Here is a 113,958-nt window from a genome sequence, read left to right on the forward strand (position 1 = left end):
CGGGTCTTGCCGCCGAGGGGCTGACCGACGTGTGCGCGGCACTGCGAGAGGGCGCCGTGGCGACACTGATCCTCGGCGATCTCGGCGACGAAACCGTCGTTGCCGGAGACGAACCCGCCTTGATCGCCACCGACGCCGATGCCCTGTCGGAGTTCGGCGCGGCTCCGACCCGGATACTGCGCGCCGACGAAGCGGTTCCCTACGCCGCGCTCATCGGCGGGGCGGAATTGGTGCACGACGAATCGATCGACCTGCGCGATGGCGTGGCCGCGGTGCTGCGCTTCGCCGTCGCGCCACTGGATACCCGAACGGAAGGACGACGGTGATGACGATCGAACAGCGGGCCCACCCGGTAGTCGTCGGTGTCGACGGCACCGCGGAGGCGATCGACGCGGCGCGCTGGGCCGCCGGACTCGCAATGTGGCACGGCCAGCCCCTTCACCTGGTCTACGCCTTGAGCGGGGTGGACGAGGCGCTTCTGATCCTGACCTCCGCACAGCAGGAAGATGCCGGCGAGTACCCGCGTCACATCGGCCAGGCGGTCCTCGACAGGGCCGCCGACGCGGTCCATGCCGAGTATCCGACGTTGCACGTCAAACAGACCCTCAGTCATCGCAGCCCGACGGATGCGCTCCTCGAACACGGCTCCCACGCGCGACTGATCGTGCTTGCATGCGCCGACGTCTCAGCCGGGGGAGCGCTGCTGGTCGGATCCACCACCCTCTCCGTGGCGACCCGCGCGACGTGCCCGGTGGTCGCTTGGCGCGGAAATGCGTTGGCACCCAACGATCTGCCCGTGATCGTCGGAGTCGACGAGGGGCGGGTCTCGGACACCGCGCTCCTGACGGCCTTCGAGCTGGCCGACTGCCTCGGGGTCGGCCTCACCGCGGTCAACGCCGTGTCCCCGCGCCGCGAGGTCGGGGACGTCGACCTGCCGATCCTGCTGGACTGGTCAGCGCTCGAGGACGAGGCCCGGCAGCGGCTCCGCACGGTGGTGGACCCGATCGCCGCACGCTGGCCAGGCGTCCGGGTCTCCCATGTCGTCGAGGTCGGCAAGGCCAGTCGGGTGCTCTTGGGCCGCGCCTTCGGGGCGCAACTCGTGGTCGTGGGTTCGCGCGGTCGCGGTGGGGTTGCCAGTGCGCTCCTCGGGTCGACGGGACTGAGCCTGCTGCACCACAGTCCGACGCCCGTCGTCATCTGCCCTTCCGCTCGCGCCGAGGAGCCGACCAGCAGCCAGGCGCAACGGTCCGGCGCCGCTGCCGCCGCCCACTAGACGGCCGTCCGAAGCGACAGCCGGGACGGCTCATGACCGACGAACCCACGAACCTGCCCGTCGTCGTCGGCATCGACGGTTCCAAGCATGCCCGCCGCGCGGCGGTGTGGGCCCACGCCGAGGCGCGGGACTGGGCGGTTCCGCTCAAGCTGGTGTACGTGATCGATTCGGACGCCGAAGACTTCGAGGTCATGGTGGACGAGGCTCGCCAGGCGCTGGACGAGGCGCGGGCGGCGGTGATGGAGACGGGTGCGCCGGTCGAGGTGAAGTCGGAGATCCTGTACGGCGATCCGGCGGCCATGTTGATCGACGAGTCCCGCTCGTCACGGTTGGTGTGCCTGGGAGCCAAGGGCCGGCACGACTCGGCCGCGGGGCACCGTGGGGCGACCGCCGCGACGATCGCCGAATTCGGCTTCTGTCCGGTGACGATCGTGCGGTGTCACCCGCGCCACGGCCATCGGGCGGACTCGTGGATCGTGGCGGTCCTTGGCGAGTCATCGGTCTCGCACGGGGTGCTGCAGACGGCGCTCGACGAGGCGGTGCGCCGCAACGCACCCGTGCTCGCCCTGCCCTCGTGGCCCGCCGCGGTGCCGCAGAGCCGCGGCACCGACGACGATCGCCGGTTGCGCGAGAAACTCGATCGCTACCTGCGCGACACCGAGGACGACCAAGCCGACGTACGGGTCTGCGCCCTACCGCTGCCACCGGATCTGACCGAACTGCTGGTGCAGACCGCCGATCTCGATCAGCTGGTGGTCGTCGGCAAGGACCGGCCCGATCTGATCACCGAACTCGTTGGGCCGCAGGCGCGCTCGGCTCTGCACGACACGAACTGCTCGGTGCTGGTGTTCCGGGAAGCCCCGGTACCGGCTCAACCGGTCAGTGACGTCACCGCCAACGCGGCAACGCAGGCCAGCACGACCGCGGTCGTCACGCCGTAGGCCACCGTACCGGCCCTGCCCACCGCGAAGGAGCCCATGAGGTCGCGATCCCTGGCGATGCCGATCATCGCCAGCAGGATCGGAATGAGCAGAACCGCGTTCAGGACCTGAGTGGCCACCAGGATCGTCACCAACGGCGCCCCCGGCAGCAGGACCGCGCCCGCGCCGACGAGTGTCACGCCGCCGAAGGTCAGGTAGAAGGGTCTGGCCTCGTCGAACGAATCATCAACGGCTGCTTCCACACCGACGTATTCACACACCGAGTATGCGGTCGACAGCGGCAATACGGAGGCTGCCAGCAGGGCCGCACCGAGCAATCCGACGGCGAAGAGGGTCGACGCCGCATCGCCGGCCAGCGGTTGCAATGCGACGGCCGCGTCGGCCGCATCGCGGATCGGCCGGCCCGCGCGGTGCAGCGTCGCCGCGCAGGCCACCACGACGAAGAATCCGATGACGCCGGTGAGTATCGCCCCGCTGGCGACGTCGACCCGCTCGAGGGCGAGGTCGTCGGTGCGCAGCTTCTTGTCGACGGCGTAGGACTGGATGAAGGACAGACCCCAGGGCGCCAGGGTGGTGCCCACGGTGGCCGTGACGATCGCGATGGCCGCGCCACCGCCCGGCATGGTCGGCACCAGCAGCCCGTACAGGGCGGCACCCCAGTCCGGGCGCGCCAGCACGCCCGAGGCCACGTATGCCAGGAACACCGTCGCCAGGGCCAGCAGAAAGTGCTCGACACGATGAAAGCTGCCGCGCAGCACCAGGATCGACACCAGCGTGGCGGCCGCGGGGACGCTCGCGTAGCGGCTGATGCCGAAGATCTCGGAGCCGGCGGCGATTCCGGCGAACTCGGCGCAGGTGGTGCCCACGTTCGCAACCACCAGGGCGGCAAGCGCGCCACCACCGAGTCGCACGCCGTAGCGCTGCCGGACCAGCCCGATCAATCCCTGGCCGGTGACCACTCCCATGCGTTCGGCCAACCCGTGGAACAGCACCAGCGCCACGGTGGACAGCAACAGCACCCATAGCAGCTGATAGCCGTGGTCGGCTCCGAGCACCGAGTACGTGGTGATGCCGGCCGGGTCGTCGTCGGACAACCCGGCGAGCAATCCCGGGCCCACGACGGCGAACATGGTCCCGAGCGTCAGACGACGCCGGGTTGCGGACCTCACCACGGTGGACCCGTGGTGCCACCGCGGCGCCGCGGCCACGACTGGAAGCGGAACCGATGGCGGTGTCCGAGGTGCGCCGGGGTCCGACCGAGGCGCGCCCGCCAGCGCCTGGCGTGCTCATCCGGCATTGCCGCGACGATGCCCGCCGCGTCGTCCTCGGGTAGTGCGCGCAACACCTGTTCACCGATCGCCGGATCGGTGAGGTGGACCACCCGGGCCGCCAGCCCAGGTTGCGTCGTCGCGAGCACCTCGGCGGCGGACTCGACGTCGAGCCGGTCGATGAGGGTGGCAAGACCGGCCTCGTCGAGGTGATGCACGATGGAGCGGGGTGAGTCGAGCTGCACGGCGTGGCCCCGTTCCGACGTCAAGTGCAAGTCGTTCCAGGGCACCAGGTCCTCGCGGACGTGCCCTGCGAGGCTTCGCGTTCCGAGTCTGCGGAGGACTCCGCCAAATCCGAGTTCGACGCAGAGCACTTCGAGCGCTCCGTCCGACGTGCGGGCCAGGACCACGTCGGCCACCCGGGCCAGGCGCTGGCCGGCGACGTCGACGACCTGGGTGTCGAGCACGTCGCGGGCCAGCAGGATCTCGTCGGAGGCGAGCGCGACGGCCGCCGACTCCGCCGCCGCGGTGGCGTCCTCGTTCAGGCAGACCCGATTACGGTCGGACTCGACTACCGCAGCCCAGGGGACCAACGCGTTGGGGGCCGACCTGCGCCGGATGAGGAGGCGCCGGACCCGCGGCGGACCGCTCGCGGCGTCGAGTCCGATGGACAGATCCGCGACACGGCCGAGGCGTCGACCGTCGAAGCCGAGGACCTGCTGACCCGTTGCCTGGCTCAGCCACCGCCGATTGGCACGCGTGACGCCGAATGCGGTGCTCACGGTTGGGTGGGACGCATCTCCGCGGCATCAGCCGCGCTCATCGTCTCCTCCGGCACGGACTGCGTTGAGGTGGGCGAACTTGCGGATGCCGAAACGCTTCACGAGCTGGCGGCGGTTGGGCGGCAGCTCGGCCAGGGCGGTCGCCGCGTCGACGACGGTGGGGGAGCTGATCTGGTAGGTCTCACCCTGGAACTGGAGGCTGCCATCGGGTTCGGTCATCAGGTTGCGCAGCCAGTCGGTGCGGTCACCGTAGGGCAGCGGGACGACGAACCCGTCGGTGACCCGGGTGGCCGCGACGGGCGTGACGTATTGCTTGCCGCTACGACGGCCGGTGTGCCGCAGCGCCGACGCGTAGAAGTGCTTGCGGCCGGCCAGGCGCAAGACGGCGGGGTTCAGCAGGTGCTTGTTCAACACGCGCACGGTGTCGCGTGCGGTGGTCGATTCGATGGACATGACTCGATATTGCAACCGCTTTCGCGGTGCCGATAGGGTCCAACGTCCCCCCGGACGGGTCAGGAGACCGTGATCTCCGCCCCGGCGTGCAGCGTCGTCGTGCGGCCGCGGCATTCCACCACCACCGGAGCGGCGCCCGACGGCTCGGCGATCACCCGCGCGCTGCGCCCCGTGATCCGCAGGTGTAGTCGGTGCCCGCGATACTGCAATGAGAACCGCAGTGTGCCAGCATCTTCCGGCCACATGGGGCCCAAGATCAAGCGGTCGTGCCGCGTCTCCAGCCCGGCATAGCAGCGTTGCAGCAGGTCGATGCTGCCGGCCATCGCGGCGAGGTGGATGCCCTCGGCGGTCGTTCCGTTGCGCGGGTCGACCTGATCGGAGGCCAACACGCGGTGGAAGTACTCGGTGCCCTCGGATCGGTTCCCGCGGGCCAACACCCAGGAGAACACGACCGCGCTCAGGGTCGAGCCGTGCGTCGTGCGGGCGAGGTAGTAGTCGATGGTCCTGGGAACCTGTCCGGGGTCGAACCGGTACCCCAGGCGCGCCAGCAGTTCCCGAACCTCGTCGGCCGAGAACAGGTGAAAGAGCATCACCACGTCGGCCTGCTTGGCCACCTGGTGGGCGTTGACGTCCGCACCTTCGGCTTCGAGGATCCGGTCCATCCGCCCGATGTCTCCGTAGCGCTCCCGGTAGCGGGCCAGGTCGAGCTCGGCCAGGTCTGCATAACCTTCGAACTGGCTGATCACACCATCGTGGAAGGGGACGAACATCAGCCTCGTGACGCGATCCCACAGGACGAGTTCGACACCGTCGAGGTGAAGTGTCTCGGTCAGGTCGAGCCGATCCGGCAGGGGGAGGGCGTCGAGTGCGTCGCGAGCACGCAGGATGCACCAGACGGCCATCACGTTGGTGTACGCGTTGTTGTCGACACCGCGGTGGGGCTGCCCGGGATAGCCGGTGTGGAACTCGTCGGGCCCGATGACGCCGTCGATCACGTAGCGTCCACGGGTGTCGTCGAACCGGGTCGTGCTGACCCAGAACCGGGCGATCTGGACCAGCATCTCGGCACCGACGCGGGTTAGGAACTCCAGATCAGCGGTGACCTGGTAGTACTGCCACACCGTGTAGGCGACAGCCGCCCCGACGTGGTGCGCCAACGCGCTCGGATCGGGATTCCACCGCCCCGACCGCGGGTTGAGGTGCAGGCTCTGGCTCTCCTCGCGTCCCGAGCTGCCGGACTGCCACGGGAACATCGCCCCAGAGAAGCCGGCCATCCGTGCGGCATGACAGGCCTCTGCCAGGCGGCGGTGGCGGTACCGCAGGAAGGACCGCGTGACGTCGGGCAGATGCAGGTTGAGCACTGGCATCACGAAGAGGTCGTCCCAGAAGACGTGACCACGATAGGCCTCGCCGTGCACTCCACGGGCGGGTATGCCGACGTCGGCGTCCGCCGTATGGGGGGAGGCGCTCTGCAGCAGGTGGTAGACGTGCAGGCGGAGCAGCCGAAGGTCCGCCGAGTCGTCGACGTGGAGGTGGAAGCGTTCCCAGAGGTGCGACCAGGAGGTGATGTGTTCGGCGACGTGGGTCCCGTAGCCGCCGACGCGCTCGAGGTGTTCGCGGGCAGCTTCGGCCGGTTCGGAGATGGCGTCGTCGCGGCCCGTGTAGATCACCGCCATCTTCTCGACGTGCACCGAATGACCCGCGGCCACGTCGGTGGACACGAGGTGGCCGACCTCGGCGCCCTTGGCGAACGACCGATACCGGGCCGGTGCCGGTTCGTCGCCCAGGACGACGGTGCGGGCCGCCACGGCGATGCGGACGTGCGATTGCGTCGTTCGCACGACGCACAGCACGCCGTTGCCGCCGACGTCGGCGAACACGGGTGGTTCGAGGTGGCGTCCGGACAGGTCCTGGTATCGCCGCACCCCACCGTTGACGACCCCGCCGTCGATCGCGGAGCGGAAACGCATTGTCCCAGACCAATTCTCGGCGCGCAACGTAGTGCGCATTCCACACAGGTGGGGGTCGCGCATGGAGACGAATCGGTGCTGGGAGAGCGCGGTGATGCGGCCCCGGCCATCGCGTACCCGGAACTCGCGCGTCAGCTCGGCACGACGCACGTCGACGCACTGGCGGTAGGACAGCAGGTCGTGCGTCCCCGCATCCAGGTCGAACCATGGGTCGTCGCCGATGGCGAACGTGAACGGTAGCCAGTTCGGCAGGTTGACCATGCTCTCGTTACTGACCGACGCGCCTGCGACGTCGTCGGACAGTCTGTCGTACACGCCGAGGCGGTAGGTCCCCGGGTAGTGCACGGCACCGGCGCGGGCCTCCGGGGTACTTCCACGTACTCCGACGAGGCCGTTTCCGATGCCGCACAGGACTTCCCGGACTCCCTCGGTTGCGGTGTCGTAGCCATCGAAGGTCATTCGCCAGAGATCGCTGGAGTCCCGTCGCTGCGCGCGCAGATGCGTGCCGAGTTGGGTCAGCAGTGCCGCGGCCTCCTTCGGGTCGCTCACCGCGAAGCGGGCCGCCGTCAGCCGGTCACCGTCCTCACCATGGCACACCAGAATGCCGATGCCGTCGTGCTCGACCGCGTCGAACGCATCCTCGTCGGTCAGGTCGTCACCGACGTAGACCGGGAGCGGATCGGTGACGCCGAGCTGACTCGAGATCCAGCGCAGGGCGGTACCCTTGTCCCAGTCCAGGTCGGCCTGCAATTCGATCACCTTGCGGCCGTGCGTGACTCGCAGGCCCTCGTGCAATCCCACCTCGTGGACGACGGCCGTGACGTGGTTGATGGCGGTCGGGTCGACCCGGCGGTCGTGCACCGCGATGGCGTGCCGCTTGCGCTCGAGCTCGATGCCGTCGACGCCAGCCAGCAGGTCGCGCAGCGACTCGGCGGCACGCTCGAGGGCGGGATCCGCGGCCAGCGCCTCCTCGTGGTCGTGGCGTACACCGTCCGGCGCGAGGAGGTCCAGCCCGTGGTTGCCCGCGTACCACAGGTCGGGCAGCCCGATGCGATCGCGGACGTCGAGGACGTCGCGGCCACTGAGCACCCCGACGGGACAGAGCAGGCTCAGCTCGGCCAGCGCGGCCCGGGTGTCGGGCCGGATGGTCGCCGCTGCCGGGTCGGTCACGATGTCGCTCAGCGTGCCGTCGAAGTCGACGAATACCGCGGGCCGCCGCGACGAGAGAAGGGCGCCAAGCATCTCCACCGATGCCAGGGCGCCGGGCAGTGAGGACATCCGGCGATTCGCCGTGCGAACCGTCACGGCCGTGAGGTCGGTGACTGCGGCGTCGGCGCCGTCGGCCAACAGCTCGTCGAGGTGCTCCTCGGGGCCGACGCCGATGACCAGTCCGAAGCCTCCCGTGCGGCCGGCGACGATGCCCGGACTGGCATCCTCGACCACCACGCAGCGGTCGGGTCTCGCACCGATGCGCGTGGCCGTCTCGAGCAGCAGGGCGGGATCGGGCTTTCCCGGCAGTCCGAGCTCGGCGGCGACCCGGCCGTCGACGCGGACGTCGAAGAGGTTGGTCACGCCGCCGATGCGCAGGACCGCCTCGCAGTTCATGCTCGCGGAGTAGACCGCCGTGCGCAGGCCGGCGCCCCTGAGCCGCCGGACCAACGCGACGGTCGAGTCGAAGACGTCGACCCCGGCGGTCATCAGTTGTTCGTAGAGCTGCTGTTTACGCTCGGCCAACTCGGAGACCACGGTGGCACCGGACGTCTCGCCGACCGATGATTCGACGGTCGGAATACCCCTGGCGGCAAGGAATTCGCGGATCCCGTCGAGGCGGCTTCGGCCGTCGACGTGGCGCCGGTAGTCGGAGTCGGTGAACGGCGAGTGGTCCTCGCCGCTTCGTGGACCACGCTCGCGCAGGAAGTCGTCGAACACCCGGGTCCAGGCTCGCGCGTGCAGACTGGCGGTATCGGTGACCACCCCGTCGAGATCGAAGAGTGTTGCGTCGTAACGCCGTCCATCGATGACCGGCGCACGGACCGCCCCGGCGCGCGGCACCCGTCAGCTCTGGCGGGCGACGATCACCGGGGTGTGAACGGCGTGCATGACCGCCGAGCTGACCGAACCGAGCAGCATCCCGGCGAAACCGCCGCGACCGTGGCTGCCCACGACGACCAGCTGTGCCGATTCCGCGGCAGCCACCAGATTGCGGGCCGGCTGATCGAAGACCACCCGGCGACGTACCGATACGTCGGGGTAGCGGTCGCTCCAGCCGGCCAGCCGTTCGGCGAGGGTCTCCTCGGCCACGGCTTGGAAGTCCGGCCAGGCCGACTCGGGAAGAGCCGGGGTGTCGGTGTCCAGCCAGGCGTGGATCGCCAGCAGTTCGGCGCCGCGCCAGCTCGCCTCGTCGAACGCGATCGCGGTGGCGAGTTCCGACGCTGGCGACCCGTCCACGCCGACCACCACGGGACCATCGGCGTGCCGCTCGCCGTCGGCGGGGTCGTGGATGACGGCCACCGGGCAGTGCGCGTGGTGGACCAGCGCGGTGCTGACGGACCCGAACAGGCCACGCTGCCACGCGCCCTGCCCCCGGGATCCCACGACGATCATCTGCGCGTGCTTGGTCGCATCGATCAGGGTGGGCACCGGGACGGCGTGCACCATCTCGGTGTGCACCCGGACCTGCGTTCCGGCCGGGACGGCTCCGTTCGCGACCTCTTGGGCGGCATCGAGGACGCGCTTGCCCTCCTCCTCCTGCAGCTGGCCGTAGTCGAGCGGCAGCGGTGCCATCGCATAGCCCATTCCCCACACGGGAATCCCGGGCGTCACGACGTGCGTCAGGGTCAGCTCGACGTGGCGCCGCGCGGCTTCGGCTGCGGCCCAGCGGATCGCGGCGTCGGACGCGGCGGATCCGTCGACGGCGACGACGATGCGATCTGAGGTGTGGTCGGTCATGTGCGTGTCCCTCCAACGACGAGCTGCGGATGGCGCCAACGCTAGGAAGTCGCCGCACACCGGGCAGGAGGCCTTCGACCCCGGCGGGGGTGCCGAAGGTCATCCCGGGCCTGGGACGCGGTGCGGCGCCTATGCTGGGCAGGGATGGTGTCGCGAATCTTCTCCTTGTTGGTCCCGGTCCGGGTGACCGCGGCCTACGCAACCGCGCTGTTCGTCATCGCATCGATCTTGGTGGCCCTCGGTCCGCGGACGACGGAGCGCGTCATCGGCCAGCTGAGCACCAACCTGGACAACCTCGGCAGCGGTCATCTCGCCACGCTGGTGGGCAGCGCCTTCGTGACCGAGGAGGGGCAGACCTACCTCTTGCTGCCGGGACTGATCTGTCTGCTGGCCCTGGCCGAATTGCTGTGGTGCGGTCGCCGGGTGGTGCAGGCGTTCGTGCTCGGTCATCTCGGTGCCACGCTGATCGTGGCCGCGGGTCTCGTGGCAGCGATCGAGGCGGGCTGGGTGTCCCGATCGATCGAGGGGGCCAGCGACGTCGGGCTGAGTTACGGTGCCGTCGCGGTCCTCGGCGCGCTGTCGGCCGCGATCCCCGCCCGCTGGCGGGCCGCCTGGATCGGCGGGTGGCTCATGGTGGCACTGTCCGTCGTCGCGTTGGGTGCGGGGTTCGTAGCCATCGGGCATGCCGTCGCCCTAATCCTGGGCATGGCGCTGTCCACGCGGTTCCACCTCGACGTGCACTGGACCGGGTTGCGACGCAGCCTGCTGCCGGCCGCGGTCGGCTTCGGCCTGCTGCTACTCGTCGGGGTCGCGTTGCCGACGGCCCCGATCGTGATCCCCGCCGGGGTGCTCGGCGCGGCCGTGGCGCACGTGGTGGTGGCGTCGTGGCGGGCGGCCGCCGACCGCAGAACGGCCGTACCCGCCGCGCGCTGAACGCGATCAGCCGGCTTGCGTCCGGTCCAGGTGGCGGGCGTGCTCGACGGAGGCATCGGCGGATGCATCGTTGTGCAGCACCGCCCAGACCTCCCAGCCCGACGGCTGCCGGCAACAGCCCCAGGACGTGGCCAGCCGGCGGACGGTGGCCGAGCTGCGCGCCGGCGCCTCGCGGACGACGTCTCCCGGCCGGTGGATGCCGGTGCGGCCGTCCCGCACGCGCACCGTGATGTGGGAATCCGCCACGTCCACGGTGACCTCGAGTTCACCGTGGGTCTGCCGAATGCTCTCGACGACGAATTCGCCGACGACGAACGCGGCGTCGTCGACCACGTCGTCGGGCAGTCCTGCGTCGTCACCGAGTTCGTAGACGAAGCGCCGGGCGATCCGGGGTGCGAACGCCGTCGGCCGCAGCCGGTATCGGCGGTGGGTTCCAATGGTCGTCGATGGTGCCACGAGCGATCCCTCCCAAGCGGTCGAAGCAGTGGACGGGCGTAAATCCCCCCAGCCCGTCATCGTCGTCAGGGCTCGACGACGATGTGGTTGTAGACCTCGGTGACGTGGGGTGACGACCACGCGGCGAGATCGGCCTGGCGCCGCTCGGCCCAGGACCGCACGGTCCCGGACAGGGTGACCTTGGTGCCGTCGGCGGAGACCTCGACGGTCCTGGCGTCGACCTGGGCGTTGCGCAGGATCGCGGCCTTGATGCGCTCGGCGGTGTCGACGGCCGACACGCGAGGGGTCAGCGTGATCCGGCTGTCGACCGAGTACACCCCCCGCAGGTAGCGAACGGCCCGTTTGGCCGCGCGCCGCTGGAAGTCCCACGCGACCTCACCCAGGAGTGTGACGGCGTGCCCATCGATGACGGCCTTGACGGTGTCGGGGACATTGGTCGCCGACCGCAGCGCCTGTTCGACCTCCTTGCCGATGTCGGTCTCGCTGACGTAGAACGCCGAATTCGGGTGCACGTTCACGTCGTTGATGACGGCGGTCACGTCGCGCACCCGCAGCGCTGCTCGTTTGACCGCGGTCCGTTCGGCATAGGTGTCCACCTCCCCGGAGAGGGACACGACTCCGTCGTCGACGGCGACGCCGATGGTCGCGGCGTTGACTTCGGGGGTCCATTCGAGCTCGGCCTCGACGGCGTCCTGGATCTCGCGGTCGGCGCGGATTGCCGTGGTGGTCGCTGGGGTGACGCTCATCGTCGAATCCTTTGGCTCGTCGGTAGTGACGACTTTCGAGTGTCGTTGCGGGCGAACGTGGTGGGAAGTGTCTTTGGTCCTCCGCGCGAACGATTTCGGCCCCGCAGTGGTTGGCGTCGAAATCCGCGCCGCAGAAGCCGATTGGCCCACGGGGGTGGGACGTTCGGCTCTGTGGGCGGTACCGAGCCGTCAGCGAGAATTCAGGCGATCACGTCGACGACTGGCATGGGAGACGAGATGCACGAGTTCACGGTCAGGTTGCCGCGCAGCACGGTGTTGCGCAGCCTTGGACGCAATCCTCTGGTCCGGGCGAGCGACCGGATCGAGGCGGTCGCCGCGCTGCTGTTCGTGGCGTTCGCGGTGGCTGTGATCCCCGTCAGCGTCACGGCCGGGACGGTCTTCGATCGGCACCAGGTGGCGATGTACGGCCAGCAGGCCGCGATGGTCCACCAAATTACGGCCAGGGTCACCGCCAGCTCCACGGCAACCGCCGGTTTCGGCGTGCCGGACACCTACGTCACCGGGGTCTCCTGGGACGTGGATGGACAGGCTCGCACGGGTTCGGTCAAGTGGTCGCAGCCGCTGACGGCGGGAGAACGGATCCCGGTGTGGGTCGACGGCGCCGGCATGTTGACTCGCCAGCCGACGCCGATCGCACAGGCGTGGTGGGATGCCGCGATATTGGCGCTGTTGCTGTGGGTGACGCTCACCACCATGGCGTTCGGCCTGCTGCGCGTGCTGACGTGGCGGCTGGACCGACGCCGCGGCCGCCAGTGGGAGCGCGAGTTCCGCTCACTGGTCGACGGGCGCGGTGGACGGGCCGAGCAACAACCGTGATGCAGTGAGACCAAGGACGCCAACCAACCGGCGGCATCGTCGACGACGTCGGGGGCAACCGATGAAGGAGCAGGGCCATGCAATCCGGTGACGGTGAGATTCCCTCGGCAACAAGTGAAGTCACGGCGACCGAGGACGACCCGGAGACCTCGCCGATACCCACGATGACGCGGCGCCGGCGGTGGTGGGGTGTCGTGCTCGGCATCGCCGTGATCCTGATGCTGACCGCCGCCGCCGTCATACCCCTGGCCATCGGAAACCAGCAGCAGTCGAGGCGACGAACGGCGGATTCGAATCCGACAGTGCTGCAACGCTGGTGGGTCGACAGCCATGGGGACGTCGAAGCGCTGTCGAACGTAATCGACGACGTCCAGCATGCCCTGGCCGTGCGCAACCCGGACGCGGTGGGTGCCGACTGCCAGCGGATGCACGACGCCGCGGAGGTGACGCTGAAGTCCCGCCTCCCGGCACCCGATCCCATTCTGACCGCGCAGCTCGCCGGTGCGGCCGAGGATGCGCACGATGCGGCCCACATGTGTCTGGCTGCCGAGGACGGGTCGCAGACCAACTACGCGGGCGAGTTTCGCAGCGACCTGGAGCAATCCCAACGACAGCTTCGAGCCGCTCAGGCCCTCGTCAACCGGCTGATCACCGCATCGTGAACCACTCGGAGGCTGCCGCGGTGGTGGTGGGCGTCGACGGGTCGCCTGGGGCAGCGCGCGCCGTGGCGTGGGCGGCGGCGGAGGCCGACGCTCGACGGGCACCGCTGCGGTTGGTGTTCGCCCTCGATCCGCGTGCCGAGTCCGGGTTGCACCTCGATGACCGCAGTGGCCGGGACTTCGCCGAATCGGTGCTGGCGCAGGCCTGCCAACGGGCACGCGTCGGCCACCCCCGCCTCGAGGTCACCAGCGACGTCGTTCACGCCTCGCCAGCCGAAGCGCTCGTTCGGACCACCCATCGTGGTCGTGCGGCGATGATCTGTCTTGGTTCCGGCGCAGCCCGGCCGCCGCACCCCGGCCATCGGGCCAGCACCGCAACCGAGGTTCTGCTCACCGCCGAGTGTCCGGTGGCCGTCGTGCGGGGGTTCCCGCCCAGCCGCGGCTGGGTGGTGGCGCAGTTGGAGGCCGAGCCGTCGTCCTACGACGTGCTGCACCTTGCGGTCACGGAGGCCGAGCTTCGTCGTCTGCCGGTGCGACTGCTGACGCATTGGGGCGGGCTGGATCCCGATGCCGCCGCGCAACTGGATCGGCGAGTGCGCCGCGATCTGGACCGCCGGCGCGCGCGGAGTACTCGCCTGGACGCCGTGGTGGTGGCCGCGCCAAGCCTGGAAGAGTTCTTGAGAGAGCACGCACATCGCGTCGCGCTGTTCGTCGCCCCGCAACGGTATTGCCACGACGTCGGCACCGTCCTGCATCCCAGCGCTCGAATTGCGCTGGAATTGCTGGACTGTCCCATCGTCGTTGGCGTCTCCGAGGCCGATGACGCCGGCAGCGTTCGACCGAAGATGCCCGAGGATGTCACCCGTTGACGCGGTGCGACGGATCGACACCTGGCTACCCGGTGTCGCCGGCTTCCGCGGATACTCCAGGACGTCGCTGCGCTGCGATCTGCAGGCCGGTCTCAGCGTGGCGGCCTACCTCGTCCCGCAGGCCTTGGCCTACGCCGCGTTGGCTGGTCTGAGTCCCATCACCGGCCTCTGGGCAGCGTTGCCACCCCTGGTGGTGTACGCGGTACTCGGGTCGTCGCGGCTTCTGTCGATGGGGCCCGAGTCCACGACGGCATTGATGACGGCGGCCATCGTCGGACCGCTCGCGCTCGGCGACGCCGCCCGGTATGCGTCGTTCGCCGCCACCATGGCCGTCCTGGTCGGCGTCGTCGGTTTGGCCGCCGGTCTCATCGGGCTCGGCTTCGTGTCCAGCCTGTTCTCCCGCCCCGTGCTCGTCGGCTACCTGGCCGGCATCGCAGTGGTGATGGTCGTCGGGCAGCTGGGCCGGATGTCGGGCCTCACGGCTTCGGGGGACGACCTGTTGGCGGTCGTTCGCAGCCTGGTGGCCGATGCGCATCAAATCAATTGGGCGACGGTGATTCTCGCGTCGTCGATGCTGGTGCTGTTGGTGGCGCTGCAACGGTTGACCTCCCCGCTGGTGCCGGCGCCACTGATCGGGGTGCTCATCGCCGCCACCGTGGTCGCCCTCTTCGCGCTCGGCAGGTTCGGCATCGAGATCGTCGGTTCGGTACCGGTCGGCCTGCCCCGGCCGGAGGTACCCACGCCGTCGCTGCGCGAGGTGGCAGAGCTCGTCGTGCCGGCGCTGGGAGTGGCCATGGTGGCCTTCTCCGACGACGTCTTGACGGCACGGGCGTTCTCGGTCGAGCCGTCGGACCGCGTCGACGCCAACGCGGAGTTGCGCGCGCTCGGAGTCGCCAATATCGCGGTCGGGCTGGTGCACGGGTTCCCCGTCAGCTCCAGCGGTAGCCGGACCGCGCTGGCCGCCGCCACCGGGGCGCGCACCCAGGCGTACTCACTGGTCGCCTTCGGGGTGGTGGCACTCGTCCTGCTTCTTGGCCCAGGGTTCATCTCGCGCGTTCCCACGGCCGCCATCGCCGCGCTGATCGTCTACGCCGCAATCAAACTCGTCGACGTCGGCGAGTTTCGGCGACTGGCACGGTTCCGCCGCAGCGAGTTGGTACTGGCGTTGGCGACGGCGGTCGCGGTCGCGTGCTTCGGCGTGCTGTACGGCGTACTCGCTGCCGTGGGTCTGTCGATTCTCGACCTGCTGCGTCGGCTCGCCCGGGCACACGACAGCATCCAGGGCTTCGTTCCCGGGTTGGCCGGAATGCACGACGTCGACGACTACCCGCGGGCCACCGTCGTGCCTGGACTCCTCGTCTATCGCTACGACGCGCCGCTGTTCTTCGCCAACGCCGAGGACTTTCGCCGTCGCGCCATCGAGGCACTGGACCAGGCGCGCCCACCGGCGCGCTGGTTCGTCCTGAACGCCGAGGCGAACGTCGAGGTCGACATGACCGCTCTGGACGCCCTCGACGGGTTGCGCGCCGAATGCGCGCGCCGCGGCGTCGTCTTTGCGATGGCGCGGGTCAAACAGGACCTGCGCGACGCGCTCGAGGCGGCCGGTCTCCTCGACGCGATCGGAGGGGACCGGGTGTTCATGACACTGCCGACCGCCGTGGACGCCTTTCGGCGGCAGGGTCCGGGTGCCGAAGTGCCCGTCGAGGGCCCAAGGTCACGCTCGCGACGACCTTGGTCGCTACCCGGCAGCCGTCGTCCTTCGTAACGTCGGTGTCGTCATCCGAACACTATGTCGAAGGGATGAGAGATGACTCAGGTAACCAAGGACAAGCCAGGCACGACGCATTCGGTCGAACTACTGGACGACGTGCGCGATTCTGCCAAGCAGGGTCAGCACGCGGCCGCGGAAGCGCTGCATGCGTTCCGCAAGACACTCGACGAGGCGGTGCCCGAAGCGGTTCAGCCGCTGCGGGCCAGGATCGTCGATGCCGCGATCGAACTCGCGGACAAGCTGGTCGCGGCGCAGTACCAGTTCAACCGGAACTTGGTTCGCAGCGTGGACCGTGCCCTGAACGATTCGGGCGAGACGCCCAAGTAGGGGACGCGTGGCAGGCGCAGTGCCACATGGCGAGCCGGCGCGGAACGAGTGAGCATTCGTTCCGCGCCGGCGTCCGCATGCCGGAGGTGTCCCACCGGAGATGTCCTTGGTCCCCGCGCCCCCGGACGAACGACTCTGGCGGCCGATGTGATGGGCGACACACACTAATCCGAGTGCCGACAGGGAGGTCAACGAGATGTCAGTCGACGGCGAATTCCTCACCAACGCCGCTCCGGGACTGGGCGCACTGTTCTTCGACCGTGTCGCCACCGCACCGGACCGGGAGGCGTTTCGATATCCCGTTGGCGCGCAATGGGTTTCGGTTACGTGGGCCGAGACAGGAACTCGCGTGGAGGCGTTGGCGGCCGGCCTGATCGCGCTGGGAATCGAACCCGAGCAGCGGGTGGGCATCGCCTCGGGCACCCGGTTCGAATGGATCCTGGCCGACCTCGCGACCGTGTGCGCAGGGGCGGCCACCACCACCGTCTACGCCAACACCAACTCCGAGGACACCGCCTACATCCTCGGCGACGCGCAGTGCCAGGTCGTCTTCGCCGAGAATGCCGCACAGCTGGACAAGCTGACGCAGCATCGTGCGACGCTGCCCGACGTGACGCACGTGGTGCTCTTCGACGGCACCGCCGACGGTGACTGGGTCATGACGCTGGACGACCTGGCCGAGATGGGCGCCAAGTACCTGCTGGATCATCCGCGCTGCGTTCGGGACGCGGTCGAGGCGACCACCCCCGAGCAACTGGCCAGCATCATCTATACGTCGGGAACCACGGGTCGCCCCAAGGGCGTTCGGCTCAGCCATCGGTCGTGGGTCTACGAGGGTGCCGCGGTGGCCGCGCTGGACATCCTCCATCCCGACGACGTGCAGTTGCTCTGGCTGCCGCTGGCACATTCGTTCGGCAAGGTGCTGCTCGCCGCGCAACTCGCGTGCGGGTTCGTCAGCGCCGTGGACGGGCGCCTGGACCTGATCGTCGACAACTGCGCCGCGGTGCGCCCGACGTTCATGGCGGGCGTCCCGCGGATCTTCGAGAAGGCCCACGCCCGCATCAGCACGGCGGCAGTGTCGGATGGGCGACTCAAGCGTGCGATGTTCTCGCGCGCCTTCGCGGTCACCCGACGGATCCGGCACCGGAGGGACGCCGGTGCGCGTGTTCCCGTTCTGCTTCGGCTGCAGCTACTCCTGTTCGACCGTCTTGTGTTCACCAAGGTGCGCAGGGTGTTCGGCGGCCGGATCCGGTTCTTCGTCTGTGGTTCAGCTCCGCTGAACCAAGAGATTGGCGAGTGGTTCGCCGACTGCGGCTTGATGATCCTGGAGGGCTACGGCCTCACCGAGACGGCCGGGGGAGCGTCGATCAACACCCCCGAGCAGTGCCGGTTCGGCACCGTTGGGCTCCCGCTACGGGGCACGCGGATACGAATCGGCGCCGACGGCGAGGTCCAACTCACCGGACCCAGCGTCATGGACGAATACCACGCCATGCCAGGGGCCACGTCGGAGGCCTTCACCGACGACGGGTGGTTGCGGACCGGTGACGTCGGACGATTCGACGGCGATGGCTTCCTGACGATCACCGGACGCATCAAGGACATGTTCAAGACCTCGGGCGGCAAGTACGTGGTCCCGGCGGCGATCGAGGCCAAGTTCATGGCGTCCTGTCCGTATGCGAATCACATCCTGGTGTACGGCGAAGCCCACAACTATTGCGTCGCGCTGATATCGCTCGATCTGGAGACAATCGGAGAATGGGCGGTGACCCAGGGAATAGATTGTCCGAGTGCGGATTTGGTGACTTCCCCGCGCGTGCGCGACCTGATCGCGGCGCACGTCGATCGCCTCAATGCGGAGCTGAATAGGTGGGAGACGATCAAGCGGTTCGCCATCCTGGATCATGACCTCTCGATCGAGGCAGGGGAGCTCACGCCCTCGCTGAAGGTCAAGAGATCGGTGGTGTTCGAGCGCTACCGCGGAGTCCTCGCGTCCCTGTATCCGTGATCTCACTCGAGCGGTGCGGTCCAGTGCACCAGGGTCCCTCCACCCGGGACGGAACCGACGTGGCAACTGCCGCCGGCCATTTCGGCTCGAAGCTGCAGGTGCGAAAGGCCGCTACGGCGGGGATTGGTCGGATCGATCCCGCAGCCATCGTCGGCGACGTCGATGATCAGTTCGTCGGCCACCTGCACCTCGACGGACAGGTGCGCGGCGCCGGAATGGCGCACGGCGTTGCTGATGGCCTCGATCACGACGGGTACCGCCTGTTCGGCCAGCTCGGGGCTGACCGCGCTCAGCGGCCCCGACAGCCGCACCGTGGTCTGGATGTCGCGGTCATCGGTGAGATCGGCGACGGCGTCCTGGATCGCCTGCCGGAATCCTGGCGCATCGCGGTCGGACCGCAGGGCGAAGATCCGGCTGCGGATCTCCTCGATGGTGGCTTGCAGATCATCGACGGTGCGATGCAACCTCTTGCTGATCTCGGGGGACCGCGTGCGGGCAATGGTCCCCTGCAGATCCATTCCCGCCGCGAAGAGGCGTTGGATGACGTGGTCGTGCAGGTCGTGCGCAATGCGCTCGCGGTCGGCGATCATCGTGGTTTGCCTGGCGCGTTTGCGACTCTCGGACAACTCGAGGGCGACGGCCGCGTGCTCGGCGAAGTCACTCGTGAGCTGGAGGTGATTCGCGTCGAAGGGCACGTCGTCCGCGCTGCGGGCCACGGCGAGGACACCGAGCACGGACTGCTGGGTGCGCAGCGGCATGACGATCGCCTGGCGCTGGCCGACGTCGGTGAAGGAATGGATCGGATGGCGGAAGGATTCGATGATCTTCGGCGTGCCGGAACGGAAGACTTCACCGGTCGTCGACCCGTCCACCGGCACCCGCTGGCCGACCAGGCCCTCGGTCAGCACGCCGACCGCGGTCGACACCACCAGCGTGCCGACCTCTGCGGCGGGCAGTTCGGGGTCTTCCGGCGTCAGCACGATGGCCTGCTCGGCGTCGGTCAGGGCCATGGCGCGTTCGGCCACCAAACTTAGGGGGTCCATCGTGGGATCGGCATCGGACACCAGGGCCGTGGTAATCGCGCGGCTGGCCTCCATCCAGCGCGCCGTGGTCTGCACGCGTTCGAACAGTCGAGCGTTGTCGATGGCGACGGCGGCGGCCGACGCGAGCGCCCTCGCCGCGGCCTCGTCTGCGGCGGTGAAGGTGGGTCGGCCCTTGGGCTCGGTGAGGTAGAGACTGCCAAAGACGTTGCCGCGCACGGTGATCGGTACTCCGAGGAAAGCCTTCATCGGGGGGTGGTGCTTCGGGAATCCCGAGGCGGCCGGATGCCCGTGGAGATCGTCGAGCCGCAGCGGTTCCGGCTTGGCGAGCAGCACGCCGAGGACGCCCTTGCCGACCGGCAGGCGACCGATCCGGCTGACCACCTCCTCGTCCATACCCGAGTGCAGGAACGACACCAGGGTGCCGTCGGGCCCAAGCACACCCAGTGCACCGTAGCTGGCGTCGGTCAACTCCCTTGCGGCGGTGACGATGCGATGCAGGGTGGCGTCGAGGTCGAGATCGGAGCCGAGGCCGACGCCGACGCGCAAGAGGTGCGCCATCTGGTCGCGGGCGCGCAGCAGCTCGTCGAGCCGCTCGTGCATGCTGCCCACTGGCGCATGGCGTCCCGAGGAGCCAACTGCCGAGTCGCCATCATCGATGTCCACCCACACCCCGCCTCCATGGTCTCGGGAGGTGCGTTCGAGTCTAGTACCGAACCGTCGACGTCGATAGCGACCAGCGAATTTCGTCCCGGGGACCAACGCCGCTCGCGCGACCCCCCTCAGCCGGGGTCGTTAGCTGGATCGTCCTCTGGCAGCAGCGCGAAGAAGCTCTCCTCCTCGGTGGCGAAGTGCAGGGCCAGCAACTCGTGCAGACCGTAGAGACAGGCCAGGAGATCCTCGGACTGGACGTCGACGATCCGACCCGCGGCCTCGGCGTCCTCGAGGTGAGCGTGCAGGCGGCGGCCCAGACGGTCGATCTCGGCATGCATCCGACTCATCGTCACGGTCGACTCCGCACCACCAAGCGGTTCCCACAGGGCCGGGTACAGCGAACGGTCCTCCGCGCGTTCGTGGGGCAGCAAGGTCTGCTGGACGAACTCGTCGGTTCGGCGCAGGGAGGTCAGTGCCGCGACGCGCTCACCCACGGCCAGCAGGTGGGCGGTGTCCCTCAGCAGCGAGAGGTCCTCACGCATCACGTCGTGTTCGGCGGCGAATCTGCGAATCAGGCTGCCGGTCACCGGGTTCAGTGCTCGCGTCGCACCGGCGCCCGGGCGCAGGGCTCGCAGCGCGTTGAGTATCACGACCAGGTCGATGCCCTCCTGCAGCAGCGCTCCCCAGGCGGCAGGCAGCTGACCCGCCGCCGCGAATCCCATTGCCACGAAGGACAAGACCATCCCGGTGAGAGCGCTTTGCAACGCGATCCGGCGCGAACGGCGCGCGACGAGCATCGCGTCGGCCAGTCGGTCGAGCCGGTCGGTCGTCAAGACGATGTCGGCGGCTTCCGAGCTCGCGGTCGACCCGCGGACCCCCATGGCCACGCCGACCGTCGCGGCAGCCAGCGCGGGCGCGTCGTTCACGCCATCGCCGACCATCAAGGTGGCGGCCGTGCTTCGTTCGGCGCGCACGCGGGCCACCTTGTCCGCCGGGGTCTGCCTGGCCCGCACCTCGTCGACGCCGAGGACGGTGGCGAGCTGTTCGGCCGGAGCGGACCGGTCGCCGGTGAGCATCACCACGCGGGTGATGCCGGCCGCGCGCAACCGGCGAATGGTGCGCGGCGCGTCGGGACGCAGGGGATCGGTGAGCAGAATCGCCCCGGCAAGTCCACCGTCGACCCGCACCCAGGCCACCGCGGCGCCGTCGAAGGTCGCGCGAGCAAGCGTCGCCGCCGCCCACGGTGGCGGGTCGGCCGGCAGGCCATGGCTTCCCACGGTGACGCGTAGACCGTCGACGACGGCCGAGATCCCTTTGCCAGGCTCCTCGACGACGTCGATGGGCAGCCCAAGGATGAGCCCGGCCTTCCTTGCTTCGGCAACGATTGCCACGGCCAGGACATGGGGTGAGTACTGGTCGGCGGACGCGGCGAGGCGTAGCACGTCCCTCGACGACCAACCGGCGGCCGCCACGACCTCGGTGCCGCGAGGGCGGCCGCTGGTGACCGTGCCGGTCTTGTCGAGGATCAGCGTGGTGGCCCGCCCGAGTGCCTCGAGCGCCGCACCACCTCGGATGACGACGCCGAGCCGCGACGCCCTGGACAGGCCCGACACGATGGCCACCGGGGCGGCCAGCAGCAGCGGGCACGGCGTCGCGACGACCAGCACCGCGACCGCGCGGGTGGCCGATCCGCTCCACAGCCAGGCTGCCCCGGCGATCAGCAGCACGAGGGGAACGAACCACTGGGCCAGTCGATCGGCCAGCCGCACCACGGGTGCGGTGCTCGCGGCCGCCTCGCGGGCAAGTCGGACGATGCCGGCGTAGGTGCTGTTCTCGGCGGTGGCGGTGGCCTGGATCTCGACGGGTCTACCGGCATTGACCGCGCCGCTACGGATCTGCCGACCGCTGGGCAGCTCGACGTGCAGCGACTCACCGGTCAGCGTCGACTCGTCGAGAACGGCACGACTCGAGAGGATCGTGGCGTCGACCGGCACCATCTCACCCGAACCGACCACCAGCACGTCACCGACCGCGACGTCGCCCAGTGGCACCGTCTGGACGCCGTCGGCGCACCGTTTGCGGGCCTCCCGTGGCACCCGGTCCAGCAGGGACCTGAGATCCTTGGTGGCCCGCTGCTCGGCGGCATTCTCCAGCGCCTGTCCCGTGCACAGCATGACGGCTATGAGTGCGCCCGCCAGATACTCGCCCACCGCGAGCGTGCCGAGCAAGGACAGCACGGCGATGACGTCGACGCCGAACGTACCGCGCCGCAGCGCGGCGACCACCCACCAGCAGGCGGGTACGAGCGCGATCAGAGTGCCTGCCGCCCATACCAAGTCGGCGATGTCGTGAGATCCGGAGAGCCATGCAGCGCCGCCGGCCGCGAGCGCGCACGTGCAACTGACCAGCAGGGCCGCCAACAGCAGCCTCGAGGTAGGGACCGTTCCGCGAGCGGCTGGTGTCGGGGCCTGGCGCGTCGACTCGTCCCGCTGGCGCATCGGTCTATCCCGAGGTTGCCAGGGAGGCGGCCGGCTGCGGCAGTCGACCGGCGTCCCGAACCCGGCGACGGATCCCCCGCAGGATGCCCCGGGTGATGAATGTCGTGAGCGGGCTGGCCAGCTCGGCTGCCACCACCTCACCGGGATGTCGCAGGGCGACCCGGGTCCGGACGAGCAGGCGGCAGCGGTCGTCCCAGTACGGGACGAGGTGGAAGGACAACACGGTCTCCCACGGAAGGTCCGGGGGAGCGACCCGCAGTACGACGCATTCCTGGTCGACTACCTCGACCACCGGCAGCGCGAAACCCTGACGCAATCCCATCCATCCCCGCGGTGCCAGGCGAACCACGTCGCCGGCCTCGAGACGCTGCCACTCCGGGTGGATGCGATCGGCGTTGCGGTACTGCAATCCGAGCGACTTCTCAAGGGCCGCAAAACCATAGAGCCCACCGCGGTCCTGGCCCATCTGCACCAACCACGGCCATACCGCTGCCGTCGACCGGTCGACCCAGATGGCCTCGGTGGTCTGAAGGACCGGCCGGTGCAGGAGCTCGTCGCCCGGCAGCGGCATGCGGCACTCCTCCTTGGTCGAACCCCAGTTGCGGAAGTACCGGCGGGCTCCGTACAGCAGCACCCCCGCCGCCGTGGCCGCCGCCACCGATCTCATCGTGGTCACCACCACAGCGTCGCAACTCCCCGCCGGCGATCACTAGGGCCAATCGTCCTCGCGTCCGGGTGCCTCGCCCGCCGACGAATTGCTCGAGCGACAAGGGACTTCGGCCCCTATGGGAGGTCTCGGGTAGGTGGTCGGATGCAATTGCCGGTACCGACCGGCGTCACGATGATCAGGAGGAGACGATGACCACACTTCCCGTGCAACGGCGGCGCGCGCTGTTCCCGGAGATCGCAGACCTGTTGGCAGGTTTCCCGTCGTGGGGCAGCCTGCGACCGTTCGACGGCAACGTGATGCGACTGGAGGACGAGCTCAAGGATGGCAGTTACGAGCTGCGTGCCGAACTTCCCGGAATCGATCCGGCGAAGGACGTCGACATCACGGTTCGGGACGGTCAGCTGACCATCAAGGCGGAGCGCACCGAGAAGAAGGAGTCCAACGGTCGTTCGGAGTTCGCCTACGGGTCCTTCGTCCGGTCGGTGTCACTTCCGCCGGGATCGAACGAGGATGACATCAAGGCGTCCTACGACAAGGGCATCCTCACCGTGTCGGTTCCGGTGGCCGACACCAAGCCGGTCGAGAAGCACGTCGCGATCGAATCGGGCCGCTGATCGCCCGCTGGGGCGGTCCACGCCGTCGCGGCGGGGCCGCCCCGACGGGCACGTCGATGGGAGACATCCGTGACGCGAGTACGACCCTTGGCCGAGATCGTCGGTGACGCCAGGATCGTGCTCGCCGCCGGTGTGACGGACGGCACCGACGAGTTCCCCGCCATCCGCGCCGAGATCACTAAGTGGCTCGTCGAACAGAAGGGATTCTGTGCCGTCGCCGTCGAGGCCGACTGGTCCGACGCCTATCGCGTCAACCGATACGTCCGCGGGATGGGAACCGATCGCTCCGCGGAGGGGGCGCTGCGTGGGTTGGCCCATCTTCCCGCGTGGACGTGGCGCAGTGCCGCCGTCCGGGACTTCGTCGAATGGCTGCACGACCACGACGCCGGCCGCGCAGCCCGTGGGGGGTGCCGGACCGGGTTCTACGGCCTCGACCCCTACGACACGGACGGATCCATCCGGGAGGTGACCGGCCATCTCGATCGCGTGGACCTCGAGGTGGCAGCCGGCCCATCGCGTGAACGAGACGTCGTCGCCCGGCTGGTGGCCGCTTGGCGGCGGTCCCTTCCGCGTCGGAGGGGCGGCGGGCTGCTGATCGAAGACCGGTGGTTCCTCGCCGAGCAGGACGCGATCACGCTGCGAGACGTCGAGCGGTACTACCGGGCGATGTTCGACGATCGGGTCACCTGGTGCAATCTGCGGGCCCGGCACATGGCGAACACCCTGCAGGCCCTACAGCGCCACATGGACCACGACCATCGGCTACCACCAGCACGAATCGTCGTGTGGGCCGCCGAGGTCGACGCTGGCGATGCCCCCGCCGCCGAAATGTCCGGACACGGTCGCGTGACGTTGGGACGTCTGGTCGGAGAACGTTGCGGCGAGCACTGTCGTGTCATCGGCCCGGGCGACTACGGCGGCACCGTAGGGCATCTCGACCACACCCGCGCGGTCGACGCATTGGACACGGCGAGTACGGGGGGACGATCGAAGTGAGCGCATGCGCAGGTGTCGAGGACGCTGGTGCCAGGATCGTCACGCTGACGATGAACCCGGCGCTCGACGTCTGCGCCAGTACCGCCGTCGTGCGGCCGACGGACAAGGTCCGGTGTTCGAATGCCCGTTACGACGCCGGGGGTGGCGGCGTCAACGTCGCGAGAGTGGCACGCGCGCTGGGTATTTCGACGTCGGCGGTGTTTCCCTCGGGCGGGCCGACCGGTGCCCTGGTCACCCGGCTGGCGATCGAGGCCGACGTCTGCGTACACGCCGTCGACATCGCCGAACCCACCCGGGAGAGCTTCACGGTGGACGAGACCACCACGTCGAGGCAATACCGATTCGTGCTGCCCGGACCCTGCCTCACGGTCGCCGAGCAGGCGCGCTGCCTCGGCGAATTGCGCCGCACCGCGGCGGGGGCGACCTTCGTCGTGGCCAGCGGCAGCCTCCCGCCCGGTGTACCGGCCGACTTCTACCAGCGGGTGGCCGACGTCTGCCGGGAGCTCGCCGTTCCGTTGATCCTCGATACCTCCGGATGTGGACTGGCCGGCGTAAGCCACGGGGTGTTCCTGATGAAACCGAGTGTGCGGGAACTGCGCGAGCATGCCGGGCGGGCGCTGGACACCGAGGCCGACCGGGTGGCCGCAGCACGCGAGTTCGTCGACCGCGGGGCGGCCGAGGCGGTGGTGGTCTCACTCGGAGCCGAGGGGGCGCTACTGGTGACGGCAACGGAATCGCAACGCTTCGAGGCGATTCCCGTGCACTCTCGCAGCGGTGTCGGTGCGGGTGACGCCATGGTGGCCGGGATCACCGTCGGATTGGTCCGGGGCCGGCCGCTTGCCGATGCGGTACGGCTGGGTATCGCGGCCAGTGCCGCCATGTTGACGACGTCGGGAACGACCTGCCCGGCGCGGCGCGAGGTGGACCGCGTACTGGGAATGGTCCGCGAACCGGTGGACGTCACGCCACTGAGCGCTTGAACGGCTCAGCGCACGTGTGCCGCCACCGATGGCCGCCACGTCAGCACCTCGGACAGGGTGCGACGCGGGGTGGGAGGCGGCACCTCGTCCATCGCGGGCACCACGCCCACTCGGACGAGGACCTGGGGTAACCGGCGTCCCGTCAGTTCGCCGACGATCTCCCTGCTGGCCTCGATCTCGGTGAGATGGGTCAGCGGGCACGTCGCCAGGCCGGCCATGGTGGCCTCCAGCAGCGTGACCGACAAAGCCTCACCGCAGGTGAGGATGTCGCGGCGGGATTCACCCAACGCGGAAAGCACCAGTACCGTCGAGCGGTCCTCCGGCACGTCGGGGCGCCGCTCGCGGTGGTGAGTGACCGGGAAGGTGCGGCCGATGTCGACGCGATCACTCTCCGCGGCAGACACCAACGAGCTGTGCGGAATGCCATCGTGGTCCGCGAACGGGCCAGTCCACCAATCGAGTTCGGCGTGGTACGGCGAGTCGTACAGCCGCATCGACTCGGTCAGCTGGGAAGCCTCGGCGAGCTGGGGACGTGCTTGCTCGGGCAGCACGTCGAGGATCGCCAGGTTCTCGTCGACGGCGCGGCGCAGCAGCGGTTCGAACTCGTCCCAGTTCGCGGGCGCCGCGAAGGGCAGGCGATCGGTACGCCGCACCAGGATCGCCTTCGCCCGTCGCCGGTGCCCGTCGGTGACGTACGACATCGGGGTGAAGTCGATCGACGCCAGGTGAAGGTGGTCGTTGGGATTCGGGTAGTAGTCGACGTTGGCCGTCCAGCCCTGTGCCGCCATCGCGACCCTCAGGTGATCGAGGACCGCGCCACAGCTGAGAAGCGCCTGCCGGGCCGATGAATCCGAGTCGACGAGTCGGTCGCGATCAAGGTAGAGGTGCAGGACCCCGGCACCTTGCCCGACGAATCGCCAGGGCTGGCTGTTGTGAATCGAGGGGGCGCGGCACGCCAGATGCACGGCATCGGCGATCACCCCGCTGGACACGACCGGGTACGGCATGATGATCCCTTCTGCGTCGGGCAGGCAACTCGTCGGGGCCGCGGGCGGGGCGCCCCGTTGGGCAACTGTGGGAACCATCGCCCGTGCGGCGCCGTCGACGCCAGAGTCTTTGGGCCCTCTAGGCCGAGGACCTGTGGCGCGACAACGGGGTCCCAGGGCCGCAGCCGTGCCGGTCCAGCCGCGCGACGATCGACCCATGAGTTCACCACCGGTCGCGGCCTCGACTCCGCTCGGGGAGTCCGTCGCGTCGGCACCGGAGATTCGCGAGACGCACACCGGCATGGTGATCCTGGTCGGTGATCGCGCGTACAAGGTCAAGAAGCCGGTGGTGACCGACTTCCTCGACTTCAGCACCGTGGATCGGCGCGAGCACGCCTGTGAGCGCGAACTGCGGTTGAACCGGCGCCTGGCCGCGCACAGCTATCTCGGGCTGGCCCACCTCACCGATCCGCTGGGCGGGGCGGCCGAACCCGTGGTGGTGATGCGACGGCTTCCGGACTCGGCTCGGTTGACGTCGTTGGTGCGCCGCGGTGAGTTGGTCGAAGGGCAACTGACGGCGATCGCGCTGCAGCTGGCCACCTTTCATCGCGACGCCGTCCGCGGCAACGACGTAGACGCGTGCGCCGGGCAATCGGCGATTCGAGACCGCTGGCGCGAGAACCTGGCCGAGCTGAGCCGGCACGTCGACGCGGTGGTCCCCGCGGTGGTGCTCGACGAGGTCGACCGGCTGGCGATGCGCTTCATCGACGGACGCGGGGCGCTGTTCGCCGAACGCATCGCCGCGCGTCGCGTCGTCGACGGTCATGGTGATCTGACCGCCGAGGACGTGTTCTGCCTACCCGAGGGCCCGGCGCTGCTGGATTGTCTGGAGTTCGACGATCGCCTCCGTTTCGTCGACGGTCTCGACGACGCCGCGTTCCTCGCGATGGACCTGGAATTCCTGCGCCGACCCGATCTCGGCGAGTACTTCCTCGAGGAGTACCGCCGCCACGCCCACGACGCCGCACCGAGCGCACTGGCCCACTTCTACGTCGCCTACCGAGCCGTCGTGCGGGCGAAGGTCGACTGCATCAGGAACGGACAGCACCGGGACGGTGCCGCGGTCGACGCCCGCCGGCACCTCGATCTCGCGCTCCAACACCTCCGAGCGGGCACGGTGCGGCTGATCCTCGTCGGTGGCGGCCCCGGCACGGGCAAGACGACATTGGCCCGGGGGCTGAGCGAACGGCTTGGCGCACGGGTGATCTCCAGTGACGACGTGCGTCGCGAGATGCAGGCCGAGGGACGGCTGGACGGCGCAGCAGGGGTGTTCGGCGAGGGGCTGTACAGCCCCGACCGGGTGGATGCCGTCTACGCGGTGATGCTGGACCGGGCCGCAGACCTGCTGGCCGCAGGGCGGCCGGTGATCCTCGACGGCACCTGGCGCGATCCCCGGCACCGTGCGTCGGCCCACGAGCTGGCTCGGGAAAGCCATTGCCCGTCCGTGCATCTGGCCTGCACGTTGCCAATCGACGAGGCGATGGCGCGGATCGCCAGCCGACCGGCCTCTGCGTCCGACGCTACGCCTGGCATCGCCGCGGCCATGGGGTCCGCCGCGGCCATGGGGTCCGACGAGGCCGCGTGGGCCGAGGCCCATCCGATCGACACCAGCCGCCCCCTGAGCCACTCACTGGCCGAAGCACAGCAGATCTGCTGTCTGGCGTTCTGAGCGACGGCGTCACCACAACCGAATAGCCTTCCGCACAACAATGTTGGAGTCTCACCATGACAGCGCCCAGCTACGTCCGCGACATCTCCACCCTCGGGCTCGCCGATGCAGACCAAGCCGGCGGCAAGGGGGCCAATCTCGGTGAGATGGTCACCGCCGGGCTGCCGGTGCCACCGGCCTTCGTCGTGCTGCGCGACGGCTACCGCGACTCGATGCGAGCCGGCGGGGTCGACGACGAGCTATCCGCCCTGCACGCGGAGGCACTGGCGACGGCCGACGACTCAGCCCGCCTCGACGAGCTGTGTCATCGGATGCAGGGTCTGGTGGGCAAGGCCGGCCTCGCCGACGGCGTGCGCGAACAGCTGCTGGACGCATACCGCCGGCTCGGCACCGCCACCCGTGTCGATCCCGTGGTCGCGGTGCGCTCCTCGGCAACGGGCGAGGACGGCCGCGACGCGTCGTTCGCCGGAATGAACAGGACCATCACCAACATGCGTGGAGCCGACGACGTCGTCGACGCCGTCCTTCGGTGCTGGCAGTCACTGTTCACTCCGAGGGTGATCACCTACCGGCGCAGCCGGGGGTTCGCGAGCACACCCGAGATGGCCGTCGTGGTGCAGCAGATGCTGGCCCCCGACCGGGCCGGGGTCGCCTTCACCGCCGATCCGAGCACGGGGCGGCGAGATCGGATCGTCATCGAGGCTGCCTTCGGGCAGGGCGAGGTGGTGGTCAGTGGGTCCGTCCAGCCCGACACCTACGTCGTCGACAAGGCGACCGTCACGCTGCTCGATACGTCGATCGGATGCAAGACCTTCAAGATCGTGCGGGGCAGCGATGGACACGACCTGGTCATGAACCTGGCTCCCGAGGACGCCGACGCCCGGGTGCTCGACGACGCGGCCGTCGAGAACATCGCCCGGCTCGCGATCGCAGCCGAGGCCCACTACGGGTATCCACAGGACACCGAGTGGGCGATCGAGGCAGGTGTCACGTGGCTGGTGCAGGCCCGGCCCATCACCACACTCGCCGAGCCCGAGCCCGAGCCCGAACCCGCGTCCGCGAATTCCGCCGTCCCGCAGTCGGGACCGGCAAACGCCGGCCCCGCCGGTCCCGGCGCTGCGGGGGCCGTCCTCCTGCGCGGACTCCCGGCAGCACCGGGGATGGTGTCCGGGGTGGTACGCCGGCTGACCCTTCCCGAACAGGGGGACCGATTGCGCGACGGCGAGATCCTGGTGGCGCCGATGACCAATCCCGACTGGCTGCCCACCATCCGCCGCGCCGCCGGGCTGATCACCGAGACGGGCGGCATGACGTGTCACGCCGCCATCGTGGCGCGTGAACTCGGGGTGCCGTGCGTCGTCGGCGCCCGCAACGCGATTCAAACCCTCACCGACGGAATGTCGGTGACCATCGACGGTGCCAGTGGCGAGATCCGCTCGGGGAGAACGAATGCCACTCCTACCGTGGTGGTGACCGAGCGCAAATCGGCCGAAGCGGGTCATGCCCCGGTCACTGCGACCAAGATCTACGTCAACTTGGCCCTGCCGGGCACCGCCGATGCCGTCGCTGCGCAGGAGGTCGATGGGGTCGGACTGCTGCGCGCCGAGTTCATGCTGACCGAGGCGCTGGGTGGCGAACATCCGCGAGAACTCCTCGCGGACGGCCGCTCCGACGATCTGGTCGACAGGATGGTCGGCGCCATCGGTCCGATCGCGAGGGCATTCGCACCGCGGCCCGTCGTCTACCGCGCCACCGACTTCCGCACCAACGAGTTCCGCGCGCTGCGTGGGGGAGAGGCCCACGAACCGGTCGAACGCAACCCGATGATCGGCTACCGCGGATGCTACCGCTACGTCAGGGAACCCGACCTCTTCGCGCTGGAGCTGCGCGCGTTGGCCGAGGTGCGGGAGCAATACCCGAACGTGCACTTGATGATTCCCTTCGTCCGCACCCGATGGGAGCTGGAGGAGTGCCTGGATCTGGTCGACGCGAGTCCGCTCGGCCGCCAGCGAGGTCTGCACCGCTGGATCATGGCCGAGGTCCCGTCCGTCGTGCACTGGCTGCCGTCCTACATCGGGATGGGCATCGACGGGGTGTCCATCGGGAGCAACGACCTCACCCAGTTGATGCTTGGCGTGGACCGGGATTCCGAGATCTGTGCCGACCTGTTCGACGAATCGGACCCGGCCGTGCTCGACGCGATCGGCCAGATCATCACCACCGCCAACCGGCACGGCATCACGTCATCGCTCTGCGGGCAGGCGCCATCGACGAATCCCGCGTTCGCCGAACATCTGGTACGGATGGGCATCACGTCCATTTCGGTCAACCCCGACGCGGTGGCCTCGGCCCGACACGTGGTCGCGGCAGCGGAACAGCGCCTCGTCCTCGAGTGTGCCCGCCGGCATCCGAGTGCTCGCAGCGCCAGGCATCTCGGCGAGGTCCGCACCGGGGGTCATCGTGGTCGATGACGGGGCGCCGATCGTCGTCGGCGTGGACGGTTCCGCCGAGTCGTTGCGGGCGGCCCGCTGGGCGGGGGGACTCGCCGAACGGTTCGACGTTCCCCTGCACATCCTGACGGCGACGCCGTACCTAGGTCACAGTCCGTCCGATGTCGCGCTGGCCGCCAGGGTGGCTGCGATCAGCGAACACCGCGAGTGGGCCGACCGGTACCTCGACGCGGCGCGATCGGCGGTCCTCGGCGATCACCCGCACGTGCCGGTGACGGTGGCATCCCTCGACGAGCCCGTCGACGCGGCGCTCGACACGGCGAGCAAGTCGGCGCGTCTGCTGGTGCTCGGCTGCGACGACGTCACGGCGCTGGGGGCATTGCTGGTTGGATCGACCACCCTGGCGACCCTGGCGCATGCGGCGTGCCCCGTCGTCGCCTGGCGCGGTGACACCGTGAAACCGTCCCGCAAGGTGATCGTGGTTGGGGTCGACGGGTCGGGACGCGACGGCGGTGCGCTCGGCGTGGCCTTCACCCTGGCGGACCGGCTCGAGGTGCCCCTGCGCGTGGTCCACTCCTGGGCGCTGAAGGGCTTCACCCAGATCCACCGCCCGATCGCGGTGGAATGGGACGAGAACACGAAGGGGCAGTGGCGTCGGCTCAACGAGCTCCTCGACCCGTGGCGCGAGCGCTACCCGCGCGTCGAGATCACCCGAATCGGCGAGGCCGCCAAGGCGAGTCGTGCCCTCGTCCTGCAGAGCGTCGGTGCTCAGCTGGTGGTGCTCGGGTACCGCCGGCGCCCCCCACTGGGACACCCGCCCTTGGGTTCGACCAGCATGAACCTGCTGCACCACAGCGCGATACCCGTCACGCTCTGCGCGTTCGACGAGGACGCCGAGGAGACCACCGCGCTGGCTCAGGACACCAGCAGCAGCAGCAATGACTGATTGCCCAGCCGTCGGGACTTCTTGCAGGCCCGGGTGACGGTCAGGAGTCGGTCGACCCCGTCCTCGATGCCGCGGGCGAGTTCGTCGGCACCCACCGAGGATTCGTAGTCGCTGATGACCCCGAACGTGAGTTCGTCGGCGTAGCTGGTGATCGCGATGCCCAGCCGCAGGTGCACGGCGATGGGCGGGATCGGCAGCAACGACAGCACGCGGCGGCCGAGCACCGAGACCTCCCGTCGGGGGCCTGGCACGTTGGTGGCGACCGTGACGACGCCGCGCTGCGGAAGCCTGGTGAGTAGCCGGACGGTCCAGGCGGTCAGCGCGAAGGGAAGTCGATTGGACAGCGTCACCGCCAGATCGGTGGCCTGGGATTGTCCGCCGGCCTTCGAGCGCGTCAGCCGGCTGTGTACGGCATGCAGCCGCTGCAGGGGGTCGGCGACCTCGACGGGCAACAGCGGCAGCATCGCCGACACCCGGTTGTCTGGGAGGTGAAGCTCGTCGGGCCGCCGGACGGAAACCGGTACCAGGGTACGCAGTGAGGTAGGGCGGATCGTCGCACCGCGGCGCTGCATCGCCTTCCGAAAGCCGTCCGTGATCGCCGCGAGCGCAACGTCGTTGACCGTGACGTCGAAACGATGGCAGATCGACTTGACGTCGGAGAGTGACACGCGGGCTGCGGAGTAGTGCCGCAGATCCGTCAGCGGCCCGGTCATGGTCTGGGGCGCGGGCGAGACGATGCCGGCGGCGATCTCGGCCGCGCCGGCGCCAAGGCGCAACGCCGTCTGGGCGGTCCCGATGGACGCGTTCCACGCGCCCGTCACCCAGGACAGCGGATTGAGACTGGGCAGTCCCAGTCGGTGCTCGCCGGGCTGGTGCTCGGGTGTCGTGCCGTCCTCGTCGCTCTTGCCGTCCTCGCTGCCCGCACCGTCGCACAGCGCCGCGAGCATGGTGCTCGCGGCGATGCCGTCGGCCACGCTGTGATGCACCTTCACGACAAGGGCCCAACGGCCGCCCTCGAGCCCGTCGACCACCCAGCACTCCCACAATGGACGCCCGCGATCCAGCCGGCGCTCCATCAGGTCGGCCACCACCCGGAAGAGGGCGGCATCGTCGCCTGGCGAGGCCACCGCCGTGAGACGCACGTGCCGGCGGATGTCGAACGCATCGTCGCCGACCCACTGTGGTGCGCTCAGATCCCACGGATGGGTGTGCAGCACCTGCTTGCACCGCGGCACCCTGCGGACCCGTTCGTCGATCGTCGCCAGCAGCGACTCCATCTCGGGCAGCGGACCCTCGAGCACGGCGACACCGCCGATCGCGAGGCTTGCGTGTCTATCGGAGTCCTCGGCTTCGAGGAAACCGGCGTCGAGGGTGGAGAGGCGTTCGAACTCCATCCACGGAGCCTAGGAGCGGTCGCGGAGCCTTCACGAGGGCCGTAGTGCCGACACCAGCAGGACGAAAGTCCCTGCCGCACCGGGCGAGTCCTGCCTAGCCTCGGTGTCATGTCCAAGCAGCGGCCCTGGCTGGCGGCAGTCCTGGCAATGGTGGAGGCCGCGGCCGTCTACCGCGGCTACGTCCGGCCGTGGATGTACGGCTGGGGTGCGACGGCCGCCGAAGCCGCGGCCGACCTGCCCGGTGACGAGCTCGTCGAACCCGATGCGCGACGCACGACGCGAGCGATCGGCATCGCCGCCCCCGTCGAGCGGGTATGGCCCTGGCTGGCCCAGATCGGCGAGGACCGCGGCGGCTTCTACAGCTACAGCCTGCTGGAACGCGCCGTCGGCGCGAACATCCACAACGCAGCGACGGTCCACGCCGAATGGCAGGACCTGCGCGTCGGCGACACCGTATGGCTGGCCCGCCGATTCGGCGAGCGGGCCCGCCAGGTGGTGGCGGCCGTCGAACCCCGTTCGCACCTGGTGCTGGTCTCCGGCGCCGACTTCGAGCGCATCGCACTCGGTGAGCGCGCCACCGGCAGCTGGTCGTTTCATCTCCTCACCCGGGGAGCGGGCAGCCGTTTGATCATTCGTGGCAGCGGCGGCGCGGTCGGTCACGCGGTCTTCGACGTGCCGCACTTCATCATGGAGCGCGCGATGATGCTGGGCATCCGCCGCAGAGCCGAGCGTCCGCAGGCCGCTGCCATGGTCGTATGGAAGGGGCCGGCCGACGCGGCCTCGCCACTGCCTCACCACGGTGCTCACCACGGCGCGACCGCCAGGGAACCCCTCTCGACACTCGGCCCTCGAACTCGTGACTTCTGGCTCTCGCCGGGGTGGTGAGGCTCACCGATGCTGTGGCGACGGCGACGGCGACGGCGAAGGACTTGAATCGATGGGCGCAAAGTTCCCCGAGATCGACACGGTGCGGACCGCACTGGCACTATCCACTCGCGCGCCGTCGGTGCACAACGTACAACCGTGGCGGTGGCTGGTGGGAGACGCGAGCCTGCACCTCTACTCGGATCCGGAACGGCGCCTCGTCCACACCGATCCGGATGGCCGCGACATGATGGTCAGTTGCGGTGCGGCGCTGAATCATTGCGTCGTCGCGCTGGGGGCACTCGGGTGGCAGAGTCGGGTACACCGGCTACCGAATCCCCGCGACCCAACACATCTCGCCGCGATCGAGGTGTACGCCTACGTCGCCAGCGAGCTGGACATCGCCCTGGCCGCTGCGATCCCGCGGCGGCGCACCGACCGCCGCCTCTACAGCCGGTGGCTGGTGTCACACGGTGACGTGTCCCTGATGGGTGCACGGGCGGCCCGCATGGGTGTGACGATGCGCCGGGTGGAGGCCACGACCGAGCTGCGCGCGGCGCTCACCCAGGCGGTGTGGCGGCACGCGACGAATCCCGACTACCTCGAGGAACTGACCGTCTGGAGCGGCCGCTACTCGTCGACGGCCGGAGTGCCGGCACACAACGTCCCCGAGTCGGATCCGCGCTCGCCCATCCCAGGACGGCTCTTCGCCGGTGCCGCGCTGGCTCAGCCGTCGGAGGCCGTGGCCGCCGAGGACGGTGGTGCGCTGCTTGCGCTGGGTACCACCGACGACGACGAGCTGGCCCGGCTGCGCGCCGGTGAGGCCACCAGCCTGGTGCTGCTGACCGCCACCGCGCTCGGGCTGGCCAGCTGCCCGGTCACCGAGCCGTTGGAGCTGCCCGAGACTCGCGCCGCCATCCGCGCGGACACCTTCGCCGACGAGCAGTTCCCGCAGATCCTGCTGCGGGTCGGTTGGGCTCCGATCAATGCCGATCCGCTGCCGGCGACCCCCCGGCGACCGCTCGACGAGGTCGTCGGCCGGCTGGACGGGCAGTCGGCCGAATGATGCTGTTCGGCAACGTGTTTCCGGTCGGCAACGTCATTCGGTCCAAGACCGAGGAGGGGAGATGTCGGGTCGACGCCGCTACTGGGCTCCTCGAGTTCGACCGTGGTGGGCAACGTGCAGTTGCCCATCCTGTTGGTTGGACGACCGTAGCGCGTCGGCGTCGACCAGGTCGAGGTCGTAACTCGCGACCACGCCGTCGCGGTGACACGCATACGGCAAGCCGGTGTCGGCGATCACCTGCATCATGGATCGATTCTCGGCGAGCACGTCGGCAGTGAGGTGCTGAATCGCGTTGTCGCGGGCAATCATTCCAACCATCGTCAATAGCACCGTACCCACGCCGCGGTCGTGCTGGTCGTGGGCGACCACCACGGAGATCTCGGCACGGCCTGGTTCACCGGTGCTGACGTAGCCACCGACGCCGAGCAGTGCGTCGTCCTCGAACGCGCCGATCGCACACTGCCGCGGGTCGTCGGAGTTCGTCACCGAACGGGCCCAGTCGTCCAAATAGCCAGGGTGGGTGGTGAAGAAGCGCAGATAGCGCTCGCGCTCGGTCAAGGAAAGGGACAGCAGGACCACGGCATCGTAGTCGTCGGCGCGGAGTTGGCGGACGGTGACCGTCGCCCCGTCGATCAAGCGGACCGACCGTTGGGTCACGTCAGCCGTCCGGGTCATCGCACCACCAGCACCGAGCAGCGTTGTGGAGCAGAGCGATTGAGTCGGTGCGGGCCGACGATCGTCGGGACCGTCTCCGCGTCTCTGGCGCCAAGAACGGTCAACTGGACGGACAGTTCGTCGTGCTGAGCCAGGAAGGAGGCGGCATCGTGGGGGACCGAGACCGGATAGACGTGGACGTAGGGATGCTCGCTGCGCCAGGTGGCGACTCGTCGTTCCAGCTCGTCGTAGTGAACGGAGTGCTGACGGCCGTGTGAGACACCAAGGGCGAGAATGGGTGCGCGCCGCAGCTGGGCCTCGGTCAGCGCGTGCTCGACCACGGTGTCACTTTGTGGCGAGTCATCGACGACGACGACGATCCAGTCCGGCTCATTGGGTGCCGGCGCGTGCGGCGTGCGGATGATCGCCACCGGGCACTGGGCGCGTTCGGCCACGATCGCGGCCGTCGAACCGACCATGCGGTGGCAGACCGGGGTGATGCCCGTGGAACCGACGCACAGCATGGCGGCCGTCTTCGATTCGGTGATCAGTGTCTCATCGACCGCGCCCCAAAGAATCTGGGTCTCGGTGTGCACGGGCTTGCCGGTCGCGCGAACGACGGCCGAGGCGGCCCGCAGCGCCTCCCTTCCGAGCTCGGTCTCCGGCCAGTCTCCGGCGATCTCGGCGGGATTCTCGTCGAGGTCCCGGTCGACGTCGTCCTCCACGTCGACGACGTGAACCAGGCGCAGGCAGACGTCGCGACTGATGGCCTCCTCGGCAGCCCAGACGGCGGCCTGCATCGCCGCGCTGGACCCGTCGATCCCCACTACGACGGGACCCGTCGACTCCGATGGCTGCATGGCCGAAGCTCCCGTCCGCTGATTCCCGGCAACGCGGTGCGCGTCATGGCCACGCTATGGCGGGCGACCCTGGCCTGGATGGGGCCATAAGTCACTGGTTGGCCGGCGAAGGGACGCCGACGACTTCGATGCGGAGGTGATGACCTCGGTCCGTCCGAACAGGTGTCATTCGACCCTCGGAAACTCGGGGCCGGGAGCAGACGCTGATGACATGGACACGTGGACGTTCGACTGGGGGCGCGACTGGTTGGCGCGCTTGCTTGGCCGAAATCCCTTGGTGCGCCCAAGCGATCGTCTCGAGAGCATCGTGGCCGTGTTGGCGCTGTTCGCCGTGGTCGTCACCATCCCCCTGGCGGCCGCCGTCGGAACGTCGGTCAAGGAGGCTCGCGCAGCGGTCTATGCGCAGCAGGCGGTGACACGGCACCAGGTCACCGCGACGGCCTTGCAGGATTCCAGGTTGCACGGACAGGTCACCGCGCCCACGTTCGACCTGACGGCGAGGTGGCTGTCCGCCGACGGTGTCCACGTCGGGACGGTGCAGGTGCCCGACGTCGTCCGGGCCGGGACCCAGTTCGCCACATGGGTGGACGAGCGGGGTGACGCCACCGCGGCACCGCCACCACCCGGACGCGCCGCAACCGAGGCGGTGGCGTGGGCAGCGCTGTCGTGGCTCGTCGCGGCCGTTGCCATCGCCGCGGCGGTGCTTGCTCTGCATCGAGGCCTCGACCGTGCCAGGTACGCCGACTGGGACCGCGATCTGCGCGCGCTGGCAGGCAACGACGACGGACGCGCGAGTCGCGAGGCCTGAACCGTGACACAGGATCTCGACATCCGTGAGCCGGCGCCGGCCGTCCTCGACGCGGCCCGGCCCCTGGTGGCCGACGAGCTGCAGCGCGTCGTGACGATGCTCACCACCCGATTTCCCGAACTGAACCGGGTGGATGCGGAGTGGCTCGTCACCGAGGTCTACCAAGGGCTTTCGAGCGAGGCGCGGGTGCGCACGCACCTGATTCCGCTGACACTCAATCGCTGCCGACGGCTACTCACCGAGCGCCGCCGAACTCACCGAGACGGAGGAGCATGACATGTCGTCGTTGGACGGAAGAGGCGTCATCGTGGCCGTCGACGGTTCGCCGTCGAGCCTGGTCGCGACGGACTGGGCGGCTCGCGACGCCGCCTTGCGCCACGTCCCACTGAGATTGGTTCACGTCTTGGCCGAGCCGGCGGTCGGCATGTGGCCCGAACCCGCGTCGTTCGGCGACTTCTCGGCATGGCGGGAGGAGAATGGCCACCAGATCCTCTCGGAGGCCAGGCGTGTCGCAGACCAAGCGATCGCGGAGCACGGCCCAGTCCGCATCGAGGAGGTCTCGATCGCGGGCACGACCGTTCCCAGCCTGGTGGACCTCTCCAAGGACGCGACGTTGATGGTCGTCGGTTGCCGCGGGCAGGGTGCCCTCAAGCGACGGCTGCTGGGTTCGGTCAGCTCCGGTCTGGTGCACCACGCCCACTGTCCCGTCGCCGTGATTCACGACCAAGATCCCCTGATGGACCATCCGGCCAGCGCTCCGGTCCTGGTGGGCATCGACGGCTCGCCGGCTTCGGAGCTGGCGACCGCGGTCGCCTTCGACGAAGCGTCCCGGCGCGGTGTCGGATTGATCGCCATGCATTCGTGGGCCAGTGACGACGTCTATCTGTGGGCCAACGTCGACTGGGACGTCCAGCTCGAGATCGGCAAGGAGGCGCTGGCCGAACGGCTGGCCGGCTGGCAGGAACACCACCCGGAGGTGCCGGTCGATCATCGCCTGGTGTACGGCGCTCCGGCCGAGAAACTCCTCGAGGCCTCGGAGGAGGCGCAGCTGACCGTGGTGGGCAGCCACGGCCGCGGCGGATTCGCCGGTATGTTGCTTGGCTCGGTGAGTTCGGCCGTGGCACAGGGGGCCCGGATGCCGGTCATCGTCGCTCGGCAGGGCTGAACGCCGGTACTCCGGGATCGGGGTGACAGCGGGCCCCGACTACGGCAGCGGCGCCGACCAGCGCAGCACGGTGCCGCCGCCCGGTCCGTTCACCAACTCGAACGTCCCGCCGCTGTCCTCGGCGCGCCGGCGCAGGTTGTTCAGGCCGCTGAAGGTGACGTCGGCGGGAATTCCGCTGCCGTCATCGGTGACCTCGATGGTCAGATCGTCGTCGACCCGGACCAGGACGGTGACGTCGGTCGCGTGACCGTGGCGCACCGCGTTGCTGATGGCCTCGCGGACCACCGCCTCGGCGTGGTCGGCGAGCGCGGGTTCGATGACCGAGAGCGGACCGCTGAATTGGGAATTGGTGCGCACTCTCGGGCCGGCGAACTGCGCGATGGCCTCGTCGAGACGCTGGCGGAGCCGGGTCGGTCCGGCGCCGCTGCCGTGCAGGTCGAAGATGGCGGTCCGGATTTCCTGAATGACGGCCTGCAGGTCGTCGACCGTTCCGGCGAGCCGCTGCTGAACCTCCGATGATCGGATCCGGGCTATGGTGCCCTGCATGCCGAGCCCGATCGCGAACAGGCGCTGGATGACGTGGTCGTGCAGGTCACGGGCGATGCGGTCGCGGTCGGCCAGCACGTCCAGCTCGCGCATCCGTTGCTGAGTGGAAGCCAGCTCCCAGGCCGAAGCGGCTTGATCGGCGAAGGTGGCCATGGTGTCGAGCTGGTCGTCGGTGAACGGCGCCGATCCAGCTCGTCGTGCCGAGATCACCACGCCGGCAACGGTATTGGTGCAGCGCAAGGGCAGCACCATGACCGCGCCGACGCCGCGCAGAACACCGTCGCCCAGGTCGGCTTGTTCACCTCGAAACGGCATGCGCTCGCGGAACGCGGCGCGGATGGTGTCGTCGGTCAGCGGGATCGGACCGTTCGGACCGATCAGCTGGGTGGCCCCGGCGGTTTCGATGATCTCGAGCTCGTCGGCGTCGGCCGCCGCGTCCGCATCCGCCGGCACGGCGACCAGGGTCACGTCTGCGCTGGTGAGGGTGAGTGCTTCATCGGCGATGAGACGAAAGACCTGGGCCGGGTCGACCCCAGACAGAAGTTTGGTCGCGATGTCGCGCGTCGCCTCCATCCAGGATTGCCGGATGCGGGCCTGCTCGAACAGCCGGGAGTTCTCGATGGCCACGCCGGCCGCGGATGCCAGTGCCTGCGCCAGGATCTCGTCATCGTCGGTGAACGGCTGGCCGCCCGCCTTCTCGGTGAGGTAGAGATTGCCGAACACCTCGTCGCGGATGCGAACGGGGACGCCGAGGAAGCTCGTCATGGGCGGGTGGTTCGGCGGGAAGCCAACTGAGCCGGGATGGTCGCGAATGTCGTTGAGTCGGATGGGAATCGGTTGATCGATGAGCACGCCGAGCACCCCGCGTCCCTGCGGTAGATCGCCGATCTGGCGTCGGGTGTCCTCGTCGATGCCCTCATAGATGAACTCGATCAGGTCGTGGTCGTGTCCGCGGATGCCGAGTGCGCCATAGCGGGCGTCCACCAGCTCGATCGCGGTGTGCACGATCGTCTGCAGCGTGCCATCGAGGTCCAGTCCCGAGGTCACGGCCAGCATCGCGTCGACCAGACCGTCGACGCGGTCGCGTTCCTCGATGATCTGCTCGACGCGCACCTGCACCTCGTTGAGCAGCTCGCGCAGTCGCAACTCGGACAGATTGCGCAGGGGTTGGGATCCGAGCGCGTCCGCCTGGTGGGTCATCGCGCCATTGTCACACCTGCTCGTCACAGACCGCCGTGGGTATCGCAGACCAGTACCGAGCACTCGGTGTCGTGCAGTGCTGCGTAACTCGGCGGTCCGATCATCTCGGCCACGCCATGGGCCCGCCGCGGCCCGACGATGACGAGCTGGATCGACGCCGCGTGGCGGGACAGGTAATTGAGCAGGTTGCCATGCACCGCAACGGGTTGGACCTCGAGCTCGGGGTGACGCCGCCGGGTGCGGGCAAGGCGTCGGTTCAGCTCGGCGCGCACCTGGCGGTTCTGCTCGGCCACGGCGTGGCCGTCGTGCACGTCGGTGAAGTGTGGGTGCCAGACGGAGATGACGACCAGTGGAGCCCCGCGCAGCAGTGCCTCGTCGATTCCGCGTTGCAGCACCGTGTCGGTGTCGGAGGACATGTCGACCTCGACCACGATCGACATCGCGTTGGTCCTGGAGGGGTCGTAGCCGCGGACGACGGCCACCGGACAGTGTGCCCGGGACACGACGGCACCCGCGGTGGAGCCGAGGCTGCCGACGCTGGCACGCTGGGTCCCGACGGCGCCGATGCAGAGCATCGCGGCATCGCGGCTCGCGTCGAGCAGCGCGGCGGACGGTCGGTCCTGCTTGATCTCGACCTCGATCCGCACCGGGCGCCCGCTGGCCTCCACGGTCGTGACGGCTTGCCGTATCGCGGCCTCGGCAGCGGCAAGCTCGGACACCGCGCGCTGATCGTCTGTGGGCTCGTCGATGGCGTACACCAATCGCAGCGGGACGTCGCGGGCCACGGCTTCGTCGACGGCCCACGAGGCGGCGGTGAGCGCCGAGCGCGAACCATCGATCCCGACGACGACTGAGGGGGACGGGGGAAGGGTGTCTCGCATCGGCTTGCTCCCGGTTCGGTTGGTCGCCTCCGACGCTAGGTCTGGGCCGCAACGCCCGTCAGAGCAGAAAGTCCCTTGGTCACCGTCGGAGGTCCCCGGCGTCGGCGCGCCGTTGCGCGGCACCCACCCGCGCGTGATCAGCGAGCCGCGTCGCTAGGTCCGAGAGGGCCCGCGATACCGCCAGGGTCCTGGCCGCGCGGTCGGGCAGCAGTTCGGTGGGCCGGGTGTGCCCGACGCCGACCAGCGTGCCGTCCTGCCAGTCCATCCGCGCGATGGCGCGGGTGCGGTCGCCGACCTCGTCCACGGTGAGCTCGACGAGGGGTTCTGCTGCGGACCGGGTCATCTCACCTGCTCCGCACGACGATGACGGGCGCCGAAGATGCCTGTGCCACAGCAGAGCTCGTCGACCCCAGCAGCATGCCGGCGAAGCCTCCGCGGCCATGGCTGCCCACGACGACGAGTTGCGCCCGCTGCGACTCCTCGGCCAGCCAGTACGACGGCCGGTCGCACACCAGCCGGCGCCGAACGGTGACGTCGGGATAGCGTTCCTGCCATCCCGCCAGGCGTTCGGCCAGCACCTCGTCGGCCTCGGTCTGGTAGGTGTGCCAGTCGCTGTCGAGCATCAGGTAGATGCCGGCATCGCTCCAGGCGTGCAGCGCGACGAGGTCGACGCCGCGACGGGAGGCCTCGTCGAATGCCAGCGCCGTGGCGGCCTCCGATGCCGGCGAGCCGTCGATGCCAACGACGACGGGAGCGTCGGGAGTGGGCGCGTGGTTCTGGTCGGCGCGGATTACCGCGACCGGGCAGTGCGCGTGGTGCAGCAGCCCGCTGCTGACCGAGCCGAGCGCGAGCTGACCGAGCGTGCCACGGCCGCGGCTGCCGACCACCACCAGCTGGGCGTCCTTGGAGGCGTCGGCGAGGGTGGGCACGATGTTGCCGTGGTCGACGACGAGGTGCAGCTCGCCGGCGGCCTGGCCGGCCACCGCGGACGTGAAGTCCCGCTCGGCATGGGCCAGCACGTGGCGGGCGCTGCGCTCGTACCAGTCCGTCATCCGGAACATCGGTTCGACGGGCACGCTGACCACCACGGGGGAGACGACGTGGATCAGGGTCACCGGGGCGTGCCGCAGCACGCTCTCCCCGGCCGCCCAGGCTACCGCGGCATCGGATTCCGGTGATCCGTCGACTGCCACCAGAATGCTCGACGATGTTGGCGTACTGGGCATTTCAGACTCTCGGATCGGTGTTCTCGGGTCCTGACACCATCGAGGTTAGGGAGCGCGACCGACCGATGGCAGGGCCTTAGGTCCCCAGCGGGGTGCCACGAGTCCTCCGCTAGGTACAGCAGTTGGGATCCAGGACCGCGCACAGGGCGCCGACGGCGGCGGCGGCCGGCCGGTGGTAGACGTTCATACCGCGGCGGTCGGATTCCACGAAGCCGGCCCGGCGGAGCTGGGCGAGGTGATGGCTGACGGTGGATTCGCTCAGTCCGAGTGCCAACGCGAGGTCTCCGCCGTTCTCGGCGCCCGCGGCCGAGCTGAACAGCAGGGACATGATCTTCACCCGGGCGGGGTCGGCCAGCGCCTTCAGTCGCAGCGCGACCTGCAGCGCGTCCTCGTCGCTCATGGGTCCGGCGGCGACGGGCGCACAGCATACTGGCGCGGTCATGTCGATGGTCGGCAGCGACTTGGGCACGGTGCCAGTATCGCCAACAACATTGACATATGTCAAAGAGGTGGGCATTCTGACGGGGTCACCGTTTCGACGTATGTCACATCAGCACGAGGAGTCACCACGTCACGCATACAGCTCGCCATCAACGTCGACGACCTGGCCGCATCGATCTCGTTCTACGCCAAGCTGTTCGGCACCGCTCCGGCCAAGGTCCGGCAGGGTTACGCGAACTTCGCCATCGCCGACCCACCGCTGAAGTTGGTCCTGCTGGAGAATCCCGGCAAGGGTGCGACGATCAACCACCTCGGCGTCGAGGTCGAGTCCAGTGCGGTCGTCCACGCCGAGATCGCCCGCCTCGCCGGCGAGGGACTGTTCACCGATGAAGAGATCGGCACCACGTGCTGCTTCGCCACCCAGGACAAGGTCTGGGTCACCGGACCCGGTGGGGAGAGGTGGGAGGTATACACCGTGCTGGCCGACTCCGAGACCTTCGGCATCCCGCGGGACGCCGAGGATGCGCGCAGTGCCGATGCCTGCTGCTGAGCCCGCCGTGACCGTCACCGGGGGCCAGCCAGGTGCCGTCATCGGCAAGCTGTCCCTGCTCGACCGCTTCCTTCCGGTGTGGATCGGGGTCGCGATGGCCCTCGGTCTCCTGCTCGGCCGGTCGCTGCCCGGAATTCAGACCGTGCTGAATCACGGTCAGGTCGACGGGATTTCGCTGCCCATCGCGGTAGGCCTTCTGGTGATGATGTACCCGGTGCTGGCGAAGGTCCGCTATGACCGGCTCGGCACCGTCGTCGGTGACCGTCGCCTCCTGATCAGTTCGCTGGTGCTCAACTGGGTGCTTGGCCCCGCGCTGATGTTCGCACTGGCCTGGCTGCTGCTGGCCGACCTGCCGGAGTACCGCACGGGTCTGATCATCGTCGGTCTGGCCAGATGCATTGCCATGGTCATCATCTGGAACGACCTCGCCTGCGGGGACGGTGAGGCTGCCGCGGTACTGGTGGCGCTCAACTCCCTGTTCCAGGTCGTCATGTTCGCCGTCCTCGGCTGGTTCTACCTCTCGGTCTTGCCGGGTTGGCTTGGTTTGCCCCAGAGCTCCATCAGTACCTCGCCGTGGCAGATCGCCAAATCCGTGCTCATCTTCCTGGGCGTCCCACTGCTCGCGGGCTTTCTGTCCCGGCGCCTGGGGGAGCGGGCCAGGGGGCGCGACTGGTACGAGTCGACCGTGCTGCCCCGCATCGCGCCATGGGCGCTTGGCGGGCTGCTGTTCACCATCGTCGTGCTGTTCGCGCTGCAGGGTGCTCAGATCACCGGCCACCCCGGGGACGTCGTGCGAATCGCCGTGCCGCTGCTGATCTACTTCGCCGTCATGTGGGGTGGCGGCTACCTGCTCGGAGCCGTCCTCGGCCTGGGTTATCGGCGCACCACCACGCTGGCGTTCACTGCGGCGGGCAACAACTTCGAACTCGCCATTGCGGTGGCCATCGCCACCTACGGCGCCACCTCCGGACAAGCGCTCGCCGGCGTCGTCGGCCCGCTCGTCGAGGTGCCGGTCCTCATCGCGCTGGTGTACGTATCTCTGGGCCTGCGTGGACGTTTCGGGGCGCTGCCGCGATGAGCGAACCGCCCGCGGTGCTGTTCGTCTGCGTCAGGAACCGGGGCAAGTCGCAGCTGGCCGCCGCGCTGGCCCGGGCGCTCGCTGGCGACGCCGTCGAGGTCCACTCGGCGGGCACCCAGCCAGGAGGCGAGGTCAACGAGCTCTGCGTCCAGGTGCTGGCCGAGGTCGGCATCGACATCGGCACCGAGGCTCCCAAACCCATCGACCCCGCGCTGCTGCGCCGGGTGGACCACGTCGTCACCCTGGGCCGCGAGGCCCGGGTGGACCCGGTGCCGGGCGCCAACGTCGTGAATTGGGACACCGACGAACCGTCCGAACGGGGCATCGAGGGCATCGACCGCATGCGGCTGGTCCGTGACGACATCGACCGCCGTGTTCGCGGGTTACTCGCCGAGCTGGGCGTCCCGCCCCGTCGCTGACGGCCCAATCGATCAACCCGCCCAGACGTCCTCGACGTAATGGTCGGACTCCACCAGGCCGATCAGCCAGTCGCGGGCCTGGCTCTCGTCGGCACCGGTCCGCGCCCGGTAGACGTCCAGGAAGGCCTGCCGTACCGCCGGGGCCATCTTGCCGCCGTCGCCACAGACGTAGACGTGGGCGTCCCGAGCAGGGTCACCGAGCAGCTCCCACACCTCGTCGGCGTCCGCAGCGATCCGGTCCTGCACGTATCGCACGCCGTTCTGCGGGGCGCGGGAGAACGCCGGCCGCATCCGGACGATTCCCTGCCGTTCGGCGTCTTCGAACTGCTCCCGGAAGATGTAGTCCACGTTGGGGTCTCGTACGCCGAAGAAACACAGGGCGGGCGAGAAGGGTCGGCCGTCCCGCTTGGCCGCCAGGCGATCGCCAAGGAAGCCGCAGAACGGTGCGACGCCGGTGCCTGCGCTGACCAGGATCACGTTCCGCTCGGGGTCGGCTCCCGCCCGGAACGCCTGCCGGGCAGGATCGACCCTGGCGCGGATCCGAGCCCCCGGTGCAATCGCGGCGAGGTGGTTCGACGCCACCCCCTTGAACATGCCGCTGCCCGAACGGGCTGGCGTCCCGAGCACGCTCACCACGAGGGCGACCTCAGCGGGCGACAGCCGAGACGACGACGCGATCGAATAGTGCCGTGGCGTCATCGGTTCGAGCAGTTCCAGCAGTCCGGCGCCGGTGAGTTCGCATGCCGGGAACTCCCGGATGCACTCCAGTGGGCTGAGCACGCATGGATCAGGGGACGCGGCGAGCTCCTCGAGCCGTTGCCGCTCCGGCGGGCAGGGATTGGCCGAGGCGAGTTTGCGCAACTGGCTGGGTGTCGCGGCCTTGCGCAGTTCGACGAAGTGGGTGAGCAGTTCGCGCACGCTGACCTCGCGGTCGAGGGCGATGAGCCGGCGCGACGTGCGGCGGGGGTTGATCGACAGGCGCAGGTTCGGATCGATGCCGAGGGCGTTCAACACCGCGTCGACGACGTCGGGCGGGTTGTCCGCGAGCACCGTGAGGTGGTCACCGGTGTGATACTCGACGCCATGTGGCAACTCCACCCGGACATAGCGTTTGGCCTGGCCGAGTGCGTTGTCGTCACTGACCAGCTCGTCGTTGAGCACGACCGTCATCGGCACCACGTCGAACCGAGCGTCGATCGCCGCGGTCACCGGACCGACGATGGGATGCAGGTCGTAGAGCGGCTCGTCGTCGGTGGTCACCGCCGCGGCGTCCGGATCACCATGGCGCTGGGAGATGGCCGACCACAGCGCAGTCGAGAACTGCTCGACCGTCCCGTTCAGATCGCCGGAGGTGTCCGCCGAGGCCCGCGGGACCAGTGGCCGGCCGCCGAGTTCGGTCAGCCGTTCCTCGATGCGCTCGGGTACGGCCTGGTAGGTGTCGGCCCAGTTGTGGTCCCCTACGCCGAGCACCGCGAAGTCGAGGGGGCGGGGCAACCCGGCGTCCGGGCCGAGCAGCCAGGTGTAGAACTCGCGGGCGTCGTCGGTTGGTTGACCGTTGTACGACGACGCGACGATGAGTGTGGCGTCCGACTCGGGCAGCCGGCCGACGGCGCCGTCGAGGGGCCCGACCGTTGCGGTACAGCCGATGTCGGTGGCCTCCTGGGCGAGCTGGCTGGCCAACGCCCGGCAGGTGCCGAGATTCGAGCCGTGCAGGATCGATAGGGTGGTCCCGGCCTTGACCCGCGACGCCGGGGTGCGTGCACCGTGGGAGGCCGGCGTCGGCGTCGTCGCCTCGCGGTGCCGCTCGGCAGGTGTGCGCCGGATCAGGTCGAGCTGGAAACCAACCGGCCGCCGGCTCCGCGGGCCCTCCCAGCGCCGCACGTAGTGCCGTGAATCGATCAGGCGGTAGCGATGGACCAGCCGGGCGATCGCCAGTGTGGCCTCGTGCAGCGCGAACTGCCGACCGATGCACGAGCGCGCGCCGGTACCGAAGGGCTTGAACAACGCCGCGGGGCGGGCGGCCGCGGCGGTGGGTTCGAATCGATCCGGGTCGAAGAGCTCGGCGTTGTCGCCCCACTCCGGTTGCCGGTGCAACGCCCCGGTCAGCACGGTGAGCGCCTCGCCCTTCCCAACCGGATAGCGATCCCCGATCACCGTGTCCGCCAATGCCATTCGATCGAAGCTCAGTACCGGCGGAGACAGGCGCAGGGTCTCGTTGAGCACCTGCCTCAGATAGGTCAGTTTGCCGACGTCGTCGTAGGTGGGCAGGTGCTCGTCGTCGGGGCCGAAGACCTCGTCCACCTCGGCTCGAACCCGTGCCAGCACCGCAGGATGGTGCAGCAGATCGTAGAGGGCATTCGGCATCAGCTCCGAGGTGGTGAGCTGCCCCGCGATCAGGAACGTCATGATCTGGTTGCGCACGTTGTCCGCGTCGAGCACCGGTGCGCCGTCGGCATCGCGGCCGAGCATGACGTACAGCAGGTCGTCGACGTCGGGGGCGGCCTCGGCGCGATGCGCGTCGATCAGGTGGTCGAAGTAGGCGTGCAGGTTCGCCAGCTCGGCATTGAACTGCGGTGTGACTCCGTGGGTCACCAACTCGGTGAACGCATCGGTGAAACTCCTTGGCACCGGGGCCAAGCCGTCGTGTTCGAACGACTCGAAGCGCGCGCCGAAACCGGCCAGCCCGACGGTGTCCATCGCGAGCTTCTGCAGGTCGTCGGAGACGTTCACCGGCTGCCGTCCGGCACGCGCATCCCAGCGGGCCACCAGCTGGTCGTTGACCTCCAGCATCGCGGCGTGATACGAACGCAGACCGGCGTAGCTGAAACCTGGCAGCAGAACATCGTGTGCGCGTTGCCAATTCGGCTCGCCGAAGTACGCGGTGAACAATCCGTCCCCGGCCAGCGGGCGAACCCGGGCCAGGGACTCGGTCAGGTTCTTGGCGAACCGCGTCTCGTCACAAAGCTCCTCGACCAGGGCCAGCGAGCAGACGTACAGCTTGCGGACGCCGCTGAAGTCGGCGTAGAACAGCGGCCCGTGCAACTCGCCGAGCACGTCCACCGGTAGCGCATGGGGCCGCCCCGCCAGATCCGTCCACGTGGGCAGGGGGCCTTCGGCTGTGGGGACGTCGGAGAGCTGGGGCGGTGACGACGGCGCGTACTCGATCATTCGCGGATGATAGATCCACCGCGGGCCCGCCGAGGTGAGGTTAGACGGGTTGCGGCACCCGGGCTCCCGCCGCCGATGCCCGCATCTCGTGACGCAGCGTGGTGAACTCCGAGATCGTCTTGCTCGCCACCGTCGCCACCGGGCGGGCGTCGCGACCGGTCGCTTCCTTCTTCGACACCATCACCACGCTGTCGATGTAGGGCTGGATGGTGGTCGCGTTCTGCACCGTCGCGACGATGACGAGCTGGAAGCCGAACTTGCGGAAGGCCTGCAGGGCCTGCTGGGCGAACTGCGGATCGGATTTGGAGAACGCCTCGTCGAGCATCAGCTGCGCGAACACCGGCCGGTTGGCTTCGTCTGATTCCACAGTGCAGGGCGCAGCCAGGTTGAAGCTCAGCGCACCAGCCAGACAGAACGCCATCAGCTTCTCCTGCTCGCCGCCGGAGTTGTCGCCGGCGTTGCTGTGAGTGCGGATGAGCTCTTCGGTATGGGTGTCCCACTCGGCGCAGTCGAACGTGAACCGGTTGCGCACGTCGAGTGCGTCCCGCGTCCACGCCTTGTCCTCGGGTGCGGTGGACGCCAACCGGTTTCGCAACCGCAGGATGTCGGCGTACTGGTCGAGGATCGCTTGCTTGTCACCGAGCCCCACCTCGGCGATGCGTCGCGAGATGGCCTTGACGATCTCGGTCAATTCGGCGACGGCGGTCAGGCTGCGGGGCGTGGCACGCAGGGTCAAGCGGGTGCCGCGGTTGAACTCCACCGACCCCAGACCGGTGTTGACGCGGGCGATCTGCTCGCTGATCCGCCGTGTTTCCTGCTCGGCGACCCGGTGCAGCGTCAGAATCGCGTCGGGCGCCTGCTCGGTGACCAGCCGCATCATCCGGTCGTAGGCTTCGGGCAGCTCGCGCTCGTCGATGTGCCGGCACAGGGCCACGTAGTCGTGCACGCGCTCGTCGAAGACGTCGCTGTCGTTGGGGATCGCCTCGGGAAACGCCGTGTCGAACGTGTTGAGGATGCGGGCCAGCTCGTCGTAGGAGCGTCTGCGACTCTCGCGCAGCTGCTCGCGCTCGCGGCGGATCGCCGTGAACACCGCCTCCCGGTGTGGTTCTGGGTTGAGCAACTCCAGCGTCACCGGGACGTCGGCGGCGTAGCGGTTCAGCAGTTCGGTCAACGGCTCCGAGACGAACGCGGGCGTCAACCGCTCCGAGAGCTCCAGCAGTCGGGTTCGCCGGCCGTCGAGATCGTCCCGGCGGGTCTGGATGGCCCCGCGCCGGGTCATCAGCGTCTGGATCTCCTCCCAGCACTGATCGGCCCGCGCGTTGAGCGCCTCGATGTCGGGATGCTCGGCCAGCAGCAGCTCGTACTGGTCGCGCAGGCGATCGGCATGACCGTCGGCGGTCTCGGTGTCGATCTGGTTCCACTGCGGGAACTGTTCGCAGATCGCCCTGTAGGCCGCCGCCCGGTCCCGCCACCGCTGGCGTTCGGCGGCGATGTCGTCGGCCGCCCGCCGGGCCCGCTGATAGGCCTCCTCGGCCTGGGCGAGATCGACCGTCAGCGCATCGATCTTCGCCGCGACGTCACCCTGGTAGATGAAGTCGGACTGCTTGAGCGGGCGCCTGTCGTCCTTGATGGCCAGCCGGTCGGAGTCCTTGTAGAGGCCCGCGTCGGTGACGGCGCGCCGGAAGCGTGGGAAGAGGTCGGGCCCGTCGACGCAGACGTGGTCCCCGGCGGCGGCGACCACGTCGGCTGCCTCGGCGGCGCAGACGTGCGCCGGGTCGACCAGGAACAGCTTGCCCGCCAACGTGTTCGGCTCGGCCTCGACGGGTGCCGCACCCATGAAGGAGGCACGGACGTGGTGCAGCTGCAGGCGCCCGCCCATGTTGGTCTCGTTGACGAAGCGCAGCACCGCTGCGTAGTGACTGTCGGGAACGAGCAGGCGCAGACCGACCCCGCGCAGCACCTTCTCCACCGCGACGCGCCAGCGGTTCTGCTCGGGCCGCAGGTCCATCAGCTCGGCGACGTATGGCAACTGGGCCGCGTCGATGCCCACCGCGGCGCAGATGTGCTCGCGCATGGTGATCGCGAACTCGGGCAGGGCCGAACCGACGTGCTCGACGCGCTTGAGTTCCTTGGCGGCGTCATCGCGAGCGATCCGGGCGACCTTCTGCGCGTACTCGGCGTCGGTGGAGGCTTCCCGGCCGCGGTCGAGCTTGGCCAGCAGCTCGGTGATCGAGGTGGTGAGTTCCTCGCGCAGGTTCCAGAACTCGTCGGCGGTGTCGGGGACGTCGAGTCCCTGGGCGGTGATGAGCGACTCATAGGCGGCGCGCCGGCGCGACACCTCCTCGGCCTGCGCCTCGGCGCCGGCCACCTGCGACTGCAGCGGTCCGATGCTCGCGCTCGAACCACTGATCTGTGCATTGAGCGAATCACCCTCGGCCTTGGCGAGATTCAGCTGTCGGGTGACGTCCTCGTACTCGTTGCCGAGCTGATCGATGGTGGCGTCCAGCGCCTGGATCTGCCCGGGGCACTGTGCCAGCCGCACGTGGTCGGTGTGGGCCCGCACCATCGGCTGGTCGACGAGGTCGATGATGCCCAGGTCCGAGGACTCCGAACCGTAGCGTTGCTGAATCTTCTCGATGTCTCCGAGGATCTTGCGCTTGCGCTGCGCGACGGCAAGCAGCTCGCGCGCCTCGACCAGCGGATCGATCTGCTTGAGTGCCTCGGGGAGCCGGGCCAGGCTGCTGGGCTCGTCGAGCATGAACTCCCGGACGAACTGCTCCAGGCCGCCAACGCTCTTGAGCGACTTGGCCTTTCCGAGCAGCTGCTGGGCCGCGTCGGAGGCCCGGATGCCGATGGTGGCGTACAGCTGGGCAAGGTACTGCGATTCGACCTTGGTGGAGAACCTCCACTCGTCGTCCTTGAACACCCCGGAGTCGAAGCGCCCGGCCGCCCAGCGGTTGCACACGTCCTCGATGTCGCGGTCGCCGTCGGCGAGCACGAACCGGCTCGAGGAGTCCGACCGCGACTCCCCGGTCAGCCACTTGAGCACCAGACCGGTGACCGCCCGCCCGGTGGTGCTGGTGTAGGTGACCGCTACGGCAGACCAGGCGGTGCCGTCGCCGCGCAGGTACATCACCCGGCTGGCACCGGCGTCGCTGCGCTGCCCCCAGGCTCCGCGGACGTACTTGTCGACCGTGCGCCGGCCCGCGTTGGAACCGGCCGCGGAATTGTCACCGGAGGCGTTGAAGTTACGCCGGTTGAACGGCAGGAAGCCCAGCGAGATCGCGTCCAGCAGTGAGGATTTGCCGCTGCCGGAGGCGCCGGCGATCAGTGCCCCGCCCGCGCTGAACGGGATGCTGTGATACCCGTCGAACACACCCCAGTTGATGACCTGCAGGCGGGACAGATGGAACTGTTCAGGCATCGACCGTCGCTTCCCGTTCATCCTGCTCGGCGGGTATCCCACCGCCCAGCAACGTCTCGAACTGCTGCTGCAGCTCGGCGATCACCGATGCCGTCATGACGGCGTTGATCACCGGGCTGACGGTGTAGCTGTCCTCGTCGTCGCGGCTGCGGCGCAGGATCTCCAGCGCGGTCAACCGCGCGATCGCACCGTCGATGCGCGCGGTGAACGTCACGGTGTCCCGGTCGACGTCGTTGAGCACGCCGGAGAACAACCCGTGCACCTCGTCGCGGCTGATCAACACCGCCTGATCGCCGGAGGCGCGCATCATCTGGGCCAGGTGAAGGGCCAGGATCGAGTCGTAGGTGCCCAGCGGTTCGCGGCGGAGCAGTTTGGCGCCCCGCGCCGATTCGTACCGGGCCTGCTCGACGAAGGCGATGCCGGCGTTCTCGAAGCCGCTCTCGACGATGCGCAGCATCAGGTCCAGTTCGGAGAGCCGCACGGTGAGCTGATCGCGGTACTCCAGCACCCAGGTGTAGAGATCGCGATCCGACTCCGCGCTGAGATAGCGCCGAGTCAGTAGCTGCTGCAGGGCCCAGCAGGCGCGGTCGGGCAGTTCGCTTACGTCACCGTCGAACCGGGGTCGCCGCTGGTGCGGCATGCGCGCGGTCTGATCGACCTGGGGCAACGCGGAGAGCGCGGCGTAGTCGTCGGCGGACGGGGCGGTCACGACGCGGCTCCCAACAGGGTCGAGATCGGTTCGGTGAACATCAGGCGCGGGACCTCCATCTCGCGGTCGCGCCCGTCCAGCGACTGGAAGCGGACCGTGACCGATTCGGCGCCCTGACCGTCGAGGTGGGGCTGGCCGGTCTGCTTGAGCGCCCAGGACCACAGGACGATGACGTGACCAAGGTAGGCCGAGTCGAGCAGTTCCACCGCATCCGGCAGTGACAGCGGCCCGTCGACGATCGCGGCGTTGATCATCTCCGACATGGCGGGCGCGTCGACCTGCGTGGTGAGCGCGGCGAAGCTGGACAGGTCGACCTCGCCGTGGGCCACCTCGGCGGGTCGGGGGTTGGACAGGTCGCCGATGCGGAAGCTCAGCGCACCGATCGAGGTGAAGGCATGGCGGGCGAGCGGCAGCTCCAGGTCGAGCCGCGAATCGGTCAGCGACGCCTTCAGCAGGGCGCGGGCGGCACCGATGGCATCACCGAGCTGACGGGCCACGCCGCGACTCTGCTCGAGGGTGCCGAAGGCGGTGAATCGCTTGACCCGCTGAGCGCATCGCTGCTGGATGCGTTCCACCTCGTCGATCTGGTGCCCGACGAGCTCGAAGAACCCCGCCATCACCCTGCGCAGCGCGGGATCGAGCGCGGGCAATGCCTCGGCGACCGCCGCCACGTCGGCCTCGAACTCCGCGCGCTGGTCGGGATCGTTGATCATTCGCAGGAAGGCGCGGTGGCTATCCCTGCCCTGGGAATCCCAGGCGGCCTGGTAGTCGGCATACATCTGACGCTGCCGGTCGCGGTACTCGACGTTGGTGTCGATTGGCTCGTCCAGTGCGGCGGTGGCCTGCTCGATCATCGTTCCGTACTGGCCGATGTCGGTGATGAGACGTTCCATCTGCAGGGCGATGGCGCGGGCCTCGTCGTACACGTCGGTCAGGTCGGCGTCGGACCGCACCCGACCCTCGCGACCCGTCGCGGCCTCGGCGTCGAGCGCATCCAGCTCGGCGTGCAGGGCCGCGATCTCGGCCTCGATGCCGGCGCGGACGCGGACGGGGTCGTTGCCCACCCGGATCGCGACCTGCTTGAGCCGCGACGCGATGCCGTTGATGGAGCCACCCGTGGCAATGGTGTCCTGCCGGCGCATGCCGCGCAGGAAGTCCAGTGCGCGGCGCGCTTCCTGGGTCGGGTAACAGAGGTTGCGCTCGACGCCGGAGCGCTGGTCGGCGACCCGGTGCAGCCAGCCCTGGCTGGCCCACGACTTGATCAGGCCCAGGCCGGACTGTTCGCCACCGGGGCGTCCGAGATCCTCGAGGTCGCGCTCGAGCTGGACGACGAGCTCGGTCTCGGGGACCACGCCGCCACTGAGGTGGCGCTCCATCAGGGTGGCGTAGACGCCGAGGTTGAGGGTGGCCAGCAGCCGCAGCGTCGGCGAGCCCTGGATGTCGCGGTTGCGCTCGAGGAGCTCGGCGGCGGTCAGCGCCGTGTCGTCGTCCACCCGTGTCCCTCCTCGGCTCGGTCGTGGGGTCGACGGTCCAAGATAGGGCACGGCGGGGACGTCGAGGGCGCTGCCCGGGTGGCGGCGCCCGCGTGTCGGGTGCTGGCCGCCCCAGGGGTCTCAGCCGTCGCACCCGTCCCACGCCCGGGGCCGAATCGAGGCTAGTGACGTGGGGCGCGGCGCCGTTCCCGTGTGATCGGTCGGTGCGGGGCCTTGGTTGCCCGAAGGCGGTTCCGGGTGGGCTGGCCGGCGGTGTCAGGGTGCCCGAACTTTCCTGACCATGTCGCCCAAAATTATTGTGGGCATTGGCTTTTCGGGCACCACGAGTTGCGCGTCGCTGGCGACGAAGGGTAGCCTCGGCGAAGGCGAAGGGGAGTAGCCCCCAATCGGATGATCGACATACTGGTCGCACGGGTTCTGGACGTGTCACCCGGTCATCCGAACCGGTCGAACCGACCGGTGGGCGAGACCTTCGGCCGTATCGACCATCGAGGTCGCCGGCCGGAGGCGTTCCACGTCCCCGACGGCGGCCCCACACGACCGAGGAGTCCCGGGTGCTTGCCGCCTTCCTGCTGAGCTTCGCCGTCATCTTCATCGCCGAGATGGGTGACAAGACCCAACTGGTCGCGATGATGTTCGCGCTGCGCTACCGCTGGTGGGTGGTGCTCGGTGCGATCACCGCTGCCACCACCGCCGTGCACGTGCTGTCCGTCGCCATCGGGCACTACCTCGGTGCGGCGTTGCCCACGCACTTGCTCGGCATCATCGCCGGGGTGATGTTCGTCTTCTTCGGGCTGTGGACCCTGCGCGGGGACAAGCTCAGCGACGAGGAGGCGTCGCGAACCGAAAAGGCAACGGCGCCAGCATTCTTCGTGGTCTTCTCCGCCTTCCTGCTGGCCGAGCTCGGCGACAAGACGATGCTTGCGACCATCACCCTGGCCGCGGATCACGACTGGGTGGGCGTGTGGATCGGCTCCACCCTCGGCATGGTCGTCGCCGACGGTCTCGCCATCGTGGTCGGCGCCGTGGCCGGAAAGCACCTGCCCGAACGCATCATCCAGATCGCCGCGGCTGCGCTGTTCCTGCTCTTCGGTGCCTACATGCTGCTGGAGAACTTCTTCCCGACGGCCCCCGTCGCCGTGATCGCCGCGGTGGCGATCGCCATCGTCGCGGTCGTCGCGGCCGGGCTGCGCGCCCTGCCGGAACGTTTGCGGCCCGCCGTGCTGCGGCCGGAGCCGGTCGCGCCCGTCGCACCGGCCGAACTGGACGGCACCGTGACCGACGGGTCGACGCAGCCAAGGATCTGATCCCCAGCGGCGCTCAGAACTCGATGCGCGAGCCCATGATGACGGTGCGGTCCCGCGGCAGGTGGAAGAAGTCGGTGGCATCGGCGGTCAGATACGACGTGGCGACGAACAGGCTCTTGCGCCACTGCGCCATGGTCGGTTCCCTGCTCGGATCCAACTCCAGCTTCGACAGGAAGTAGGACGCGTCGTCGAGGTCGATCGGCCCCTCGGTGTCCGCGGGATCGAGCAGCCGCAATGCCGCGGGAACGTCGGACGGCTCCATGTAGCCGAACTTCACGGTGACGTGGATGATGCCGTCCCTGGCGTAGCCCAGCGCGTCGACCTCGAGCCGCCCGTCCTCGGGGACGCGGGGTACGGGCATGGTGTCGACGGCCACGATCAGCACGTGCTCGTGACGCGCGTGGTTGTGGTCGACGTTGGCGCGCATCGCCAGCGGGGCCGTCTGGTCTCCGCGGTTCAGGAACACCGCGGTGCCGGGGATGCGCAGCAGCGGTGGATCACAGGCGGACAGCTCGTCGATGAACTCCCGCAGCGGCCCCTCGGCCTCGTCGCGTGCCTTGGTGACCAGGTAGCGACCCCGCTCCCAGGTCATCATGACCGTCCAGGCGATCACGGCGATCAGCAGCGGCAGCCAGGCACCGTGCACCAGCTTGGTCATGTTGGCTGCCAGGAATAGCAGATCGACCAGCAGGAGCGCCCCGCCGCCGATGACCACCATCCAGAGCGGGGTGCCCCACCGCGTCCTGGCCAGATAGAAGAACAGCAGGGTGACGATGGTGATGGTGCCGATCACCGCCATGCCGTACGCGTAGGCGAGCTTGGCCGAGCTCTCGAAGGCGAACACCAGGATGAGCACCGACACCATGAGCAGCCAGTTGATGGTCGGGACGTAAACCTGGCCGTAGGCCGACGCCGAGGTGTGCACCACGCGGAGTCGGGGCAGCAGACCGAGTTTGGACGCCTGCGCCGCCACCGAGAACGCGCCGGTGATCACGGCCTGCGAGGCGATGATCGTGGCCGCGGTGGCCAGCAGCACCATGGGCAGCCGGGCCCAGCCGGGGATCAGCAGGAAGAACGGGGCGCTCACCGACCGTTCGTCACCGAGGATCAGCGCACCCTGCCCGAAGTAGTTCAGGATGCAGGCGGGCAGCACGACGAAGAGCCACGCCAGGGTGATCGGACGCCGGCCGAAGTGGCCCATGTCGGCGTAGAGCGCCTCGGCGCCGGTCACCGCGAGCACGACCGCCGCCAGTGCGAAGAAGGCGATGTGGAAGTGCCCGAAGACGAAGGACAGCGCGTACGTCGGCGACAGTGCCTTGAGGATCTCGGGATGGCCGATGATGCCCCGAATGCCGAAGGCGCCGATCGAGACGAACCACAGGATCATCACCGGACCGAAGAACCGGCCCACCTTGGCGGTGCCGTGTCGCTGAACCATGAACAGCGCCACGATGATCACCGCGGTGATCGGGACGATCCAGTCCTGCAGGTCGGGCGTGACGACCTTGATGCCCTCGATCGCGGACAACACCGAGATCGCCGGAGTGATCATGCTGTCGCCGAAGAACAGCGACGCGCCGAACAGCCCGAGGGCCGCCAAGACGATGGCGGTGCGGCGACCACGGGCGGCGGCCCCGTGCTTGAGCATCGTGATGAGCGCCATGATGCCGCCCTCACCCTCGTTGTCGGCGCGCATCACCAGGGTGATGTAGGTCAGCGTGACGATGATCATCACCGACCAGAAGATCAGTGACACCAGGCCGTAGACGTTGTCGACGCTGATCGGCACCGGGTGCGGATCGGACGGGTCGAACAGCGTCTGCAGGGTGTAGATCGGGCTGGTCCCGATGTCCCCGAAGACCACGCCGAGCGCGCCGACCACCAGCAGCGCCCGAAAGGGTGGGCCGTGGTGCGCACCGCCGACGGTGGACACGGATTGGGTGTCGGTCTGCACGGCGGTGTCCTTGCGTCGATCCGGCAAAGCCCGATCGTAGACCGCCGGTCGGAGAACGGGCGGCGAGACACCGACGCGTCAGGGCCTTGGTTCACGCCGAGTCAATCTCTGGTCGGCACGCCGTTCGTCGGAGACCGTGAGACTGCGGGTCGACCGACCCGAAGAGGGGAGTTCCCAGGTGAGTTCGTCACGCGATCGCAGTTCGGCGCCGCGGCCACTGCTAGAGGACTGGAACTGGCAGGAGCGGGGGAGTTGCCGACGTCTGGCCCCCGAGGTGTTCTTCCCCGAAGACGCCGGCCGAGCAGGCCTGCGGGCGCGAGAGGATCAAGCCAAGCGGATCTGCCGCCGGTGCCCCGTGCTAGCCCGCTGCCGTGAGCACGCGCTGACCGTGGGTGAGCCGCACGGCGTCTGGGGCGCCATGTCGGCGCGCGAACGATCGCGGGTGTTCGCCGCCGGGGCCTGACCTCAGCGCACGCCGGCCCGCTCCGGCACCGCGAGTCCGAGGTGATCGCGCAGCGTGGTGCCCTCGTACTTGGTGCGGAACACCCCGCGCTCCTGCAGGAGCGGAACGACCTTGTCGACGAAGACGTCCAGGCCGGTCGGCGTCACGTGCGGCACCAGGATGAATCCGTCGCTGGCATCGGCCTGGACCAGTTCATTGATCCGTGCGGCGATGGTGGCAGCCGACCCCACGAAGTTCTGGCGGCCGGTCACCTCGATGATGAGCTCGCGGGTGGACCATCCGTTGGCCGCAGCGCGGTCTCGCCACTCGTTGGCCGTGGCGATCGGGTCGCGATACATCCGCACGCTCGCACGGCCACGGGCGACGGTGTTCTCGCCGAGGACCGGGTCGACCGACGGCAGGGGACCGTCTGGATCGTGGTCGGACAGATCGCGGTTCCACAGCTGCTCGAGGAACTTGATCGCCGTCTGTGGGGAGACCTGCGCCAGCCGTACCTCGTGCGCCAGTTCGGCGGCCTCGGCATCGGTGTCACCGAGCACGAACGTCGCGGCGGGCAGGATCAGCAGCTGATCGTGGCGCCGACCGTAGGTGGCCAGCCGACCCTTCACGTCGGCGTAGAAGGCCTGCCCGTCTTCCAGGGTGCCGTGCCTGGAGAAGATGGCATCGGCTGCGGCAGCGGCGAATTCGCGGCCACGGTCGGAATCGCCGGCCTGGAAGATGACCGGCCTGCCCTGGGGGCTGCGCGGCACGTTGAAGCGGCCCTCGATGTCGAAGTGGTCGCTGGTGTAGCTGAACGAGCCCGCCTCCGGGTCGGAGAGGAAGACGCCGCCGTCCGTGTCGGCGACCACCTCGTCACCGCGCCACGAGTCGAACAGGGTGTGCGTCGCCTCGAGGAAGCTCTCGGCGCGCTCGTAGCGCTGATCCTCGGCGAGGAAGCCGCCGCGGCGAAAGTTCTCGCCGGTGAACGCATCCCAGGAGGTGACGACGTTCCACGCCGCGCGGCCGTCGGAGAGATGGTCCAGTGAGGCGAATTGGCGCGCGACCTCGTAGGGCTCGTTGAACGTCGAGTTGATCGTGCCGGTGAGGCCGAGCCGCTCGGTGACGGCGGCTAGGGCGGCCAGCACGGTGAAGGTGTCCGGGCGCCCGACGACGTCGAGATCGTAGATTTGGCCGTTCTGTTCGCGCAGGCGCAAACCCTCCGCGAGGAACATGAAGTCGAACTTGCCGCGTTCGGCCGTCTGGGCGAAGTGCACGAACGAGCTGAAGTCGATGTGGCTGCCCGACGCCGGATCACTCCATACGGTGGTGTTGTTGACCCCGGGGAAGTGGGCGGCGAGGTGAACTTGCTTCTCGTGCTTGGTCATACGCGTTCCTCGATGGTGGAGTGGGTCGAGTAGCGGTTGGCGGGTCGGGACAGGCCGAGCGTGTCACGAAGCGTGCCACCGGGGTAGGAGGTGCGGAACAGACCGCGCGACTGCAGTTCGGGCACCAGGTTCGCGGTGATCTGGCGCAAGTCGTGGGGCAGGGTGGCCGGACGCAGCCGGAAACCGGCGGCCCCGGCCGCGTGCCACTGCTGCAGCAGGTCGGCCAGCTGGTTGGCGGTGCCGACGAAGATCTCGGCGTCGCTGCGATATTCGGCTCCGGCGACCTCGTCGAGCCGACCGCGCCGTGCCGACGCCTGCTGCTGGGTGTCGTCGAGGAACACCACCAGGTCGGCGAGGACCCGCACGGGCGGACGATCACCGCGGTGGGCGGCGATCTCGTCGACGAGGGCCGTCGTCTCGGACGCGTCGTGGGGCGTGACGAAGCCGACGTCGGCGCTCGACGCGATCAGTCGGTAGGCCTGCTCGACGTGCCCGAGCGCGGCCACGATCGGCTGGCCCTGCGGCGGCCTCGGGGTGATGGACGGTCCCTTGACCGAGAACCGTGAGCCGTGAAAGTCGATGTAGTGCAGCTTGTCCCGGTCGATGAACCGCCCCGTGGCCACGTCGCGGATCTCGGCGTCGTCCTCCCAGCTGTCCCAGAGCCGGCGAACTACCTCGACGTATTCGGCTGCCTCGGTGAAGAGGTCGTCGACGTCGGCGGGGGCGGTGCGACGGCCGAAGTGGCGTGCCGCCTCGGGGCGCGCCGTCACCTGGACGCGGATGCCCGCGCGGCCGGAGCTGACGTAGTCGAGCGTCGCGATCGCCTTCGAGGCGTGGAAGGGCTCGGTGTGGGTGACGACGACGGTCGGGATCAGACCGACGTGCCTGGTGCGGGGAGCGACCCGGGCCGCGATCAGAGTGGCGTCCAGCCGGCCCCGCACCCGGTCGGTGCGTGCGTCGGCACGAAGGGGGTGGTCGAACTGCAGGGTCAGCCCGTCCTCGATGGTGACGAAGTCGACCAATCCACGCTCGGCCTCGAGGGCCAGATCGGTCCAGTAGCCGGCGGTGAACAGGTCGGCCGGACGAGCATCGGGCTCGCGCCACGAGGCAGGGTGCCAACCCGTCCCGTCCAGCGCGACGGCGAGATGTAGGGCATCGGAACTACCGGGCACGGTCGTCCTCGCTTTCGTTCGCGGTCGACATGTCAACGCCAGCACGGGTGCAGATGATCCCGCCGTGCTGGCGGACCGTGGACTCGTCGTCCGCACCCAGCCGGCTCCGGCAGACCATTCGTGCTGCTCGTGGCATCAGTGTCGGGCTGGGGACCGGGCAGGGAAGAGATCGGCGCACGGTGATGCCAATACGCGATACCGCGGGGGCCGAGCGGTTTCAGAGGCTGCCGAGGTCGTCGGGGACGTCGACGGCGTGCTCGCGGAGCACCTCCAGCGGCACCACGTCGAGCGTGCGCTCGTGGCTGGCGGCGAGGACGACCGGTGCGGCCCGCCCGTCCTGGTGGGCGCGAAGCCAATTCGCCGCCGTGACGCACCACCGGTCACCGGGGGTCAGGCCGGGAAAGCGGTAGTGCGGCATGGGCGTGACGAGGTCGTTGCCGATGCTGCGCTGGTGCTCGAGGAACTCGGTGGTGACCACCGCACAGATGGTGTGCAGGCCGACGTCCTGGGGGCCCGTCGAGCAGCAACCGTCCCGATGGAAGCCGGTCAGCGGATCGGTGCCGCAATCCTCCAGCGGGCCGCCCAGCACGTTGCGATCAGCCATCGACCCAGTATCCACTGCGCCGCGGCGTGGCGCGGTCTAGCGACGGGGGCCGCGCATCAGCGATGCCAGCGCGGCCAGCGCGGCCAGCGCCGCGGAGGCGAGGAACACCACGGCGAGGCCGTGCTGGAAGGCCCCGGAGATGAGGTGGGGGAAGAACTCTCGGCCGGTGATGGTCTGCTGGTTGGCGGCGGGTAGCGCGGCCAACGCGCCCGTGGGAGCCAGCAGGTGCTCCAGCGGGTTGACGCCGAGCACGGCCGAGAACAGCGTCGCGACCGGGGGTAGGGCGCCCACCTGGTGGGCGACGTCCGGCGGGATGCCCTGCTGGATCAAGCCGGTCGACATGGCCTCGGGCAACCGGGACGACAGCCCGGCCACCATGAGGGAGAAGAACACGCCGATCGACAGCGCGGTGCCCGAGTTCTGGAACGTGGCCCGCATGCCCGAGGCGACCCCGCGTTGCTCGGGTGGGACGCTGCTCATGATCGCCGAGGTGTTGGGAGCGGAGAACATGCCGCTGCCGATGCCGTTGGCCGCGATCAGGACGGCGAACGCCCAGTACGGAAAGTCCAGCGGCAGGGCCATCAACCCGAGGAAGGTCGAGCCGAACAGCACCATGCCCGCCGTGGCGATCCCGCGGGTGCCGAACCGGTCGGACAGGGTGCCCGACAGCGGGCCGGAGACCAGGAAGCCCGCGGTGAGCGGCAATAGGAAGATGCCTGCCCACAGCGGGGTGTCGGCGTAGTCGTAGCCGTGCAGCGGCAGCCAGATGCCCTGCAGCCAGATGATGAGCATGAACTGCATGCCGCCCTGGGCCAGCGACGCCGCCAGCGTGGCGGCATTGCCGGCCGCGAACGCCCGGATGCGGAACAGCTCGAGCCGCACCATCGGATCGGCCACCCGCGACTCGACGACGACGAACGCGATCAGCAGCAGGACTCCCGCTGCCAGGACGATCAGCACGACCGGGTTCTGCCACCCCGTCGGATGGCCGCCGTGCGGCTGCAATCCCATGGTGATGGCGACCAGGACGGCGCTGAGCCCCCCGGCGAAGGTGGCATTGCCCCACCAGTCGATGCGGCCGGGTCGGCGACCGCCGGCCGGTTCGCGCAGCTTGCGATAGGCCCAGATGGTGCCGAAGATGCCGACCGGCACGTTGACCCAGAACACCGCCCGCCAATCCCATGCGGCGAGCAGGCCGCCCGCGACCAGGCCGATGAACTGACCGCCGAGAGCGGCGACCTGATTGAAGCCGAGGGCGAATCCCCGGCGCTCTGGTGGGAAGGCGTCGGTCAGGATGGCGGCCGAGTTGGCGGTCAGCATGGATCCGCCGGCCGCCTGCAGGACGCGCCAGCCGATCAGCCACATTGCGGCCTGGCCACCGGCGAAGGGGTCGAAGGACAACATGACGGAGGCGAAGGTGAACACCGTGAAGCCGGCGTTGTAGATGCGCACCCGGCCGAACATGTCGCCGAGGCGGCCCAGGGAGACGACGAGAACCGACTGCACCAGCCGGTATCCCATGATCATCCACAGCAGGTATCCGATGTTGGTGGGCGCCAGCGGGTCCAGGTCGATGCCGCGGAAGATGGCGGGCAGCGAGATGATGACGATCGACCCGTCCAGCGCCGACATGAATACCGCCGCGGTGGTGTTGGTCAGGACGACCCACCGGTAGCGGTCGCCCGCCGGGGCTAGCGTCGCGGTTCCGGTCGACTGGCTCACCTAGAGGCCGTCCGCCAGGCGCTGGATCAGCGTGGTCGCGGCCCGGATCCTTTGCAGCTCGTCGTCGCTGAACCCGTCGAGCGCGGCGGCGATCTGCTCGACCCGGACGTCGCGCCGCTGGTCCACGACGCGCCGGCCGTGGTCGGTCACCGACATCACCACCCGGCGGCCGTCGTCGGGGTCGGCACTGCGGCGCACCAGGCCGCGCGTCTCCAGGCCAGCCAGCGTGGCCCCCATCGACTGCGGGCTGATCTGTTCGATGCGGGCGAGTTCGGCCGAGGTGGCCGGCCCGTTGCGATCCAGCCGGGCCAGCGCGGCCACCTCGGGGAAGGTCAGCTCGCCGGGGGATCCGGAGGCCCGCAGCCGGCGCCGCAGCAATCCCATGCTCACGAACAGGGCCCGCGCGACGTCGTCGCGGTCGGTGTGTTCGGAGCGGGAAGCCATCAGGTCAAACTTATCAGTTCGTCCTGATCGTCACGCCGTGCGCGGATGCCTACAGTGCGCGAAGGTAGCGCCGGCTGATCAGCGTCTGGGCCGCGGTGGTGACGGGGCCGGCACACCGGCTCCACCACGTCCCGTGCCGCGAGAACGCCGTCACCTCGGCATGGACCGATTCGTCGGTCGGGTCGAACCGGACGGCGAACAGCTCCTCACCCGTCTCGGCGTGCCCGGGCAGCGTGCCGTAGGCGAAGCCGCGTCGGTCGGGTTCGTCGACGACGTAGACCACCCGGCACGGAGCTCGCACGGGGCCGATGCCGACGATCACCTCTGAGCCGACGCCGGCGACCTCCGTGGTGGCATCGACGTGGAGCCCTGCCCCGCGCAGCATGCCCCACCGCAGCACTGCCTCGGCCGCCTGCTCGAACCTGGCGCGCCCGTGTCCGATCACCGCCGAGGCATGCAGGTGGCGGTATCCCGCGGGCAGCGCGCCGGCCGTGGCACCGACCTCCGAATAGGTCAGTGGCAGGCCGGCCAGATCGCTCGTCTTCACCGCCTCACCATGCCACCGCCGGCGTACCGTCGACACGGTGACCACCAACGACATCGCCAGCAAGTCCGGAACGTTCACCATCGGCGGGGACCTCACCGTCAACCGGCTCGGCTTCGGCACCATGCGGCTGACGGGCAACGGCATCTGGGGTCCGCCCGACGACCGGGATGAGGCGATCCGCGTGCTGCGCCGCGCGGTCGAGCTCGGCATCGACTTCTTCGACACCGCCAACTCATACGGGCCATACGTGGCCGAGGAGCTCATTCGCGAAGCACTGCACCCGTATCGGGACGGCCTCGTCATCGCCACCAAGGCCGGTCTGCTGCGCACGGGGGAGAATCAGTGGACGCCGCTCGGCTTCCCCGCCTATCTGCGGCAGGAGGTCGAGATGAGCCTGCGCCGGCTCGGCACCGACCGCATCGACCTCTTCCAGCTGCACCGCATCGACTCGAAGTTCCCCGCCGAGGATCAGGTCGGCGAGCTCGCGGCGCTGCAGAAGGAGGGCAAGATCCGCCACATCGGCCTGTCCGAGATCACCGTCGACCAGTTGACCGCCGCGCAGCAGGTGGCCCCCATCGCGTCGGTGCAGAACCGCTACAACATGGCCGAGCGCACCGCCGACCCGCTGCTGGCGGCGTGCGAGGCGCAGGAAATCGCCTTCATTCCCTGGGCGCCGCTGGGGTCGGGCCCCCTGGTCGCCGACGGCGGACCGTTGCAACGCATCGCGTCACACCACCGCGTCAAGCCGTCTCAGCTGGCGGTGGCGTGGCTGCTCAAGCGTTCCCCGGTGATGGTGCCGATTCCCGGCACGTCCCGCGTCGCGCACCTCGAGGAGAACGTCGCCGCAGCCGAGGTCACGCTGACCGACGCCGAGTTCGAGGCGCTCACCGAACCCGAGCAGTAGCGGCGCGAACGGGTGCGGCCGGCCGCCGCGCTCGGCGCACGCAATACGGTGGAGCCGTGGCCACCGCACCCGAGGACCCGCACGGCGGCGGCGGATTCAACCCACCCGTACCGACCACCGGGGGCGGACCCGACTACGGACGGTTCGTCGCGGCCGTCCGCACCCTGCAGGATCTGACGCGCGGCGCCGATGCCCCCGACGACGTCATCACGCGCGCGGCCCACCTGATCGAGGACGTCAACCGCCTGCTCGCGCCCTATGACGCCGACGAGTGGCATTCGCCGTCGGGCCGGCGAATGGACCTGCCCAACCGCGGCAACATCATGCAGGTCCCGGTCGACCTGCGAGTCACCGAGGATGGCAAGGTCACCGGCACGGCACGCTTCCGCCGGTTCCACCTCGGCCGCAACGGCGCGGTCCACGGCGGGGCGTTGGCGCTGCTGTTCGACTCGCTGCTCGGGTTCACGGCGTTCAGGCTGGGTAAAAGTCCCCGGCAGCGAACGGCGTTCCTGCACGTCGACTACCGCAGGGTCGCCCTGGTGGAGAAGGAGTTTCAGGTGATGGCCGAAATCGACCGCATCGAGGGTCGCAAGATCTTCGTGTCCGGCCGACTGCTCGACGGTGACCACGTCCTGTGCGAGGCCGAAGCGCTGTTCCTGAAGCTGCTGCCTGGCCAGCCATGAGCAAGCTGGGCGAGGTCAAGGAGCGCTTGGGCGACTGGCGCGACCGGTTGCGGCACCGGCCGACCGCCAACTTCACCTATCGCATCGTGGTCGGATTCGTCGGCCTGGCGGTGCTGGCGCTGGGCATCGTGGCGATCCCCTATCCGGGTCCTGGCTGGGCCATCGTGTTCGTCGGTCTGGCGATCCTGGCCACCGAGTTCGAGTGGGCCCGCCGACTGCTGAAGTGGACCCGCGAGCGGTACGACCGCTTCATGGACTGGTTCAAGAGTCAGGGCCGGTGGGTGCAGGCGTTCGGATTCCTGCTCACCGCGGCCGTAGTGGTGGGCACGCTGTGGCTGCTGGGGGCGGTCAGCTTGGCCGCCGGCTGGCTGGGAATCGAGCAGCCGTGGATGAAGAGTCCGCTCGGCCTAGGGTCGGGCTGAGCCGGAGGTTGGGCTCAACACGAGCACCAGCACCGATACCATGGTCGCGTTCCGCTACCCCGATATCCCTCGATGAGGAGATCCACTGATGACCGCCGCCGCCAGCCTCGCCCCCGCAGCCCCGATCCGGGTCGCTGCCGGGACCACCGCGGGCGCCGCGATTCGTGAGGCTGGACTCCCCGGGCGTGGGGAACCCGACGCCATCGTCGTCGTTCGCGACCCCGAGGGCCGGCTGCGGGACCTGTCGTGGACCGCGCCGACCGACGTCGAGGTGACCCCCGTTCCCGCCAACACGGAGGACGGCCGCAGTGTCATCCGGCACTCCGCCGCGCACGTGCTGGCCCAGGCCGTGCAGGAGCTGTTCCCGGAAGCCAAGCTCGGCATCGGACCGCCAATCACCGACGGCTTCTACTACGACTTCGCCGTACCGACGCCGTTCACCCCCGAGGACCTCGAGGCCCTCGAGAAGCGGATGAGCAAGATCGTCAAGGACGGTCAGCTGTTCTCCCGACGGGTCTACGAATCCACCGACGAGGCGCGCGCGGAACTCGCCGGCGAGCCGTTCAAGCTCGAGTTGATCGACGACAAGTCCGGCGACCCGGACGTCATGGAGGTCGGTGGTGACGAGCTCACCGCCTATGACAACCTCAATCCGCGCAGCCGCGAACGCATTTGGGGCGACCTGTGCCGGGGCCCGCACATCCCGACCACCCGCTACATCCCGGCGTTCAAGCTCACCCGCAGCTCGGCGGCCTACTGGCGGGGCAATCAGGCCAACGCCAGCCTGCAGCGCATCTACGGCACCGCATGGGAGTCGCAGGAGGCGCTCGACCGCCACCTCGAGCTGATCGAGGAGGCGCAGCGCCGCGACCATCGCAAGCTCGGGGTCGAGCTGGACCTGTTCAGCTTCCCCGACGAGCTGGGCTCGGGGCTGCCCGTCTTCCACCCCAAGGGCGGCATCATCCGGCGCGAGCTGGAGGACTACTCGCGGCGCAAGCACGAGCAGGCGGGCTACGAGTTCGTCAACACCCCGCACATCACCAAGGAGCACCTGTACGTCACGTCCGGGCACCTCGAGTGGTACGCCGACGGCATGTTCCCGCCGATGCACATCGACGCCGAGTACGACGCCGACGGCACCGTGCGCAAGCCCGGCCAGAACTACTACCTCAAGCCGATGAACTGCCCGATGCACCACCTGATCTACCGGGCGCGCGGGCGGTCCTATCGCGAACTTCCGTTGCGGCTCTTCGAGTTCGGCTCGGTGTACCGCTACGAGAAGTCCGGCGTCGTGCACGGTCTGACCCGGGTGCGGGGCATGACCCAGGACGACGCCCACATCTACACCACCCGCGAGCAGATGCGCGACGAGCTGACCAGGCTGCTGCGCTTCGTGCTCGACCTGCTCGCCGACTACGGTCTCGACGACTACTACCTGGAGCTGTCGACCAAGGATCCCGACAAGTACGTCGGCTCCGACGAGGTGTGGGACGAGGCCACCGAGACGCTGCGCGAGGTCGCCGAGGCCTCCGGGCTGGACCTGGTGCCCGACCCGGGCGGTGCGGCGTTCTACGGGCCCAAGATCTCGGTGCAGGTCAAGGATGCGCTGGGCCGCACGTGGCAGATGTCGACCATCCAGCTCGACTTCAACATGCCCGAGCGCTTCGAGCTGGAGTACACCGCCGCCGACGGCAGCCGGCAGCGCCCGGTGCTGATCCACCGCGCGCTGTTCGGGTCCATCGAGCGGTTCTTCGGGGTGCTCACCGAGCACTACGCCGGCGCGTTCCCAGCCTGGCTGGCGCCAGTTCAGGTGGTCGGAATCCCGGTCGCCGAGGCGTTCGTGCCGTACTTGGAAGACGTTGCGGCACAGCTGAAGGCGCGCGGCATCCGGGTCGAGGTGGACGCCAGTGACGATCGGATGGCGAAGAAGATCGTCAACCAGACCAACCAGAAGGTGCCGTTCATGCTGCTCGCGGGGGAGCGTGACGTGGAGGCCGGTGCGGTGAGCTTCCGATTCGGTGACCGCACGCAGATCAACGGAGTGCCCCGCGACGTCGCGGTGGACGCCATCGTCGACTGGGTCGCGCGGCGCGAGAACGCCGCTCCCACGGCCGAATTGGTCACGGTGTGACAGTGGATCCGGAGCACACCATCACCGACCGAGGAATCGGAGACCCCGATCACCTGCAACGGCTGTGGACCCCGCACCGGATGAACTACATCGCCGAGGCCAAGGTGTCCGGCGGGTCGGCGGCGTCGTCGGAACCCTTCAGCGACATCCCGACCATGTCCGACGAGGACGGCCTGGTCGTCGCCCGTGGTGAACTGGTCTACGCGGTGCTGAATCTCTATCCGTACAACCCGGGACACCTGATGGTGGTGCCCTACCGCAGGGTCTCCGAGCTCGAGGACCTCACCGACGCCGAGAGTGCCGAGCTGATGACGTTCGCGCAGAAGGCGATTCGCGTCATCAAGGCCGTGTCGCGGCCGCACGGCTTCAACGTCGGGCTGAACCTCGGACACTCGGCGGGCGGCAGCCTCGCCGAGCATCTGCACATGCACATCGTGCCGCGGTGGGGTGGCGACGCGAACTTCATCACGATCATCGGCGATTCGAAGGTCATCCCGCAGCTGCTGCGCGACACCCGTCAGCTGCTGGCCACCGAGTGGGAAGCGCAGTCGTGAGTGACTTCTACCTGCTGACGAGGGCGGCGTACGCCAAGCTGAGCCGCCCGGTTGCCAAGGCCTCACTGCGGCTGGGGCTCACCCCGGACGGCATCACCATCATTGGCACCGCGGGCACCGTGATCGCGGCGCTCACCCTGTTCCCGATCGGGCAGCTGTGGTGGGGTGCGTTCGCGGTGTTCGTCTTCGTCCTCGCCGACATGCTCGACGGGGCGATGGCCCGCGAACGCGGGTTCAGCACGGCCTTCGGGGGAGTGCTCGACGCGACGTGCGATCGCATCGCCGACGGCGCCGTGTTCTGCGGCCTGCTCTGGTGGGCGGCCTTCGGGGCGCACAACGCCTCCCTCGCCGTCGCGACGATGATCTCGCTGGTCACCTCGCAGGTCATCTCCTACGTCAAGGCCAGAGCCGAGGCCAACGGCCTCAAGGGCGACGGTGGCTTCATCGAGCGCCCCGAGCGCCTGATCATCGTGCTGGTCGGCGCCGGCCTGTCCGGGGTGTCGTTCCTGCACGTGCCGTGGCTGCTGCACGTCGCCATGTGGCTGTTGGCGGTGGCCAGCCTCGTCACGCTGGGCCAGCGGCTGCACTCCGTGCGCACCTCGCCCGGTGCCACCGCGCCGCTGGACACCAAACCCCAGCCGCCCAACGATTCCGCAGAGGAAGCGAGCGAGCCGTGAGCACCCCGTCGTCGGCAGGACTGCCGAGCGTGCGGGGTGTCCGGGTGCCGTTCGGTGAGCACCTGTCCGACCTCGGTTATGCCGCCGGCTGGCGGGTGGTGCGCGCGATGCCGGAGTTCGCAGCGCGCAACGCGTTCGAGACGGGTGCGCGGTACGCGGCGCGGGGCGGTGGGCCAGAGCAGCTCCGCAAGAACTTGGCCCGGGTGGTCGGCGTGGCCCCCGCCGAGGTGCCGAGCACCCTGATCCGTGCTTCGCTGGCCTCCTACGCGCGCTATTGGCGGGAGGCATTCCGGTTGCCCTCGATGGACCACCAGGCACTGGCTCTCCGACTCGACGCCGCCACCCGCGGCGGCGAGCACGTCGCGGCGGCCCTGCAGGCCGGTCGCGGTGCGGTGCTGGCGCTGCCGCACAGCGGCAACTGGGACATGTCCGGGGTGTGGCTCACCAACACCTACGGCCGCTTCACCACCGTCGCCGAGCGGCTGAAACCCGAGTCGCTGTACCGACGTTTCCTGGACTACCGCGAGAGCCTCGGGTTCGAGGTGCTTCCGCTGACCGGGGGCGCCCGCCCGCCCTTCGAGATCCTCGCCGAGCGTCTGCGCGGCAACGGCCTGGTCTGCCTGATGTCCGATCGGGACCTGACGAAGTCGGGGGTCGAGGTCGACCTGTTCGGTGAGGCGACGATGCTTCCCGCGGGGCCGGCCAAGCTGGCTCTGGCCACCGGTGCTGCGCTGCTGCCCGCCCACTCCTACTTCGAGCCCGGCGTGGCGGCCACGCTCATCGGGCCCCCACTGGACACCTCGTCGGGCGACGTCACCGTCATCACCCAGGCGCTGGCCGATCGCTTCGGCGCCAACATCGCCGCCCACCCCGCCGATTGGCACATGCTCCAGCCGCAGTGGCTCGCCGACCTGTCGAAGGAGCGCCGAGCCAGGATCACTGGCGCCGGCGCCGGGTAGGTCGCGATGCGGATCGGGATGGTGTGCCCCTACTCGTTCGACGTTCCCGGCGGCGTGCAGGCACACGTGCTGCAACTGGCCGAGGTGATGCGCGGCTACGGCCACGAGGTCAGCGTGCTGGCGCCGTCGTCGCCCGAGGCCGACCTGCCGGACTACGTCGTCTCCGGCGGCAAGGCGGTGCCCATCCCGTACAACGGTTCGGTGGCGCGGCTTCGGTTCGGCCCGGCCACCCACCGCAAGGTCAAGAAGTGGCTGGTCGACGGCGAGTTCGACGTCCTGCACCTGCACGAGCCCAACGCGCCGAGCCTGTCGATGCTGGCCCTGATGGTCGCCGAGGGCCCGATCGTCGCGACGTTCCACACGTCGACCACGAAGTCGTTGACGCTCAGCGTCTTTCAGGGCATCCTGCGCCCCTGGCACGAGAAGATCGTCGGCCGAATCGCGGTGTCGGACCTGGCCAGGCGATGGCAGATGGAAGCCCTCGGCTCCGATGCGGTCGAGATCCCCAACGGCGTCGACGTCGAGTCGTTCGCCTCGGCGCCGCTGCTCGACGGCTATCCCCGCCCCGGCCGTACGGTGTTGTTCCTCGGCCGGTTCGACGAGCCGCGCAAGGGCATGGCGGTGCTGCTGGGCGCGCTGCCCGCACTGGTCGCCGCGCTGCCCGAGATCGAGGTGCTGATCGTCGGTCGCGGTGACGAGGACGAACTCGTCGAGAAGGCCGGCGACCTCGCCGGGCACCTGCGCTTCCTGGGGCTGGTCGACGACGCCGAGAAGGCCTCGGCGATGGCCAGTGCCGACGTGTACTGCGCACCCAACACCGGCGGGGAGAGCTTCGGCATCGTCCTGGTCGAGGCGATGGCGGCGGGCACCGCGGTGGTGGCGAGCGATCTCGACGCATTCCGCAGGGTGCTCGAGGACGGCTCAGCCGGCCGCCTGGTCCCGGTCGACGACTCTGCCGCGCTGGCCCAGGCGCTGATCGAGGTGCTCACCGACGAGCACGCCCGTCGCGGATACGTCGAGGCGGCGAGCGATGCGGTGCGCCGGTACGACTGGTCGGTGGTCGGGCACGAGATCCTGCGGGTCTACGAAACCGTCGCCGGTGCGGGCACGAAGGTCCGGGTGGCCGGCTCCGCCGGCATCCGGGACCGCAAGGCGGCGGCGGGAGAGCTGGCGTGATCATCTGGCTCGGCATCGTCGTCCTGGTGCTGCTGGCGGCGGTGTTGATCGTCGGTGGCATCTGGGCGTTTCAAACCGCGCACCGACTGGACCGCCTGCACGTCCGCTACGACCTGTCCTGGCAGGCCCTGGACGGCATCCTGGCCAGAAGGGCCGTCGTCGCCCGGGCGGTCGCCACCGACGCCTACGGCAACGGCGCGGCGGGCCGTCGTCTCGCCGCGTTGGCCGACGCCGCCGAACGGGCCCCTCGGCACGCCCGCGAGGCCGCCGAGAACGAACTCTCGACCGCACTCGCGGCCGTGGATCCGGCGACCCTGCCGGTGGCGCTCGTCGCCGAGATGGCCGACGCCGAGGCGCGCGTGCTGCTGGCCCGCCGCTTCCACAACGATGCCGTCCGCGACACCCTCGCGCTACGCGAGCGACGCCTGGTGCGATGGCTGCACCTCGGTGGAACCGCCGCGATGCCAACCTATTTCGAGATCGTCGAACGGGCCGCTCAGCGCGCCGTCGGCAAGCAGCTACACAAGCGCACCTCGGCGCGCATCGTGTTGCTCGACGAGCTGGGGTACGTGCTGCTGTTCTGCGGCTCCGACCCATCGAGCGACTCCGCGCCCCGATGGTGGTTCACCGTCGGCGGGGCGGTGGAGCCCGGTGAGAGCCTGCCCGACGCCGCCGTCCGCGAATTGGCGGAGGAGACGGGCCTGCGCATCGACCGGACCGAGCTGGTGGGGCCGGTGTGGAAGCGCGAGGCGGTCTTCGACTTCAACGGGTCGGTGATCCGCAGCGAGGAGATCTTCTTCGTGCACCGCACGCTGCGCTTCGAGCCGTCGACCGCCGGCTTCACGTCGCTGGAGAACCGCACCATCCACGGCCACCGCTGGTGCGACGAGGAGGCCATCGCGGCGCTGGTGCAGCGCGGTGAGACGGTTTATCCACTGCAGCTCGGCGAGCTCCTCGCCGAGGCCAACGCGCTGGTCGGCGGCGGCTCCGAGGGGGCGGCCCGGGAGCTGCAGTCGATCAGATAGGTACCGGGGTGCGCTGCGGATCAAACCGATTTGGCTCGCCCACTACACTCGATCAGTACTGATTTGGAGGAGATAGCCGTGCAATCCGCTGATACCTCGCAGACTGGCACCGCGCGCGTGAAGCGCGGGATGGCCGAGATGCTCAAGGGTGGCGTCATCATGGACGTCGTCACGCCCGAGCAGGCGCGCATCGCCGAGGGCGCCGGCGCCGTCGCGGTCATGGCGCTCGAGCGCGTGCCCGCCGACATCCGCGCTCAGGGCGGGGTCTCGCGCATGAGCGACCCCGACATGATCGAGGGCATCATCTCCGCGGTCACGATCCCGGTGATGGCCAAGGCCCGCATCGGTCACTTCGTCGAGGCGCAGATCCTGCAGAGCCTCGGCGTGGACTACGTCGACGAGTCCGAGGTGCTCACGCCCGCCGACTACGCCAACCACATCGACAAGTGGAAGTTCACCGTGCCCTTCGTGTGCGGTGCGACCAACCTCGGCGAGGCGCTGCGCCGGCTCACCGAGGGTGCGGCGATGATCCGCTCCAAGGGCGAGGCCGGCACCGGTGACGTGTCCAACGCCACCACCCACATGCGCAAGATCGGCGGGGAGATCCGCCGCTTGGGCTCGCTGTCGGAGGACGAGTTGTTCGTCGCCGCGAAGGAACTGCAGGCGCCGTACGAGTTGGTCGTCGAGGTGGCCAGGGCCGGGAAGCTGCCGGTGACGCTGTTCACCGCCGGCGGCATCGCCACCCCCGCCGACGCGGCCATGATGATGCAGCTCGGTGCCGAGGGCGTGTTCGTCGGGTCCGGCATCTTCAAGTCCGGCGACCCCGCGGCCCGCGCGGCGGCGATCGTCAAGGCCACCACGTTCTACGACGATCCCGACGTGCTCGCCAAGGTGTCGCGCGGGCTCGGCGAGGCCATGGTCGGCATCAACGTGGAGGACATCGCGCAGCCGCACCGGCTGGCCGAACGCGGCTGGTAACCCTTGTCGATCGAAGAGATCCTCGATCTGGAGCAGATCGAGGTCAACATCTACCGCGGGGGCGTGTTCAGCCCCGAGTCCGGATTCCTGCAGCGCACGTTCGGCGGCCACGTCGCCGGCCAATCGCTGGTGTCGGCCGTGCGCACGGTGGATCCGCGGTTCCAGGTGCACTCCCTGCACGGGTACTTCCTGCGCGGTGGAGACGCCAGGTCGCCCTCGGTGTACACCGTCGAACGCATCCGTGACGGCGGGTCGTTCTGCACCCGCCGGGTGACGGCCATCCAGCACGGCGAGACGATCTTCTCGATGTCCGCGTCGTTCCAGACCGACCAGAGCGGCATCGAGCACCAGGACGCCATGCCCGTGGCGCCGCCGCCTGACGACATCCCGGACTTCAAGTCGGCCAGCAAGGTGTTCGACGACGCCAGCTTTCGGCAGTTCGACGAGTGGGACGTCCGGATCGTCCCACGCGATCAGATGAGCTACCTGCCGGGCGTGGCATCGCAGCAGCAGGTGTGGTTCCGGCACCGCGATCCACTGCCGGACGACTCCGTGCTGCACATCTGCGCACTGGCCTACCTCAGCGATCTCACCCTGCTTGGGTCGGCGCAGGTCAACCACGTCGAGGAGCGGCCTCACCTGATGGTGGCCTCCCTCGATCACGCGATGTGGTTCATGCGGCCCTTCCGCGCCGACGAGTGGCTGCTGTACGACCAATCCTCGCCCTCGGCGTGCGGGGGGCGTTCCCTGACGCAGGGCAAGCTGTTCAACCGCTACGGCGAGATGGTCGCCGCGGTCATGCAGGAGGGGCTGACCCGCTACAAGCGCGACTTCACGCCCACCGCCACGTGACCGCCCGCGTCGGTGTCCTTGCGCTGCAAGGCGATACCCGGGAGCATTTGGCTGCGCTCACCGAAGCCGGGGCCGAGGCGCTGACGGTGCGCCGTCGCACGGAACTGGACGCGGTGGACGCCCTGGTGATCCCCGGGGGTGAGTCGACCGCGATGAGCAAGTTGCTGGCCGAATTCGACCTGCTGGAGCCGCTGCGGACGCGGTTGGCCGACGGCATGCCGGCCTACGGATCGTGCGCGGGGATGATCCTGCTGGCTACCGAGATCGCCGACGCCGGGGTTCCCGGCCGGGAGGCACTGCCGCTCGCAGGGATCGACATGACGGTGCGGCGCAACGCCTTTGGCCGGCAGGTGGACTCCTTCGAGGGCGACGTCGACTTCGTCGGGCTCGACGATCCGGTGCACGCCGTGTTCATCCGGGCGCCCTGGGTGGAACGCGTTGGCCCGTCGGTCGAGGTGCTGGCGCGCGCCTCCGGTCATCCGGTCGCGGTGCGACAGGGACGGACGCTGGCGACGGCGTTTCACCCCGAGATGACGGGTGACCGCCGCGTGCACCGCCTGTTCGTCGAGTCCCTCTAGCGATTCGCGAGACCGGCTCACTGGAGCGTGGGGAGCAGCAGCCGCGACGACGAGTACACGGTGTTGAGGCTGCTGGTCCCGACGCTGGCGTGCCGGAAGGCCATGATCGCCGGCGTCTGGGGATCCTGGTCGTCGCTGGTGAGCACCAGCCGGATGCGGTCCCCGGTCGCGAAGCGACGTGCGTTGCCCACCAACGGAATTCGGTACTCGACGACCGAGCCGATCGGCACTGCCACGGCGACGCGGCACGGTAGTGCCGGGGCGCCGGGAACGCTGGCGGCCTCGTCGACCTCGCGCAGGCTGGCACGCAACCAGCCGGCGGTGACGTCCTCGACGGTGCCGTCGGCGGCGACGTGCTGCAACGTCGCCAGCCAGGCCGTGTCGGCGGCGGTCGCCGAGGCGGTCAACCGCAGTTCCACGTCGCCGACCACGTCGAGGGGGTCGGCCAGCGGGGCGCTGGTCCACGTGAGCAGCGCGGGGGGATCGATCGCACTGGGCTTGACCCGGCCCAGGCCCGCCCCGAGCGTCAGGTATTCCCGTGTCCCGGGTTCCCCCTCGTCCCCGGCCAGCGTGCCGTCGGCACGCAGGGCGAACTCGGCCAGTGAGGATTCCTCCGGCGGCCACCGGTCGGCAGTGCGCCAGCCGTCGTCGCCGGGCAGCACGTACCGGATGGGCGGCCCGTCCATGATCCCGGTGTCGCGGCCCTTGAGCCAGTGGTCGTACCAGGCCAGCGCCTCGGTGTGCAGGCTCTCCCACGGCCAGGTCAGGCCGTATCGTCCCAGCATGCCCATCCGCACGTTCGGGTTGTGCGCCAACGCCTTCCATGCGACGAACGTCGACGGCAGGTGCAGCGGGACGTTCTCCCAATCGCAACCGAGATAGACCGGCACCTCGATCCGGTCGAGCAGGCCGCTGAGATCCCGGTCGTCCCACCAGTCGTCGCGAACCGGGTGCTTCACCACGACGTCAAGCCACAGGTCGTCCCAGGGGTGCGGGTCGTGGGGCAGCTTGAGCATCTGGCGCAGCATGGTCACCGCAGCCTCCCCGTTCATCGTGCCGAACCGCCGGTGCAACGGGGGAGCGTGCAGCACCTTGCGCGCCAATTCCAGTGGCGGACTGCGCCAGAACGCGCTGCTGCGCCCGGAGGTCAGACCAACCATGGACAGGAACGGCGTGATGAACGACGAGCTCACCAGGCCGTGGTGGGTGGCCGCCTCGTAGAGGTCTGCGGTGACGGCCAGCGGCAAGATCGCCTTGAGGTGCGGGGGGCGTTCGACGGCGGCCTCGAGCTGGGTCATCGCGAAGTAGCTGATGCCGATCATGCCGACGTTGCCGTCGCACCAGGGTTGGCTGGCGGCCCACTCGACGAGGTCGTACATGTCGCGGCGTTCCTGGGCGTCGAAGAAGCCGAACTCGCCACCCGACCCGCAGGTGCCGCGCACGTTGGCGATGAGGTGCACGTAACCCCGGGTCACCCAGAAGTCCGTGTCGCCTGCCTCGACGAATCCCATGGGCGCGCCGAGGTTCTGGATCTGGCGGGGGTAGGGGGAGGCCGCGATCAGAACCGGGAAGCGGCCGTCGGCGTCGGGCCGGTGCACGTCGGCCAGCAGGTCGACGCCGTCGCGCATCGGGATGGCGAGATCGTGGTCGTGGTGGACGCGGTGCGTCGGTTCGCTGAGTTGACGATAGTCCCGGCCGGTGGTTTGCGGACCGTTGAGCAGCGTCGATGCCATGAGTCTCACGCTACGTTGAAACATAGTCTCAACGCAAGGGGAAACCCTTGTTAGGCTGCTGCGATGCCGAAGAAGACCCCGCCCGGTCCTCGCGACGAGAGGGGCGTGTTGTCGGGGCGGATCCTCGCTGCCGCCCGCGATGAGTTCGCCACCCACGGGTGGGCGGGCACCACTCTGCGCGCCATCGCGAGGTCCGCCGACGTCGATCCCGCCCTGATCTACCACTACTTCGGTTCCAAGGAGGGGCTGCTCGACGCCGCGACGACCCCACCGCAGCGGTGGCTGGACGCCGTCGCGGCGACCTGGAGCACGGCGCCCGGCGAACTCGGAACCGCGCTGCTGCGGCTGATGCTCGGCGCGTGGGCGGACGACGAGATCGGGCCGGTGCTGCGCGCAGTGCTCCTGACCGCCGCGCACGAGGAGTCCACCAGGGAGAAGCTGCGCCGCATCGTGGAGGGCAGCCTGATGGGCGTGTCCCAGCTCGGTACCGACGACCGTGACCGCGCAGTGCGCAGCGGGTTGATCTCGTCGCAGATGATGGGCCTGGCGCTGATGCGCTACGTGTGGCGGGTCGAACCGATCGCCTCGATGAACGACGACGAGCTCGTCGGTGCCGTCGCCCCGAATCTGCAGCGCTACGTCGAGGGGGAGCTCGCGGCCGAACCCACGTCGCAGCACGTAGACTGATCGATCGGACTTCGCCATAGAGCATCCCCTCGCAGTAGAGAAGAAGAGGTAGTACCTGCATGAGCGGCCATTCCAAGTGGGCCACCACCAAGCACCAAAAGGCCGTCAAGGACGCCCGCCGCGGCAAGGAGTTCGCCCGGCTGATCAAGAACATCGAGGTCGCCGCGCGTACCGGTGGCGGTGACCCGTCCGGCAACCCGACGCTGTACGACGCCATCCAGAAGGCCAAGAAGACGTCGGTGCCCAACGACAACATCGAGCGCGCCCGCAAGCGTGGCGCCGGTGAGGAAGCCGGCGGCGCGGATTGGCAGCCCATCACCTACGAGGGCTACGGCCCCAACGGTGTCGCGGTCCTCATCGAGTGCCTGACCGACAACAAGAACCGGGCGGCCGGTGAGGTCCGCGTGGCGATGACGCGCAACGGCGGCAACATGGCCGACCCCGGTTCGGTGTCCTACCTGTTCACCCGCAAGGGCGTCGTCACGCTGGAGAAGAACGGCCTTACCGAGGACGACGTGCTGGCCGCCGTGCTCGAGGCCGGCGCCGAGGACGTCAACGATCTTGGCGACAGCTTCGAGGTGATCTCCGAGCCGACGGATCTGACCGCGGTGCGCACGGCGCTTCAGGATGCCGGGATCGACTACGAGTCGGCCGAGGCCAGCTTCCAGCCGTCGGTCAGCGTGCCGGTGGATCTCGAGGGTGCCCGCAAGGTGCTCAAGCTGGTCGACGCGCTCGAGGACAGCGACGACGTCCAGGACGTCTGGACCAACGTCGAGATCCCCGAGGACGTCGCCGCTCAGCTCGACGAGGAGTGAGCTAGCCGCTCAGCACGGCGATCGCCTCGGCGATCGTGGTGTCCCCAGAGATGACTTCGAAGGTGAGGCCCCCGGTCCTTGGCGCGTGGAGCAGTGCCGCCAGGATCGCGGCGACGTCCGCCCTTGGGATGCTGCCGCGGCCCGTCGACTCGGCTACCCGCACCCGTCCCGTGCCGGGCTCGTCGGTCAGCAGGCCGGGCCGCACGATCGTCGCGACGAGCGCGCCGCGGCCGAGGACGGCGGCGTCGGCCTCGGCCTTGGCCCGCAGGTAGGCGGCGAATACCGGGTCGGCGGACTCCTCCGGTGCTTGCCGGTCGGCGCCCATCGCGGAGATCATCAGGTAGCGGTGCACCCCGGCCGCCTCGGCGGCGTCGGCGAGCAGGATCGCGGCGTCGCGATCGACGGTGGTCTTGCGCTCGATCCCGCTGCCAGGACCCGCGCCCGCCGCGAACACCACCGCGTCCGCACCGGTGAGGTGTGCGGCCACGTCGTCGACGGAGGAGTGTTCGAGGTCGGCCACGACCGGCTCGGCGCCGATGGCACGTAGGTCCTCGGCGTGGGCCGGGTTGCGGATCAGGCCAACGGCGGCGTCACCGCGCTCGGCGAGCAGCCCCTCGAGAATGCGTGCGATCTTTCCGTGACCACCTCCGATGACGACGCGCATCACCGATCTCCTTCCGTTGCGAACACCTGAGAGTCGTCGACGAACGCCTCGAACTCCAGGGCATTTCCGGCCGGATCCAGCAGGAACATCGTCCATTGTTCACCGGTCTGGCTCTCGAACCGAAGGTATGGCTCGATGACGAAGGCGGTGTCGTCGGCACTGCGGCCCTGGGCAAGCCCGAGCACGGTGCCGTAGAAGTGGCGGGCCGCCGCCAGGTCGTCGATGGGCACGGCCAGATGGAACCGGGGAATGGGGGACTCGAGGACGGTCACCCCACCACGCTAGCCCCGGCCGTCCCGCTCATCCCGGCCGACGAGGAACGCGCCGATCTCGCGGGCGGTCGTCGCGCCGTCGTCGCGTCCACGCGGTGCGGTCCCCTCTGATTGAATGCCCGCATGCCGTGGTTCCGCGATGCCGAGGGCGTGCGATGGTCGGTACGACGCACGTGGTGGCCCTTCGGTGAAGTGCTCTGGGACTCCAATGATTCCGGTGTCCTCTTCTGGATCGGATTCCTCATCACGGCGGGCATGCTGATCGCCTGGCCGATCTGGCTGTCGGGCAAGGTGCTGACGCTCTCGCCATGGACGATCAAGGTCCGGCGCAAGGGCAAGACGGTGCGCTCGGAGAAGGTGAAGGGGTGGGCCGAGTCGCGCCGGCGGATGGCCGAGATCGTCGACGAGCTGCGTGCGCCGGCTCCGCCGGACGGTGAGCCGGAGTCCCACGCCGTCGTCTACTGACGCGGCGCACCGGGGGTATGTCGCTACCCGTCGGGGTCGGCCGGAACCGCTAAGGTATCGAACAGCTGTTCGGGAGTTCGAGTGCCTTCGTGATTGGTGACCGGTGATTGGGGAAGCGCAGTGCGGGTGATGGGCGTCGACCCTGGGCTGACGCGTTGCGGGCTGTCCATGATCGAGAGCGGCCGCGGCCGCCAGGTGATCGCGCTTGACGTCGACGTGGTGCGCACCCCGTCGGATCAGCCCCTGCACAAACGGCTGCTGACCATCAGCGACACCGTGGAGCACTGGCTCGACACCCACGTCCCCGACGTCCTCGCCATCGAGCGGGTGTTCGCCAACGACAACGCGAACACCGCGATGGGCACCGCCCAGGCCGGCGGCGTGATCGCCCTGGCCGCGGCAAGGCGTGACATCGACGTGCACTTCCACACCCCCAGTGAGGTCAAGGCCGCCGTCACCGGCAACGGTCGCGCCGACAAGGCTCAGGTCACCGAGATGGTCACCAGAATCCTTGCGCTGCAAGCGAAGCCGACGCCGGCCGACGCCGCGGACGCTTTGGCGCTCGCCATCTGTCACTGTTGGCGCGCGCCCATGATCGCGCGGATGGCCGCAGCGGAGGCGATGGCCGCCGAGCAGCGCAAGGCCTATCGGGCCAAGCTCAAGGCGGCCCGATGATCGCGTCGGTGCGTGGCGAGGTGCTCGACATCGCGCTCGACCACGCGGTCATCGAAGCTGCGGGCGTGGGTTACAAGGTCATGACGACGCCCGCGACGCTGGCGACGCTGCGGCGCGGCACCGAGGCCCGCCTGATCACCGCGATGATCGTGCGCGAGGACTCGATGACGTTGTACGGGTTCGCCGATGCCGAGTCGCGCGACCTGTTCACCACGCTGCTGTCCGTCTCCGGGGTGGGACCGAAGATCGGGCTGGCCACCCTTGCCGTGTACGACGCCCAGACCCTGCGCCAAGCGCTGGCCGACGGTGACGTCACGGCGCTGACCCGGGTACCGGGCATCGGCAAGCGCGGGGCCGAGCGCATGGTGCTCGAACTGCGCGACAAGATCGGAGCCTTGGCGTCCGCGTCGGGTGGTGTCGGCGGTGGCGGGCACGCCGTCCGCGGCCTGGTGGTGGAGGCCCTCGTCGGGCTCGGCTTCGCGGCCAAGCAGGCGGAGGAGGCCACCGACAAGGTGTTGGCCGACGACCCCGAGGCGACGACGTCGAGCGCGCTGCGCGCCGCGCTGTCCATGCTGGGAAGGAAGTAGCGCATGGGCCGCTTCGACTCCGACGATCACGAGGACACCTCCGATCGCGAGGTGTCGGCCGCACTGACAGTGGGCGAGGGGGACGTCGACGCCAGCCTGCGTCCGCGGTCGCTGCGGGAGTTCATCGGTCAACCCCGCGTGCGGGAACAGCTGCAGTTGGTGCTCGAGGGCGCCAAGAACCGTGGTGGCACACCGGACCACATCCTGCTGTCGGGTCCGCCCGGCCTCGGCAAGACGTCGTTGGCGATGATCATCGCCGCCGAGCTCGGGACCTCGCTGCGCGTCACCTCCGGACCGGCACTGGAACGGGCCGGGGACCTCGCTGCCATGCTCTCCAACCTGGTGGAGCACGACGTGCTGTTCATCGACGAGATCCACCGCATCGCGCGGCCCGCCGAGGAGATGCTCTACCTGGCGATGGAGGACTTCCGCGTCGACGTCGTGGTGGGCAAGGGCCCAGGGGCGACGTCGATCCCCCTCGAGGTGGCGCCGTTCACCCTCGTCGGAGCGACCACGCGATCGGGTGCGCTGACGGGACCGCTGCGCGACCGGTTCGGCTTCACCGCCCACATGGACTTCTACGAACCCGTCGAGCTGGAACGCGTGCTGGCCCGATCGGCGGGCATCCTCGGCATCGAGGTCGGCGAGGATGCCGGTGCCGAGATCGCCCGTCGCTCCCGTGGCACCCCGCGTATCGCGAACCGGCTGCTGCGCCGGGTCCGCGACTACGCCGAGGTGCGGGCGGACGGTGTCATCACCACGGACATCGCCAAGGCTGCGCTCGCGGTCTACGACGTCGACGAACTGGGTCTCGACCGCCTCGACCGCGCGGTCCTCTCGGCGCTCACCCGCAGCTTCGGGGGCGGCCCGGTCGGCGTGTCCACGCTGGCGGTGGCCGTCGGCGAGGAGGCCACCACGGTGGAAGAGGTGTGCGAACCGTTCCTGGTGCGTGCCGGCATGATTGCCCGCACGCCGCGCGGACGGGTGGCGACCGCACAGGCGTGGACGCATCTGGGCATGGCTCCGCCAAGCGGTGTGACGCTGGGGCAGCCGGGGCTGTTCGAATGACGACGGAGGACGAAACATGATCACTGCCGGTGCGATCGTCGCCGGACTGGCCGCGTTATTGCACGTCTACATCTGGATCCTCGAGTCGTTCCAGTGGACGTCACCGCGCACCCGCGCGACCTTCGGCACCACCGCCGAAGAGGCCGAGACCACCAAGCTGATGGCGTTCAACCAGGGCTTCTACAACCTCTTCTTGGCCGTCGTGACCCTGGTGGGCATCGCGTTCACGATCTCGGGCGGGATGCGCGTCGGCGCGGCCTTGATGTTCGCGGGCGTCGGCTCGATGCTGGCTGCGGCCGCGGTGCTCCTGGCGTCGGCGCCGGACAAGGCGCGGTCGGCGGTGACCCAGGGCGCCTTGCCGCTGGTTGCCGTGGTGCTGCTCGTGATCGGCTTCTCTACGTAGACGTCGCTGGGGCGGCCGACCACGTGGACGCGGTCCCCGCCCGATCGCTTGGCCCGGTACATCGCACGATCTGCGGATTCGACGAGCCGGTCGACCTGAGCGGGGATCTCGGCCGCCGGCGCGCGGAACAGCGAAGCGCTGGCCACGCCGATGCTGGCGGTGACGCGCAACGGGGTGGCGGCGATCTCCCGACGGATCCGCTCGGCCAGACCGATGGCGTCCCGGCGGTCCCCGGAGACCGCGACGACGAATTCCTCACCGCCGATGCGCGCGACGACGGAATCGCCTCGACGGACGTGCCGAAGGATGCCGCCGACGGCGACCAGCGTCTGGTCGCCCGCTGCGTGTCCGGCCGTGTCGTTGATCCGCTTGAAGTCGTCGAGGTCGACCATGACGATGCTCAGGTGCGCCACCCGGTCCCGGCTGGACTCGGCGGCCAGCGCCCGCACCGAGCGCTGGAACGCTCGCCGGTTGGGAAGTTCGGTGAGGGGATCGGTGTCCGACTTCAGAGCGTCCAACCGCAGGAAGTGGATCAGCACCTGGACGCAGAACGGCACCGCCAGGATGCTGACGGTCAGCACCAGCAGTCTGCTCATCGCCAGCGCGGCGTCCCCCGCGGCGGCGATCTGCCCGGCGCAGACCAGCGTCGTGACCATCGCGATCGCCAACGTGAACGCCAGACATCGGCCCGTGTGAAAGAGGGCGACGTAACCTGCGAGCGCAGCGAACGATGCGCAACCCTGGATGCCCGCACCCGGCCATGCGCCGTTGAGACAGGTCGTCGCGATGACGAGGTTCGCCACCACCACGAAGGACATCGACTGCGTGCGCGTCGGCCACCGCAGCAGCCACAGCAGCGCCATCGTCGCGGCGGTGCCAGAGGCCAGCAGCGATAGGCTCCGCGACACCGTGCCGGTCGGGCCGGCGGGGCTCATCAGCATGAGCACCGGGACCACCCCGAGGGCGATCACGATCGTCGCCATCATGTAGCGGGTGAACCGTCGAAGGTTGCGGACGGCCAAGTACGCCGACAGCCATTGATAGTGATCGGGCTGTCGCCACCAATGGCGAATCCACTCCACGTTGCGAGTTTGCCCTTGTCTCCCAGTGTCGACGCGGCTGCGCATCGACCGGCCCGCATGGCCAAGTCTCCCCGTGGACGGATGGTACTTGAACGGCCCGGAGTTTGCCCGAGGTCTTCGACACCCGGCTGGCCCGGTTCGCGACCTACGTTAGGAACGCCGGCGAACGGGTATTCCGGCCCGAAACGAGGAGGCCATCATGAGTCGAGCCACGCGAGACGAAGCCGTTGCCGCTGGGCGGATGCGCATCCCGCGTAGCCGGGGTGCGGCCAGCGGGTTCCTGGTGATCCTGCTCGGGCTGTGGGGCGCGCTGGTGCCGTTCGTCGGGCCCGCGTTCGACTTCGCCTACAACCCGGCCCTCGGCTCGGGCTGGAGCGCCGCCCGCGGCTGGCTCGAGGTGCTGCCCGGCGTGGTCGCGGTGATCGGCGGGTTGATCCTGGTGCGTTCGGGCAACCGGGCGGCGGCGATGCTCGGCGGCTGGCTCAGCGTCATCGCCGGTGGCTGGTTGGTCGTCGGCCGGGTCGTCGCGACCACGCTGACCATCGGTGAGATCGGCCGGCCCGTGGCGAGTACCGACACCAAGGCGGCCTGGCTCGAACTGACCTACTTCTACGGCCTTGGTGCGCTGATCGTGTTCCTGGGCGCGATGGCCCTCGGCCGGCTCTCGGTCCGCAGCGTGCGCGACGTTGGATACGCACGGCGTGCTGCGGAGGCCAGGGCCAGTGAGCAGCACGTCGACGACCGCGTCGGCGCCCGCACCGAGGACCGAGTGGACGACGACGTGACCACCCACATTCCGACCGCAGACACCCGCCGGCCCTCGACCGACGTCGAGCGGGTGCGGACGTGGCGCGACCGGCTGAGCGGCCGGCGCAACGACCCCACGCCGACGCCGGTTACGCACTGACGCCGACTACCCGGTTCAGATCAGCACGCGCCTGACGCGCGCGTGGTCGTTGCGGTGGCTCCCGCGTCAGAGGTCCTTGAGCACCAGGGCGATCACGTCCAGGCCCTCGTCGAGCAGCTCGTCGCTGATCGTCAGCGGAGGCAGGAAGCGCAGCACGTTGCCGTAGGTGCCGCAGGACAGCACGATCACGCCGGCCGCGTGCGCGCCCGCGCACAGTGCCTTGGTCAGGTCTGGGTCGGGTTCGGTGGTGCCGGACTTCACCAGTTCCACGGCGATCATCGCGCCGCGGCCACGGACGTCGCCGATGCGATCGTCGTCGGCCTGCATGCGACCGAGCCGCTGCTTCATGTAGGCCTCGATCTCGCGGGCCCGCGCGACCATGCCCTCGCTCTCGATGGTCTCGATGGTGGCCAGCGCGGCGGCACACGAAACGGGGTTGCCGCCGTAGGTCCCGCCCAGGCCGCTGACGTGTGGGGAGTCCATGATCTCGGCGCGACCCGTCACACCGGCCAGCGGCAGCCCGTCCGCGATGCCCTTCGCGGTCACGATGAGGTCGGGGTCGATGCCCTCGTGCTCGCAGGCGAACATCGCGCCGGTCCTGGCGAACCCGGACTGCACCTCGTCGGCGATGAAGACGACGTCGTTCTTGCGGCACCAATCCAGCAGCGTCGGCAGGAAGCCTTCGGCGGGCACGATGAAGCCGCCCTCACCCTGGATTGGCTCGATGATGACGGCGGCCAGGTTGTCGGCGCCCACCTGCTTGTCGATGATGGTCAGCGCGCGCTTGGCGGCCAGTTCGCCGTCGGTCGCCAGCTCCTTGCCGAACTCGGCGTCGCGGAACGGATAGGACATCGGAGCGCGGTAGATCTCGGGGGCGAACGGGCCGAATCCGTGCTTGTAGGGCATCGACTTGGCGGTCAGCGCCATCGTGAGGTTGGTGCGGCCGTGGTAGGCGTGGTCGAACGCGACGACCGACTGCTTGCGGGTGTAGCTGCGGGCGATCTTGACGGCGTTCTCCACCGCCTCCGACCCGGAGTTGAACAGAGCCGAACGCTTCTCGCCCAGCACCGGTGTCAGGCGATTGAGCTGTTCGCAGACCGCGACGTACCCCTCGTACGGGGTGACCATGAAACAGGTGTGGGTGAACTCGGCGGCCTGAGCCGCGACGGCCTCGACGACGCGCGGGGACGCGTTCCCGATGGTGGTCACCGCGATGCCGGAGCCAAGGTCGATGAGGCGGTTGCCGTCGACGTCCTCGACGATGCCGCCGCCGGCGCGGGCCGCGTACACCGCCATCGTGTTGCCGACGCCGCGTGCGACCGCGGCGGTCTTGCGCTCGATCAAGGCCGACGACTTCGGGCCGGGGATCGTGGTGGCGAGGTGGCGGCTCTGTTCGATGATGCTCACGTCATGACTCCTGCGAGAGGGTGGCCGAGGAAGGGGGATGCCGGGGGAGGGTCGGCGTCACGTCCGGTCAAAGAGTAGTCGCCGCGCTTGGCGACGCGAACGGAAACCTCGGTATGTCCACCCCGGAGTGACGGATTACGCACTGCCAGGACGATTCCCCTGCGGTTTCGGTCGCGCACCCCTGGTCGCCGAACCGAACTCCGGCAACCGATTAGTGCCGCTAACGGCTTCGTCCTCCCACTGGGGGCGGTCAGCGGCGGGGCACGGTGATGGCACACTGGTGCAGGACGAGGCCCCCGCGTGACTGCATCCGTCCCGGGCGTCATGACCAGAAAATCGATACGGAAGTCAGAGCTGCCATGGATCTCGCCATCTTCGTCCCACTGCTCGTCATCATGGGCGCCTTCATGTTCTTCGCCTCCCGTCGCCAGAAGAAGGCGATGCAGGCGACGATCAACCTGCACGACTCGCTCGTCGTCGGCGACGAGATCATGACCACCGCCGGGCTGTTCGGCACCATCACGCGGGTCGGCGACTCGAAGGTCGACGTCGAGCTCGCACCCGGTGTCGTCGTCACCATGCTGAAGCTGGCCGTCAAGGAGAAGACGGTGGCCGAGGATGCCGACGAGGATGCCGACGACGAGTACGAGTACGTGGACGACGTGACCGACGGCTCGACCGGAATCGAACTCGACCGGCCCAGCACCGGAACCGAGGTCACGTCGGATCCGGACCGACGCACCAAAGACTGACGGCCGAGCTCACAGCGCGACCCCGTACTCTTTGCGGGTTGACGTACCGATCTGAGGAGAACCAAGAACGTGGCATCGCCTTCGGCGCCGGTGCATCCCTACCGCTACCTGACGCTCTTCCTGGTTTTGCTCGTCGGGGCATATCTGCTGGTGTTCCTGACTGGAGACAAGCAAGCCAAGCCCAAGCTGGGCATCGACCTGCAGGGCGGCACCCGCGTCACCCTGACGGCTCGCACCCCGGACGGCTCGCGTCCCACCCGTGAATCGCTCGCCCAGGCGCAGGAGATCATCGCCTCCCGTGTCGACGGGCTTGGCGTGTCCGGTTCCGAGGTCGTCGTCGACGGCGACAACCTCGTCATCACCGTTCCCGGCAACGACGGCAACGAGGCCCGCAACCTGGGGCAGACCGCGCGCCTCTACATCCGGCCCGTGATCCACGCCATCCCGGCCGCCGGTCAGCAGCCGGCCGGTCAAGCGCCAGGTGGCGCCCCGGGTGCTCCCGGTGGAGCGCCCGGACTGCCCGGCATGCCGGGGCTGCCCCCGGGCATGCCGGCCATCGCGCCTGCCGAACCCGAGGCCCCGATCGTTCCGCCCAACCCGGGCCAGCCGGCCGGCCTTCCGCCGGCATCCGGTGAACCGGCACCGCCCGCGCCCGCGCCGCAGCCGCGGCCCTATCCAGAGGAACCGGCCCCGACGCCGGCGCCGAGCCCAGCGCCCGCCCCGGGTCCGGCACCCGCTCCCGCGCCAGCGCCGCCGAAGAAACCCGCCGACCTGGCTCAGCGGATCTCCGACGAGAAGGCGCTGCGGCAGAGCACCGACCAGCAGATCCAGCTGCTCGCACTGCAGTTCCAGGCGACGCGTTGCAACGACGAGGACGTGCTGGCCGGCAACGACGATCCGAACCTGCCCCTGGTGACGTGTTCGCAGGACCACAAGACGGTGTACCTGCTGGACAAGTCGATCATCAGCGGTGAGCAGATCGAGAGTGCATCCTCGGGTCTGGACCAGCAGCGCGGCGAGTACGTCGTCGACCTGCAGTTCAAGAGCCAGGCTGCCGACATCTGGGCCAACTTCACCGCGGCGAACGTGGGTACGCAGACCGCGTTCACCCTCGACTCGCAGGTGGTCAGTGCGCCGCAGATCAATGAGGCGATCCCCGGCGGCCGCACGCAGATCACCGGGCAGTTCACCCAGGACTCCGCCAGGGAACTGGCCAATGTCCTGAAGTATGGCTCGCTGCCGCTGTCGTTCGAGTCGTCGGAGGCCGAGACCGTGTCGGCCACCCTCGGGTTGACCTCGCTGCGGGCCGGTCTGATCGCCGGCGGCGTCGGACTCGCGTTGGTGCTGCTGTACTCCCTGCTCTACTACCGCGTGCTCGGACTGCTGACGGCGCTGTCACTGGTCGCCTCCGGCGCGATGGTCTACGCCATCCTGGTGCTGCTGGGCAGGTACATCGGATACACGCTGGACCTCGCCGGCATTGCGGGTCTGATCATCGGCATCGGCACGACCGCCGACTCGTTCGTGGTGTTCTTCGAGCGCATCAAGGACGAGATCCGCGAGGGGCGGTCCTACCGGTCGGCGGTACCGCGAGGCTGGGCGCGTGCCCGCAAGACGATTCTGTCGGGCAACGCGGTCACGCTGCTGGCCTCGGTGGTGCTCTACATCCTGGCCGTCGGACAGGTGAAGGGCTTCGCGTTCACTCTCGGCCTGACCACCATCCTCGACGTCGTGGTGGTGTTCCTGGTGACGTGGCCGCTGGTGTACCTGTCGTCCAAGTCGTCGATGTTGTCCAAGCCGGCGTTCAACGGCCTCGGTGCGGTGCAGCAGATCGCGCGCGAGCGCCGGGCCGCCGCCACCACCTCGGCAGGAGGTAGGTAGACATGGCAAAGCACGAATCCACTGATGACGTGAACGACGAGGGGCGCGCGGTCGAGCTCGACGATGCGAGCTCGGCGGTCGAACTGGGTGCATCGGGTGCGGCGGCTCCGCGGCATGGCTTCTTCGTCCGGCTATACACGGGTACCGGCGCATTCGACGTCGTCGGCAAGCGCAAGCTGTGGTTCGGCATCAGTGGGGCCATCATCCTGATTGCGCTCGCCAGCATCCTGTTGCGCGGGTTCACCTTCGGCATCGACTTCGAGGGCGGCACCAAGGTGTCGCTGCCGGCGTCGGGAACGCACGGCCAGGTCACCACGCAGCAGGTCGAGGACGTCTTCTCCAAGACGCTCGGCAAGGGGCCCGAGTCGGTGGTCCAGGTCGGCAACGGCGGTTCGGCCACCATCCAGATCCGCACCGAGAAGCTGAGCAACAGCGACAACGACAAACTGCGGACGGCGCTGTTCGACGCGTTCCAGCCCAAGGGTCCGAACGGCCAACCCAGCAAGGACGAGGTCAGCAGCTCCGACGTGTCGGAGACCTGGGGTGGACAGATCACCCAGAAGGCGATCATCGCGCTGGTGGTCTTCCTCGCGCTCGTCGCGGTCTACATCGCGATCCGCTACGAGCGGTACATGGCCGCCGCGGCGCTGGCGGCGCTGGTGTTCGACGTCATCACCACGGCCGGTGTCTACTCACTCGTCGGCTTCGAGGTCACGCCCGCCACGGTCATCGGTTTGCTGACGATCCTCGGTTTCTCGCTGTACGACACGGTCATCGTGTTCGACAAGGTCGAGGAGAACGTGCACGGGTTCGAGCACACCACCCGAAGGACGTTCGCCGAGCAGGCCAACCTGGCGATCAACCAGACCTTCATGCGGTCGATCAACACCAGCTTGATCTCGGTGCTGCCCATCATGGCGCTCATCGTCATCGCCGTGTGGCTGCTCGGGGTCGGCACGCTGCAAGACCTCGCGCTGGTGCAGCTGGTCGGCGTCATCGTGGGCACGTATTCGTCGATCTTCTTCGCCACCCCACTGCTGGTGGCCATGCGGGAGCGCACCGATCTGGTGCGGACGCACACCCGTCGGGTTACCAACCGGCGCAAGGGCTCCCCGGCGCGGTCGGCCGACGGCGACGTGGCCTCCGAGGCGTCCGGTGAGCCGGAGAAGGTGTCGGTGACGTCGGCCGCCCGGCCCGTGACGACCACCCCGGCCCCGGAGAAGCCGGTGCCTGGTGCCAAGCCGGCTCGCCCCACGGGCCGGCCATCGGGTAAGCGGAACTCCCGGCGGTAAGTCCTCGATGACAGCCCGACCTCGGCGGGCCGCGATCCTGGCGGCCGTAATCCTTCTGGTCGGGTCCGTCGGGCTGTCGTCGTGTTCGAGCAGCCGAGCCGGCGAGATCGATTATGCGGTCGACGGCACGCTTGTCACGTACAACACCAACACCGTGGTGGGCGCCGCGTCGGCGGGGCCGCAGGCGTTCGCACGCGTACTGACGGGGTTCAACTACCACGGGCCGGAGGGTCAGGTCGTCGGCGACCGCGATTTCGGCACCGTGGCGGTGGTCGGACGCACGCCGCTGGTGCTGGACTATCAGATCAGCGACGACGCGGTGTACTCCGACGGCAAACCAATCACGTGCGATGACATGGTCCTGGCGTGGGCCGCGCAATCCGGTCGGTTCCCCGGGTTCGACGCCGCGAGCAGGGCCGGTTACGGCGACGTCGCGTCGGTCGACTGCGCACCCGGGCAGAAGAAGGCCCGGGTGTCCTTCGCCCAGGACCGCGGCTTCGTCGACTTCGGTCAGCTCTTCGCCGCGACGTCGATGATGCCCTCGCACGTGATCGCCGACGAGCTCGGCGCCGGCGACGGAGCCGTCACGGCCGCGCTGCAGTCCGGTGACCTGCCCACGATCGGCCGCATCGCGCAGCTGTGGAACACCACCTGGAACCTGGGGCCCGATCTCGACCTCAAGCGCTTCCCGTCCTCGGGTCCCTACGAGCTCAGCGAGGTCCGCGCCGACGGCGCCGTGGTCCTGGTGGCCAACGACAAGTGGTGGGGCGCCAAACCCGTCACACCGAAGATCGTCGTGTGGCCCCGAGGTGCCGACGTCCAGGACCGCGTGCACTCGGGGGAGTACGACGTCGTCGACATCGCGGCGGGATCGTCGGGAACGTTGACGTTGCCCGGGGACTACACCCGCACCGACAGCCCCTCGGCGGGCATCGAGCAGCTGATCTTCGCTCCGAGCGGATCCCTGCTTGACGAGGCGGCGCGCCGGGCGCTGGCGCTGTGCACGCCGCGGGATCTCATCGCGCAGAATGCCGGGGTGCCGATCGCCAACAGTCGGCTCAATCCGACCGCCGAGGATTCGATCACCGCCGCCGAGAGCGCTGCGGAGGGTGGTCAGTTCAGCACGTCCAACCCGATGGCGGCCAGGGACGCGATCGGCGGGCGGCCCCTGACCGTGCGCATCGGCTACCAGAGCCCCAACGCCCGGCTGGCGGCCACCGTCGGCGCCATCGCCAAGGCCTGTCAGCCCGCCGGCATCGCCGTGCAGGACGCCGCGTCGGAGAAGATCGGACCATCGGCGTTGCGCGACAACGAGATCGACGTGCTGCTCGCCAGCACGGGGGGAGCGGCCGGCAGCGGGTCGACCGGTTCCTCGGCGATGGACGCCTACGACCTGTTCAGCGGCAATGGCAACAACCTGTCCGGGTATGCGAACGAGGAGGTCGACGGCGTCATCGGTGCGCTGGCCGTGACGTCGGACCCCAAGGAGCTGGCCCGGTTGCTCGGGGAGGGCGCACCCGTACTGTGGGGCGACATGCCGACCCTTCCGCTCTACCGCCAACAGCGCACGCTGCTGGTGTCGACGAAGATGTCCGCGGTGAGCAGCAATCCGACGCGATGGGGAGCGGGATGGAACATGGACCGTTGGGCGCTGGCGCGATGACCGACACGGCTTCCGAACAGCAGGGGGGCGTGGCCACGGTAATCGCATCGTTGATGCGCGAGGTACCGGACTTCCCGGAGCCCGGCATCCAGTTCAAGGACCTCACCCCGGTGCTGGCCGACGCGCGGGGCCTTGCGGCCGTGACCGACGCGCTGGCCTGCGTCGCCGACGACGTCGACCTGGTGGCCGGCATCGACGCTCGCGGGTTCCTGCTGGGCGCCGCGGTGGCGACGCGCCTCGGCACCGGCGTGCTGGCGGTCCGCAAGGGCGGCAAGCTGCCGCCCCCCGTACACGGTGAGACCTATGCGCTGGAGTACGGGACCGCGACGCTGGAGATCCCGGCCGACGGACTGCAGCTCGATGGCCTGCGCATCCTGCTGGTCGACGACGTGCTGGCGACGGGGGGCACGCTCGAGGCAGCCGCCAAGCTGCTCGGCACCGGCGGTGCCACCGTGACGGCGGCGGCCGTCGTCCTGGAGTTGTCGGCCCTCGGCGGCCGGGCCAAACTGCCAGAACTAGAGGTCACCAGCCTGTACGTGGTCTGAGGGATATCCTCGACGAGTACCTAGTGGCCAAGGAGGTGAGCACGGTGGCTGACGATCAGGCGTTGACGCAAACGCAGCCCATGCCGGTCATCACCCCGGACACCGCCCCCGAGAGCCCCAAGAGCTCCTCGAGTGCGTCGCGACGGGTGCGGGCCCGCCTCGCGCGGCGGATGACCTCGCAGCGCAGTGCGGTCAATCCGGTGCTCGAGCCGCTGGTGGCCGTGCATCGAGAGGTCTATCCCAAGGCCGACCTGGCGATCCTGCAGCGCGCCTACGAGGTGGCCGAGCAGCGGCACGCCGACCAGCTGCGCCGCTCCGGTGATCCCTACATCACTCACCCGCTCGCGGTGGCCAACATCCTCGCCGAACTGGGGATGGACACCACCACGCTGGTCGCCGCGCTGCTGCACGACACGGTCGAGGACACCGGCTACACCCTGGAGGCGCTGACCGCCGACTTCGGCGTCGAGGTCGGCCACCTGGTCGACGGTGTCACCAAGCTCGACAAGGTGGTCCTCGGCAACGCCGCCGAGGGCGAGACCATCCGCAAGATGATCATCGCGATGGCCCGCGATCCCCGCGTCCTGGTCATCAAGGTGGCCGACCGGCTGCACAACATGCGCACCATGCGGTTCCTACCGCCGGAGAAGCAAGCCCGCAAGGCCCGCGAGACGCTGGAAGTCATTGCCCCGCTTGCTCACCGGCTGGGCATGGCGACGGTCAAGTGGGAGCTCGAAGACCTGTCGTTCGCGATTCTGCACCCGAAGAAGTACGAGGAGATCGTCCGGCTGGTCGCCGACCGGGCGCCGTCGCGCGACACCTACCTGGCCAAGGTGCGGGCCGAGATCGCCAACACCGTCACGGCGTCGAAGATCAACGCGACCGTGGAGGGCCGGCCCAAGCACTACTGGTCGATCTACCAGAAGATGATCGTCAAGGGCCGCGACTTCGACGAGATCCACGATCTGGTCGGCGTCCGGATCCTGTGCGACGAGATCCGCGACTGCTACGCCGCGGTCGGCGCCGTGCACTCGCTGTGGCAGCCGATGGCCGGCCGGTTCAAGGACTACATCGCCCAGCCGCGCTACGGCGTCTACCAGTCGCTGCACACCACGGTCGTCGGGCCGGAGGGCAAGCCGCTGGAGGTGCAGATCCGCACCCGCGACATGCACCGCACCGCGGAGTACGGCATTGCCGCGCACTGGCGATACAAGGAAGCCAAGGGCCGCAACGGAATTCCGGCCAACAACGCCGCCGCCGAGATCGACGACATGGCGTGGATGCGCCAACTCCTGGACTGGCAGCGGGAAGCGGCCGACCCCGGTGAGTTCCTCGAGTCGCTGCGCTACGACCTCGCGGTGCAGGAGATCTTCGTCTTCACGCCCAAGGGTGACGTCATCACGCTGCCGACCGGTTCGACGCCGGTGGACTTCGCCTACGCCGTGCACACCGAGGTCGGGCACCGCTGCATCGGCGCGCGCGTCAACGGGCGGTTGGTGGCCCTGGAGCGCAAGCTCGAGAACGGTGAGGTCGTCGAGGTCTTCACGTCCAAGGCACTCAACGCCGGTCCGTCGCGGGACTGGCAGACCTTCGTCGTGTCACCGCGGGCCAAGGCCAAGATCCGACAGTGGTTCGCCAAGGAGCGACGCGAAGAGGCCCTCGAGTCCGGCAAGGACGCGATCGCGCGCGAAGTGCGCCGTGGTGGACTTCCGTTGCAGCGCTTGATGAACGGCGAGTCGATGGCTGCGCTGGCGCGCGAGCTGCGCTACGTCGACGTGTCGGGGCTCTACACCGCCGTCGGCGAGGGGCACGTGTCCGCCCGGCACGTCGTGCAGCGGTTGCTCGCCCAGCTCGGTGGAGACGAGGAGGCCGAGGACGAGATCGCCGAGCGGTCGACTCCTGCGACCATGCCGGTACGGCAGCGCACCAGCGACGACGTGGGCGTCGCGGTGCCCGGCGCCCCAGGGGTGCTGTGCAAGCTGGCCAAGTGCTGCACACCGGTGCCCGGTGACAACATCATGGGCTTCGTCACGCGTGGTGGCGGGGTCAGCGTGCACCGTACCGACTGCACGAATGCCACGTCGCTGCAACAACAGTCCGAACGCATCATCGACGTGAAGTGGGCACCGTCGCCGTCATCGGTGTTCCTGGTGGCGATCCAGGTGGAGGCCCTCGACCGGCACCGGTTGCTCTCCGACGTGACCCGCGTGCTGGCCGACGAGAAGGTGAACATCCTCTCCGCATCGGTCGCGACGTCCAACGACCGCGTCGCGATCAGCCGGTTCACCTTCGAGATGGGTGACCCCAAGCACCTCGGCCACGTGCTCAACGTGGTGCGCAACGTCGAGGGTGTGTACGACGTCTACCGGGTGACCTCCGCGGCCTGACCCCGCACGCTGGCCCGTGTGGTGAACGCCCCCACCGACGCCGCGATCAGGCACGCGACGGCGACCGCGCCGGCGAACCATGGGAACACGGTGCCAAGCGGCCATTCGGTCGCCGCCCAGCCCGCGACGATCGTCGGGACGGCCATGGCCGTGTAGGCGATCAGGTAGAAGGCCGACATCGTCTCGCCGCGCCGGTCGGCGGGCACGACGTGCGACAGGTGCCGCAGGGACCCTCCGAAGCCGAGCCCGAATGCGCCCCCCAGTACGGCCGCCGCGGTGAGCACCAACGGCCAACTGTGCGTTGCCAACACGGGCACGGTGAGGATCAGCGCGACGGCCATGCCGACGTCGCCGACGATGGCCGAGCGGTGCGCGCGCATCCGGGTGGAGAACAGCTGGGCCAGCGCCGCCGCGAACGCCGTCGTCCCGACCACGGCGCCGCCGAACACCAGGTTGTGCACGTGGGTCTGCTGGGCGGCCAGCGAAGGGTACAGGGACAGCAGGACGCCGAGGACCGACCACGACGCCGTCACCCCGAGCGCGGCGAACCAGAAGTCACCGCGGATCTCGGCGGGCACGGCGGGCCTGGCGATCCGGATTGGGCCGCGGACCCGTGCGGTGTGCGGTTCGCGCAGGGCCAGGATGCCGACGCCCAGGATCGCGCAGATCACCGCGACGATGGCGTAGGGGGTGCGCATGGGGTGCGGTGCGTACTGGGCGAGCACTGCGGAGCCGACGATCGCCACCGTCATCCCGATGTTGAAGCTCACCCCGCTGAGCTGCCCAGAGCGGACGCCGTGGGCGGGGCGCAGGTCCAGCAGCGCCGCCGCCCCCGCGACGACGATCGACCCGACCGCCGCGCCGTGGATGACGCGCGCGACCATCAGCATCGCCATGCCGTCGGCGATCAGGAACACCCCGAGCCCGACGATCATCGCTACCACCGCGCCAAGCAGGACGGGCTTGCGGCCGACGACGTCGGAGATCTTCCCGGCCACCAGCACCGCGCCAAGGGCGGCGATGGCGTAGACGGCGAAGACCAGGGTGGTGGACAGCGGCGAGAGGTGCCACTTCTCCTCGTACATGCCGTAGAGCGGGGCGGGAAGTCCGGACACGCCGAGGGCGACGCCGCTCAGGACGAGCAGCAGGGAGTAGGCACCACGCTGCGTCTGGTCGGTCGAGCTCTCGGCGAGTACTGCCACGACCCCTCCCGGGTAGGTTTGACGATCGTCGAACCCGATCGAGCGTACGCTCTGTTCGATGGACATCAAACCGGCGGTGGCGGAGGACACGTTCCCGACCCGGCCCGTCGCCGCGGTCCAGCAGCTCCTCGTCGCGCTCGCCGATCCGACGCGGCTCGAGATGGTGCGGCGGTTGATGAACTCCGGCGCGCCGATGGCCTGCGGACGGCTCTACGACGGCATCAACAAGTCGACGGCCACGCACCACTTCAAGATCCTGCGCGAGGCCGGCCTCACCGAGCGGCTCGTGATCGACGGGCACACCCACCAACGGCTAAGGACGGCGGAGGTCGACGCGGCGGTGCCCGGTCTACTGGCGTCGATCGTGGCCGGGGTGAACCGCCAGGCGGCGACCGGGGCGGGCGACGGCCCGGCCACCTAGTCCAGGCGAACGTCCTGAATCGTCACTGCCGTCGCGGGTCGCCCGTCCTCGGAGCCGTCCTTCACGCCGCCGGCGGCGATCGCGTCGACCACCCTCAGACCCGTCGCGTCGACGGTGCCGAACACGGTGTACGTCGGCGGCATTTCGGAATCCTGGTAGACGACGAAGAACTGGCTGCCGTTGGTGCCCTGGCCGGTGTTGGCCATCGCGAGCGTGCCCCGCGGATACACCACCGGCGCCTTCAGACCCGGGTCGGCCAGGCGGTACTGGTCGGTCGGATACTCGTTGGGAAAGCGGTAACCGGGCCCGCCGGTGCCGCTGCCCGTCGGGTCACCGCACTGCAGTACGTGCAGTGACGGCGACGTGGTCAGCCGGTGACACGGGCTCTCGTCGTAGAAACCCTGCTGCGCCAGGCTGACGAAGTTGTTGACCGTGCACGGCGACCTGCCGTTGTCCAGCCGCAGGCCAACCGCGCCGAGGTTGGTGGTGACGGTGGCGTCGACCGTGGCCGGAGTGAGGGGCACGCGCCCCGTCCGCGGCGGCCGGACCGGCTTGCTGGCCGATTCGGTGGTCGCCGGGTACTGGCAGTTCGAACCCAGCGCCGCGGACGGCTTGAAGGGTGGCAGCGGCTGGGCGGGTGCGCTGGCGACGCCGGGCAGCCCGGCACTCGGGTGGGTGCGCTCGAAGTCCTCGGCGATCCGGACCATGGCCGCAGCGAACACGACCAGCAGCAGCACGGCGACCACCGTGAGGAGGGCGGCGACGTAGCTCAGCACCAGGCCGGCGATGGCCAGGCCACGGCCGTCCTCGTGCCGCTTGCGGATCTGCGACAGCGACACGTGACCGAAGACGATGCCCAGCGGGAAGAACAGGAACGCGCAGATCAGCGACGCGATCGCCAGCCCGTTGGTTCGCACCGGTGGCGGGTAGCCGGGTCCGGGCGGCGGGTAGACCCCGTACGGCGGCGGGGACGGGGGAATGGTCACTGGCCCGCGGCAGCCGCTCAGTCCAGCTGGATCGACTTGATCTGGACGGGCGTCTTGGGGGCACCATCGTCGGTGCCTCGATCACCGGGGACGACACCGCCGGCGGCGATCTTGTCGAGGGTGGCCAGGCCGGTCGCGTCGATCGTGCCGAAGGCCGTGTAGTTCGGGGGCAGCTGCGAATCCTTGTAGACCAGGAAGAACTGGCTGCCGTTGGAGCCGGGTGCACCGGTGTTGGCCATCGCCAGCGTGCCGCGCGGGTACACCACCGGCTGCTGCAGGGCCGGGTCGTCCGGACGGTATTGGTCCGTCGGGTACTCGTTGACGAAGCCGTAGCCCGGGCCGCCGGTGCCCTTGCCGGTCGGGTCACCGCACTGCAGCACCGCCAGCCCGGGCGAGGTGGTCAGCCGGTGGCAGGGCGTGTCGTTGAAGTAGCCCTGCTGCGCGAGGCTGGCGAAGCTGTTCACCGTGCACGGCGCCTTGGCGTTGTCGAGTTGCAGTCCGATGTTGCCCTGCGAAGTGGTCATGCTGGCGCTGATCTGCGCCGGGTCGGTAGGCACCTTGCCGGTGCGCGGAGGCGTGTTCTTCTTGCTCGCGGGTTCACCCGGCGTGGCCGGGTACTGGCAGTTGGCGCCGAGGTCGGCGGGTGCGACGAACGGGGGCAGACCGCCACCGGCCGGTGGCGAGCTCGGCTGTGCGGTGCTGCTGGCCGGACTCGACGGGGAGGCCGACGCGCTGGTGTCGGAGCTCTTGCTGGTCAACACGACGGTCGCCACGACCGCGCCGATGACCAGGAGCACGCCAACGGCAGAACCGATGATCGTGAAGAGACGACGCCGGCGCTCCTGGGCAGCGCGGCGTTCCAGCTGCCGCTCCAGCTTGCGCTTGGCCGTCTCTCGCCGCTGTTCGTTGGTCGGCACCGCGTGGTCCTCCTCGTGTTCGTGAATCGGCACCGAGTGTGCCAGCCATCGCTGTGACGAGGTGCCGCGACCCGCGCGAACGGCGGATGGGAAACTGGTGCCCGTGTTCATCACGGGTTTTCCGGCAGGCATGTTGCAGTGCAACTGCTACGTGCTCGCCCCCGGGCAGGGGGCGGACGCCATCGTGGTGGACCCCGGCCAGCGCGCCATGGCGCAGCTGCGCCGGATCCTCGACCAGAATCGACTGACGCCGGCGGCGGTGCTGCTGACCCACGGGCACATCGACCACATCTGGTCGGCGCAGAAGGTGGCCGACACCTTCGGTTGCCCGGCCTTCATCCACCCCGAGGACCGATTCATGCTGACCGATCCGATCGTGGGTCTTGGACCGCGGCTGGCTCAGCTGGCCGTCGGGTCGATGTTCCGGGAGCCGCGCCAGGTGGTCGAACTCGACCGCGACGGTGACAAGCTCCAACTGGGGGACGTCACCGTCACCGTCGACCACACGCCCGGCCATACCAGGGGCTCGGTCACGTTCCGCGTGACCGATCGCACCACGGAGCTGGCCTTCACCGGGGACACCCTGTTCAAGCAGTCGATCGGCAGGACCGACCTGTTCGGGGGCAGTGGCCGTGACCTGCTGACGTCGATCGTCTCGAAGCTGCTGGTGCTCGGCGACGACACCGTGGTACTACCTGGGCACGGTCCAAAGACCACCATCGGCGCCGAGCGCCGTACCAACCCCTTCCTCGAAGGACTCGACAGTTGAGTGAGTTTCAGGCGCCCAAGGGCGTGCCCGATTACTTCCCGCCGGACTCGGCACAGTTCGTCGCAGTGCGCGACGGACTGCTCGAGGTCGCCCGCCTGGCCGGTTACGGCCACGTCGAGCTTCCGGTTTTCGAGGACACGGCGTTGTTCGCGCGGGGTGTCGGCGAGTCGACCGACGTCGTGAGCAAGGAGATGTACACCTTCGCCGACCGGGGCGAGCGGTCGGTGACGCTGCGGCCGGAGGGCACCGCGGGGGTGATGCGCGCGGTCATCGAGCACGGCCTCGACCGGGGTCAGCTGCCCGTCAAGCTGCGCTACTCGGGTCCGTTCTTTCGCTACGAGCGTCCGCAGGCCGGACGGTACCGCCAGCTGCAGCAGGTCGGCGTCGAGGCCATCGGCGTCGACGATCCGGCGCTGGACGCCGAGGTGATCGCCGTTGCCGACGCCGGCTTCCGCTCGCTCGGGCTTGAGGGCTTCCGGCTCGAGATCACCTCGCTGGGCGACGACACGTGCCGGCCCCAGTATCGAGAGTCGTTGCAGCAGTTCCTGTTCGGCCTCGACCTCGACGAGGACACCAGGCGTCGCGCCGAGATCAACCCGTTGCGCGTACTCGACGACAAGCGACCCCACGTCCGTGAGATGACGGCGGCGGCGCCGCTGATGCTCGATCACCTCTCCGACGTCGCCAAGCAGCACTTCGACACGGTGCTTTCGCACCTGGACGCCCTCGGCGTGCCATACGTGATCAACCCGCGAATGGTGCGCGGGCTGGACTACTACACAAAGACCACCTTCGAGTTCGTGCACGACGGACTCGGTGCGCAGTCCGGCATCGGCGGCGGCGGGCGCTACGACGGGCTGATGAAGCAGCTGGGCGGGCAGGACCTCTCCGGCATCGGCTTCGGGCTGGGCGTCGACCGCACGGTCCTGGCGCTGAAGGCCGAGGGCAAGACGGTCGGGCCGGCCGCGCGTGTCGACGTGTTCTGCGTGCCGCTCGGCGATGCGGCCAAGCTGCAGCTGGCGACGCTGGCCGCAGCGCTGCGCGGCAACGGCATTCGCGTCGATCTGGCCTACGGCGACCGCGGCCTCAAGGGTGCCATGCGCGCTGCCGACCGGTCCGGCGCGCGGATCGCGCTGGTGGCGGGGGACCGCGACGTCGAGGCGGGCACCGTCGGCGTCAAGGAACTCGGCACCGGTGAACAGGTCGACGTGGCCGCCGACGGCGTGGTCGCCGAGGTCCTCTCCCGGCTGGCCGGCTGACCACCCGACCGTGCGCGTCCTGGTTCAGCGGGTGACCTCGGCCCGCGTTTGGGTGGACGGCGCCGTGGTCGGTGAGATCGCCCCCGACGGTCAAGGCCTGCTGGCACTCGTCGGCGTCACCCACGATGACGACGTCGACGTGGCGCGGCGGTTGGCCGAGAAGCTGTGGCAGCTGCGGATCCTCGACGGTGAACGTTCGGCCGCCGACGTCGGCGCCCCGATCCTGGTCGTGAGCCAGTTCACGCTCTACGCCAACACGGTGAAGGGACGGCGGCCGTCGTGGAACGCCGCGGCGCCGCGTGCGGTCGCCGAGCCGCTGGTCACGGCCTTCGCCGAGGCGCTCAGCGGGCTCGGGGCGCACGTGCAGACCGGCACGTTCGGTGCCGACATGAGCGTGGAACTCGTCAACGACGGGCCGGTGACGGTGCTGCTGGAGCTCTAGGCGACGGATGGGGCGCGATGTAACGATCGGGTACCGTTCGACGATGTGACGATCATGCGAACAGCAACGAGCAAGATCGGGGCGACCTTCGGAGTGGCAGCACTTGTGGCTGCCGCAGGCCTGGCGAGCCAGGCCACGTCGAGTGCGGATCCCGCGGGACACCAGGTTCGATACACGCTGGTCTCGGCGGGTGACGCCGACTTCGATCTCTACTACCTGGTCAATCAGCCTCCGAGCAAGGAGGCCTACAACGCGGACTCGTATGCGTTCCTGAAGAAGGAAACCGTGACGCTGTCCCCGGGCGTGCCGTGGGTCTTCGAGACCACGCTGGCCGACCCGCAGTGGGCCATCCTGACGGTCAGCAGCACGACGCACGGTGGTCGGGCCGCGCCGAACCCGCACTGCGACATCGCCGTGGATGGTCAGATCGCGGTTCAGCAGGATGCGCCGTACAACCTGCAGTGCCAGCTCGGTCAGTGGTGACGACGAACTAGCCGCAACGCGTAAGCGGGGGTGGACGCCAGCCGGCGTCCACCCCCGCTTACGTCGAGAGGTCTAGAAAGAACTATGGGCTGACACGGTTTTCACCGTGCCAGCCCATAGAGCGTGAAGTTCTTAGATCGCGGTAACGCCAGTGGCCTGGGGGCCCTTCGCACCTTGTCCGACATCGAACTGAACCCGCTGAGCTTCTTCCAGCGAGCGGTAGCCGCCGCCTTGGATCTCAGAGTAGTGGACGAAGACATCCGGGGAGCCGTCGTCGGGGGCGATGAAGCCGAAGCCCTTTTCGCTGTTGAACCATTTCACAGTGCCCTGTGCCATACCTTTTTACTTCTTTCATCAGGAGCGGATGTGTCTTACATCCGCCACGAAGTCTACTGCACAAACGCCCGGCGATCTCACTAAAGATCGAGCGGATTCGTGGATTGACTTCCATTCGAACGTGTGTTCGCATGAATCATGCGCTGGGAAGGGCAAGGTATCGAGGTCGACGACGGGGCCCTGCCCGGCTTGCAGCGCATCGGATTCGTGCGCTCGGTCCGTACGCCGCAGTTCGAGGGCTTGACGTTCCACGAGATCCTCTGCAAGTCGGCGTTGAACAAGGTGCCCAACGCGAGCCAATTGCCGTTCCGGTTCACGGTCAACGCCTATCGCGGCTGCAGTCACGCTTGTCGCTACTGCTTCGCCAGGCCCACCCACGAATACCTCGACTTCGACACTGGAGCAGACTTCGACACCCAGGTGGTGGTGAAGACCAACGTCGCCGACGTGCTGCGCCGTGAGCTGTTCCGCCGGTCCTGGACCCGCGAGAAGGTCGCCCTCGGCACCAATACCGATCCCTATCAGCGGGCCGAGGGCCGCTACGCCCTGATGCCGGGGATCATCGGTGCGCTCGCCGATTCGGGGACACCGTTCTCGATCCTGACCAAGGGCACGCTGCTGCGCCGCGATCTAGCCCTGCTGACCGAGGCCGCGCGCACCGTCGAGGTCGACGTCGCGGTGTCGTTGGCGGTGGGCGACCCGGCCCTGCACGCCGAGGTCGAGCCGGGAACGCCGACACCGCGCGCCCGGCTGGATCTGATCCGGGCCATTCGGGAGGCGGGGCTGCCCTGTCACGTGATGGTGGCCCCGGTGCTGCCGATGCTGACCGATTCGGTCGAGCACCTCGATGGCCTGCTCGGCAGGATCGCGGCGGCGGGTGCCTGCAGTGCGACGGTGTTCGGACTACATCTGCGTGGATCGACGCGGGGCTGGTTCATGGCGTGGCTCGCCCGCTCGCGGCCGGATCTGGTGGCGGACTACCGCGAGTTGTACGGCCGCGGCGCGTATCTGCCGGCCGGCTACCGCGACGCGCTGCGCGAGCGGGCGGCCCCGCTGCTCGCCAGGCACGGGCTGACGGGCGGCCATCGGTCGTTTCGCCTGGCGACGAGCCCGCCACCGGTGGTCGCGGCGCCGTCGCAACCGACGCTGTTCTGACCGCGATCGGTCGCCGGCGTACGCCATCCCTGCGTCCTGCATTGCAGCGCTGAGGACCGGTCAAGTCGTCGGGCCGGTTACGTCCCAGGCGTGGTGTGCGATGTCGTGCAGGTGATAGGTCGACAGCGACGCAATGGTGAATTCGCTTCCGTTGCTGCGCAATCCGCGACGCGACCAGCCGTCGGCCGGGACCGTGTCGTAGAGGTCGGCCACGACCGCGGCGGCCTGCCGCAAGTCCTCGGCGACGGAGGCCGGCTCTTGGGCGCCGTAGTGCTCGTCGAGCGCCGTCTGGTCCTGGTCCCAGTTCGGAAACCGTGGCTCGTCCTCCTCGAGCATCGACCGCACCCGCCCGGCGAAGATTCGGTGCACGTCGCGGACGTGGCAGCCGTATTCCAGGACCGACCACACTCCCGGCGCTGGCCGGGTCCGGGCGGTGGCGGCCGCAAGTCGGGTCGTCCAGTCATCGGCATCTCGGCGCAGATGGGCGGCGACGTCACCGGGGCGAACCGCACCGGCGTCGTAGCCGCAGTCCGGACAGGGTCGTCCCAGCACCCACCACGTCCAATCCTTGGTGTCGGGGACGACGTCGGGATCGGCGCGATCGGTCACTCGTGCAGGTCCTGCGCCGAGAAGGTGTCGCACTGGGCCGGGTCGCCGGTGCGGTACCCCTCGGTGAACCAGTACTGCCGGGCGGCCGACGAACCGTGGGTCCAGGACTCGGGATTGACCCGTCCGGTCGAGGACTTCTGGATGCGGTCGTCACCGACCGAGGACGCCGCGGACAGCGCGTCCTGAATGTCCTTGTCGGTGAGCGGCTGCAGGAACGTCACGTCGGTGCCCTCCTGCTTGGTGATCGCCGCGTAGTGCGCCCACACCCCGGCATAGCAGTCGGCCTGCAACTCGGTACGGACGCCGTTGCCCTCGGCGCCGCCGGGACCCTGCTGCGCTCGTCCGAGGGTGCCCTGCAGGTCCTGCACGTGGTGCCCGAATTCGTGGGCGACGACGTACTCCTGCGCCAATGGGCCGCCGCTGGAGCCGAATTGGTCGACCAGCACCTGGAAGAAGGACGTGTCGAAGTAGGCGGTGCCGTCTCCGGGGCAGTAGAACGGTCCGACTTCGGTGGTGGCGGGCCCGCAGGCGGTCTGCACCTGATTGCTGAACAACCGCACCTTCGGTCGCGTGTAACCCTTCATCAGCTGGGCCCACACGCCGTCGACCGAGTTGCCCGTCGCGACGACGCGGCATTCGACGATGTCGTTCGCGTCCTTGCCGGTCTTGCACTGGCTCAGGTCGAAGCCGGGCGCGTCGACACCCTGCGAGCCGTATTGGCCGCCGGCGCCCTGCTGGGGGAGCACGGTTCCGGGGTCGACGCCGAGGAAGAGTGCCACGACGACGATGATCAGCCCGCCGAGGCCGCCGCCGATGGCGATGCCGCGTCCACCACCGCCGCCTCCACTGGTCGAGGTGGTGCTCGTGTCGATTCGCATGCCCTCGTTGAAGGTCATCAGTCACCCCGTCTCTCGACATCGCCGATGGCTCCGCGTCAGCCGGGGTTCAGCTTCCCACACTACGATTCGTGCGGTGGCCGTCCAGCGCGAAACCGTGACCGACCCGACCGTCGTCGAGACCGCGTACGGCCAGTTGAGAGGCACTACCGAGGGCGGCGTCCACGTCTGGCGCGGTATCGCCTACGCCGAGCAGCCCCTCGGTGCCCGCCGCTTCCTGGCACCGTCCCCGCCGCTGCCGTGGAGTGGGGTGCGCGACGCCGTCGAGCACGGGCCGCTGCCGCCGCAGGGCCGGTCGTTCGTCGGTGGCGGGCGCGACGACCCGAAGGTGCGCGACGAGGCGTGCCTGACGCTGACGGTGTGGTCCCCGGACCCCACGGGGACGCTGCCGGTGATGGTGTGGATCCCCGGCGGCGCGTTCGTCTACGGCGCCGGTCAGCTGCAGCTCTACAACGGCAGCAGGCTGGCCCGCAACGGTGACGTCGTCGTCGTCAACGTCACCTACCGGCTCGGTGTGTTCGGCGGTTTCGAGCTGGGCGACCTCGGTCCTGGGTTCGACGACAACCTCGCCCTGCGGGACCAGGTGGCGGCCCTGCAGTGGGTGCGCGACAACATCGCTGCCTTCGGCGGCGACCCGGATCACATCACCGTCTTTGGTGAATCCGCCGGTGCCACTTCGGTATTGGCGCTACTCGCCAGCCCGCTCGGTGACGGCCTGTTCACCCGAGCGATCGCCCAGAGCCCCGCGCTCCCGCTGATCGCCGACCGGGAGACCCGTGCGCGCCAAGCCCACGAGTTCGTGGCCCGGCTCGGCGTCGCGGTCGGTGAGGTGAAGTCCCTTCCGCAGCGTCGGCTACGCCGCGGCGCGGGCCAGCTGCAGGGCGAGAGCGCTGCGAACACGCCAACCCTGGCCTACGGACTGACCCATGGCGTCGACTCCCTGCCGAGGCATCCGATCGACGCAGCCAGGCGGGGCGCGGTGTCACCGGTGCCGCTCATCGTCGGTACCAACAGCCACGAGGCGTCGATGTTCGCGTGGGGCAAGCCCCCGATGTTGCCGACGACGGAGCCCAGCGTCGACTCGTTCTTCGCCCGCACGGCACCCGAGGCCAAGGAGCGGGTCCTGGCCGCCTACCCGGACTACCCGCGCCGGCGGGCGCTGGTCGCACTCGGCTCCGACGCGATGTTCGGGGCGCCCACGTGGGCTTTCGCCGACGCGTATTCGGCGCATGCGCCCACCTACGTCTACCGCTTCGACCACGCCGCGTGGAGTCTGCGGCTGCTCGGGCTGGGCGCCACGCACGGCAGCGAGATCGTGCACGTCCAGCACAGTTACGGCTCCTACCTCGGGCGCAAGATGCATCCGCTGGGCCGACGGGTCCAACCGTCGGTGGGGCGGCGGATGCAGCGCACCTGGCTGGACTTCTCGACCGCCGAACTGGGGGCGGACTGGCCCCGTTACGACGTGGCGGCGCGCCGCACCCGGGTGATCCGCTCGACGCGCGACGAGACCGTCGCCGATCCCGACCGCATCAGGCGGACGGCGTGGGAGGGGTTGTACTGAACCACTGCCTCGCATACCGGTCGAGGTTGTGCAAGAAGCGCTGAAACATCCACGCCATCACCGGGCGGCCCAGCTCCATGCCGAGGCGGGCGGCGATGCCGTTGGGCTTCATCGCCATCACCCAGGTCAGGTGGCAACCGTGCTCGGTTGGCACTACCCGGTAGTCCTCGGCGAATGCCGAGATGGCGTTCGAGGTGCTCTCGTTGAACCGAAAGGCCATGTGCGAGTGCGGTTCCCAGGCCAGGAACTCCTCGTACCCGGTGATGTTGCCACGCATGTGCACCGTGCGGGTGGTACCGATCCCGCGGGGTTCCGGGCTGGTCCAGGTGACGTTGGTGATCACCGTCGCCCACTGTGGCCACGACGTCGCGTCGCCGAGGACCTCGAAGAGTTGCTCGGGCGAGATGGTCAGGTCGACCGTGCTGACGAACCGGAACGGCGCGCGGTCGACGAACCCCAGGTCGACCCGCTCACAGGGGTAGGTCTTGCTCATGGGTAGACACCCTAGGGGTTGGCGTCGGCAGCCATCGTCGACCCGATGGCGCCGCGACCTAGCAGTGCGATGGTGGTTGTCACTGACGCGACGGTAGCGGCCGAAATGCCACCACTACACTGTGGCAGTCCTCTCGTCAGGCCATTCTCAGGGAGTCTTCGTGTTGCGCAGTCACGCCGCCGGTTCGTTGCGGTCCACCGATGCCGGCCAGGAGGTCACCTTGGCGGGCTGGGTGGCCAGGCGGCGCGATCACGGCGGCGTCATCTTCATCGACCTGCGCGATGCATCCGGGGTGAGCCAGGTGGTGTTCCGTGACGCCGAGGTCCTCGAGCAGGCGCACCGGTTGCGCGCCGAGTTCTGCGTCGCCGTCACCGGCGTCGTCGAGACGCGGCCAGAGGGCAACGCCAACGCCGACATCGCCACCGGTGAGATCGAGGTCAACGCGACGTCGCTGACGGTGCTGAGCGAGAGCGCTCCGCTGCCGTTCCAGCTCGACGAGACCGCCGGTGAGGAAGCCCGCCTGAAGTATCGCTACCTCGATCTGCGCCGCGAGGGGCCCGGCAACGCAATTCGGTTGCGCTCCAAGGTCAATGCCGCCGCCCGCGGAGTGTTGGCCGAGCACGACTTCGTCGAGATCGAAACCCCGACGCTGACCCGCTCCACGCCCGAGGGAGCCCGCGACTTCCTGGTGCCCGCGCGCCTGCAGCCGGGCAGCTTCTATGCGCTGCCGCAGAGCCCGCAGCTGTTCAAGCAGCTGTTGATGGTGGCGGGCATGGAGCGCTACTACCAGATTGCGCGCTGTTACCGCGACGAGGACTTCCGCGCCGATCGCCAGCCCGAGTTCACCCAGCTCGACATGGAGATGAGCTTCGTCGACGCCGACGACGTGATGGCGGTGTCCGAGGAGGTCCTCAAGGCCATCTGGGCGCTGATCGGCTACGACCTTCCGACGCCGATCCCGCGGATCAGCTACGCCGAGGCCATGCGCCGGTTCGGTTCCGACAAGCCAGACCTGCGCTTCGGCGTCGAGCTGGTCGATTGCGCGGAGTACTTCTCCGAGACCACCTTTCGGGTCTTCCAGGCGCCGCACGTCGGTGCGGTCGTCATGCCGGGCGGGGCGTCGCAGCCGCGGCGCACCCTCGACGGTTGGCAGGAGTTCGCCAAGCAGCGTGGCCACAAGGGGCTGGCCTACGTACTGCTCGCCGAGGACGGCACGCTGGGCGGTCCGGTGGCCAAGAACCTGACCGATGTCGAGCGCGACGGTCTGGCCGCCTACGTCGGGGCCCAGCCAGGCGACTGCATCTTCTTCGCCGCGGGTCCGGTGAAGTCGGCTCGTGCACTGCTGGGTGCGACCCGCATCGAGATCGCCAAGCGGCTCGACCTGATCGACCCATCGGCGTGGGCGTTCACCTGGGTGGTCGACTGGCCGCTGTTCGAGCCCGCCGACGACGCCACCGCGTCGGGTGACGTGGCGGTTGGCTCCGGTGCCTGGACGGCGGTGCACCACGCCTTCACCGCACCCAAGCCCGACTCCGAGGCGACATTCGACACCGATCCCGGCTCGGCGCTGGCCAACGCCTATGACATCGTCTGCAACGGCAACGAGATCGGCGGCGGTTCGATCCGCATCCACCGCCGCGACGTCCAAGAGCGCGTGTTCGCGATGATGGGCATCGACCACGACGAGGCCCAGGACAAGTTCGGGTTCCTGTTGGATGCCTTCACCTTTGGCGCTCCTCCGCACGGTGGCATCGCGTTCGGCTGGGACCGGATCACCGCGCTGCTGGCGGGCGTCGACTCCATCCGCGAGGTCATCGCCTTCCCCAAGTCCGGTGGCGGCATCGACCCGCTCACCGATGCGCCCGCCCCCATCACACCGCTGCAGCGCAAGGAATCCGGAATAGACGCCAAGCCGAAGGGCTTGTCTCCGTCATGAGCGATGACATCGACAAGGACAAGCTGGTGAGCGACGCAGCCGCCTTGGAGGACTTCAACCGGGGCGTGGTCGAGGAGTTCCGCGCGAACGGCGGGGTCGTCGGCGGTCCGTTCCAAGGCGGCGACCTGCTCCTGCTGCACACGACGGGCGCCAAGTCGGGTCAGCCTCGGCTCTCGCCGCTGGCGTACCTGACCGTCGATGGCCGCATGCTGATCGTCGGGTCCTACGCGGGCGCGCCGAAGGATCCGGCATGGGTGCACAATTTGCGCGCCAACCCGAAGGCCCGCATCGAACTCGGTACCGATGCCTACGACGTGACTGCCACCGAGCTGCCCCCGCAGGAGCGTGACACCATGTTCCAACGGGTGAGCGAGCGGTGGCCGGTGTTCGCCGAGTATCAGGCCAACACGCCGCGGGTCATCCCGCTGTTCGAGCTCACCCGCGCCTAACTGGCGGCGGCATCGGGTGCCGACGACTCATCGTCGGGTGGTGTGGGTTCGTAGGGGTTGTACCACCACCAGTCGGCGCGTTCCCCGAGCGGGCCGCGGCATGGTGCGACGTCGGGCGGCGGTTGGGTTGGTGGGCGGGCCAGCGAGGCGTTGGTCAGCCGGGTGCCCTCGGCGTCGGTGACGACGAGATCGTAGGCGGTGCCGGCGATGGTGAGGCCACCGCGGTGGTGCAGCCGGTGATGGTACGGGCAGAGCAGCACTAGATTTTCGAGCTCGGTGGGACCGCCGTCCTCCCAATGCCGAACGTGGTGGGCATGCAGTCCGCGGGTGGCTCCGCAGCCGGGGACCACGCAGCACCAATCGCGGTGCTCCAGGGCTCGGCGTAGCCGGCGGCTGATCTGGCGGGTCTCCCGGCCCGCACCGATGACCCGGCCGTGGCGTTCGAACCAGACCTCACACGTGGTGTCACACAGCAGCAGGCGGCGTTCATCGTCGGAGAGCAAGCCACCCAGATGCCAGGCCGCCGAACGGCTCTCCACGTCCAGATGCACCACCACCGTGGTCCGCTGCCCGTGCGGGCGGTGAGCCACGTCGGTGTCCCAGCCGGCCTGCACCACACCCAGGAACGCATCGACCCGATCCGGGAACGGCGGCACCCGAACGTCATCACCGCCGGCACCATCAACGTCGCCATCACCGTCCCCGCCGTGGTCGCGTTTCCACTGCGCGATCAGGGCGTCGTGGTGCGACTGCACCGCGGCGTCGAACACCGCCGCCTCAGAAGGTGGCAGGGTGATCCGCCACGTCGTACCGCGGTCGCCTTCCCTTCTCACGAAGGAACGTTCCGGTTCCGGTTCCGGGCGCGGTCCCGAATCGGGTTGGGGTTCTAGTTTGACGGCGGTCCGCAGCTGGGTCACCGTGGCCACCGACGCCAACTCCGCGTAGTGGTCGTCGGAGCCCGATGCCGCCCCGGCGGCGATCACCCCGATCTGATCCAGCGAGATCCGGCCCTGGACGGTGGCTTCGGCCAGGCGTGGGAATTCGTGCAGTCGCCGCGCCACCGTCACCAGCGTGGTCGCATTGTGCGGGGAGATGCCCAACTTCCACGCCATCAGTGCGGGCACCGAGCGGGCGCCGGTGGAGCCCCAGACTCGTCGCGGTCGATCTCGGCGGCGATCTGCGCCAGCCGCCCGTCGATGGCGTTGCGTTGCCCGGCGAGCTCCTCCATCTCGGCGAACAACACCTCCAACCGCTCCTGCGGAGCCAAAGACGTTGCCGGCGAAGACATGCCACCATCATCACAGACGGGTCCGACAAACCCGGACCCGTCTGCGATGAATGAGGTAGGTACCTCCTAGTTGCGGCCGGGTGCGCCGGGGGTGCCCTGAGGGCCGGAGTTCGAGCCGGGCAGGTTCTTGCCCGTTGGCGGCGACGGTGAGCCCTGGACGGGCGGCGGCGCAACCGAATTGCCGCCGCTGATGGTTTGACTAGGACCGTCAGAACCGGCACCCGATCCGCTGCCGGGAGCGCCACCCTCGGTGGTACTGCCCGTCTGGGGCGCCTGGCTGGTGACCACGCCGGTGGTCGTTGCCGGTGCCGCGGGAGTGGCCGAGGTGCTGGCCGGCGCGGAGACGGTGGTGGTCGGGGTGGAGGTCGAGCTGGTGTCCGAGCCACCGCTGCCGCTGCTGCTGCAGCCGGTCATCAGTGCGGCGGTGGCCGCGGCCGCCGCGAAACTCGCGGCCATTGCGTGCTTCTTCGTCATTCCGCATCCGTACCCGGCCGTGAGCCTTGCTAAAGGCGGGGTGCGTGACGTCACCATTGCGTCATCACCCGGTGGTCGTGACGCGACCCATATAGTCCGGAGGTCGAACCGTGGTGATCCGAGGAGTGGTACAGCGTGCAGTCGAATCGCGAACTCGTCGCACTGTCGGCGACCCGCCAGGCGCAGCTGCTGCGCTCGGGTGAGATCGGTGCGGTCGAGGTGCTGCGTGCCCACCTCGAGGCGATCGATGCACTCAACCCGCGGATCAACGCCATCGTCACGCTGGACGTCGACGGTGCCCTGGCGCGAGCCGCGGCGGCCGAGGCCGTGCCCGTCGACCGGCGCGGGCCCCTGCACGGGCTGCCGGTCGCGGTCAAGGACACCGCTCAAACAGCGGGAATGCGAACCACTTTCGGACACCCGCTGTTCGCCGACAACGTGCCAACCGTCAACGATCCCCACGTCGAGCGCATCCTGCAGGCCGGTGCGGTGCTGGTCGGCAAGACCAACGTGCCGGAGTTCGCCGCCGGCTCGCACACGTTCAACCGGGTCTTCGGTGCGACCCGCAACCCCCACGACGTCACGCGGTCTGCGGGTGGTTCCAGCGGTGGGGCGGCCGCGGCCCTGGCGGCGCACCTCGTCCCGATCGCGGACGGCAGCGACATGGGTGGCTCGCTGCGCAACCCCGCGTCGTTCTGCGGTGTCGTCGGCATGCGGCCAACGCCGGGGCTGGTGCCCAACGGCGCCGAACGCGACGCGTTCAACCCGCTCGCCACCAACGGACCGCTCGGCCGGACGGTCGCCGACGTCGCCCTGCTGCTCTCGGTCATCGCCGCGCCACCGTCCTCCGACGCGTATGACGCCCGCCTCGACACCGCAGGATTGCAGACGCTGGAACCGGCGAAGCTGCGCGGCCTCCGCGTGGCGTACGCCCCCGACCTCGGCGGCCGGGTTCCGGTGGATGCCGAGGTTGCCGACGTGATCGCCTCCACCGCAACGGTTCTCGAACGGGCCGGCGCGCGCGTCGAGCACGCGTGCCCAGATCTCGACGGATCCGACGGGGCGTTCCGCACCCTGCGTGCCGCTGACTTCGACGCCAACTGGCGGGATCTGTTGGCGTCGCACCCCGACGGTTTCGTGGACTTCCTGGCCGACAACATCCGCCAGGGCGCCGCCCTATCTGGTCGTGACGTCATGACCGCCTACGCCGAATTGACCCGACTGCACCAGTCGGCGGCGCGTTTCTTCGGCGATTACGACCTCGTCCTGGCGCCGGTCACGCAGATCCCTGCGTTCCCCGTCGAATGGACCTGGCCGCGGTCGGTCGGCGACACCCCGATGCGGGACTACCTGGACTGGATGCGGGCGGCTTGGCTGTTCACCCCGCTGGGCATCCCGGCGCTGTCGCTGCCCGCCGGGCACACCCCGGCGGGCCTGCCGGTCGGTGCCCACCTGCTCGCCGGACCGGGCCGGGATCTGACGCTGCTGCGCGTCGCCGCGGCATTGGAGGCCACGCTCGACCTTCCCAAGGTCGATCCACTCGAGGGGGAGTGGCCCTAGCCGAGCCGCTCGATGATCGTGGCGTTGGCCATGCCGCCGCCCTCGCACATCGTCTGCAGAGCATAGCGGCCGCCGCGCTGCTCCAGAGCATTGACCATCGTCGTCATGATCCGAGCACCGCTGGCGCCCAAGGGATGTCCGATCGCGATGGCGCCACCGTTGACGTTGGTCTTGTCCAGATTGGCCCCGGTGTCCCTGGCCCACGCCAGCACCACCGGTGCAAACGCCTCGTTGACCTCGAACAGGTCGATGTCGGACAGCGAGAGTCCGGAGCGGGCCAGCACCTTCTCGGTGGCGGGGATGACGCCGGTCAACATGTACAGCGGATCAGAGCCCACCACGGTCATGGTGTGGATCCGCGCCAGCGGGCGCAGGCCCAGCTTGCGAGCGGCCGCTCCGCTGGTGAGCAGCACCGCGGCGCTGCCGTCGGACAGCGGCGAGGAGTTGCCCGGCGTGATCTCCCACTCGATCTGGGGGAAGCGCGCCGCGTAGGCCTCGTCGAAGAACGCCGGACGCAGACCGGCCAGCGTGTCGATGGTGGTGCCGGGGCGGATGATCTCGTCGGTCGACAGCCCGGCGATCGGGGCCAGCTCGTGGTCGAACAGGCCGTTCTTGGTTGCCAGCGCGGCCTTCTCGTGACTCCAAGCGGAGAATTCGTCGAGCTCGGTGCGCGACAGCCCCCACTTGGCCGCGATCAGTTCGGCGCTGATGCCCTGGGGCACCAGCCCGTCGGGATAGCGCTCGGCCATGCCGAGGCCGAACGGGTCACTGCCGGGCAGCACGTTGGTGCCCATCGGCACCCGCGACATCGACTCCACGCCCGCCGCGATCACGACGTCGTATGAGCCGGCGATGATGCCCTGCGCGGCGAAGCTGAGGGCCTGCTGGCTACTTCCACACTGGCGATCCACCGTGGTGCCCGGCACGCTCTCCGGGAAGCCGGCACTTAGCACTGCGTTGCGTGCGACGTTGACCGCTTGATCTCCGACCTGCGTCACGGCGCCGGCGATGACGTCGTCGACCAGTGTGGGGTCGACGCCGACGCGTTCCACCACCTCGCGCAGGCTGTGGGCAAGCAAGTCGACGGGCAGGACGTCGTGTAGGGCGCCGCTGGCCTTGCCCTTGCCGACGGGGGTGCGCACTGCGCTGACGATTACGGCGTCGCGGTCGTCGAAACCTGTCTGGGAAGCGGACATGATGTCTCCTGAATGACTCGTCGCTGAGTACTGCTATCTATACTTAGATGTAACACCTCGGTATAGTGCAGGCAATCCAGCTAGGGAGTGATGTCCATGACAGTCCTGCAAGGCCCGCTCGCCGACCGCGACGCGTGGTCTGCGGTCGGCGTGTGCCCGATCGAGAAGACGATGGGTCTGGTGGGGACGAAGTCGGCGATCCTGATCATGCGCGAGGCGTACTACGGCACCACGCGATTCGACGACTTCGCCCGCCGCGTCGGCATCACCAAGGCCGCGACGTCGGCGCGGTTGTCCGAGCTGGTCGACGCGGGCCTGCTCGCCAAGCAGCCCTACCGTGAGCCCGGCCAGCGCAGTCGGGACGAATACGTCCTCACGCCAGAGGGCACGGCATTCATGCCCGTGGTGTTGGCGATGTTCGAGTGGGGGAGAAGGCACTTCGACGACCCGGGGCTCCGGTTGCGCCATCTCGACTGTGGCGCCGAGGCGACGGTGGGCGTCCGCTGCGCCGAGGGGCACGACGTGCCCCTCGACGAGCTGGCGGTCCGACTCGTCCGGCGCTAGGGATCAGGCCAGCTGTTCGCGGAACTTCTTCGCCTGGTCCATGAGCTCCGTGACGCGGGCCCGCTCGGCCCGGTTCTCGAACACCCCATTCTGCTTGAAGAAGGTGCCGACGATCGCACCGTCGGCCACGGCTAGCTGATCGGCCACGTTCTCGGCCCGCACGCCGGTGTTGACGAACACCGGCACCTGGCCGGCCGCGGACTTGACCGCGCGCAGGGCCGCGGCGTCCGTCGGCGATCCGGCGGTCGCTCCGGAGACGCAGATGGCATCGGGCAACGTCGCGAAAACCGTCGTGCGGGTGATGGATTCGAGGTCGCGCTCGGCCAGATAGGTGGCCGACTCGGGAACGATGTTGAAGAACAGCTTGACGTCGGCGCCGCCCACCCTGGCGCGGTGTCGCGCGACCTCGCCGACGTTGGTGTTCCACAGTCCGAAGTCGCTGGCGTAGACCCCGGTGAAGATCTCCCTGACGAACTTCGCACCGGTGGCGACGGCCAGGTCGATCGACGCGCGACCGTCCCACAGGACGTTCACGCCGTAGGGGACGGTGAACTCGGGCAGCAGTTCGCCGATGATCCTGGCCATCGTGATGGCCGTGATCGGTTCGGTCTTGGTGAGGTACGGCAGGCTGAACTCGTTGGAGACCATCACGCCGTCGACACCGCCGGCCTGCAGTTCGTCGAGTTCCTCGCGGGCGCGCTTGACGACGGCGGCGATGCCCCCCGCGCTGTCGTATCCGGGGTCACCGGGCAGGGCGGCGAGATGGAGCATGGCGATGACGGGCTTTCTGACGTTGAAGACCTCGTCGAGCCAGGTGGTGGTCACGTGGTGCCTTTCTCGGTTGAATTGTGGTGCAAGTGAATTGGTGGCTAGTCCATGTAGGCGCCGCCGTTGACGGCCAGCGCCTCACCGGTGATGAAGCGGGCATCCTCCGACAGCAGGAACGCCACCGAGCGGGCGACGTCCTCCGGTTGTTCCAGTCGTCGCAGCGGGGTGTCCTGGATCATCATCCGGCGCACGCCGTCGGGCGTGGTGCCGCGCAGCTGCGCCTCCCACTGAAGTTCCCGCTCCTGCATTGGGGTTTCGACGTAACCGGGGCACACGCAGTTGACCGTGATGCCGTGCTCACCCAGCTCGTAGGCCATCGCCTGCGTCAAGCCGACGACGCCGAACTTCGACGCCACGTAGTCCGACAGGAACGGAACCCGGCCCTGCTTGCCGGCCATCGAGGCCGTGTTGACGATCGCGCCCTGGGTGCCGCTGCGCACCATCGCCCGGGCCGCGGCCTGACCACACACGAAGACGCCCTTGAGGTTGACGTCCATCGTCTGGTCGTACCGGGCGATGGGTGCTTCGAGGAAGCTGTGCATGAACGAGATGCCGGCATTGCTCACCCAGGCGTCGAGC

108 protein-coding genes and 2 pseudogenes (2 of these 110 cut by a window edge) are annotated in these 113,958 nt (G+C 69.1%); 63 read left to right on the forward strand and 47 right to left on the reverse strand.

What is annotated here, in order from left to right:
• The 3 genes in view from SBI80_RS14430 to SBI80_RS14440 are tightly spaced (at most 32 nt apart) and all read left to right on the forward strand, a layout consistent with a single transcriptional unit that may run on beyond the window.
• Positions 1-326: the end of an Rv2629 family ribosome hibernation factor gene (locus tag SBI80_RS14430; protein ID WP_318975468.1), read on the forward strand. 814 nt of this gene lie to the left of the window's left edge; the window shows 326 of its 1,140 coding nt (coding positions 815-1,140); its start codon lies off the left edge, out of view; the stop codon is at positions 324-326.
• Positions 326-1,273: a universal stress protein gene (locus tag SBI80_RS14435; protein WP_318975469.1), complete on the forward strand. Its 948-nt coding sequence runs from the start codon at positions 326-328 to the stop codon at positions 1,271-1,273. Before SBI80_RS14430 ends, SBI80_RS14435 begins: the two co-directional genes overlap by 1 nt.
• 32 nt (positions 1,274-1,305) lie before the next feature.
• Entirely contained in the window at positions 1,306-2,214 is a 909-nt protein-coding gene (locus SBI80_RS14440; RefSeq protein ID WP_318975470.1) for a universal stress protein, read from the forward strand.
• Here SBI80_RS14440 and SBI80_RS14445 read toward each other — a convergent pair.
• From SBI80_RS14445 to SBI80_RS14465, 5 genes are read right to left on the reverse strand one after another with little or no spacing between them, the layout of a single operon-like run.
• Positions 2,145-3,344, reverse strand: a complete 1,200-nt coding sequence (locus SBI80_RS14445; RefSeq protein WP_318975471.1) for an NRAMP family divalent metal transporter — start codon at positions 3,342-3,344, stop codon at positions 2,145-2,147. The genes SBI80_RS14440 and SBI80_RS14445 overlap by 70 nt on opposite strands.
• Positions 3,345-3,379: 35 nt before the next feature.
• A complete protein-coding gene (locus SBI80_RS14450) occupies positions 3,380-4,264 on the reverse strand; it encodes a magnesium transporter MgtE N-terminal domain-containing protein (protein ID WP_318975472.1) in 885 nt (294 codons plus the stop codon).
• Positions 4,265-4,291: 27 nt separating this feature from the next.
• Positions 4,292-4,717, reverse strand: coding sequence for a nitroreductase/quinone reductase family protein (locus SBI80_RS14455; RefSeq protein WP_318975473.1), 426 nt, complete (start codon positions 4,715-4,717; stop codon positions 4,292-4,294).
• Between the two features lie 59 nt (positions 4,718-4,776).
• On the reverse strand, positions 4,777-8,739 hold the full coding sequence (otsB, locus tag SBI80_RS14460) for a trehalose-phosphatase (RefSeq protein WP_318975474.1): 3,963 nt from the start codon (positions 8,737-8,739) through the stop codon (positions 4,777-4,779).
• Positions 8,740-8,742: 3 nt separating this feature from the next.
• Positions 8,743-9,636 carry a universal stress protein gene (locus tag SBI80_RS14465; protein ID WP_318975475.1) on the reverse strand — a complete coding sequence of 298 codons (894 nt, stop codon included), beginning with the start codon at positions 9,634-9,636 and terminating at the stop codon, positions 8,743-8,745.
• Between the two features lie 144 nt (positions 9,637-9,780).
• Between SBI80_RS14465 and SBI80_RS14470 the strand changes: the two genes are divergently transcribed.
• Entirely contained in the window at positions 9,781-10,569 is a 789-nt protein-coding gene (locus tag SBI80_RS14470; protein ID WP_318975476.1) for a rhomboid-like protein, read from the forward strand.
• A gap of 6 nt (positions 10,570-10,575) precedes the next feature.
• Here the strand turns inward: SBI80_RS14470 and SBI80_RS14475 are convergent, their stop codons facing one another.
• Positions 10,576-11,025 carry an ATP-binding protein gene (locus tag SBI80_RS14475; RefSeq protein ID WP_318975477.1) on the reverse strand — a complete coding sequence of 150 codons (450 nt, stop codon included), beginning with the start codon at positions 11,023-11,025 and terminating at the stop codon, positions 10,576-10,578.
• 65 nt (positions 11,026-11,090) lie between these two features.
• A complete protein-coding gene (locus SBI80_RS14480; RefSeq protein ID WP_318975478.1) occupies positions 11,091-11,771 on the reverse strand; it encodes a BON domain-containing protein in 681 nt (226 codons plus the stop codon).
• A gap of 237 nt (positions 11,772-12,008) precedes the next feature.
• Between SBI80_RS14480 and SBI80_RS14485 the strand changes: the two genes are divergently transcribed.
• From SBI80_RS14485 to SBI80_RS14510, 6 genes are all read left to right on the forward strand, one after another.
• Positions 12,009-12,608: an Rv1733c family protein gene (locus SBI80_RS14485; RefSeq protein WP_318975479.1), complete on the forward strand. Its 600-nt coding sequence runs from the start codon at positions 12,009-12,011 to the stop codon at positions 12,606-12,608.
• A gap of 77 nt (positions 12,609-12,685) precedes the next feature.
• The gene (locus SBI80_RS14490; RefSeq protein ID WP_318975480.1) at positions 12,686-13,270 is read left to right on the forward strand and encodes a hypothetical protein; all 585 of its coding nucleotides are present in this window, start codon (positions 12,686-12,688) and stop codon (positions 13,268-13,270) included.
• Positions 13,267-14,136, forward strand: a complete 870-nt coding sequence (locus SBI80_RS14495; RefSeq protein ID WP_318975481.1) for a universal stress protein — start codon at positions 13,267-13,269, stop codon at positions 14,134-14,136. Before SBI80_RS14490 ends, SBI80_RS14495 begins: the two co-directional genes overlap by 4 nt.
• A complete protein-coding gene (locus tag SBI80_RS14500) occupies positions 14,123-15,901 on the forward strand; it encodes a SulP family inorganic anion transporter (RefSeq protein ID WP_318975482.1) in 1,779 nt (592 codons plus the stop codon). The genes SBI80_RS14495 and SBI80_RS14500 overlap by 14 nt, the downstream gene beginning before the upstream one ends.
• Before the next feature lie 42 nt (positions 15,902-15,943).
• Positions 15,944-16,234, forward strand: coding sequence for a hypothetical protein (locus tag SBI80_RS14505; protein ID WP_318975483.1), 291 nt, complete (start codon positions 15,944-15,946; stop codon positions 16,232-16,234).
• 196 nt (positions 16,235-16,430) lie between these two features.
• Entirely contained in the window at positions 16,431-18,242 is a 1,812-nt protein-coding gene (locus SBI80_RS14510; protein WP_318975484.1) for an AMP-dependent synthetase/ligase, read from the forward strand.
• 2 nt (positions 18,243-18,244) lie between these two features.
• Here the strand turns inward: SBI80_RS14510 and SBI80_RS14515 are convergent, their stop codons facing one another.
• The 3 genes from SBI80_RS14515 to SBI80_RS14525 form a co-directional block, all read right to left on the reverse strand.
• Positions 18,245-19,885 carry a sensor histidine kinase gene (locus SBI80_RS14515; protein WP_318975764.1) on the reverse strand — a complete coding sequence of 547 codons (1,641 nt, stop codon included), beginning with the start codon at positions 19,883-19,885 and terminating at the stop codon, positions 18,245-18,247.
• A 179-nt stretch (positions 19,886-20,064) separates the two neighbouring features.
• The gene (locus SBI80_RS14520) at positions 20,065-22,434 is read right to left on the reverse strand and encodes a heavy metal translocating P-type ATPase (RefSeq protein ID WP_318975485.1); all 2,370 of its coding nucleotides are present in this window, start codon (positions 22,432-22,434) and stop codon (positions 20,065-20,067) included.
• Between the two features lie 4 nt (positions 22,435-22,438).
• Positions 22,439-23,101, reverse strand: coding sequence for an SRPBCC family protein (locus SBI80_RS14525; RefSeq protein WP_318975765.1), 663 nt, complete (start codon positions 23,099-23,101; stop codon positions 22,439-22,441).
• 191 nt (positions 23,102-23,292) lie between these two features.
• On the opposite strand from SBI80_RS14525, the gene SBI80_RS14530 reads away from it, so the two are divergent.
• From SBI80_RS14530 to SBI80_RS14540, 3 genes are all read left to right on the forward strand, one after another.
• Positions 23,293-23,718: an Hsp20/alpha crystallin family protein gene (locus SBI80_RS14530; protein WP_318975486.1), complete on the forward strand. Its 426-nt coding sequence runs from the start codon at positions 23,293-23,295 to the stop codon at positions 23,716-23,718.
• 69 nt (positions 23,719-23,787) lie between these two features.
• Positions 23,788-24,714 (forward strand): erythromycin esterase family protein, encoded by a 927-nt coding sequence (locus tag SBI80_RS14535; RefSeq protein ID WP_318975487.1) that lies wholly within the window; start codon positions 23,788-23,790, stop codon positions 24,712-24,714.
• The gene (locus tag SBI80_RS14540; protein WP_318975488.1) at positions 24,711-25,694 is read left to right on the forward strand and encodes a 1-phosphofructokinase family hexose kinase; all 984 of its coding nucleotides are present in this window, start codon (positions 24,711-24,713) and stop codon (positions 25,692-25,694) included. The genes SBI80_RS14535 and SBI80_RS14540 overlap by 4 nt, the downstream gene beginning before the upstream one ends.
• A 5-nt stretch (positions 25,695-25,699) precedes the next feature.
• On the opposite strand, the gene SBI80_RS14545 is transcribed toward SBI80_RS14540, so the two are convergent.
• Positions 25,700-26,701: an Acg family FMN-binding oxidoreductase gene (locus SBI80_RS14545; RefSeq protein WP_318975489.1), complete on the reverse strand. Its 1,002-nt coding sequence runs from the start codon at positions 26,699-26,701 to the stop codon at positions 25,700-25,702.
• Between the two features lie 196 nt (positions 26,702-26,897).
• Here SBI80_RS14545 and SBI80_RS14550 point away from each other — a divergent pair, with 196 nt between their 5' ends.
• From SBI80_RS14550 to SBI80_RS14560, 3 genes are read left to right on the forward strand one after another with little or no spacing between them, the layout of a single operon-like run.
• Positions 26,898-28,409 (forward strand): bifunctional aminoglycoside phosphotransferase/ATP-binding protein, encoded by a 1,512-nt coding sequence (locus tag SBI80_RS14550; RefSeq protein ID WP_318975490.1) that lies wholly within the window; start codon positions 26,898-26,900, stop codon positions 28,407-28,409.
• 56 nt (positions 28,410-28,465) lie between these two features.
• Complete coding sequence (gene ppsA / locus SBI80_RS14555; protein ID WP_318975491.1) at positions 28,466-30,880, forward strand: phosphoenolpyruvate synthase; 2,415 nt, start codon at positions 28,466-28,468, stop codon at positions 30,878-30,880.
• Positions 30,870-31,805 (forward strand): universal stress protein, encoded by a 936-nt coding sequence (locus tag SBI80_RS14560; RefSeq protein ID WP_318975492.1) that lies wholly within the window; start codon positions 30,870-30,872, stop codon positions 31,803-31,805. The genes ppsA and SBI80_RS14560 overlap by 11 nt, the downstream gene beginning before the upstream one ends.
• Here SBI80_RS14560 and SBI80_RS14565 read toward each other — a convergent pair.
• Complete coding sequence (locus tag SBI80_RS14565) at positions 31,775-33,199, reverse strand: WS/DGAT/MGAT family O-acyltransferase (protein ID WP_318975493.1); 1,425 nt, start codon at positions 33,197-33,199, stop codon at positions 31,775-31,777. The two genes, SBI80_RS14560 and SBI80_RS14565, sit on opposite strands and share 31 nt — an antisense overlap.
• A 108-nt stretch (positions 33,200-33,307) precedes the next feature.
• On the opposite strand from SBI80_RS14565, the gene SBI80_RS14570 reads away from it, so the two are divergent.
• The gene (locus SBI80_RS14570; RefSeq protein WP_318975494.1) at positions 33,308-34,084 is read left to right on the forward strand and encodes a hypothetical protein; all 777 of its coding nucleotides are present in this window, start codon (positions 33,308-33,310) and stop codon (positions 34,082-34,084) included.
• A 52-nt stretch (positions 34,085-34,136) separates the two neighbouring features.
• Entirely contained in the window at positions 34,137-35,129 is a 993-nt protein-coding gene (locus SBI80_RS14575) for an Acg family FMN-binding oxidoreductase (protein ID WP_318975495.1), read from the forward strand.
• A 78-nt stretch (positions 35,130-35,207) separates the two neighbouring features.
• On the opposite strand, the gene SBI80_RS14580 is transcribed toward SBI80_RS14575, so the two are convergent.
• Both SBI80_RS14580 and SBI80_RS14585 read right to left on the reverse strand, forming a co-directional pair.
• The gene (locus SBI80_RS14580; protein ID WP_318975496.1) at positions 35,208-35,804 is read right to left on the reverse strand and encodes a GNAT family N-acetyltransferase; all 597 of its coding nucleotides are present in this window, start codon (positions 35,802-35,804) and stop codon (positions 35,208-35,210) included.
• The gene (locus SBI80_RS14585; RefSeq protein ID WP_318975497.1) at positions 35,801-36,643 is read right to left on the reverse strand and encodes a universal stress protein; all 843 of its coding nucleotides are present in this window, start codon (positions 36,641-36,643) and stop codon (positions 35,801-35,803) included. The genes SBI80_RS14580 and SBI80_RS14585 overlap by 4 nt, the downstream gene beginning before the upstream one ends.
• A 211-nt stretch (positions 36,644-36,854) precedes the next feature.
• Here SBI80_RS14585 and SBI80_RS14590 point away from each other — a divergent pair, with 211 nt between their 5' ends.
• Genes SBI80_RS14590 through SBI80_RS14600 form a run of 3 tightly spaced genes read left to right on the forward strand, consistent with a single transcriptional unit; the run spans position 36,855 to position 38,616 of the window.
• On the forward strand, positions 36,855-37,451 hold the full coding sequence (locus tag SBI80_RS14590) for an Rv1733c family protein (protein ID WP_318975498.1): 597 nt from the start codon (positions 36,855-36,857) through the stop codon (positions 37,449-37,451).
• A 3-nt stretch (positions 37,452-37,454) separates the two neighbouring features.
• The gene (locus SBI80_RS14595) at positions 37,455-37,727 is read left to right on the forward strand and encodes a three-helix bundle dimerization domain-containing protein (protein ID WP_318975499.1); all 273 of its coding nucleotides are present in this window, start codon (positions 37,455-37,457) and stop codon (positions 37,725-37,727) included.
• Position 37,728: 1 nt separating this feature from the next.
• A complete protein-coding gene (locus SBI80_RS14600) occupies positions 37,729-38,616 on the forward strand; it encodes a universal stress protein (protein WP_318975500.1) in 888 nt (295 codons plus the stop codon).
• A 39-nt stretch (positions 38,617-38,655) separates the two neighbouring features.
• On the opposite strand, the gene SBI80_RS14605 is transcribed toward SBI80_RS14600, so the two are convergent.
• From SBI80_RS14605 to SBI80_RS14625, 5 genes are all read right to left on the reverse strand, one after another.
• Positions 38,656-40,362, reverse strand: a complete 1,707-nt coding sequence (locus SBI80_RS14605) for a sensor histidine kinase (protein WP_318975501.1) — start codon at positions 40,360-40,362, stop codon at positions 38,656-38,658.
• 23 nt (positions 40,363-40,385) lie between these two features.
• On the reverse strand, positions 40,386-41,243 hold the full coding sequence (locus tag SBI80_RS14610) for a universal stress protein (protein WP_318975502.1): 858 nt from the start codon (positions 41,241-41,243) through the stop codon (positions 40,386-40,388).
• A gap of 79 nt (positions 41,244-41,322) precedes the next feature.
• Positions 41,323-41,586 (reverse strand): dsRBD fold-containing protein, encoded by a 264-nt coding sequence (locus SBI80_RS14615; RefSeq protein ID WP_318975503.1) that lies wholly within the window; start codon positions 41,584-41,586, stop codon positions 41,323-41,325.
• A gap of 1 nt (position 41,587) precedes the next feature.
• Positions 41,588-42,469, reverse strand: a complete 882-nt coding sequence (locus SBI80_RS14620; RefSeq protein WP_318975504.1) for a universal stress protein — start codon at positions 42,467-42,469, stop codon at positions 41,588-41,590.
• 109 nt (positions 42,470-42,578) lie between these two features.
• Positions 42,579-42,938: an Rv2640c family ArsR-like transcriptional regulator gene (locus tag SBI80_RS14625; RefSeq protein ID WP_318975505.1), complete on the reverse strand. Its 360-nt coding sequence runs from the start codon at positions 42,936-42,938 to the stop codon at positions 42,579-42,581.
• Between the two features lie 108 nt (positions 42,939-43,046).
• Here SBI80_RS14625 and SBI80_RS14630 point away from each other — a divergent pair, with 108 nt between their 5' ends.
• From SBI80_RS14630 to SBI80_RS14640, 3 genes are read left to right on the forward strand one after another with little or no spacing between them, the layout of a single operon-like run.
• Positions 43,047-43,460, forward strand: coding sequence for an ArsI/CadI family heavy metal resistance metalloenzyme (locus tag SBI80_RS14630; protein WP_318975766.1), 414 nt, complete (start codon positions 43,047-43,049; stop codon positions 43,458-43,460).
• The gene (arsB, locus tag SBI80_RS14635) at positions 43,447-44,538 is read left to right on the forward strand and encodes an ACR3 family arsenite efflux transporter (protein ID WP_318975506.1); all 1,092 of its coding nucleotides are present in this window, start codon (positions 43,447-43,449) and stop codon (positions 44,536-44,538) included. Before SBI80_RS14630 ends, arsB begins: the two co-directional genes overlap by 14 nt.
• On the forward strand, positions 44,535-44,957 hold the full coding sequence (locus SBI80_RS14640) for an arsenate-mycothiol transferase ArsC (RefSeq protein ID WP_318975507.1): 423 nt from the start codon (positions 44,535-44,537) through the stop codon (positions 44,955-44,957). The genes arsB and SBI80_RS14640 overlap by 4 nt, the downstream gene beginning before the upstream one ends.
• A 12-nt stretch (positions 44,958-44,969) precedes the next feature.
• On the opposite strand, the gene SBI80_RS14645 is transcribed toward SBI80_RS14640, so the two are convergent.
• Genes SBI80_RS14645 through SBI80_RS14660 form a run of 4 tightly spaced genes read right to left on the reverse strand, consistent with a single transcriptional unit; the run spans position 44,970 to position 53,751 of the window.
• On the reverse strand, positions 44,970-48,125 hold the full coding sequence (locus SBI80_RS14645) for a bifunctional cytochrome P450/NADPH--P450 reductase (RefSeq protein ID WP_318975508.1): 3,156 nt from the start codon (positions 48,123-48,125) through the stop codon (positions 44,970-44,972).
• Between the two features lie 40 nt (positions 48,126-48,165).
• Positions 48,166-51,549, reverse strand: coding sequence for an ATP-binding protein (locus SBI80_RS14650; protein WP_318975509.1), 3,384 nt, complete (start codon positions 51,547-51,549; stop codon positions 48,166-48,168).
• Complete coding sequence (locus SBI80_RS14655) at positions 51,542-52,258, reverse strand: DUF4194 domain-containing protein (RefSeq protein WP_318975510.1); 717 nt, start codon at positions 52,256-52,258, stop codon at positions 51,542-51,544. The genes SBI80_RS14650 and SBI80_RS14655 overlap by 8 nt, the downstream gene beginning before the upstream one ends.
• Positions 52,255-53,751, reverse strand: coding sequence for a DUF3375 domain-containing protein (locus tag SBI80_RS14660; RefSeq protein WP_318975511.1), 1,497 nt, complete (start codon positions 53,749-53,751; stop codon positions 52,255-52,257). The genes SBI80_RS14655 and SBI80_RS14660 overlap by 4 nt, the downstream gene beginning before the upstream one ends.
• A 554-nt stretch (positions 53,752-54,305) precedes the next feature.
• Between SBI80_RS14660 and SBI80_RS14665 the strand changes: the two genes are divergently transcribed.
• Positions 54,306-55,058 carry a TMEM165/GDT1 family protein gene (locus SBI80_RS14665; RefSeq protein ID WP_318975512.1) on the forward strand — a complete coding sequence of 251 codons (753 nt, stop codon included), beginning with the start codon at positions 54,306-54,308 and terminating at the stop codon, positions 55,056-55,058.
• A 13-nt stretch (positions 55,059-55,071) separates the two neighbouring features.
• On the opposite strand, the gene SBI80_RS14670 is transcribed toward SBI80_RS14665, so the two are convergent.
• Positions 55,072-56,991 (reverse strand): potassium transporter Kup, encoded by a 1,920-nt coding sequence (locus tag SBI80_RS14670; protein WP_318975767.1) that lies wholly within the window; start codon positions 56,989-56,991, stop codon positions 55,072-55,074.
• A 199-nt stretch (positions 56,992-57,190) separates the two neighbouring features.
• Here SBI80_RS14670 and SBI80_RS14675 point away from each other — a divergent pair, with 199 nt between their 5' ends.
• On the forward strand, positions 57,191-57,475 hold the full coding sequence (locus tag SBI80_RS14675; protein ID WP_318975513.1) for a WhiB family transcriptional regulator: 285 nt from the start codon (positions 57,191-57,193) through the stop codon (positions 57,473-57,475).
• 2 nt (positions 57,476-57,477) lie between these two features.
• On the opposite strand, the gene SBI80_RS14680 is transcribed toward SBI80_RS14675, so the two are convergent.
• The 6 genes from SBI80_RS14680 to SBI80_RS14705 all read right to left on the reverse strand — a co-directional run bounded on the left by SBI80_RS14680 (position 57,478) and on the right by SBI80_RS14705 (position 63,328).
• A complete protein-coding gene (locus SBI80_RS14680; protein ID WP_318975514.1) occupies positions 57,478-58,839 on the reverse strand; it encodes an NtaA/DmoA family FMN-dependent monooxygenase in 1,362 nt (453 codons plus the stop codon).
• Complete coding sequence (locus tag SBI80_RS14685; protein ID WP_318975515.1) at positions 58,836-60,011, reverse strand: LLM class flavin-dependent oxidoreductase; 1,176 nt, start codon at positions 60,009-60,011, stop codon at positions 58,836-58,838. The genes SBI80_RS14680 and SBI80_RS14685 overlap by 4 nt, the downstream gene beginning before the upstream one ends.
• A 217-nt stretch (positions 60,012-60,228) precedes the next feature.
• Complete coding sequence (locus SBI80_RS14690) at positions 60,229-60,615, reverse strand: DUF2237 family protein (RefSeq protein ID WP_318975516.1); 387 nt, start codon at positions 60,613-60,615, stop codon at positions 60,229-60,231.
• 36 nt (positions 60,616-60,651) lie between these two features.
• Positions 60,652-62,337 (reverse strand): MFS transporter, encoded by a 1,686-nt coding sequence (locus tag SBI80_RS14695; protein ID WP_318975517.1) that lies wholly within the window; start codon positions 62,335-62,337, stop codon positions 60,652-60,654.
• Entirely contained in the window at positions 62,338-62,781 is a 444-nt protein-coding gene (locus SBI80_RS14700) for a MarR family winged helix-turn-helix transcriptional regulator (RefSeq protein ID WP_318975518.1), read from the reverse strand. It lies immediately after the preceding gene.
• Positions 62,782-62,830: 49 nt separating this feature from the next.
• Complete coding sequence (locus SBI80_RS14705) at positions 62,831-63,328, reverse strand: DUF1990 domain-containing protein (RefSeq protein WP_318975519.1); 498 nt, start codon at positions 63,326-63,328, stop codon at positions 62,831-62,833.
• Positions 63,329-63,365: 37 nt separating this feature from the next.
• On the opposite strand from SBI80_RS14705, the gene SBI80_RS14710 reads away from it, so the two are divergent.
• The 12 genes from SBI80_RS14710 (at position 63,366) to pdxT (ending at position 74,267) form a co-directional block, all read left to right on the forward strand.
• The gene (locus SBI80_RS14710) at positions 63,366-64,232 is read left to right on the forward strand and encodes an aldo/keto reductase (RefSeq protein WP_318975520.1); all 867 of its coding nucleotides are present in this window, start codon (positions 63,366-63,368) and stop codon (positions 64,230-64,232) included.
• Positions 64,233-64,288: 56 nt separating this feature from the next.
• On the forward strand, positions 64,289-64,915 hold the full coding sequence (locus SBI80_RS14715) for a PaaI family thioesterase (RefSeq protein WP_318975521.1): 627 nt from the start codon (positions 64,289-64,291) through the stop codon (positions 64,913-64,915).
• Positions 64,912-65,337: a TIGR02611 family protein gene (locus tag SBI80_RS14720; protein WP_318975522.1), complete on the forward strand. Its 426-nt coding sequence runs from the start codon at positions 64,912-64,914 to the stop codon at positions 65,335-65,337. Before SBI80_RS14715 ends, SBI80_RS14720 begins: the two co-directional genes overlap by 4 nt.
• Before the next feature lie 88 nt (positions 65,338-65,425).
• Positions 65,426-67,468, forward strand: coding sequence for a threonine--tRNA ligase (gene thrS / locus SBI80_RS14725; protein ID WP_318975523.1), 2,043 nt, complete (start codon positions 65,426-65,428; stop codon positions 67,466-67,468).
• A 2-nt stretch (positions 67,469-67,470) separates the two neighbouring features.
• The gene (locus tag SBI80_RS14730; RefSeq protein ID WP_318975524.1) at positions 67,471-68,022 is read left to right on the forward strand and encodes an ATP adenylyltransferase; all 552 of its coding nucleotides are present in this window, start codon (positions 67,471-67,473) and stop codon (positions 68,020-68,022) included.
• Positions 68,019-68,699 (forward strand): phosphatidylinositol phosphate synthase, encoded by a 681-nt coding sequence (gene pgsA, locus SBI80_RS14735; protein ID WP_318975525.1) that lies wholly within the window; start codon positions 68,019-68,021, stop codon positions 68,697-68,699. The genes SBI80_RS14730 and pgsA overlap by 4 nt, the downstream gene beginning before the upstream one ends.
• A gap of 29 nt (positions 68,700-68,728) precedes the next feature.
• A complete protein-coding gene (locus tag SBI80_RS14740; protein ID WP_318975768.1) occupies positions 68,729-69,658 on the forward strand; it encodes a phosphatidylinositol mannoside acyltransferase in 930 nt (309 codons plus the stop codon).
• 6 nt (positions 69,659-69,664) lie between these two features.
• Positions 69,665-70,834, forward strand: a complete 1,170-nt coding sequence (locus SBI80_RS14745) for a glycosyltransferase family 4 protein (protein WP_318975526.1) — start codon at positions 69,665-69,667, stop codon at positions 70,832-70,834.
• The gene (locus tag SBI80_RS14750; protein WP_318975769.1) at positions 70,834-71,859 is read left to right on the forward strand and encodes an NUDIX hydrolase; all 1,026 of its coding nucleotides are present in this window, start codon (positions 70,834-70,836) and stop codon (positions 71,857-71,859) included. Before SBI80_RS14745 ends, SBI80_RS14750 begins: the two co-directional genes overlap by 1 nt.
• 72 nt (positions 71,860-71,931) lie before the next feature.
• Entirely contained in the window at positions 71,932-72,837 is a 906-nt protein-coding gene (gene pdxS, locus SBI80_RS14755; protein WP_318975770.1) for a pyridoxal 5'-phosphate synthase lyase subunit PdxS, read from the forward strand.
• A 3-nt stretch (positions 72,838-72,840) separates the two neighbouring features.
• Positions 72,841-73,689, forward strand: a complete 849-nt coding sequence (tesB, locus tag SBI80_RS14760) for an acyl-CoA thioesterase II (RefSeq protein ID WP_318975527.1) — start codon at positions 72,841-72,843, stop codon at positions 73,687-73,689.
• A complete protein-coding gene (pdxT, locus tag SBI80_RS14765) occupies positions 73,686-74,267 on the forward strand; it encodes a pyridoxal 5'-phosphate synthase glutaminase subunit PdxT (protein ID WP_318975528.1) in 582 nt (193 codons plus the stop codon). The genes tesB and pdxT overlap by 4 nt, the downstream gene beginning before the upstream one ends.
• Positions 74,268-74,284: 17 nt before the next feature.
• Here pdxT and SBI80_RS14770 read toward each other — a convergent pair whose 3' ends face one another.
• Positions 74,285-76,000 (reverse strand): CocE/NonD family hydrolase, encoded by a 1,716-nt coding sequence (locus SBI80_RS14770; protein WP_318975529.1) that lies wholly within the window; start codon positions 75,998-76,000, stop codon positions 74,285-74,287.
• 63 nt (positions 76,001-76,063) lie between these two features.
• On the opposite strand from SBI80_RS14770, the gene SBI80_RS14775 reads away from it, so the two are divergent.
• Positions 76,064-76,687, forward strand: a complete 624-nt coding sequence (locus SBI80_RS14775) for a TetR/AcrR family transcriptional regulator (RefSeq protein WP_318975530.1) — start codon at positions 76,064-76,066, stop codon at positions 76,685-76,687.
• Between the two features lie 59 nt (positions 76,688-76,746).
• On the forward strand, positions 76,747-77,502 hold the full coding sequence (locus SBI80_RS14780; protein ID WP_318975531.1) for a YebC/PmpR family DNA-binding transcriptional regulator: 756 nt from the start codon (positions 76,747-76,749) through the stop codon (positions 77,500-77,502).
• A gap of 1 nt (position 77,503) precedes the next feature.
• Here the strand turns inward: SBI80_RS14780 and SBI80_RS14785 are convergent, their stop codons facing one another.
• Positions 77,504-78,166 (reverse strand): NAD(P)H-binding protein, encoded by a 663-nt coding sequence (locus SBI80_RS14785; protein ID WP_318975532.1) that lies wholly within the window; start codon positions 78,164-78,166, stop codon positions 77,504-77,506.
• Positions 78,166-78,438: a hypothetical protein gene (locus SBI80_RS14790; protein ID WP_318975533.1), complete on the reverse strand. Its 273-nt coding sequence runs from the start codon at positions 78,436-78,438 to the stop codon at positions 78,166-78,168. Before SBI80_RS14790 ends, SBI80_RS14785 begins: the two co-directional genes overlap by 1 nt.
• Before the next feature lie 123 nt (positions 78,439-78,561).
• On the opposite strand from SBI80_RS14790, the gene SBI80_RS14795 reads away from it, so the two are divergent.
• From SBI80_RS14795 to SBI80_RS14815, 5 genes are all read left to right on the forward strand, one after another.
• Entirely contained in the window at positions 78,562-78,903 is a 342-nt protein-coding gene (locus SBI80_RS14795) for a hypothetical protein (protein ID WP_318975534.1), read from the forward strand.
• A 120-nt stretch (positions 78,904-79,023) separates the two neighbouring features.
• Positions 79,024-79,578, forward strand: coding sequence for a crossover junction endodeoxyribonuclease RuvC (ruvC, locus tag SBI80_RS14800; protein ID WP_318975771.1), 555 nt, complete (start codon positions 79,024-79,026; stop codon positions 79,576-79,578).
• A complete protein-coding gene (ruvA, locus tag SBI80_RS14805; RefSeq protein ID WP_318975535.1) occupies positions 79,575-80,165 on the forward strand; it encodes a Holliday junction branch migration protein RuvA in 591 nt (196 codons plus the stop codon). The genes ruvC and ruvA overlap by 4 nt, the downstream gene beginning before the upstream one ends.
• 3 nt (positions 80,166-80,168) lie before the next feature.
• On the forward strand, positions 80,169-81,233 hold the full coding sequence (gene ruvB, locus SBI80_RS14810) for a Holliday junction branch migration DNA helicase RuvB (protein WP_318975536.1): 1,065 nt from the start codon (positions 80,169-80,171) through the stop codon (positions 81,231-81,233).
• A gap of 16 nt (positions 81,234-81,249) precedes the next feature.
• Positions 81,250-81,636 (forward strand): DUF1304 domain-containing protein, encoded by a 387-nt coding sequence (locus tag SBI80_RS14815; RefSeq protein WP_318975537.1) that lies wholly within the window; start codon positions 81,250-81,252, stop codon positions 81,634-81,636.
• A gap of 32 nt (positions 81,637-81,668) precedes the next feature.
• On the opposite strand, the pseudogene SBI80_RS14820 reads toward SBI80_RS14815, so the two are convergent.
• Positions 81,669-82,763 (reverse strand): annotated as a pseudogene (locus tag SBI80_RS14820) (GGDEF domain-containing protein); the annotation flags it as partial.
• A 154-nt stretch (positions 82,764-82,917) separates the two neighbouring features.
• Between SBI80_RS14820 and SBI80_RS14825 the strand changes: the two are divergent.
• Positions 82,918-83,625, forward strand: a complete 708-nt coding sequence (locus tag SBI80_RS14825) for a hypothetical protein (protein ID WP_318975538.1) — start codon at positions 82,918-82,920, stop codon at positions 83,623-83,625.
• Between the two features lie 66 nt (positions 83,626-83,691).
• Here SBI80_RS14825 and gabT read toward each other — a convergent pair whose 3' ends face one another.
• Positions 83,692-85,032: a 4-aminobutyrate--2-oxoglutarate transaminase gene (gene gabT / locus SBI80_RS14830; RefSeq protein WP_318975539.1), complete on the reverse strand. Its 1,341-nt coding sequence runs from the start codon at positions 85,030-85,032 to the stop codon at positions 83,692-83,694.
• Positions 85,033-85,391: 359 nt separating this feature from the next.
• Between gabT and yajC the strand changes: the two genes are divergently transcribed.
• The 6 genes from yajC to SBI80_RS14860 all read left to right on the forward strand — a co-directional run bounded on the left by yajC (position 85,392) and on the right by SBI80_RS14860 (position 93,552).
• Entirely contained in the window at positions 85,392-85,784 is a 393-nt protein-coding gene (gene yajC, locus SBI80_RS14835; protein ID WP_318975540.1) for a preprotein translocase subunit YajC, read from the forward strand.
• 69 nt (positions 85,785-85,853) lie between these two features.
• Positions 85,854-87,665 (forward strand): protein translocase subunit SecD, encoded by a 1,812-nt coding sequence (gene secD, locus SBI80_RS14840; RefSeq protein ID WP_318975541.1) that lies wholly within the window; start codon positions 85,854-85,856, stop codon positions 87,663-87,665.
• 2 nt (positions 87,666-87,667) lie between these two features.
• Positions 87,668-88,957: a protein translocase subunit SecF gene (gene secF / locus SBI80_RS14845; RefSeq protein ID WP_318975542.1), complete on the forward strand. Its 1,290-nt coding sequence runs from the start codon at positions 87,668-87,670 to the stop codon at positions 88,955-88,957.
• 7 nt (positions 88,958-88,964) lie between these two features.
• Positions 88,965-90,620, forward strand: coding sequence for an ABC transporter substrate-binding protein (locus tag SBI80_RS14850; RefSeq protein ID WP_318975543.1), 1,656 nt, complete (start codon positions 88,965-88,967; stop codon positions 90,618-90,620).
• Positions 90,617-91,165 carry an adenine phosphoribosyltransferase gene (locus SBI80_RS14855; protein WP_318975544.1) on the forward strand — a complete coding sequence of 183 codons (549 nt, stop codon included), beginning with the start codon at positions 90,617-90,619 and terminating at the stop codon, positions 91,163-91,165. The genes SBI80_RS14850 and SBI80_RS14855 overlap by 4 nt, the downstream gene beginning before the upstream one ends.
• A 44-nt stretch (positions 91,166-91,209) precedes the next feature.
• Positions 91,210-93,552, forward strand: coding sequence for a RelA/SpoT family protein (locus tag SBI80_RS14860; RefSeq protein ID WP_413232724.1), 2,343 nt, complete (start codon positions 91,210-91,212; stop codon positions 93,550-93,552).
• Here SBI80_RS14860 and SBI80_RS14865 read toward each other — a convergent pair.
• Positions 93,528-94,754 carry an MFS transporter gene (locus tag SBI80_RS14865; RefSeq protein WP_318975545.1) on the reverse strand — a complete coding sequence of 409 codons (1,227 nt, stop codon included), beginning with the start codon at positions 94,752-94,754 and terminating at the stop codon, positions 93,528-93,530. The two genes, SBI80_RS14860 and SBI80_RS14865, sit on opposite strands and share 25 nt — an antisense overlap.
• Positions 94,755-94,812: 58 nt before the next feature.
• Here SBI80_RS14865 and SBI80_RS14870 point away from each other — a divergent pair, with 58 nt between their 5' ends.
• Positions 94,813-95,175: an ArsR/SmtB family transcription factor gene (locus SBI80_RS14870; protein WP_318975546.1), complete on the forward strand. Its 363-nt coding sequence runs from the start codon at positions 94,813-94,815 to the stop codon at positions 95,173-95,175.
• On the opposite strand, the gene SBI80_RS14875 is transcribed toward SBI80_RS14870, so the two are convergent.
• Both SBI80_RS14875 and SBI80_RS14880 read right to left on the reverse strand, forming a co-directional pair.
• Positions 95,172-96,161: a peptidylprolyl isomerase gene (locus SBI80_RS14875; protein ID WP_318975547.1), complete on the reverse strand. Its 990-nt coding sequence runs from the start codon at positions 96,159-96,161 to the stop codon at positions 95,172-95,174. The genes SBI80_RS14870 and SBI80_RS14875 overlap by 4 nt on opposite strands.
• A gap of 17 nt (positions 96,162-96,178) precedes the next feature.
• Positions 96,179-97,078, reverse strand: coding sequence for a peptidylprolyl isomerase (locus SBI80_RS14880; RefSeq protein WP_318975548.1), 900 nt, complete (start codon positions 97,076-97,078; stop codon positions 96,179-96,181).
• A gap of 103 nt (positions 97,079-97,181) precedes the next feature.
• Between SBI80_RS14880 and SBI80_RS14885 the strand changes: the two genes are divergently transcribed.
• The 4 genes from SBI80_RS14885 to SBI80_RS14900 are packed head-to-tail and all read left to right on the forward strand — an operon-like array spanning position 97,182 to position 100,031.
• Positions 97,182-97,847 carry an MBL fold metallo-hydrolase gene (locus tag SBI80_RS14885; protein WP_318975549.1) on the forward strand — a complete coding sequence of 222 codons (666 nt, stop codon included), beginning with the start codon at positions 97,182-97,184 and terminating at the stop codon, positions 97,845-97,847.
• Complete coding sequence (gene hisS, locus SBI80_RS14890) at positions 97,844-99,106, forward strand: histidine--tRNA ligase (protein ID WP_318975550.1); 1,263 nt, start codon at positions 97,844-97,846, stop codon at positions 99,104-99,106. The genes SBI80_RS14885 and hisS overlap by 4 nt, the downstream gene beginning before the upstream one ends.
• A gap of 10 nt (positions 99,107-99,116) precedes the next feature.
• The gene (dtd, locus tag SBI80_RS14895; protein ID WP_318975551.1) at positions 99,117-99,548 is read left to right on the forward strand and encodes a D-aminoacyl-tRNA deacylase; all 432 of its coding nucleotides are present in this window, start codon (positions 99,117-99,119) and stop codon (positions 99,546-99,548) included.
• 54 nt (positions 99,549-99,602) lie between these two features.
• Complete coding sequence (locus tag SBI80_RS14900; protein WP_318975552.1) at positions 99,603-100,031, forward strand: Rv2576c family protein; 429 nt, start codon at positions 99,603-99,605, stop codon at positions 100,029-100,031.
• A gap of 132 nt (positions 100,032-100,163) precedes the next feature.
• On the opposite strand, the gene SBI80_RS14905 is transcribed toward SBI80_RS14900, so the two are convergent.
• Positions 100,164-100,367 carry a cold-shock protein gene (locus SBI80_RS14905; RefSeq protein ID WP_056548397.1) on the reverse strand — a complete coding sequence of 68 codons (204 nt, stop codon included), beginning with the start codon at positions 100,365-100,367 and terminating at the stop codon, positions 100,164-100,166.
• A 138-nt stretch (positions 100,368-100,505) separates the two neighbouring features.
• Between SBI80_RS14905 and SBI80_RS14910 the strand changes: the two genes are divergently transcribed.
• The gene (locus tag SBI80_RS14910) at positions 100,506-101,522 is read left to right on the forward strand and encodes an Rv2578c family radical SAM protein (protein WP_318975553.1); all 1,017 of its coding nucleotides are present in this window, start codon (positions 100,506-100,508) and stop codon (positions 101,520-101,522) included.
• A 60-nt stretch (positions 101,523-101,582) separates the two neighbouring features.
• Here the strand turns inward: SBI80_RS14910 and SBI80_RS14915 are convergent, their stop codons facing one another.
• Both SBI80_RS14915 and ypfJ read right to left on the reverse strand, forming a co-directional pair.
• Positions 101,583-102,131 carry a DinB family protein gene (locus SBI80_RS14915; RefSeq protein ID WP_318975554.1) on the reverse strand — a complete coding sequence of 183 codons (549 nt, stop codon included), beginning with the start codon at positions 102,129-102,131 and terminating at the stop codon, positions 101,583-101,585.
• Positions 102,128-103,027, reverse strand: a complete 900-nt coding sequence (ypfJ, locus tag SBI80_RS14920; protein WP_318975555.1) for a KPN_02809 family neutral zinc metallopeptidase — start codon at positions 103,025-103,027, stop codon at positions 102,128-102,130. Before ypfJ ends, SBI80_RS14915 begins: the two co-directional genes overlap by 4 nt.
• Here ypfJ and SBI80_RS14925 point away from each other — a divergent pair.
• Complete coding sequence (locus SBI80_RS14925; protein ID WP_318975556.1) at positions 102,951-104,591, forward strand: carboxylesterase/lipase family protein; 1,641 nt, start codon at positions 102,951-102,953, stop codon at positions 104,589-104,591. The genes ypfJ and SBI80_RS14925 overlap by 77 nt on opposite strands.
• Here SBI80_RS14925 and SBI80_RS14930 read toward each other — a convergent pair.
• Complete coding sequence (locus tag SBI80_RS14930; protein ID WP_318975557.1) at positions 104,560-105,084, reverse strand: SRPBCC family protein; 525 nt, start codon at positions 105,082-105,084, stop codon at positions 104,560-104,562. The genes SBI80_RS14925 and SBI80_RS14930 overlap by 32 nt on opposite strands.
• A gap of 160 nt (positions 105,085-105,244) precedes the next feature.
• On the opposite strand from SBI80_RS14930, the gene aspS reads away from it, so the two are divergent.
• Together aspS and SBI80_RS14940 are read left to right on the forward strand one after the other, a co-directional pair.
• Entirely contained in the window at positions 105,245-107,020 is a 1,776-nt protein-coding gene (gene aspS, locus SBI80_RS14935) for an aspartate--tRNA ligase (protein ID WP_318975558.1), read from the forward strand.
• A complete protein-coding gene (locus SBI80_RS14940) occupies positions 107,017-107,469 on the forward strand; it encodes a nitroreductase family deazaflavin-dependent oxidoreductase (protein ID WP_318975559.1) in 453 nt (150 codons plus the stop codon). Before aspS ends, SBI80_RS14940 begins: the two co-directional genes overlap by 4 nt.
• On the opposite strand, the pseudogene SBI80_RS14945 reads toward SBI80_RS14940, so the two are convergent.
• Both SBI80_RS14945 and SBI80_RS14950 read right to left on the reverse strand, forming a co-directional pair.
• Positions 107,466-108,757: pseudogene (locus tag SBI80_RS14945) on the reverse strand (HNH endonuclease signature motif containing protein). The gene SBI80_RS14940 and the pseudogene SBI80_RS14945 overlap by 4 nt on opposite strands.
• Before the next feature lie 66 nt (positions 108,758-108,823).
• Positions 108,824-109,231 (reverse strand): hypothetical protein, encoded by a 408-nt coding sequence (locus SBI80_RS14950; protein WP_318975560.1) that lies wholly within the window; start codon positions 109,229-109,231, stop codon positions 108,824-108,826.
• A 135-nt stretch (positions 109,232-109,366) separates the two neighbouring features.
• Here SBI80_RS14950 and SBI80_RS14955 point away from each other — a divergent pair, with 135 nt between their 5' ends.
• A complete protein-coding gene (locus tag SBI80_RS14955) occupies positions 109,367-110,791 on the forward strand; it encodes an amidase (RefSeq protein ID WP_318975561.1) in 1,425 nt (474 codons plus the stop codon).
• Here the strand turns inward: SBI80_RS14955 and SBI80_RS14960 are convergent.
• Positions 110,788-111,987 carry a thiolase family protein gene (locus SBI80_RS14960; RefSeq protein WP_318975562.1) on the reverse strand — a complete coding sequence of 400 codons (1,200 nt, stop codon included), beginning with the start codon at positions 111,985-111,987 and terminating at the stop codon, positions 110,788-110,790. The genes SBI80_RS14955 and SBI80_RS14960 overlap by 4 nt on opposite strands.
• A gap of 96 nt (positions 111,988-112,083) precedes the next feature.
• Here SBI80_RS14960 and SBI80_RS14965 point away from each other — a divergent pair, with 96 nt between their 5' ends.
• Entirely contained in the window at positions 112,084-112,551 is a 468-nt protein-coding gene (locus SBI80_RS14965; protein WP_318975563.1) for a winged helix-turn-helix transcriptional regulator, read from the forward strand.
• Positions 112,552-112,554: 3 nt separating this feature from the next.
• On the opposite strand, the gene SBI80_RS14970 is transcribed toward SBI80_RS14965, so the two are convergent.
• Complete coding sequence (locus SBI80_RS14970; protein ID WP_318975564.1) at positions 112,555-113,376, reverse strand: BtpA/SgcQ family protein; 822 nt, start codon at positions 113,374-113,376, stop codon at positions 112,555-112,557.
• Between the two features lie 44 nt (positions 113,377-113,420).
• On the reverse strand, positions 113,421-113,958 hold the 3' portion of the coding sequence (locus tag SBI80_RS14975; RefSeq protein ID WP_318975565.1) for an SDR family NAD(P)-dependent oxidoreductase. The gene runs 236 nt beyond the window's last position; 538 of the gene's 774 nt are visible here — the last part of the coding sequence; the start codon falls outside the window, past its right edge; its stop codon occupies positions 113,421-113,423.

The organism is Mycolicibacterium sichuanense (genome assembly GCF_033741125.1).
Classification (GTDB): Bacteria; Actinomycetota; Actinomycetes; order Mycobacteriales; family Mycobacteriaceae; genus Mycobacterium.

What these genes read in the sequence shown, in the direction of transcription:
- SBI80_RS14795 (WP_318975534.1), top strand. Translation starts at nt 78,562, where the DNA reads ATGCCGTGGTTCCGCGATGCCGAGGGCGTGCGATGGTCGGTACGACGC.
- SBI80_RS14950 (WP_318975560.1), bottom strand. Translation starts at nt 109,231, where the DNA reads ATGACGAAGAAGCACGCAATGGCCGCGAGTTTCGCGGCGGCCGCGGCC.
- SBI80_RS14615 (WP_318975503.1), bottom strand. Translation starts at nt 41,586, where the DNA reads ATGACCCGGTCCGCAGCAGAACCCCTCGTCGAGCTCACCGTGGACGAG.
- SBI80_RS14520 (WP_318975485.1), bottom strand. Translation starts at nt 22,434, where the DNA reads ATGCGCCAGCGGGACGAGTCGACGCGCCAGGCCCCGACACCAGCCGCT.
- SBI80_RS14590 (WP_318975498.1), top strand. Translation starts at nt 36,855, where the DNA reads ATGGACACGTGGACGTTCGACTGGGGGCGCGACTGGTTGGCGCGCTTG.
- SBI80_RS14780 (WP_318975531.1), top strand. Translation starts at nt 76,747, where the DNA reads ATGAGCGGCCATTCCAAGTGGGCCACCACCAAGCACCAAAAGGCCGTC.
- SBI80_RS14650 (WP_318975509.1), bottom strand. Translation starts at nt 51,549, where the DNA reads ATGCCTGAACAGTTCCATCTGTCCCGCCTGCAGGTCATCAACTGGGGT.
- SBI80_RS14545 (WP_318975489.1), bottom strand. Translation starts at nt 26,701, where the DNA reads ATGCCGTACCCGGTCGTGTCCAGCGGGGTGATCGCCGATGCCGTGCAT.
- SBI80_RS14510 (WP_318975484.1), top strand. Translation starts at nt 16,431, where the DNA reads ATGTCAGTCGACGGCGAATTCCTCACCAACGCCGCTCCGGGACTGGGC.
- SBI80_RS14905 (WP_056548397.1), bottom strand. Translation starts at nt 100,367, where the DNA reads ATGGCACAGGGCACTGTGAAATGGTTCAACAGCGAAAAGGGCTTCGGC.
- SBI80_RS14850 (WP_318975543.1), top strand. Translation starts at nt 88,965, where the DNA reads ATGACAGCCCGACCTCGGCGGGCCGCGATCCTGGCGGCCGTAATCCTT.
- SBI80_RS14825 (WP_318975538.1), top strand. Translation starts at nt 82,918, where the DNA reads ATGAGTCGAGCCACGCGAGACGAAGCCGTTGCCGCTGGGCGGATGCGC.
- SBI80_RS14690 (WP_318975516.1), bottom strand. Translation starts at nt 60,615, where the DNA reads ATGGCTGATCGCAACGTGCTGGGCGGCCCGCTGGAGGATTGCGGCACC.
- SBI80_RS14620 (WP_318975504.1), bottom strand. Translation starts at nt 42,469, where the DNA reads ATGCCCAGTACGCCAACATCGTCGAGCATTCTGGTGGCAGTCGACGGA.
- SBI80_RS14680 (WP_318975514.1), bottom strand. Translation starts at nt 58,839, where the DNA reads ATGACCAAGCACGAGAAGCAAGTTCACCTCGCCGCCCACTTCCCCGGG.
- ypfJ (WP_318975555.1), bottom strand. Translation starts at nt 103,027, where the DNA reads ATGACCTTCAACGAGGGCATGCGAATCGACACGAGCACCACCTCGACC.
- SBI80_RS14910 (WP_318975553.1), top strand. Translation starts at nt 100,506, where the DNA reads ATGCGCTGGGAAGGGCAAGGTATCGAGGTCGACGACGGGGCCCTGCCC.
- SBI80_RS14445 (WP_318975471.1), bottom strand. Translation starts at nt 3,344, where the DNA reads ATGTTCGCCGTCGTGGGCCCGGGATTGCTCGCCGGGTTGTCCGACGAC.
- SBI80_RS14640 (WP_318975507.1), top strand. Translation starts at nt 44,535, where the DNA reads ATGAGCGAACCGCCCGCGGTGCTGTTCGTCTGCGTCAGGAACCGGGGC.
- SBI80_RS14480 (WP_318975478.1), bottom strand. Translation starts at nt 11,771, where the DNA reads ATGAGCGTCACCCCAGCGACCACCACGGCAATCCGCGCCGACCGCGAG.
- SBI80_RS14900 (WP_318975552.1), top strand. Translation starts at nt 99,603, where the DNA reads ATGCGAACAGCAACGAGCAAGATCGGGGCGACCTTCGGAGTGGCAGCA.
- SBI80_RS14515 (WP_318975764.1), bottom strand. Translation starts at nt 19,885, where the DNA reads ATGCACGAGCGGCTCGACGAGCTGCTGCGCGCCCGCGACCAGATGGCG.
- SBI80_RS14600 (WP_318975500.1), top strand. Translation starts at nt 37,729, where the DNA reads ATGTCGTCGTTGGACGGAAGAGGCGTCATCGTGGCCGTCGACGGTTCG.
- SBI80_RS14785 (WP_318975532.1), bottom strand. Translation starts at nt 78,166, where the DNA reads ATGCGCGTCGTCATCGGAGGTGGTCACGGAAAGATCGCACGCATTCTC.
- SBI80_RS14965 (WP_318975563.1), top strand. Translation starts at nt 112,084, where the DNA reads ATGACAGTCCTGCAAGGCCCGCTCGCCGACCGCGACGCGTGGTCTGCG.
- SBI80_RS14580 (WP_318975496.1), bottom strand. Translation starts at nt 35,804, where the DNA reads ATGACCCGGACGGCTGACGTGACCCAACGGTCGGTCCGCTTGATCGAC.
- SBI80_RS14485 (WP_318975479.1), top strand. Translation starts at nt 12,009, where the DNA reads ATGCACGAGTTCACGGTCAGGTTGCCGCGCAGCACGGTGTTGCGCAGC.
- SBI80_RS14570 (WP_318975494.1), top strand. Translation starts at nt 33,308, where the DNA reads ATGTCCAAGCAGCGGCCCTGGCTGGCGGCAGTCCTGGCAATGGTGGAG.
- SBI80_RS14855 (WP_318975544.1), top strand. Translation starts at nt 90,617, where the DNA reads ATGACCGACACGGCTTCCGAACAGCAGGGGGGCGTGGCCACGGTAATC.
- SBI80_RS14605 (WP_318975501.1), bottom strand. Translation starts at nt 40,362, where the DNA reads ATGACCCACCAGGCGGACGCGCTCGGATCCCAACCCCTGCGCAATCTG.
- SBI80_RS14470 (WP_318975476.1), top strand. Translation starts at nt 9,781, where the DNA reads ATGGTGTCGCGAATCTTCTCCTTGTTGGTCCCGGTCCGGGTGACCGCG.
- SBI80_RS14575 (WP_318975495.1), top strand. Translation starts at nt 34,137, where the DNA reads ATGGGCGCAAAGTTCCCCGAGATCGACACGGTGCGGACCGCACTGGCA.
- SBI80_RS14565 (WP_318975493.1), bottom strand. Translation starts at nt 33,199, where the DNA reads ATGGAGTTCGAACGCCTCTCCACCCTCGACGCCGGTTTCCTCGAAGCC.
- SBI80_RS14700 (WP_318975518.1), bottom strand. Translation starts at nt 62,781, where the DNA reads ATGGCTTCCCGCTCCGAACACACCGACCGCGACGACGTCGCGCGGGCC.
- secF (WP_318975542.1), top strand. Translation starts at nt 87,668, where the DNA reads ATGGCAAAGCACGAATCCACTGATGACGTGAACGACGAGGGGCGCGCG.
- SBI80_RS14720 (WP_318975522.1), top strand. Translation starts at nt 64,912, where the DNA reads ATGAGCAAGCTGGGCGAGGTCAAGGAGCGCTTGGGCGACTGGCGCGAC.
- SBI80_RS14505 (WP_318975483.1), top strand. Translation starts at nt 15,944, where the DNA reads ATGACTCAGGTAACCAAGGACAAGCCAGGCACGACGCATTCGGTCGAA.
- SBI80_RS14960 (WP_318975562.1), bottom strand. Translation starts at nt 111,987, where the DNA reads ATGTCCGCTTCCCAGACAGGTTTCGACGACCGCGACGCCGTAATCGTC.
- SBI80_RS14645 (WP_318975508.1), bottom strand. Translation starts at nt 48,125, where the DNA reads ATGATCGAGTACGCGCCGTCGTCACCGCCCCAGCTCTCCGACGTCCCC.
- SBI80_RS14440 (WP_318975470.1), top strand. Translation starts at nt 1,306, where the DNA reads ATGACCGACGAACCCACGAACCTGCCCGTCGTCGTCGGCATCGACGGT.
- arsB (WP_318975506.1), top strand. Translation starts at nt 43,447, where the DNA reads ATGCCTGCTGCTGAGCCCGCCGTGACCGTCACCGGGGGCCAGCCAGGT.
- SBI80_RS14455 (WP_318975473.1), bottom strand. Translation starts at nt 4,717, where the DNA reads ATGTCCATCGAATCGACCACCGCACGCGACACCGTGCGCGTGTTGAAC.
- SBI80_RS14530 (WP_318975486.1), top strand. Translation starts at nt 23,293, where the DNA reads ATGACCACACTTCCCGTGCAACGGCGGCGCGCGCTGTTCCCGGAGATC.
- SBI80_RS14550 (WP_318975490.1), top strand. Translation starts at nt 26,898, where the DNA reads ATGAGTTCACCACCGGTCGCGGCCTCGACTCCGCTCGGGGAGTCCGTC.
- SBI80_RS14870 (WP_318975546.1), top strand. Translation starts at nt 94,813, where the DNA reads ATGGACATCAAACCGGCGGTGGCGGAGGACACGTTCCCGACCCGGCCC.
- SBI80_RS14465 (WP_318975475.1), bottom strand. Translation starts at nt 9,636, where the DNA reads ATGACCGACCACACCTCAGATCGCATCGTCGTCGCCGTCGACGGATCC.
- SBI80_RS14490 (WP_318975480.1), top strand. Translation starts at nt 12,686, where the DNA reads ATGCAATCCGGTGACGGTGAGATTCCCTCGGCAACAAGTGAAGTCACG.
- SBI80_RS14930 (WP_318975557.1), bottom strand. Translation starts at nt 105,084, where the DNA reads ATGAGCAAGACCTACCCCTGTGAGCGGGTCGACCTGGGGTTCGTCGAC.
- ruvA (WP_318975535.1), top strand. Translation starts at nt 79,575, where the DNA reads ATGATCGCGTCGGTGCGTGGCGAGGTGCTCGACATCGCGCTCGACCAC.
- yajC (WP_318975540.1), top strand. Translation starts at nt 85,392, where the DNA reads ATGGATCTCGCCATCTTCGTCCCACTGCTCGTCATCATGGGCGCCTTC.
- ruvB (WP_318975536.1), top strand. Translation starts at nt 80,169, where the DNA reads ATGGGCCGCTTCGACTCCGACGATCACGAGGACACCTCCGATCGCGAG.
- SBI80_RS14435 (WP_318975469.1), top strand. Translation starts at nt 326, where the DNA reads ATGACGATCGAACAGCGGGCCCACCCGGTAGTCGTCGGTGTCGACGGC.
- SBI80_RS14925 (WP_318975556.1), top strand. Translation starts at nt 102,951, where the DNA reads ATGCCGCGTCCACCACCGCCGCCTCCACTGGTCGAGGTGGTGCTCGTG.
- SBI80_RS14500 (WP_318975482.1), top strand. Translation starts at nt 14,123, where the DNA reads ATGTCACCCGTTGACGCGGTGCGACGGATCGACACCTGGCTACCCGGT.
- SBI80_RS14940 (WP_318975559.1), top strand. Translation starts at nt 107,017, where the DNA reads ATGAGCGATGACATCGACAAGGACAAGCTGGTGAGCGACGCAGCCGCC.
- thrS (WP_318975523.1), top strand. Translation starts at nt 65,426, where the DNA reads ATGACCGCCGCCGCCAGCCTCGCCCCCGCAGCCCCGATCCGGGTCGCT.
- SBI80_RS14745 (WP_318975526.1), top strand. Translation starts at nt 69,665, where the DNA reads ATGCGGATCGGGATGGTGTGCCCCTACTCGTTCGACGTTCCCGGCGGC.
- SBI80_RS14525 (WP_318975765.1), bottom strand. Translation starts at nt 23,101, where the DNA reads ATGAGATCGGTGGCGGCGGCCACGGCGGCGGGGGTGCTGCTGTACGGA.
- SBI80_RS14770 (WP_318975529.1), bottom strand. Translation starts at nt 76,000, where the DNA reads ATGGCATCGACGCTGCTCAACGGTCCGCAAACCACCGGCCGGGACTAT.
- SBI80_RS14610 (WP_318975502.1), bottom strand. Translation starts at nt 41,243, where the DNA reads ATGCGAGACACCCTTCCCCCGTCCCCCTCAGTCGTCGTCGGGATCGAT.
- SBI80_RS14775 (WP_318975530.1), top strand. Translation starts at nt 76,064, where the DNA reads ATGCCGAAGAAGACCCCGCCCGGTCCTCGCGACGAGAGGGGCGTGTTG.
- SBI80_RS14585 (WP_318975497.1), bottom strand. Translation starts at nt 36,643, where the DNA reads ATGCAGCCATCGGAGTCGACGGGTCCCGTCGTAGTGGGGATCGACGGG.
- ppsA (WP_318975491.1), top strand. Translation starts at nt 28,466, where the DNA reads ATGACAGCGCCCAGCTACGTCCGCGACATCTCCACCCTCGGGCTCGCC.
- SBI80_RS14815 (WP_318975537.1), top strand. Translation starts at nt 81,250, where the DNA reads ATGATCACTGCCGGTGCGATCGTCGCCGGACTGGCCGCGTTATTGCAC.